This is a genomic window from Hyphomonas sp. (genome assembly GCF_016125515.1).
GTDB lineage: Bacteria > Pseudomonadota > Alphaproteobacteria > Caulobacterales > Hyphomonadaceae > Hyphomonas.
Genome location: NZ_WGLO01000011.1, coordinates 55,338 through 164,389, shown reverse-complemented (window position 1 = coordinate 164,389; position 109,052 = coordinate 55,338). Strand labels below are relative to the sequence as shown.

Sequence of the window (109,052 nt, the reverse complement as noted above, 5' to 3'; positions counted from 1 at the left end):
GCCGGACAATCTCGGCTCGACTATGCGGTGTGGTGCGGGCATTCTCGTGGATGTCCATTCGGTGTCCTTTCCTGGAGTTGAAGTCTCGCAACCTCAATCTCCTCGGTCAGGCCCGAATGGACAACCTATTGAAAGATCACAACTAGGCTCTGGCCGAAAGCCTGAAGACCGACACAGCCATCCGCAGGGCAAGCCCGGCGGATGGCTTTCTCGTTGAGGCCCTGACGCGCCGGATCTGGACCGGGCGTATCTCGCCGGAGTCCACCGTCTTCCGGGAAACGGCGCAGAGCGTTGCCGCGCAGATCGCCAAAGGCGGCGGCGCGGTGCTGATACGCGGCGGCTTGCCCATCGGGTCCGGCCGCTGGGTGCCGGTGCCCGGGCCGGGCAGGGCAGGGCGCTGGATGGAAGTCAAACGTATCGGCGTATTGCCCGAGTTTCAGAAGCAGGGCTTCGGCGCCGTCATCCTGGCCACGCTCGAAGCGCAAGGCCGCGAGACCGGCGCCGTGGGGGCGCAGCTCGCCGTGCGTGCCGACCAGCCACGCCTGGTCGATTTCTATGCGGCGCTTGGATATTCCGGTGCCGATGACGTGGAATTGACCACACACAATCCGCTTTCCCTGCCACCGTTCGGCATGCGCAAGATTTTCAAGGACTGATCCCATGACCCAATGGACCCTCGGCATCATCGGTGGCTCGGGCCTCTATGCCATCGACGGACTGGAAAACCGCCGCGAAGAGCGGATCGAGACCGCCTGGGGCGCACCCTCCGACACGTTGGTGCGGGGACGGATCGGTGCGGTCGAACTCGTCTTCCTGCCCCGCCACGGACAGGGCCACCGCCTGACGCCAACAGACGTGCCCTATCGCGCCAACATCGCCGCGCTCAAGGCGGCCGGCGTGACGGATGTGCTGTCGATCTCCGCCTGCGGATCCTTGCAGGAACAGTACGTGCCGGGCGACTTCGTGGCCGTCGACCAGTTCATCGACCGCACCTTTGCGCGCGAGAAGACATTTTTCGGCGCCGGCATGGTGGCGCATGTCTCGATGGCCCAGCCGGTGTGCAGCCGTCTGTCGGCGCTGGCGGCCGATGCGGTCGCCGCTGAAGGCGGCACGGTGCACCGGGGCGGTACCTATCTCGCCATGGAGGGCCCGCAATTCTCCTCGTTCGCGGAATCGAAGCTCTATCGCCAGTGGGGCTGCGATGTGATCGGCATGACCAACATGCCCGAGGCCAAGCTCGCCCGGGAGGCGGAGCTGCCCTATGCCACGCTGGCGATGGTCACCGACTATGATTGCTGGCGCGCCGAAACCGAGGCGGTGACGGTCACCAACGTGCTGGAGATCATGCACCAGAACAGCGCACTCGCCCGCCGCGCGATCGTGCGCCTGGCACACACCCTGAACGCGACGGCGCGGACCCCGTCACCCCAAGGAATTGAATCCTGTCTGGATTTCGCCCTGATCACCGCCCGGGAGGCGCGCGATCCTGTCGTGTTGGACAGGTTGCGGGTGATTGCGGGCCGCGCACTCGGCGGTTAAGACTTGTCCGGACGCGTTGCTGAACTGGCGCGCACCTTGCTTGCTACGGCAGAGCCGTGGGGGATCTCAGAATGAGCGAAGCAGACTTCTATACGTTCTTCACAGGCGGCCTTGGCCTCCTGGTTGCGCTGATGACGCTGGTGGCCTGGCACCTCTGGCGGATGCGCGAGGACGCGCGCGCTGGCCGCCTTTCGGCGTTGGACGGCATCAGCCATGAAATGCGCATCAACCTGCACAGGATGGTCAGCGAGCTGTCGCAGGTCGCCGCCAATCCGGCGGTCGGCCCGGACGTGCTGCTGCCGATCCGGCATCCCCAGCTCGACGGCGTCAACAGCGCCATGATCAATGCTAACCGCAACGGCATTGCCGTGATCGGCGTGACCTATCAGGAGCTGGAGGCGCGCAAGCTGTCGCTGCGGGCCCAGCTGGCCCAGGGCAATGCGCCGGGCGCCGTGCTGGATGATGCGATGGACGCCGCCATCAATGGCGTGGCCGCGCTGTATTTCTGGGAAGTCCACAAGGGCGCCCTGCCGGACGAGATCGGCCGCGTGCGCAGCTGGGACGTCCGCGACTGGATGAAAGGGCATGGGTTCAAGGCTGAGGCTTTCCCCGGCATGCACCTGCGCGACGAAGTCGTCGAACGCCTTCGGATGTATGGCCTTCAGCTGACGCCGAAGCCGCTGACCCACACGGCGTGGGAATATTACAACATGCACTATGACCGGCACGCCGACGAGAACGGTCCGCTTGGCCGGCGCCGTCAGCGCCCGGCCGAAGAGCCTGCCGAGGACGAAGGTGCCGACGACGAGGTCCGCGAGGAGAAAAAGCGTGGCGGCCTGTTCGGGTTCGGCAAGAAGGCGGACGCCGTTGAAGCGTCTGAATCTGACGATGTGCCGGCCATTGAACCGGAACCTGAAGTGCTGACGGGCGATCTGGTCGACGAGACCGAGGCCGAGGTGCTCGATCTCGGGCCGGAAGCGGTCGGCGAGAACGACAAGCCCGCCGGCTGATCGTTTGGTTCAGCCCTGCAGCTTGCGCGCGCGGCTGACTCAAGGTTTGTCTACCGGCCTGAGCCCGTAGGAGAAATTTGCATGGTCCGATCCTTCCTTGCCGGCGTTGCCCTGATGTTGATGGCCGCCTGCGCCACCGCGCCGGCCGCGCTGACACCCGAGAACCAGGCCGCTGAAGCTGCCGCAATCACCGCGCTTCTCGACGCGCAGGATGCGGCCTGGAATGCCGGCGACATTGATGGCTTCATGAAGGGCTACTGGCGCTCGCCGCATCTTCGCTTTGCCTCAGGCGGCAATGTCACGCGCGGCTTCGACCAGACGCTGCAGCGCTACAAGATCACCTATGCGTCCCGCGAGCTGATGGGCACGCTGCACACGACCGACAATGAGGTGGTGGTGTTGTCGCCGGACGCGGCCGTGGTCCACGGACGCTGGCGCCTTGAGCGCGGCGGCGACGCGCCATCCGGCCTCTACACATTGATCTTCCGCAAGATCGGCGGGGAGTGGCTGATCGTGTCCGACACGACAACGTCGGCCGACTAGCGCGGCCGGCGGGCCGCACGAGGCGGGCAGGGCAGCGCCCTCCCGCGACGGGTACAAACTGAGGGGACTGTTTCAATGCCGCGCGCTACGCTGGATCTGAACACCAGCACTTCTGAAGTCGAAAAATTCCTCGAGCGACCGATCATGCGCACGACGATCACCACGCTGATCATCGCGAATGCGCTTGTGCTCGGCATCCTCACGTATCGCGCCTCGTTTACGCCCGGTGTCGTGTCGCTGCTGGAATTCCTCGACAATGCGATCACCTGGTTCTTCGTCGCCGAAATCGCGCTGAAGCTTTATGTGTACCGCTGGCAGTTTTTCCGGGATGGCTGGAACGTCTTTGACTTCAGCGTGATCGCCATCTCGCTCGTCCCGGGCGCGTCCGCCTTCACCGTGCTGCGCGCGCTCCGTGTGCTGAGGGTGCTGCGGCTGTTGCGCTTCGTGCCGATGATGAAACGCATCACCGAGGCGCTGCTGAAATCCATCCCCGGCATGGGCGCGATCCTCGCGGTCATCATCCTCGTCATCTATGTCGGCGCCGTCATGGCCACCAACATGTATGGCAATACGGTCAATGCCGAGGTGCATGACATGTTCGGCGCCCTGCCGGATTCGGCGCTCACCCTGTTCCAGCTGATGACCATGGACGGCTGGTCGGAAATCCTCGGCGCCGTCACCGATGACGGGCATCCCTATGCCTGGATTTTCTTCATCGTCTTCATCTTCGTGGGCAGTTTCGCCATCCTGAACCTGTTCATCGCGCTGGTTGTGGAAGCGCTCACCAATGAGCAGAAGGCCGCGCTTGATGAGCAGATGATGTCCCTGGAAGCGGCCCTTGAGGACCGTATGAGCGAGGCTCACTCGTCGAGTGAATCGATCGAAGACGCGCTGGAACAGGTCGAGGAAGAACTCGAGGAGGCCGAGACGGGGCGGGTGGAGATCATGAAACTGCTGGTCGAGATGCGCGCTGAAATCCAGTCCCTGAAGGTCATGATCGCGGAACGGCCGCGCTGACCGCGCCGGAACGGGCCCAATGCCCGGGTTGATCCGCCCCTTCCTGCGTGAGCCCTGCTTCACGCGCGTGTGAGAATCCGGTCCTGTCCAAAGGGCCGCTTTGCCTGCTATAGTTGCCAAAATGAGCCTGTGGACCACTCTCCTGAACAGTGGCCGGCGCCTGTTCGACAGCGGCCCTGAGCCAGACATCGACAGTGCCGGGGCGGACGGCTGCGCGCCCGATCCCAACGATGTGGGCTTCACCGCCGCCGTGGTTGGCCTCGGCGCCAAGATGGCCGCGGCCGACGGCACGGTCAGCGACAGCGAGATCATGACCTTCTCGCGCGTCTTCCGTGCGCCGCCGGAAGAAGCCGACAATGTGCGCCGCGTCTTTGCGCTCGCCCGCCAGACGGTGCGGGGCTACGAGGCCTATGCCCGCCGTATCGGCAAGCGTTACCATGACCGGCCCTGCCTGCTGGAAGGCGTGCTCGACGGCCTGTTCCAGATCGCGGGCGCCGACGGCGTCGTGACCGATGCCGAGATGGACTACCTGCAGAACGTATCGGACGCGTTTGGCTTCGACCGCGCCACGTTCCGCCGGATCCGCGCAAGCCATCTGGGGCCGGAGCGCGACGATCCCTACCATATCCTCGGTGTCGCCCATGATGCCGAGTTCACCGATATCCGCTCCGCCTACCGGCAGCTGATGTCCGATCACCACCCCGACCGGATCGTCCAGATGGGCGCGCCGCGGGAGTTCGAGGACGCCGCGCACGCCAAGGCGGCGGCGATCACGGCGGCCTATGCCCGGATCCGGGCCGAGCGCGGCTTGCTGGTGCGACAGGATTGATCAGCCGCAAATCGTGATCTGATTGTGCAGGTCGCCGCGTTGACGGACCGCCATGATGCCGCCATCTTGATCACTCATCGAGAGGCCTCATGGAACAGACACTTCCGCCGTCCCGCACTTTCAGCCTTCTAGCGTCGCTGCGCGCAGGGTTTGGCTTCTTCGTCCAGGTGATGATCGGCGCAGTCCTGATCTTCGTCGCCAGTCTCGTGGCCATGATGACCGCCTTTGCCGGCCTGATGCTGGCGGCCGCGGCCCTGATGCTGCGCTATCTGGCCATGCGCCAGACGGCCCGGACGCCGATGGCGGTGAATGACGGCCCGGTCACCCTGCAGGCCAGGCGCACGCCGCGCGGCTGGACGGTCGAGTAATCACCCACCCTTGTACGACCCGGTTTGACCCGCCTGCCGGGCAGCCCTAACTCTTGCGCTGGAGGGCTGCAGCGTGAGCGACGAATTCGAGCAGGTCATTCTTGTCGATGAAGCCGACCAGCGGATGGGCGACGGCGACAAGTGGCGCATCCACCGCGAAGGGCTGCTGCACCGGGCGTTCTCGATCTTCGTGTTCAACGATGCCGGCGAATGCCTGATCCAGCAGCGCGCGGCGGGAAAGTACCACTCGGCCGGCAAATGGGCGAACAGTTGCTGCGGCCACCCGCGCCCGGGGGAGGCGACCGCCGAGGCGGCGTCCCGGCGTCTTCACGAAGAGGTTGGCCTAAGCCCGGCGCTGACCTTCGGGTTTAAGAGCCGCTACATCGCCTACCTCGACAATGACATGGTCGAGAACGAGATCCCGCACCTCTATTTCGGGCGCACGTCTTCGGCGCCGGTGCTCAATCCGCATGAAGTGCAGGCGGCGCGCTGGGTTTCGCTGGACGATCTGGCTTTGGATATCCGGGAAGAACCGGATGTTTATGCCGCGTGGCTTCGCCACTACGTCGAACAGCATGTGGAAGACCTAGCCGCATGGCGTGACAGGATTTCGCTGGATTAATTTGCGGGTCTCTTCCCTTGGCGCGAGGGTCAATCGGCCTATAGTCGGTAAGATAATACCCGTTGGAGGAACAATATGCGTTTTGACACCAAGCGTCTTTCACTCGCGATGGCCTCCGGTCTCGCGCTTGTCCTCGCGGCCTGCGGAGGGTCCGAGACGTCCACGCCGGCACCTGCGCCGGCAGCTGAACCTGCCGCTGAAACCCCGGTCGAAGCGGCGCCGGAAGCTACTCCGGAAGCCGCTCCGGCTGAAATGCCTGCCGAGACCCCAGCGCCCACCGAGGCGGCCGCACCTGCTGACGGCGCAACAGGCTATGCCGCCTACACGGGCGATGCTGCAAAAGGCAAGCGCGTGTTCGCCCAATGCATGACCTGCCACTCGGTGCAGGAAGGCAAGAACAATGTCGGGCCTTCGCTCTACCAGATTGTCGGCCGTCACACCGGCTCGATCGAGGGCTTCAAGTACTCGGACGCCAACAAGAACAAGGACATCGTCTGGACCGAAGAGAACCTCTTCACCTACCTTGAAAAGCCTCAGGCATTCATTCCGGGAACGATCATGGCCTTCCCCGGCCTGCGCAATCCACAGGACCGAGCCGACGTGATTGCCTATCTCAAAGACCCGAGCTGACCCGGCGCGCCGTCGCGGCGAGCCCTCGGACGACCAAGAAAGCCGCCAGTGGATTCCCACTGGCGGCTTTTCTTATGGCCAATGTTGACATAGGCTGGTGTCAACTTCGGTAGACTCTTGCTGGACAGGACGCTTCTTTGGCCATTTTTCCCTTCGTCGCGATCGTCGGCCAGGAGTCGCTCAAGGACGCGCTGCTCATGTCCGCGGTGGAGCCCGCGATCGGCGGTGTGCTTGCACTGGGCGACCGGGGAACGGGCAAATCGACCGCGATTCGTGCTCTGGCGGCCTTGCTTCCGGAAATCGAGGTTACCAGGGGCTGCCCCTATCATTGCGCGCCGGACGCGCCGGCGGCGCTTTGCACCATTTGCGCCCAGAAAGCGCCGCGGGCCCGCGAAAGGATCGGTGCGCCGGTCGTCGATCTGCCACTGGGCGCGACTGAAGACAGGGTCGTGGGGGCGCTCGATCTGGAGCGCGCGCTGGCCAATGGCGAGAAACGCTTCGAGCCGGGGCTTCTCGCCCGCGCGCATCGAGGCTTCCTGTACATCGACGAAGTGAACCTGCTCGACGACCATCTGGTGGATCTTCTGCTGGACGTCGCCGCCTCGGGCGAAAATGTCGTGGAGCGCGAAGGCCTGTCGGTGCGCCATCCCGCACGGTTCGTGCTGGTTGGCAGCGGAAACCCGGAAGAGGGGGACCTGCGTCCCCAACTGCTCGACCGGTTCGGGCTTTGTGTGGACGTGCGCACGTCGCACGACCTTGCCGAGCGCATGGAAATTGTCCGGCGGCGGGATGCATTCGAGCGCGACCCCGCGGCGTTCCTGAAGGATTGGGCGCGCAAGACGACGGCTCTGCGCAAGAAGGTTGTCGAGGCGCGCGCGTGTATCGGGGATGTAACCCTGCCAGACGCCGTGCTGGAGAAAGCGGTCGAGCTGTGCATGACACTTGGCGCGGACGGGTTGCGCGGTGAGCTGACCTTGATGCGTGCTGCCCGGGCGCGCGCAGCACTTTCCGGCGAGATGTTGGTTTCAATGGAAACGCTGAAATCCGTGGCGCCGCTGGCGCTGCGCCACCGGCTGCGCAAGGATCCGCTCGACGATTCCGATGCGGGGGTGCGTGTCGAACGGGCCGTCTCGGAGGTGTTCGTCTCGTGAACTCCGCCGCGCCGCCGCCTCCGGACCGGCAGGCCAGCCGGGAAGCTTTCGAACGGATGGACGCGGCGCGCTGGGGACAGGCCGATCTTGCCGCCGCCCTGCTCGCCCTGATGCCGGAGCGGCTCAAAGGCGCCGTGTTCGATGGTGCGGCGCCGGAACTCGCAGGCCTTCTGCAGGACCGTCTGATTGGCTATCTGCCCGGGAACGCGCGCTTGCACCGGATGCCGGTCTCAATCACCGACGACCGGATGATGGGGGGGCTGGATCTTGCGGCAACTCTGGCGACCGGCCGACCGGTGGCCGAGACGGGTCTGCTTGTGCGCGCACATAAAGGCGTTCTGATCGTTCCGATGGCGGAGCGCTTGCCCGGGCGCGCGGCGGCTCAGCTTGCGCGCGTGATTGACACGGGCGAATGTGAGACCGAGCGGGACGGCCTGTCGCTGCGGGCGGGCGCCCGGTTTGTCACCCTCGCATTTGCCGATCCTGACGAGCCCGGCGAACTTTTGCCTTCAGGCCTTGGCGACCGGTTGGCCTTCGGACTGTCGCTGCATGGCGTTTCGCCGGCACGGATCCGCGAAGAAACGTTGACGCCTGAACTGGTTGCAGCGGCCCGGATACGTCTTCCAGACGTTCAAGTGCCGGACGAACTTGTTGAAGCCTTGATCGAGAGTGCGCTTCGTCTTGGGATTCGCTCGATGCGGGCGCCGGCGTTTTGTCTTGCTGCAGCCCGCGGCATCGCGGCGCTTGCCGGTCGTGAGACCATGTCGGATGCCGACGCGGCACTGGCCTGTGAATTGGTCTTTGCCAGCCGGGCCCAGATCCGGCTTGAGGCTGCCCCGCCCCCCGCTCCAGAGCCTCCGGAAGCCAGCGACGAAGGCAACGACGAGAGGCAACGGCCGCAGCCAGAACCTGACGATCTCACCGAGCTGATGGTCGATGCCGTGCGGGTGCGCGTCTCGCTCGACCGGGACGCCCGAGCGCGAAGGATTCGAGTCCGCACCCGGCAGGAAGTGCCCACCGGCAAATCCGGTGACATGGTCGATTCGCGCCGGCATGGAAGCCGTATTGGCGCCCGCGCGGGAGATCCGCGCCGAGACGGCCGGTTGGATCTGCTCGCCACACTGCGGACGGCCGCGCCCTGGCAGCGCATCCGGGAAGCTCCCGCCGGCGGCGCGATCATCTCCGTCCGCGCGAGCGATTTCCGTGTGAAGCGCTTCCGCCATCGCAGCGAAGCGGTGGTGATATTCGTCGTCGATGCGTCGGGCTCTTCGGCGATGAACCGGCTCGCAGAAGCCAAGGGCGCCATCGAGCTCTTGCTCAGCGGCTGCTATGCACGCCGGGAGTCTGTGGCGCTGATTGCGTTCCGCAAGGAAGGCGCCGACCTGTTGCTGCCGCCGACACGGTCGCTGACGCGGGTCAAACGCTCGCTGTCGCGCTTGCCGGGTGGCGGCGGAACGCCTCTGGCTGCAGGGATTGCGGCAGCGGCCCAGCTGGCGAAGATCGAACGGCGGAAACGCAAGGCGCCGCACGTCGTGTTCCTGTCAGACGGTCAAGGCAATATCGCACTTGACGGAACGCCGGGCCGTGAACGCGCGGCCGAAGACGCCCGCGACATGGCGCGCCGCCTGAGGGCCCTGGAGGAGCCCGTTCTCTTCTTCGACATTTCGAAGCGGCCAAGTCCGCAAGCCGAATTGATCAGTACAGAGATGGGGGCGATCTACCGGCCTTTGCCGGTTGCCGATGCGGCCCGGGTTTCACAGTCCGTACGCAATCTGTTGCTGGATCAGGCGCGGACATGACACGGGCGCTCGATTGGCAGACCGATGGCAAGGACTGGCCGAGCCGGGCTTGCAGCCGGTTTGTCGAGGCCGGAGGTTACCGATGGCACGTGCAACGCGCAGGGAAGGGGCCGGGCGTTCTTTTGCTGCACGGCACGGGCGCGTCCACCCATTCCTGGAAGGGACTGTTCCCGCTGCTCGCGCGGTCGTTCGATGTGCTGGCCATGGATCTGCCGGGGCATGGGTTTACGGCGCGCCTCGGCCGGTCGGAGGTTTCGCTTCCCGGCATGGTCCGGGCGCTTCGCGCGCTCCTGGACGCGCAGCAGTTCCGGCCGGGCACAGTGATTGGACATTCGGCCGGCGCGGCGATTGCGGTCGCCATGGCTCCGTTGCTGAACCCTCCGCCGCATCACGTCATCGCAATCAACGGCGCTTTGAAACCTTTCGGTGGTCCGGCCGCGCTGGTCGCGCCGTTCATGGCCAAGGCGCTTGCACTCAATCCGCTTGTGCCGCCCGCGCTGGCACGGAGCGCCCGGGATCCGGCACGGGTGGCGCGCCTGATCGAAGGAACGGGATCGTCTCCGGGGCCGGACTATCTCGAATTCTATGGGCGGCTGTTTTCCAATGCCGGCCATGTGGCGGGCACATTGTCGATGATGGCGAACTGGAACGTGGCGGATATCCTGCCGCCCTTCGAACGGGCGGGTCTGCCGCTTCATCAGATCATTGGTTCTTGTGACCGTGCGGTGCCGCCATCCGTGGCAGATGAAACAGCGCGCCGGATCCGGGGCGTGACAACGCAGACATTGAACGGGCTGGGCCATCTCGCACACGAGGAAGACGCAGCGCAGGTGGCCGAGGCGATCCTGAGCCTCCTGACGGAGACCGATCTGCCCGTCCGGCGGGTGGGCGGATGAAAAAACGTGACGAAACGCCTGCGCGCGCCATCTCAACCTCATCGCGCTTGCCTGGGCGAAACCCGGGCAGGCGCGTCGCACGCGGCGAGGGGAGTGGCCAAGCATGATGAAATTGCCGGAGAACCACGACCAGCGGTACGTCCTCAGCAATGAGGTTCATGCGCGTCCGCCCGAGCCACTCGAAGGCGCTGTAAAGCTCTCCTGCATCGCGTTGACCACCAACTGGCCCTATGCCGATGCGGACCGTGAGATCGTCGCCGCCATTACCCGCCGGTATGGCGCAACGCCGCCCGGGCCGGGCGTCAAGCACTACAGTGTGGACCTCAAGGATTTTCGCTTGATCTGGGAGCGTCACACGGAATTTACGCGGTACACGTTCATCGTGAATGCAAAACAGGGGGCCGCGCCATTCTCGGCGACCGCCATCGAAGCGGCGCCCGCAGATTGGGTGGCCTCGCTGCCGGGCGAGCTGATCGTTGCGACCCATGCGGCGCTGGTCCCGGCCTCGGACGATACCCCTTTGTCTCACGGTGAACTGTCGGCGCAGCATTTCAGTGGCAACGCCTTGATCGGCGCCGCCATCGCTGGCGGCGCCGCGACCTGCGTAACCGACTTCCGTTTGCACGCGGACGGGTTTTCGCGCTTCCTGGTGCTGAATCGCTCCATGACCTCATGGCATGCGGGCCGCATTGTCCAGCGCCTGCTTGAGATCGAGACCTATCGCATCATGGCCTTGCTGGCCTTGCCGGTGGCCCAGAATCTGGCGCCAGAGCTGACATCGTGGGAATCTGAATTGTCCGGCGTGGTGACGGAGATGACCGCCTCCGGCGCCGACGATGAAGCGCGCCTTCTCGACAGGCTGACCGCCCTTCAGGCGGCGATCGAGAAGAGCCATACAGAAACCCAATTCCGGTTTGGTGCCGCCGCCGCCTACTATGCGCTGGTGCAGCGCCGGATTTTGGAGCTGCGCGAGGACCGGCTTTCGGACATGCAAATGTTCAGCGAATTTACCGAGCGCCGGCTCGCGCCTGCCATGGACACGTGCCAGTCCGCCTCGCGCCGGCAAGCGGCGCTGTCGGAGCGTGTGGACCGCGCAGCGCAGTTGCTCTCGGCGAAAGTCGACAAGGCGCTGCAGATCCAGAACCGGCAGATTCTGGAAAGCATGAACAAGCGCGCCGAGCTTCAGCTGCGCCTGCAGCAAACGGTTGAGGGTCTCTCCGTTGCGGCCGTGACCTATTACATTGTTGGCGTCGTTGGCTATTTCGCGGGCGGGCTTGCGGGGATCGGCATTCATATCGATCCGAAGTTTGCGATGGGCCTTGCCGCGCCGCTGGCCCTGGCACTCGCGATCGCCGGGGTCTGGCATACGCGCCACCAGCTTGAAAAGCGCGAAAAAGCGCAAGCGCCGGAACCATGAATTTCAGGAAGGATTCTACGCAATGGACGGAATCATCGGGCCGCGCCTAAGCCTCGTTGACGCGCCACACGCCGTGGTGATCGGGTCCGGTTTCGGTGGACTTGCCGCCGCCGTCCGGCTTGGCGCCAAAGGCTACAGGGTGACCGTCGTTGAGAAACTCCATGCGCCCGGCGGCCGGGCCTACACTTGGCACCAGGACGGCTTCACGTTTGATGCTGGCCCGACGATCCTAACGGCGCCGCACCTGTTTGATGAACTTTGGGACCTCTGCGACCGCCAGCTTTCGGACGAGATCTCGATCAGATCGATTGATCCATTCTACCGGATCCGATTCGATGATGGCACGGTGTTCGAGGCGCATGCGGATGACAACAAGACGAGGGCGGAGATCGCAAAGTTTGCGCCCGAGGATGTCGCCGGTTTCGACCGGTTCCAGAAGGCGAGCCGGGCGATTTTCGAAGCGGCCTATACGAAACTTGCCGACGAGCCGTTCCATGAGCTCTCGACCTTGCTGAAAGCGGCACCCGACATGCTTCGGCTGGGTGGGGTCAGATCCGTTTATGCTAAAGTCTCAGATTATTTCACGAACGAGAAACTGCGCATTGCCTTCTCGTTTCATCCGCTTTTCATCGGGGGCGACCCGTTCGCCGCGACCTCCTATTATTGTCTGATCTCACACCTGGAGCGGGTCTGGGGCGTGCATTACGCTATCGGAGGAACTGGAGCTCTGGTTCGAGGTCTTGCAGACTTGATCGAGAGCCAGGGCAACCAGCTGCGCTGCAACACGGAAGTCGATGAAATACTGACGGAAAGCGGACGCGCGACCGGCGTTCGCCTCAAGTCGGGCGAAGTGATCGCTTGCGACCTTGTCGTGTCAAACGCTGAAATCGGCTGGACCTATTCACAGCTCTTGCGGAATACGAAGCGCCGCGTCTGGACCGACGCGAGAGTTGCGCGCGCCGATTATTCTATGAGCCTGTTTGTTTGGTACTTCGGAACCCGCCGCCAGTACCTCGACTGCTATCACCATACGATTGTGCTCGGCCCGCGTTATCGGGGCCTTTTGAAGGACATCTTCCGCAAGAAGGTTCTGGCCGAGGACTTCAGTCTTTACCTGCATCGCCCGACGGCCAATGATCCTTCTCTGGCGCCTGAGGGTTGCGATACATTCTATGTGCTCGCTCCGGTGCCGCATCTTGATTCCGGCACGGACTGGGAAAACATGGCGGCGCCGTTTCGCGACCGGATTGCGCAACGGCTCGAGGAGACCGTGCTGCCCGGCTTGCGGCAGGAGGTCGTCAGCGAGCGGATCATGACGCCGCTGGACTTCCAGCAACGTCTTCTGTCGACCAAGGGTGCCGCGTTCGGCCTTGAACCGAAACTTCTTCAGAGTGCCTGGTTCCGTCCGCACAATATAAGCGCCGACGTGGAGGGCCTCTACCTGGTTGGCGCCGGCACCCATCCTGGTGCGGGCGTGCCGAGCGTTCTGTCATCGGCGAAGGTGGTCGACAAGCTGATCCCCGAGGCGGCCTTGTGGAGTAGGAAGGCGAGCGTCTGACGAGGCGCCCTGCTGATAGCTCGCGCTTCACTGCCGGCCCGGGCAATGTGTGCCGGTCTCGTTGCTGCGAGCGTTTGAGAACCGGGCTGCGAGTTCCGGATGTCGCTACCGGGCGTTCGGAAGGTCGGACAGGAGTCGCGCTGCAGCAAGGCGTCCGGAAAGCGTCGCCATCGGCACGCCGGGGCCAGGATGTACGGAGCCGCCAGCAAGGTAGAGGCCTTCGAGGCCTGCCCTTGAACCCGCACGCGCGAAACTTGCCATTGAGCTGTGGTTCGCCCGGCCATACAGCGCCCCTCCGGTCGCCGGAAACAGCGCGTGAAAGTCTTGCGGTGTTGTTATCACCGATTGGCCGAGCCCGCCGTCGAGCGTTAATCCGCAGGCGGACAGATGCGAGAGCACGCACTCTTCCATCGGTCCGTCATCTTCACGTGACGCGGCGGTGCGATCTCCGTCCGGGGGCGCATTAACAAGCATCAACAAACGTTCAGGCCCCTCAGGTTGCGCGTTGTCTCGCCGGTCCTGCGCGCAGACATAAACCGTCGGCCGATGGCTGATCGTCCGGCGTTTGAAGACGGCGTTGAATTCGTCTTCATAGTCCTCTCCGAACATCACGTTGTGATAGGACAGCGGCAGCCCGCGCGTTCGGGTTTTCACGCACCAGGTGACGGCTGAAAGGGATCGCTGGCTGCGGGGCGTCCTATCCACCGCCTGGCGTGGCCCATCCCCCAGCAGGCCGTCGCCCAGCGCCGCGGTGTCACCGTTGAACACGACCGCGTCAGCGGGCAATTCCTCACCGGTACGCAAGCGGACACCGCTTACGCGCCCGCCCCGAACTAGGATTTGCTCGGCGTCTGCCCCGAACCGGAATTTTGCGCCGCTGCTCTCCGCCAGGTGCCGCAAGGCGCGGGCGAGGGCCCGCATGCCGCCGTCGACCATCCAAACGCCTTCCTGCTCGACATGTGCGATCAGCATCAGCGTCGCAGGTGCCTTGAACGGGGAGGATCCCACATAGGTCGCGTACCGGCCGAACAGCTGGCGCAAACGCGGATCGGCAAAGCGCTGCTTCAGCATGGACCAATAGGTGTCGAAGGGGCGGGTCCGCAGCATTGAACGAAGGTCGCCGACCCGCAACACAAGGCCCGGCGCAGTCGGCTTCTGGGCCGCCATGAAACTGTCTTTCAGCGTGTCGTGAATGTCTCGGCACTCAGCGACGAACTGGAGATAGGCGCGGGCCTGCTGTGCGCCCGCGAAGGTGCCGATTGCTTCGGCCGAGGCGGCAATGTCGGCATGCAGGTCAAGCTGGCTGCCATCGCGCCAGGCATGCCGCGCCAGAATGGATGCAGGCGTCAGGTCGAGTGCTTCGCTGAATTTTCGTCCGCCGTTTTCGAACAGCGCCTCGAACACCCAGCGCATCGTGAACACCGTCGGTCCCGCATCGATGAGCACGCCGCCTGCCTCGATCTGTCTCATCTTCCCGCCTTCGCAAGCGGCACGTTCAACCACCGTCACATTAAGGCCGGCGTGGGCGAGGTCGCTCGCCGCCGCGAGTCCTCCGGCTCCGGCGCCGATGATGACAACGCGCTTCCCTTCTGTCACGCGGCGGCCTTCTTGCGGGCGTGCCGGAGCGGCGCTGTCACAGCATGCTGATGATAGAGGATGAGGGATAGCCCTGTCACCAGCGGGATGCTCCAGAGTGCGGGCGAAAGTGCAAGCTCTGGAATGAAGCGAACCGCACCAAAGGCAAAGAAGGCCGTGTAGACAGATATCCCCGTGCCAACGAGCGCCTTGATGTGTTCCGTGAGCCATTCGAATGGCCCAGGCTTCGGGCGCAACATGAACCAGAGGTTCGTGCCGACGGTCGCAAACCCGACGACGGAAATCCCGACCATCATCCATTGTTCGATGCGCACGCCTTGAATCGCGCAGTTCAATGCGGCGGCCGTAAGCGCGATCTGCAAGGCTAGATTGAGCGGCGAGCGATTGCGGGCGTGAAGGCTGCGGTTCGCAATGCAGGCGCGTCCGTACACGGCGAGATTAATCGTCAGCATTGCGAGAAACAGCATCATCCAGCCGAAGATCCCGCGAATGATCTCGGGATGACCCAGCAGCGCATGGGCGGCAAGTTTCGGATGCGTCGCGACCGGTTCGAGAATGGTCAGGGTTGCCATCGCCATCGCAAACGTCGCCGTCGCCAGCATCAGGCCGACGAAGATCTGACCTGACCTTCGATGAAGCGGCGAACCCTTCCGCGCAATCACGGGGAGCCAGAATCCGATCAGGCCTGGCGCGCCCGAGCTTATGTGCAAAATGATCAGGATTTCGAAGGCGTGATGGATCGACATGATGTGCTACGCTATGAAACAGCAAAAAGAGTTAGAGACAAAAATGGGGGAAACGCAACGACCGGCGAAGGATCCGCCGCGCCCACGGCCGCTTTGGCCGGTGGCGGCGCTGGCGCGAACGATCTGGCAGGGCGAAGGAAATCTGCTTGCCCTGTTGCCGGCATCCGCTTACCGGGTCTCAATTGGCGCGCTCGGCTACTCGCGCCGCTCGATCATCCTGTTCAACGATCCGGTTCTCGTCCGGGAAATTCTTGAGGACCGGGACGGCATCTTTCCGAAAAGCGATCTGATGGTCGGCGCGCTCGAGGCGCTGATCGGCGAATCGATTTTCGTCACGGATGGTGAGAAATGGCGCCGCCAGCGCGCGATGATCGATCCCGCGTTCAGCCATATGCGCCTGTCGCTCGCGTTTCGCGCCATGAGCGCGGCGGTAGACGATCAGGAAGCGCGCTTGGCGGCGCTTGCGGCCTCTGGTGAGCCGATGTCTCTCGACCTCGCGATGAGCCATCTGACGGCGGACATCATCTGCCGCACGGTGTTTTCGGTCTCGCTGCAGTCGGACGTCGCACGGGATGTCTTCGAGAATTTTCTCGTCTTCGAGCGCAACGTGGCTCAAGTGCGCATTTCGCGGCTGATTTCCGATCCCGCTTGGACGCGCGTGCCGCAGAAGTCCGGTGTGTTGGCCGCCTGCGCGCGGATCCGGTCGCATCTTGGTGCCCTTATCGACGGGCACGCGGGATCTGACGACATCGCCAACGCCGTGATGAGCGCCCGGGATTCGGACACGGGTGAGACGTTCACGCGTGACGAACTGATCGACCAGCTGGGCGTGTTCTTCCTTGCTGGGCACGAAACAACCGCCAGCGCACTAACCTGGGCCGTCTATATCCTCGCCAGCCGTCGGGACATTCTCGCGCGCTTGCGGGCTGAAGTCGAAGCGGTCGCCGGAGACAAACCCGTCAGCTTCGAACATACTCGGCGCATGCCGTATGCGCGCGCGGTCTTTCGCGAAACACTTCGCCTCTACCCGCCCATCACCTTCATGCCACGGGTTGCGATCAGAGCGGCACGGATCGGCAATCGGCAGCTGCGGCGTGGTGCACTGGTGATGATCGCGCCCTGGACCCTGCACCGGCACAAGTCCTACTGGCCCGATCCGGACCGGTTTGATCCGGACCGTTTCCTTCCGGAGGGCGAAAGTGCCCAAACGCCGGGCGCATTCATTCCATTCGGCGCTGGCCCACACACGTGCGTGGGCGCCGGTTTCGCGACGGTCGAGAGCATTCTGATTCTCGCGCGATTGGCGCAGCGCTTCGAGTTTGATGTGAGTGAGGCGGGCGTTGTGAGACCCGTGGCCCGGCTCACGACGCGTCCGGCACGTGAGATCAAGTGTCGTGTGCGGCTGCGGTAGGGATGACCTCAGACCCGGAAAGCGCGATCTGCGCATCTGCGCCGGGGTGCCAGACAATGTCGCGCGTCGCAGCCTCGCCAAGCGACACTTTCTCGAACATCGCCTGCCGGAGTACCGGCCAGGACATCAGGGTAAAAAGAAAGAACGGGCCGGGATCGTTCAACCGAAACAGCACGTCTTCGGATGTCAGCAACGCCTTCAAGCGACGCACGCATTCGCGCGGGCGAAACGCTGCGCCGTAGACTTCCAGCAACGCCGTATGCCCTTCCTGAAAGGCGCGGGTCTTTTTTAGCCCGATGCGCGCGGCTGCGCTGGGGTTCAATACACAGTCTGCCAAGCCGGTCGGGTCGACAAAATGCACACCGCTGGTCAGCCGGGGATTGCATTCGATTGCTGCGGGGACACCGTCCGCGTCCTCGATGAAGTCGAATGAGATGAAACCGGTATAGGCTTCGCGCGCCACAAAATGGCGAATCCATTCGTCGGCTGCCGGGCAGTTATCGACCCGCTCGAACGCAACCGACACCGTGCCGGAGTAGATGCGCCCTTGGTATAGAACGGTTGCGAGGATTTCGCCCTCCCGGGCGATGGTGAATGAGCTAATATGGCGGCCCGGCAACCGGGCTTGCACGAGCATGCCGGGTATCCGGTCCTCTGGCTGGAGCCAATCGCCGCGCCGGCGAAGGGCAACACCGATGCCGGAGCAACCGTGTGCGGGCTTCACAATGTAATCCATCGCCGCTGCCAGCGCGTTCGCGGCGGGCGTGTGCCCTTCATGGGTTTCCGGCACGGGAAGTTCGAGCGCAGCCGCCAGGCGGTTGAAGACCAGCTTGTCATGCAAGCGCTCCAGCTGCGCCTTGGGCGGCGCGAAGAGACGGGTCCGCGCGGGAAGCCGCCCCGCCAGTGCGGTGGCGTGCAAGGCTTCTTCTGACACCGGCACAACGATATCAACGTCTTCGTCGCGCACGATCGATTCCAGCGCCGCGAGATAGCCTGCGGAATCGGCATTTGGAGACGGCACGCGAAACGACCTGTCCACGGCCCGCGATGCTCGGCAGACATGGGCCCCGAACGGTTCGGCGACAATGACGCGGGCGCCCTCACCGTGAAGGGCTCGCGCCAGCTCCAGCGCCTTCGGCAAACGCCCGAGCGTCAGAAGAACCGTCTTGTGCATTTCAATGTCCGCCAATCATCGACCAAGCAGGGGTGACACCTTGAAGTGTAGTGATTAGTTTGCAGCAGTTCCGGCGGGTTGACCATATCACTTGGCGAGCGGCGATTGCCGGCTATGTTGATCTGGGACCGGGTGTTTCCGGAACCGGTGTAAGAGGTTTGCTCGGTGAATTCGGCCAATTCGGAATGCGGCAATCAACGAGACCAGCTTGCGTCTGATCTGGCAACGTGCGGCCAAATCATCCGGGATGGTTCGAAAAGTTTTCACGCGGCCTCGCTGTTGCTCCCACGCGAAGTGCGCGCGGCTGCCTACGCGCTGTATGCGTTTTGCCGCGTTTCGGACGATGCCGTCGATAACGGCTCGGATCCGGTTGCGGCGCTGCACGACATTCGGCGCCGTCTTCGCCGCGCAGCCAGTGGTCAACCTGATCCGACAAGCGTCGACCGGGCTTTCGCCTGGGTGCTGAAGGCGTACGGAATTCCCGTTTCGATTCCGGAAGCCTTGATCGAGGGCTTTGAATGGGATTCGGAGGGCCGCAGGTTCGAGACACTTGAGGATCTCAAATCCTATGCGGCGCGGGTTGCCGCGACCGTCGGTGTCATGATGACGCTGGTGATGGGCGTGCGCAGCCGCGAAGCGCTGTCGCGAGCTTGCGATCTCGGTCTGGCGATGCAGCTCACCAATATCGCACGCGATATCGGAGAGGACGCCCGGGCCGGTCGTTGCTACCTGCCCACAACCTGGTTGCGCGAGGCGGGTCTGTCTGCTGAAGATCTTGCAACGCTGAGTGAAGCGGATGACCGGGTTCGCCTTCTGACAGCGCGGATGCTGGACGCGGCGCAGCCGCTGTATGCCGCAGGAATCAATGGCATCGCCTTTCTGCCGGAAGGCTGTCGCCCGGCGATCCGCGCGGCGGCGGCAATCTATTCTGAAATCGGCGCTCAGATAGCGCGCGCCGGGCATGATACGATCGGGCAGCGCGCAGTTGTCTCGAAGCGGCGGAAGATAGCTCTGGCCGCAGGGTCTTTCATTCCCGCCCGTCCAACGCAGGCAGATCCCGCCGCGCCGCCGGCCAAGGCCTGCGCGTTTCTTATCGACGCAGTCGAGTCCGTTGCGCCGCCGCCGGCGCCCTTTCCTGAGCCGCCAAAGGCCGGCACGGCGCCGTGGGCGATCGATCTTTTTCTGAGGCTGGAGCAGCGCGCGCTCTATCCCGGCAATGGATGAGGCCCGGCCATGAACGGCATCTTCTTCCTCGAGCTGATCATTTTCAGCGGTTCGGCGCTGGCTTGGGGCGTATGGGAGCTGTTCAGCCTTAACCGCGATGTCCGCAAACGTGAGGCCGAAGAAGCGGCGCAGGCGGATAGAGAGTGCGGGATCTGAGCGCTACTTTTGAACGGGCCTGCGCGGCATCCTGAAAGGCAGCATCAATTTCACGAGCGGCGCCGCAAGACGGTCGCCGTCAAAGCTCTCATGCATGCCGGTCGCGCGCGCGCCGAGAATATCGCTTTCAATGATCGATCGACTGTAGAACGGCGTGTCTTCAAGCGTCCGCCCGAGACGCACGCCTCTCCCACTGCCTGAACGTGTCATCCTCTTGATCCTGAAAATACGGCTCGCAGGCAGGTGTGCCTTGGGCGGCGGTTCAAAACTGGAGCACGTACCGTCGGGCTCGAATTTCAGGCAGAGGCTGCGTTCGGCGCCATTGCGTTCCTGGGTGTTGTAGAGGATCGCCGTCCTGCCGTCTTCAGCGTGAACGCGCGACCAATCCCAATAACGAAATGTGTCTTCAAGCGGGGAGGGCCCGCGATTCGAGTCGAGATAGCCGTTACCGCGCCAACGCAGTCGCGGCTCGGTAAATTCCAGTTCGACCGCGGCCGAAGGCGCGATCGGTTGCCAGCTGTGGAGGCCCGCACTGTCGAGTTTGTAGACCTCGCTGTTCAGATTGTGCGGCGTCAGCCGGATCCGGCCGCGCACGGGCCATGGAACAGGCATGCCGTGTTCCGCGATATCGATCACGAGGGTGTCGCCATCCCATCTGAGTGAACTTGGCCCGATGGCCAGACTGTTTCCATCCGTTTGCAGATCGTGTCGGCCGCGTTCGGTCATCGTCCAGCGGCGGCGATCACGGCCGTAAAGCGCAAGATTGATGGCACAGTGATTGTAAGGATCGCGGCGCCCGGACCAGGCATAATACGGCGAAAAGACACTGCCGATGAAAGCGATCAGCGTGAATCCGTAGTCGCCGTCATGGCTCAAGCCATCCGCGTACCACCAGGTGTAACCACCCGGCGGTGTGGTCGGATCAAAGCAGGGCTGAGCCGGCACGGCCGCCGGTTTCGCATTTGCCATCCGCTCTCCCTCTTGAAAACAAGAAACGTCAATTCAGTTTGACAGTCAAGAATGACAACATAAGATGACACGCAGGAGGCCCCATGGACGCAGATGCCTTGATTGAAAGGGTTCTCGAACGGTCGGTATCGACCGGCGAAGGATCCGGTGCACCGCCTTTGCTTGGGCAGGCTATTCGCCATGCTGTTTTCCCGGGAGGGGCAAGAGTGCGTCCAAAGCTCTGCGCTGCGGTCGCGGCAGCCTGCGGGGAGGGACGGGGCTTCGAAGCGGCGCTCGGCGCCGGCGCTGCGCTGGAACTCATGCATTGCGCGTCATTGGTTCACGATGATCTTCCCGCCTTCGACGGGGCCGACATACGGCGGGGAAAACCGTCGGTGCATACGGCGTTTGGCGAACCCCTTGCTGTGCTGGCTGGCGACGCCCTGATCGTCATGGCGTTTGACACCTTGCTGCGGGAAAGCCGCGATTCACCCGATCTTCTAGCGCCGCTGATGGCAATCCTGATCGACGCGGTCGGTACGCCGCGCGGGATCGTCGCCGGGCAGGCCTGGGAGAGCGAGCGGACAATCGATCTCAGCGCGTATCACCAGGCAAAGACCGGCGCCTTGTTCGTGGCGGCGTCGATGTCAGGAGCTGCGGCGGCGGGGCTTGACCCGGCGCCTTGGCGGGCGCTCGGCGAACGGCTGGGCGAAGCTTACCAGGTGGCGGATGATCTGCGCGATGTGTTGCTTGACGAAGAAGAGCTTGGAAAGCCGGCGGGACAGGATGCGTCACACCTGCGCCCGAACGCGGTTCAGAATTTCGGCATTGCGGGCGCCATTGCACGGCTGAAGGGATTGATCGCCGACGCTTCGGACTCGATCCCGCAATGCGCCGGTGCGCCGGCCTTGCGTGAGATCGTGCACGGACAGGCAGCCCGGCTGATGCCCAAAAGCCTCTTGCGAAACGTCGCCTGACAGGCGGCGGGCGGAGGGTGGCGCCATGAGCCTTGCGGACCGTTTCACCGCCTGGCGCAACCGGCTGGTCTCCGATCCCAAGTTCCAGGCTTGGGCCGTTCGCAACCCGCTGACCCGAAGCCTCGCCCGCCGCAAGGCAAAGACGAGTTTCGATCTGGTCGCAGGATTTGTCTATTCGCAGGTCCTGTTGGCCGTCGTTGAACTACGGTTGCTGGAGATCGTTCGCACCGCACCGCTCGGTACGCTGAAAATCTCGGAACGATGCGGTCTGCCACATGAAGGCGCCTTGCGCCTGCTTCGCGCAGCGGCGGCGCTGGATCTCGTGCGGGAACAATCCGACGGCCTGTTTGCGCTGGGCGAAGCCGGTGCGGCGCTGTTGGGCAATCCGTCTGTCTTCGCGATGGTGCGCCATCACAAGGCTTTCTACCGGGACATTGCAGACCCGCTTGCGCTTCTGCGCACGCGCCGGACTGATACCGAGCTGTCGCGCTTCTGGGACTACAATGCCTCCGCGACAGAGCAAGACGCCGAGGCCTATTCCGCGCTGATGGCAGAGACGCAGGCGTTGATCGCGCGCGATGTTCTCGAAGCCTACAATTTCAGCCGGCACAGGTCCGTCATGGATGTCGGCGGTGGCCTCGGCGCATTCCTGTCAGCGGTGGGCGCGGCGCATCCGACGCTCGGCCTGACGCTCGTCGACCTGCCTCCGGTCGCGAAGCTGGCCGAAGCGAGCTTCGCGGGCGGCGCACTGCAGGATCGCATACAAATAGCGCCGCGCGACATGCTGCGCGAGCCGCTGCCCGAGGGCGCGGACCTTGTGACCCTTGTGCGCGTTGTGCACGATCATGATGACCGGGCTGTGAGGCTTCTACTGTCGTCAATCCGGCGCGCACTTGCGCCCGGCGGCCGGCTGCTGATTGCCGAACCCATGGCGGGCTTCAAGGGCGCCGAAGCGATGGCAGACGCCTATTTCGGACTTTACCTCTGGGCGATGGGCCGGGGCGCGCCGCGCCGTCCGGAGCAGCTGGAGGCACTGCTCAACGAAGCCGGATTCCGGGACGTCAGGATTTTGAGAACGGCGCAGCCGCTGCTCGTCAGCGCCATCCTTGCGTCCTGACGCTTGTCGCCGCCTGGACGTCCACGCGCGAAATTCGTAAATCTGCATTGACACTTAGCACTGTCTATCTAGTATGACACTCATGAGAACGGGCGTCATCGAGTCGCAGGGTTCACAACCCGGTTTGCCCGCGCGGGGACCACGCGCCAACGAGCATGCTGGACTCAAACTGCGGGCCAACGCCGTCGTGTTTGGCGGCAACCGTTCAGCCACTGTCAAAAGCCTCGCCCTGAACACGCCCGGATCGGCCGATGTCGTTGTCGAGACGCTTTGGTCCGGCGTCAGCACGGGCACCGAGCGCTTGATGTGGTCGGGCGATATGCCGGCCTTTCCTGGCATGGGGTATCCGCTGGTTCCCGGCTACGAAGCCGTCGGCCGGATTGTTCAGGCCACTTCCACGCCCGAGCGGGTCGGCGAGCTGGTCTTCGTGCCCGGTGCGCGCTGCTTCGAAGGCGCTCACGGGCTGTTCGGCGCTACGGCATCGCGCCTCGTCGTGCCCGCCGACAAGGCCCACACGATCCAAATGGCCGAGCCACGCAACGGCGTTCTGCTTGCGCTGGCGGCAACCGCTTACCACGCCGTCGCAAATGGCCGGCTTCCTGACCTGATCGTCGGATACGGCGTGCTGGGACGTCTGACCGCGCGGCTCGTCATCGCGCTCGGCGGAAATCCGGTTGTCTGGGAAATCAACGCGGCCCGCCGCGACGGCGCCGACGATCGGGTGATAGCACCGGGCGACGACGCACGCCGCGACTACACTTCGATCTGCGACATGAGCGGCGACGCCGACATTATCGACAAGATCCTGCCTCATGCGGCCCACGGCGCCGAGATTTGCCTGGCTGGCTTCTATGCCGCGCGACCGTCTTTCAGTTTTCCGCTCGCATTCCGCAAGGAAATGCGCGTCCGCGTCGCCGCCGAGTGGCGTCCTTCCGATCTCGAAGCGGTCGCGGCGCTCGTGAGCGAAGGCCGGCTGCCGCTTGAGGGGCTTGTGACGCATGTCACGCCGTTTGCGCGGGCAGCCGACGCCTATGAGACAGCGTTTTCCGATCCTTCCTGCCTGAAAATGATCATTGATTGGGGTTCATCCGATGTCTGACGACTTGCGCCTGACGCCTCGCCATGCGGGAACGGACTATACCGACGCACTTCGTGCAGAAGCCGCGAGCGAGCCCGATCCGGTCGCAACGGGCCCGGTCAAGAAAGATACGCAGATCATCGCGATCTACGGCAAGGGCGGCATCGGCAAGAGCTTCACGCTGGCCAATCTCAGCTGCATGATGGCGGAGCAGGGGAAGAAGGTTCTTCTGATCGGCTGCGATCCGAAATCCGACACGACCTCGCTGCTGTTTGGCGGCAAGGCTTGCCCGACCATCATTGAAACCTCTTCGAAGAAGAAGCTCGCCGGCGAGGAAGTCGCTATCGGCGATGTCTGCTTCAAGCGCTACGGCGTTTTCGCGATGGAGCTTGGCGGGCCGGAAGTTGGCCGAGGCTGCGGCGGACGCGGCATCATCCACGGGTTCGAACTTCTCGAGAAGCTGGGCTTCCATGAGTGGGATTTCGATTATGTGTTGCTCGACTTCCTGGGCGATGTGGTGTGCGGCGGTTTCGGCCTGCCGATCGCGCGCGACATGTGCCAGAAGGTCATCGTCGTGGGTTCGAATGACCTGCAATCCCTTTATGTCGCGAACAATGTGTGCTCGGCGGTCGAGTATTTCCGCAAGATGGGCGGGAATGTTGGCGTGGCCGGCATGGTCATCAACCGCGACGACGGCACCGGCGAGGCGGCCGCCTTTGCAGACGCCGTGGGAATCCCTGTGCTTGCGACGATTCCGGCCAATGACGACATCCGCCGCAAATCAGCGAACTATCAGATCGTTGGAACGGGAACATCGGAATGGGGACCGTTGTTTGCCGAGCTCGCGGCGAACATCCATGGCTCCATTCCGAACCGCCCGAACCCTCTGACCTCTGACGGTCTTCTGGGCCTGTTCTCATCGAAGGATACCGGCGGCGACATCGTGCTTGAGCCTGCCACGGTTGCGGACATGTGCGGCGTCGCCGAAGCCGAGAAGCGCTCCCTCGAAGTCGTGTACGAGGAAATCTGAGCGAATGGGAAGCCGGCGGACCCTTCTTGAGAATCGCGAGCGCCCGGCTTCGGCTGTCGTGGTTCCGATGGAGTCCCGCAAGGTTGCAAAGCCGGATCCAGCCGACGGCGCAGGCTGCCATGCTGGAAAAGATGAAATGCGCGCCGCCGCCGCGGCTGCGGGCAAGAGCGAAATCCTCGATCAGTATGCGAAGGATTACCCGCAAGGCCCGCATGACCAGCCTCAAAGCATGTGTCCAGCGTTCGGTTCGCTCCGTGTGGGTCTGCGCATGCGGCGCACCGCGACGATCCTTTCCGGCTCGGCCTGCTGCGTCTACGGGCTCACGTTCACGTCACATTTCTACGGCGCAAAGCGTTCGGTTGGCTATGTGCCCTTCAACTCCGAAACGCTGGTAACCGGCAAGCTGTTCGAGGACATCAAGGAAGCGGTCGAGAAAACGGCCGACCCCGAAAAATACGACACGATTGTCATAACGAATCTCTGTGTGCCGACCGCTTCGGGTGTTCCGCTGCGTCTGCTGCCGGACGAGATCAATGGCGTTCGCATCATCGGCATCGACGTGCCGGGCTTTGGCGTGCCGACACATGCGGAAGCCAAAGACGTCTTGGCCGGCGCGATGCTCGCCTATGCGCGCCAGGAAGTGCAGGCGGGTCCGGTGCGGCGCGCGGCGAGCGATACATCTCAGCTGCCCAAGGTCACGCTCCTCGGCGAAATGTTCCCGGCAGATCCGGTGGTGATCGGCCGGATGCTCGAACCCTTGGGACTCGCAACCGGCGCCGTTGTGCCGACCCGCGAATGGCGCGAACTCTACACCGCGCTGGACGGCGCCGTCATTGCCGCAATCCACCCCTTCTACACCGCCTCGGTGCGCGAGTTCGAAGCGGCCGGACGTCCGATTGTCGGGTCCGCTCCCGTTGGTCTGGACGGCACGGACGCCTGGCTGAAGGCCATCGGCGATGCTGCAAATGTTCCGGCTTCGAAAATTGATGCGGCGCGCAACATGTTTGGGCGAGCCATTGCGGGCGCACTTTCCGCCAAGCCGATCCGTGGGCGGATTACGCTGTCGGGCTATGAGGGCTCCGAGCTTCTGGTCGCACGTTTGCTCGTCGAAAGCGGCGCGGACCTTCGCTACGTTGGCACGGCGCTGCCGCAGACGCGTTGGTCGGACCCGGACCGCCAATGGCTGGAATCGAAAGGCGTCCAGGTCCAGTTCCGTGCCTCTCTGGAGCAGGATCTCGCCGCCATGCACGAATTCCAGCCCGACCTCGCGATCGGCACCACGCCGGTCGTGCAAGCGGCCAAAGAGCTGGCGATTCCGGGGCTTTACTTCACCAATCTGATTTCCGCACGGCCGTTGATGGGGCCTGCAGGTGCGGGATCGCTCGCAGACGTGATCAACGCAGCAATTGCCGGCAAAGACCGCTTCGACGTCATGAAGGGCTTCTTCGAAGGTGTTGGTTCGGGGGACACCGCTGGTGTCTGGGAAGGACAGCCCGCGATCAACACCGAGTTTCGCCAGCACCAGCGCCGCAAGCTCGCCGCCAAGGCGAAGCAGGCCGCAAACCTGGAGGCACCCACAGGATGTTGATCCAGGATCATGATCGGGCAGGGGGCTATTGGGGCGCCGTCTACGTCTTCACGGCGATCAAGGGTCTGCAAGTCGTCATCGACGGACCTGTCGGGTGCGAAAACCTGCCGGTGACGTCGGTCCTTCATTACACGGACGCTCTGCCGCCACATGAGCTGCCCATTGTGGTCACCGGTCTTGGTGAGGAGGAATTGGGCCAACACGGCACCGAGGCCGCAATGAAGCGGGCCCGCGCGGTGCTTGATCCTGAACTCCCCGCCGTCGTGGTTACCGGCTCGATTGCAGAAATGATCGGCGGCGGTGTCACGCCGGAAGGCTCGAACATCCAGCGTTTCCTCCCGCGCACGATTGACGAAGACCAATGGCAGACGGCGGACCGAGCGATGCTCTGGCTCTGGACCGAATATGGCCAGACCAAAGGCCGCAATCCGAAGCCAGCGAAGAAGATCGAAGGCGCCAAGCCCAAGGTCAACATCATCGGCCCGGCCTATGGCATGTTCAACGGCCCGTCGGATCTCGCCGAAATCCGCCGCCTGGTCGAAGGCATCGGCGCTGAGGTCAATTTGGCCTTTCCGCTCGGCAGCCATATCGCGGACGTCCGCAAGTTGATCGATGCAGACGTCAACATCTGCATGTACCGGGAATATGGCCGCAACCTGTGTGAAGCGCTGGGGCAGCCCTACCTGCAGGCGCCCATCGGACTGCATTCGACCACCAGGTTCCTGCGCGCGCTCGGCGAGCTGACCGGGCTGGACCCCGAGCCCTTTATCGAGGCTGAGAAGCACTCGACCCTGAAGCCCCTCTGGGATCTCTGGCGCTCGGTGACGCAGGACTTCTTCGCGACAGCCAGCTTCGGGATCGTCGCCAACGAGACGCACGCACGGGGACTTCGCAATTTCCTCGAGAGCGATCTCGGCATCCCGTGCAATTTTGCCGTCACGCGCGTGGCGGGCAAGAAGACGGACAATGATGCCGTGCGCGGCATGATCCACGACAATGCGCCATTTGTTGTCTTTGGCAGCTTCAACGAGCGGATGTATCTTCAGGAAGCGGGTGCGCGCTCCGTCTGGATCCCCGCCTCGTTTCCGGGCGCCATCATCCGCCGTCACACCGGTACGCCGTTCATGGGCTATTCGGGCGCGACCTATGTTGTCCAGGAATATTGCAATGCGCTGTTTGACGCCTTGTTCCATATCCTGCCGCTCGCCACCACGCTCGACAAGGCCGAGGCGACGCCCGCGCGCGCCGTGCAGATTGTCTGGGAAGACGAAGCGAACGCCGAACTCGAAACCTACATTTCGAAACATTCCGTCCTGACACGGATTTCCGCTGCCAAGCGTCTGCGTGATCACGCAGAGGCACGCGCGGGCCGGGAGGGAACAGGTCGCGTCACACTCGACACAGTCCGGCAGAGCCAGACCGAGTTGGAAGGATATAGAGCGGCCTGATTCCGAAAGGGAGAGGGGTAGCCGCAGAAATAAGGAGGAAGGCAATGGCACTTATCAAGATGAACGCAGCTCCCGACCCACGAGACAGCGACCGGCAGGCGATGGTTGCGTATGAATCGCTGATCTACCCTGTCTTCCTCATTGTTGCGATGCTGGGCCGGCTTCTGCCGCGCTCCGGTTCGAAGGCGCGGGCCCGCCCGTCGACCTTTGCCGAAGCGGCAGACCTGACCCAAAGCATCGTCCCATGGTTCTTCGTACACAGATGATCTCACTGAGAGCCTCAGTGTACGATGGACACAAGCTTTTGGCGAACCGGATAGCCGGGGCGTCAATTGGACCGCAGCAGGGCGCTGGTGCGGTCGCAGACCTAGGCCCGAACGGAGAAAAGTAAATGGCCGATAATGCAAATGAAAGGACTGGGTCGCTGACTGGATTGACAGCGTCCGAAGCACAGGAGTTCCACAAACTCTTTGTGATGAGCTTCATCATCTTCACGCTGATCGCAGTCGGCGCCCACTTCCTCGTGTGGTCCTGGCGGCCCTGGATTCCAGGTCCGAACGGTTACGCAATGATGGAAGACGGACTGAGACTTGCGAGTTCGCTCGTGAGCCTCAAGGCATAAAGGAGGACTGACATATGTGGAGACTTTGGCTTCTCTTCGATCCCCGGCGCGTTCTGGTGGCCCTGTCGGCCTTCCTCTTTGTGCTTGCACTGCTGATCCACTTCATCCTGCTCAGCTCACCCCGCTTCAACTGGCTCGGCACCTCGCCGGCCCCTGTTGCGGAGCTGACGGTGGATACGGTTCAGAGTGCCTGAACTATCGGTTGTGGCGCACGGACATGTTCCGTGCGCCGCTACCACACACAAGAAGGACATGGCGGCGCGCGGATACCGGCTGAACCGGACTTGCGCCAAAGCAAGGAGCCTCGGCGATGGCGCTACTCAATTTTGAAAGAAAATACCGGATTCGAGGTGGCACGCTGATCGGCGGCGACATGTTCGACTTCTGGGTTGGTCCGTTCTATGTCGGTTTCTTCGGCGTAACGGCAATCTTCTTCGCCTTCCTCGGTACTGCGCTCATCTTCCTGGGCGCCTCGATGGAGGGGACATGGAATCCCTGGCTGATCAGCATCGATCCGCCTCCGATCGAATACGGTCTCCAGCTCGCGCCCATGGCGGACGGGGGCATCTGGCAACTGGTCACGATCTGCGCCATCGGCGCCTTCGGTTCATGGGCATTGCGCGAAGTCGAGATCTCGCGAAAGCTTGGCATGGGTCTCCATGTCCCGATCGCGTTCAGCGTTGCCATCCTGGCTTACGTCACCCTGACTGTCATTCGCCCCTTCCTGATGGGCGCCTGGGGCTACGGCTTCCCATACGGAATCATGAGCCACCTCGATTGGGTGTCGAACACCGGCTATTCCTACGGCAACTTCCACTACAATCCGGCCCACATGGTCGCGATCACGTTCTTCTTCACGACGTGTCTCGCGCTCGCCATGCATGGCGGTCTTGTCCTGTCAGCGACCAATCCCGGACGCGGAAAGACGGTCAAGACGCCCGAGCATGAGAATGCGTTCTTCCGCGACTATATCGGCTACTCCGTTGGCACGCTCGGCATCCACCGGCTCGGCCTGTTCCTCGCCCTCTCGGCAGGAATCTGGAGTGCCATCTGCATCGTCATCTCGGGTCCGCTCTATGAGGGCTCCTGGATCGACTGGTGGAATGGCTGGAAGAATCTCGCGATCTGGCGCGTATAGGAGGGTCAGACCATGGCAGATTATCAGAATATCTTCACCCAGGTTCAGGTCCGCGGCCACACCGATTACGGCGTGGTCGAAGGGGCCGGCGACGAACCACGCTACAAGATCACGTCCTTCAGCCACCTGCTCGGCCGGATCGGAGATGCGCAACTCGGCCCCTTCTATCTCGGTTGGTCGGGCGTCATGTCCCTGATCTGCGGCTTCATCGCCATAGAGATCATCGGGCTCAACATGTGGGCCAGCGTCGGCTGGGATCCGATCAAGTTCGTCGGCCAGTTGCCCTGGCTGTCACTGGACCAACCGCTTGCAGAACACGGGCTCCGGCTTTTCATGCCGCTCAATGAAGGCGGTTGGTGGCTGATGGCCGGGTTCTTCCTGACCTCATCCATCATTCTCTGGTGGGTGCGCTCCTACCGGCGGGCGCTTCAGCTCGGGCTTGGCACGCATGTGTGCTGGGCCTTCGCGGCCGCGATCTGGCTCTATCTCGTTCTGGGATTCATCCGTCCCGTGATGATGGGCAGCTGGAACGAGGCGGTGCCCTTCGGCATCTTCTCGCATCTCGACTGGACCAACAATCTCTCGCTGGTCTACGGGAATTTCTTCTACAATCCGTTCCACATGCTCTCCATCGCCTTCCTCTACGGGTCGGCGCTCCTGTTCGCCATGCACGGCGCCACGATCCTTGCGGTCAGCCGTTATGGCGGTGAACGCGAGATCGAGCAGATCACGGACCGGGGTACAGCCTCTGAACGCGCCGCACTCTTCTGGCGCTGGACGATGGGCTTCAATGCCTCGATGGAATCCATCCACCGTTGGGCCTGGTGGTTCGCCATCCTGTGCCCGATTACCGGTGGCATCGGCGTGCTGCTGACGGGCACGGTGGTGGATAACTGGTTCCTTTGGGGAGCAGAGAACGGGTTCGCCAAGTTCTGAGGCGCCGCCGATGCCTGACCCGTGTCAGGCCGTCGCAACAAGACCTCTCGAGCTGGAGCCTCCCAGTTCTGTCTTGCCGGACCCGGTACTACCGGGTCCGACTTTTTTTATCCGGCAGGTTCAATGACGGCGCCGAATGATCTGCCAGGCACTCCACAGGCAGGCCAGATGTGTCAGCAAGCTGACGAACAGGATGGCGCCAATCATGGCATCGGACACGCCGGACAAGGCGCTGCGCGTTGCGGTCATCAACAACGCGCCCGACAGCAGGAACCAGAACACGGGCCACACCCACGCGCGATGCCTGTTGCGCGCCAGCAGGAAGGCGAGCAGCAGGAACTCTGCCGCGACGCCGATCAACACAACATCGAACATCCAGGGTTTCAGTTCCATGCGGGTCCTCGCCGGGGCAGGAGAGTCAGCCGAACGGACCGTTCAGCACAACGACTTTGTAATTGAGGTACGCCGCGAAAGACACCCAGATGAGATAGGGCACCATCAGAAAGCTGGCGCGACGGGAAAAACCAGCGAGGAATGCGACGATCACGGCGACGGACAGCCAGAGCGTCGCCACCTCGGCCAGCGCCCAGTCCGGCCGGCGCAGCGTGAAGAAGACACCGCTCCAGGCGATATTCAGAACCGCGTTGATGAAAAACAGGCTGATCAGCAAGGCCCGGTCTGCGTTGCTGCGCGTTTCGCGCCAACCTATAGTCGCGGCCATCACCGCTAGGGCGTAGATCACCGTCCAGGCCGGCGCAAACAGCCAGTCGGGTGGATTGAGTGATGACTTCTCAAGTCCACGGTACCAGCCATCAATTCGGGTCATGGCGCCGCCGGCGATGGCCGTCGCCAGCGCCGTCAGTCCCGCGATCAGCAGCGGCCGTCGTCCGCTCACGTGCGTTCAGGCCGCGCCGGGGCAAGTCCGAGCAAGTGCGCGGTGTCCTTCAGGAAAATCTTGAGATGGGCCATGTGATCCGGTTTTCCGAGCCGCTTGTTAAGATAGGCGTCCCAGGTCAGGCGCTGCACGTCCTTGTCATTGCACATGGCAACAAATCCTTCGCGCCGCTTGTCCGAGCGGTACCAGAAATGCTGCATGATCCCGAGGATCATGAACACTTGCCCGTGCGCCTTCATGTAGCGCTTGCGCGCACCGGCCAGCGCCCGGACATTTCCGGTCTCGAGTAGTTCGCTGATGGCCATTGCGGCCTCGCGTCCGCCCAGCATGGCGTAGTAGATGCCTTCACCGGATGCCGGCGCCACCACGCCTGCTGCGTCACCTGCAAGGATCACGTCGCGGCCATTGTCCCAGCGCTTGAGCGGTTTCAACGGGATCGGTGCGCCTTCCTTGCGTACCAGTTCGGCGCCGTCGAGACCGATATCCTTGCGCAGGGTCCGGATCGCATCGCGGAGCGAAAAGCCTTTGTTCGCACTGCCGACGCCCACGCTCGTGGTCTCGCCGTGCGGGAAGACCCAGGCATAGAAATCGGGTGACAGGCGGCCCTGATAGTAGATGTCGCAGCGCGCCGGATCGAACCCGTCGGTCGGCGCGGGCGAACGGATGATCTCGTGATAAGCAAACACGCATTTGGTTTCGCCGCCGCCCGGAATCGCTTCGGCGGCAACGCGCGATTTCGCACCATCCGCGCCGATGACGGTGCGTGTACGGATCTTGAGTGTGCCTGCATCCTCATCCTTGGCCTGGTAGACGACCGTCGCAGTGCCATCGCTGCCGCGTTCGATCGTCATGAAGCTTCCGGCACGCCGGTCGCAGCCTGCCTTGGCCGCGCGTACCCGCAGCCATTCGTCAAAATGCTCGCGGTCCACCATGCCAACTGCCCCACCTTCGACCGGCATGTCCACCGTGCGTCCGGAGGGCGCCACCATTCGCGCCGCCCGGGCGCGGGCCACCAGCAGGCTCTCCGGAATCTCGAAGTCCTGGATCAGCCGCGGGGGAATCGCACCGCCGCAGGGCTTGATCCGCCCGGCCTTGTCCAGCAGGAGGACGCGCCGTCCGGATCGCGCGAGATCATGGGCTGCGGTTGCACCCGCAGGCCCGCCGCCCACGACGACGCAGTCGTAGAGTTCGTCTGTATCGGGATGGCTCATGATGTTTCTCCGGTTCGAACGGCCAGGAATTCGCCGCTGGGAAGGGCAGGCAGGCGCAGGGTGTCGGCGTCGGTGCGGCCGACGCGCACGGCGAGCGCCGCCGCAATCAGGAAGGTCAGTCCTTCCGCGGCAAATACCAATGCGAAGGCCGGGGCAGGCGTGTCGAAGACGAGGCGCGCCAAGTCGACGGCGGCCGCCCCGAGAAAGCCTCCAAGACCGAAGGCGATGGCTTGTGCGGCGCCCCACAATCCCATCCGCGTCCCTTCGCGGTTTTTGGGCCCGGCGCTGGCCAGTGTCATCATAGAGCCGATGGCCGCAACCGCGAAGGCGCCATTGGCGGTGCCGAGGGCAACGACATTCGCCACCAGTGGCCAGCGTGCGCCAAAGGCATCGGTTCCCAGAGCGAGCGCGATCAGCGCGGCGGCCGATGCCACACAGCCGCCGACCGTCCAGGCCCGCATGAAACCGGCGCGGGATCTGCCGAACGCCGTGCCCACAATGGCGGTCAGGATCATGCCCGCCAGCGTGCCCATGTTCTGAAGCCCTGCAAGCTGGGTCGAGGCGCCGGCGTCATAGCCGTGCACGAGTCCCGCGAAGGGTTCCAACACAAGGTCCTGCGCGCTGTAGGCCAGCATCGAGACAAAAACGAAGACCGTGAAACGGCGCGCCTGCGGGTCGGCCCAGGTCTCGCGAAGTGCGTCACGGAATGCCGGATTCCGGCCCGGAGAGTCCACAAGTCCGTCCCGACGTGTGGGCGGTTTGTGGACGGGGTCGAGCCCCCAGAGGGCAAGCGCCGTGACACTGATTGCAATCGCCGAAACGCTCGCCGTAACAAGGATAAGGCGCTCGAAACTGAAGGGCTTCAGGAAGCCGCCGCCAATACCCGCCGTCAGCACAAAACCCACGATCATCATGATCCAGACAATCGCGGCTGCAGCAGCCTTGCGGGAGGGCGCCGTGCGGATCGCAAGCAGGGCCAGCAGGTTCGTGCCTGCGGCGCCGACGCCGATTCCGATCAGGCTGTAGGCGACGACGGATAAGAGGAGCCCGCCCCAGAATGTCGATGTCAGCAAGGATGCCGCGAAGGCGGCTGAGATTGCGCCGGCTGCCAGTACGCAGATCCCGCCGAGAATCCAGGGCGCGCGCCGTCCGCCGGCATCTGCGCCGTAGCCCCAGCGGGGACGGGACATCTGGACCGCATAGTGCCAGCCGACAAGGAAACCCGGGATCGCCGCAGCGAGCCCAAGCTCCACCGCCATCACGCGGTTCAGTGTCGAGGTCATCAGGATCACGATCGCGCCGAGAGAGGTCTGCACGAGGCCCAGCCGGATGATTCCGATCCAGCCCAGGGCAGGGGAGGCGCCGGCGTTCATCCTGCGGCGGCCGACCAGGGCGCCACCGCGAAGGCGCTCACCAGCATGCCCAGCACGAACAAGGTCACGCCGGTCGCGCTGTACCAGATGGCCTTGCCGCGCGGATCGCTCAGCAGGTCGATCATCAGCAGGATCTGGGCGCAAAGCAGGCCGATAATCATCACGGCGTGCCAGGGCCGGCCGATCCCGGCGAGCATGAAGATCACTGCAATCTGGGCCGCCCCCATGACGACACAGGCGAGCACCGCGGCCCGGTCCGGGCCCAGCTGGGCCGGCAGCGAGCGCACGCCCATCCGGCGGTCACCCTCGATCGACTTGAAATCGTTGAGTGTCATGATCCCGTGTGCGCCTACCGAATAGGCGAGCGCCAGGAACAGCACATACGGATGCGGCAGCGTCCCGAGCAGCACCGCGGCGCCGGTGAACCATGAGATACCTTCATAGGAAATTCCCACCGCCGCATTGCCCCACCAGCCATTCAGTTTGAGGCGCAGGGGCGGGGCGCTGTAGGCCCAGGCGAGAAACACTGCGACGCAGGTGGCGGCAAAGGCCCAGATGCCCAGCGCCAGGCCGAGCAGCAGCGACAGGCTCGACCAGATGATCGCAAGATAAAGCCCCCATCGACCCGGAATCCGTCCCGAAGGGATCGGGCGATCCGGCTCGTTGATGGCGTCGACATGCCGGTCGTACCAGTCGTTCACGGCCTGGCTGGACGCGCACACCATCGGTCCGGCCAGCAGCATGCCGCCGAGGATGAAGTGCAGGTTTCCGAAGAAGGGCTGGCCGCTCGACACGGCGCCACACATGAAGGCCCACATGGCCGCAAACCACGTGACCGGCTTGAAAAGTTCCAATACAGCTGCCGGCCTCGGCAGCTGTCGGGACGGCACGGTGATCGGCGTCTGCAGCATCAGCTTACGCTAATGTTGACAGCTCATAGTGTCAATCTGGATTGACGCGATCGAGATTGCCTCGAGAATCCGTCCGTATACAGATCCTGACGATCGGGAATCAGGCTTTGTCGTCGATTCCGAAGCGTTTCAGTTTCGAATACAGCCCTTGCCGGCTGAGCCCCAGAATCTCGGCGGCCGAGGCGCGATTGTCATCGGTCAGCTTGAGGGCCGCCTCGATACACAGACGCTCGATCAGCGTGGTCGAGTCGCGCACAATATCCTTCAGCGGCATACGTCCGACCAGATTGGTCAGGTGCTCCACCGATCTGGGCAGTTCTTCGCCGGGCGCAGGCTCGGTCTGGAACCGGCGCGTCACGACACGGACCGAAAAAGCGTAGTAGGTCGGCTTCGAATCGCCGGTCGACACCGCTGCGACTTCGACCTGTTCTTCGGTATTGAACCGGTCGCGCAGCACCGTCGCAAAGTTGCGCGCTGTGCCATTGGCTTTCAGCGTGGAGACAAGGACGTTCAGATCGGTTGTCGAGCGCCCGAGATATTGCGACAGCCGCGCGCCGGATGCCTGCTCTTCGTCGCTGAGGTTGACCATTTCGAGGAAGGCCCGGTTTGCCGCGAGAATGCGAAGCTCATCATCGGTCACAATGAAAGCATCCGGCAATTGCTCCAGCGCACGCAATAGCTGGTCGCGGCTGTTTTCGCTCTTGGTGCGGCTTTTCGAGCCATCAACGATTTTCACGACCAGGCGCGCATCGGCGCCATTCCCGAAAACCGACGCGGTCAGGTTCACGCTCTTTCCGGTGGCGAGCTCGGTCTTGTCGGCCGTGGCCGCGCCACTGGCGATCGCCTTGGCGACCATCCGTTCGACGGCGCGCGTACCGCGCGCCGAGAAGAGCTCCGCAAAATCTGTCCTTGCGAGCCGTTCCGGTTCCACGCCAAGAACAAGTCCCGCAGCCCGGTTGGCCGCTTCGACGATCAGTTCGTCCGATGTGACAATCAGGATGGGTTCGCTGACCGCTTCGAACACCATCTTGTAGCGCGACTCGGCCTTGCGAAGGCGTGCATAGTCCCGCTCGATATCCTGCTGGGCACGGACCAGGCGCTGCTGGAGTTCGGCGACTTCGCGCAGGTCGCGGCCGAGCGCGATCACCGGCCCGGACGCCTGGGTCCGAATGGTCCGGTAAGACACCAGGATGTCACGCACGCCGCCGGAAGGGTGATTTAACTGACGGGGACGAACCGAGGCGGCAGAATCAGTGCTCTTCAGCATCGCCTCGACTTTCAGCCGGCTATCGACCGAAACCGTGTCGATCCAGGGTCGGCCGATCCAGCCTTCCGCGAACCCGGACTTGCGCAGGTCTTCAGATGCGACGGCCACATCCTTGACGAGACCGTTCTCGATAATGACTGCAATATCCGATGATTGTTCAATCAGTCGCGCGACCGTTTGAGCATCGAGCCCCGTCAAATGGCTTTCAACGTCGCTGAACGAGAATTTCGACGGCGACGAGTGCGAAGAAGCATTCATTATCGGTCCAAATAAGACTGCGAGTTGACCCCTGAGCCCCTAGCAGCCCGACTATGACATTGCCAACATATTCCTTGCAAGGTCAGGCGCATCCAGCCCCTTTCCTGCCATTCCATCTGCGCCCAATTGGTGCGCCAGGTGCGGATTCTGTTCAAATATGAAGCCGCCCACGAGGATCTTTACGGCCCGGTTTCGCGAGGCTTTCCGCATTGCCTGCACCAGGTCCGCCAATCCGGACACTACGCCATCGTGTGAGGCGGAGATCCCTGCGATGTCAAATTGCCGCGCTGCCAGCAAACGGGTCAAATTGCCGGCGTCCCCCGAAGTGTCGGTGGTCACTGACCAGCCCTTCTGCCGGAAGAATTCACCGGCCATCAGTACACCGAAGACGTGCTGTTCACCGGGGGCGCTTGCAATCAGGATGCTCGGGGCTTCAGGGTCTTCCGACAGGAAGGGTGCCCCCGCCTGTTCGGAGAAACGGTGCAGCGCTTCGTGAAGCCGGCACAGCCCGACCGTTACATCCACGAAACTCACACGGTCATCGCTCCAGAGGTCGCCAAGTTCCCGCGCCGCCCAGGCGAAAAGTTCCATGAGGATTGTGCTTGCATCGCGCCCGTTGGCGAGATGTGCGTTGGCAACCGCGCTGACCAGGCTTGCATCGTCGGTCAGCAGCGCATCCATGAATGTGCTGCGATCGCGCGCGGAAAAGGCGGACTGTGGTGCCTGGGATTCCGAACGCACCAGCATCGGGTAGGCGTTGGGAAGATGACTGGCGATCATCAACCGGGGAATGATCTCCGACTCGAGCGCTTCAAAAAGTTCAGGCTCGTCTGCCAGCGAGCGGCGCGGTTGAAGTTCCGAGCCGATCTGGCGCCAGAGGCCGACCAAAAATGGCACGGGCCGCTTCGGCGCATCCGGTCCGTCGAATTGATGATCCCAATGATCGGGCTTTTGATTGAGCGCCATCCCGTCCTCCCAAGCGGCTACAGTTACGCAACCGCCCTCACTGCGTTACGCTTTGCGTCGCTTTTTTCTTACTCACCATTTTCGGCGCATACTTCTGGCGCCGGTCTGTCGTTGGTGACCCACTCGTCCGGTTGAACAAGCGATCACGGGCAGTATGCGTGGGAGCGCATCAGGCCGAAATTCCGAGGGTGCAACGTCAACGCGGGCAAGAAATCTTGAACGGCCAACTCCCTCTTCTAGAGCTTCGGTATCATGGGTTTTGTGCCGAATCCATCTGAATCGGCGTTTTTTTGGCAGAAAACGGCCCAAAAAATCGAAAAAGTGTCTATTTCGATAGTCGTCAACACAGATTGACATACCGGCCTTCAGCGTTATCGTCAGGTCAGACAGAGACGTGGGAGTGTCACAGCTGGTGTCCGTATTTGAACAACCCATCAGTGCAAGGAGGAAAGCGCCGCTGTACACCGCAGAGCAGCGCGCGCGCCGTGACGCTTCGCCCTGGACCCTGGTTCAAGCAGTTTTGGCGCCGCTCCAGTTCCTCGTCTTCTTCGTCAGCGTGATCCTGGTCGTGCGCTATCTGCTGGCGGGCGACGGTCTGGCGCTCGCAACAGCGTCCATCGTCCTGAAAACACTCATACTTTACACGATCATGGTAACCGGCGCGATCTGGGAGAAGGTCGTCTTCGGCAAGTATCTCTTCGCGGACGCGTTCTTCTGGGAAGACGCTTTCTCGATGATCGTGATTGCTCTGCACACGTTCTATCTCGTCCTGCTCCTCGGCGGCATCGGTTCACCTGAACTCCAGCTGACCGTTGCGCTGGCGGGCTATGCGGCCTACGTCATCAATGCAGCGCAGTTCATCTGGAAGCTGCGTCTCGCCCGGCTCGAGCCGGCGGCTTCAATGGAGGTCGCCATTTGACCCGGCTCATTCCCCTGGCTCCCGGAAAAGCCTGCGCTGCGCCGCCTGCGCGCGTCGTGCTGCGCGAACGGGGGCAGCGGGAAGTCTTCTGCGGCCTGACCTCGATCATGTGGCTGCACCGCAAGATGCAGGACGCCTTTTTCCTGATCGTCGGCTCGCGCACCTGCGCACACCTCATGCAGTCGGCGGCGGGGGTGATGATCTTCGCCGAGCCGCGCTTTGCCACAGCAATCATCGAAGAGCGCGACCTTGCCGGCATGGCGGACATCAATGAAGAGCTCAACAAGACGGTCGCGCGCCTGCTGGAGCGCCGCCCGGAGATCAAGCTGCTTTTCCTGGTGGGGTCTTGCCCCTCGGAAGTGATCAAGCTGGATCTCGGGCGTGCCGCCGAGCGCCTGTCGATGACCTATTCGCCCAAAGTTCGGATCCTGAACTATTCCGGGAGCGGCATCGAGACGACCTTCACCCAGGGCGAAGATGCCTGTCTCGCCGCGTTGGTGCCGGAACTGCCCGCGGCCGAATCGGCTGCGCCGGAACTGATGGTGGTCGGGGCGTTGGCCGATGTGGTTGAAGACCAGTTTGCCCGCCTGTTCGACGCGCTGGGGATCGGCCCGGTCCGCTTCCTGCCGAGCCGCAAGTCCGGCGCGTTGCCGCCGGTTGGCCCGAACACGAAATTCCTGCTGGCCCAACCCTGGCTGCGCGATACGGCCCGGGCGCTGGAGGCACGCGGCGCTGTTCACCTTCCGGCCCTGTTCCCGCTGGGCGTCGAGGGAACGACGGCCTGGCTCATGGCGGCCGCCACAGCTTTCGGCGTGTCGCCTGCCTTGTTCCAGGCCGTCACGGAAATGCCGCGGGCGCGGGCCACACGCGCCCTGCTCCGTTACAATGACACGCTCGCCGGCAAATCGCTGTTCTGTTTCCCCGATTCGCAGATGGAAGTGCCGCTCGCGCGCTTCCTGTCGCGCGAACTCGGCATGCGGTTGGAAGAGGTCGGCACGCCCTACCTGCATGCCGGACACATGGCCGATGAGCTGGCGTTGCTGCCTGCCGACGTGCGCCTCAGCGAAGGGCAGGATGTTGACCTGCAGCTCGAGCGCGCCCGCGAAGCGCGTCCGGACATCACGTTGTGCGGACTCGGGCTCGCCAATCCGCTGGAGCAGGAGGGCCTGACGACCAAATGGTCGATCGAGCTCGTCTTCACACCCATCCAGGGCTACGAACAATGCGGCGATCTCGCCGAGCTGTTCGCTCGCCCGCTTACCCGGCGCACGAGGCTCGCGGTCTGATGCAACTCACGGTCTGGACATATGAGGGCCCCCCGCATGTCGGCGCGATGCGGATCGCGACGGCAATGGAAGGGCTCCACTACGTACTCCATGCGCCGCAGGGTGATACGTACGCCGACCTTCTGTTCACGATGATCGAGCGCCGCGGCAAGCGGCCGCCGGTGACCTACACAACTTTCGAAGCCCGCGACCTCGGCTACGACACGGCCGAGATCTTCAAGCGTGCGGCGCGGGATGCGTACGAGCGCTTCCAGCCTCAGGCCATGATGGTCGGCGCCTCCTGCACAGCCGAATTGATCCAGGATGATCCGGGCGGCCTGACGAAGGCACTCGACCTGCCGGTTCCGGTGATTGCGCTTGAGCTGCCATCTTACTCGAAGAAGGAAAACTGGGGGGCATCGGAGACCTTCTACCGACTCGTGCGCGGCCTTGCGACCGAACAGCCGAAGCCCGGCGCAAGCCGGCTTGTCCGTCCGACCTGCAATGTGCTTGGCCCGACAGCGCTCGGCTTTCGCCACCGCGACGATGTCCGCGAGATCACCGGTCTCCTGTTCCAGCTCGGCATCGACATCAATGTAATTGCGCCGATGGGTGCAACGCCCGCAGACCTCGTCCGCCTGCCGGCGGCTGACTTCAATGTTGTGCTCTATCCGGAGATTGCTGACGTTGCGGCCCGGTTCCTCGAAAAGGAGTTCGGCCAGCCCTACACCCGGACGGTCCCGATCGGCGTCGGCGCGACCCAGGATTTCATTGCTGAAGTCTGCAGCCTTGCCGGAATCGAAATTCCCGATCTCTCGGCCTTCGCGAGCAATCTGCCCTGGTGGTCGCGCTCGGTGGATTCGAACTATCTCACTGGCAAGCGCGTGTTCATTTTCGGCGACGGAACGCACGCGCTCGCGGCCGCCCGGGTTGCCAGCGACGAGCTGGCTTTCGAGGTTGTGGGGCTGGGTTGCTACAACCGCGAATTCGCCCGGCCCGTGCGCGAAGCCGCATCCGCGCTCGGACTCGAAGCGTTGATCACCGAAGACTATCTCGAAGTCGAGGCCGCCATCGCCCGCCTGCAGCCCGAACTGATTCTCGGCACGCAGATGGAACGCCACATTGCGAAGCGTCTCGGCATTCCCTGCGCCGTCATCTCTGCGCCGGTCCATGTTCAGGACTTCCCGGCGCGCTATGCGCCGCAGATGGGGTTCGAGGGTGCCAACGTCCTGTTCGACACCTGGGTTCACCCGCTGCTGATGGGGCTCGAAGAGCACTTGCTCGGCATGTTCCGCGATGATTTCGAATTCAACGATTCGGCTGGCGCTTCGCACCTCGGCGGACACGGCGCCGCCGACAAGGCAGCTGAGATCGGGACCGCTGCTGTTGATGCAGGGGAGGGCGCAATCGCCATCGTGCACTGGGCGCCGGAAGCAGAAAACGAATTGAGGAAGATCCCCTTCTTTGTGCGGGGCAAGGCCAAGCGCAACACGGAAGCCTTTGCCCGCGACAAGCATCTTGAGACCATCACGCTCGAGACACTCTACGACGCAAAGGCGAGTTATGGCCGTTGAGCGTCCCACCCTGGTCGACAAGACGCCCGTCAAGGTCGTCATCCTTTCGCTCGATTCGCATCTCGGCACAGCGATCCGCGCCGCCGAGGCTGAGCTGCGTCGCACCCATCCCGGCCTGACGCTCGCCTTTCATCCTGCATCGGAATGGGACCGCCACCCCGGTGCACTCGCCCGCGCCATCGAGGATGTCGGAAACGCCGATTTCATCATCGCGACGATGTTGTTCATCGAAGACCATATCCGCGCCATCCTGCCGGCGCTTCGGGCGCGCCGCGACGGGTGCGACGCGATCGTCGGTGCCATGTCGGCATCCGATATCGTCCAACTGACGCGCCTCGACCGCTTCGACATGTCGAAGCCGGCCAGTGGCCCGATTGCACTGATGAAGCGCCTTCGCGGTTCGGGCGACAAGTCAAAGGCCGGCGAAAAGCAGTTGAAGACGCTGCGCCGGCTGCCGAAGATCCTGCGGTACATTCCGGGCGTCGCCCAGGATGTCCGCGCCTATTTCGTCACGATGCAATATCTGTTGGCGGGTTCCGAGAAGAACATCGCCAACGCCGTGCGCTTCCTGATTGATCGCTACGCAGCTGGTTCGCGCGCCCATTTGCGCGGCAAGATGAACCCCGCGGCGCCGGAAGAGTTCCCGGAGACGGGGCTCTATCATCCGGCCATGAAGCCATCCGTTTCCGAGCGGATCGAAACGTTGCCGAAGTCGGCGGGCAACCGGCCCACGGTTGGGCTGCTGGTTCTGCGCTCCTACATCACCTCTGGCGATTCGGGCCACTATGACGGCGTTATCGCGGCGCTCGAAGCGCGCGGCTTGCGCGTAGTTCCGGCCTTCGCCAGCGGCCTTGATGCCCGCGCCGCGATAAGGCGTTATTTCATGCGCGGCGACACGCCGACGATTGATGCGCTTGTCTCCCTCACCGGCTTTTCCCTGGTCGGCGGTCCCGCGTTCAACGACGCGGACGGCGCCGTCGAGATGTTGAAAACCCTAGATATTCCCTACGTCTGCGCCCTCGCGTCCGAGTTCCAGTCGCTGTCCGATTGGGGACAGAGCACACGCGGACTGACGCCCATCGAGACGACCATCATGGTCGCCTTGCCGGAACTTGATGGTGCGACGGGATCCATTGTCATCGGCGGGCGCGCCGACCATGGCACGACGTGCACCGGATGCGCCCGCCGTTGCACATTCGCCGATGACAACAGACGCATGCAGGTCTGCCCCGAGCGGGCCGAGCAACTCGCCGCCCGTGTCGACAAGCTGGTCCGGCTCAAGCGCTCTGCGCGCGCCAGCCGCAAGCTTGCGATCACGCTCTTCAACTTCCCCCCCAATTCAGGCAGCGTCGGGACAGCCGCGTACCTTTCGGTCTTCGAGTCCCTGTTCAATTTCCTCAAGCGTCTCGACGCTGAAGGATATGGCGTGACGGTTCCGGATTCGGTCGACGACCTCAAGGACATGCTGCTCGAAGGCAACAAGGACCGCTACGGCACCGAAGCCAATGTGGTCGCAGAGATTCCCGTTGCGGATCATGTGCGCCGCGAGCGCCGCCTGAAAGACATCGAAGCGGCCTGGGGCCCAGCGCCGGGCCGTATACAGACGGATGGCCGATCGATCTTCGTCCTCGGCGCCCGGTTCGGAAATGTGCTCGTCGGCCTCCAGCCCGGCTTCGGGTATGAAGGCGACCCCATGCGCCTTCTCTTCGAGAAGGGTTTTGCCCCGACGCATGCCTTCGCCGGTTACTACACCTATCTGAAGCAGACCTTCGCCGCCGATGCCGTCGTGCATTTTGGCACCCACGGCGCGCTGGAATTCATGCCCGGCAAACAGTCGGGCCTGTCGGGTGATTGCTGGTCGGACTACCTGATCGGCGATCTGCCCAACATCTACCTCTACGCGGCCAACAACCCCTCCGAGGCGACCATTGCGAAGCGCCGCGGCAATGCGACAGTCGTGAGCTATCTCACACCGCCTGTTACCGAGTCGGGTCTCTATCGTGGTCTCTCCGACCTGTCGGTCACCATCGGTCGCTGGCGCGCGCTCGCGCCGGATGCCGAGACCGAGCGGTTTGATCTTGAATCGCTGATTATCACCCAGGCCGACGAACTCGATCTTCTGCCAGTGGCCTCGTTCGACCGCCCACGGGACCGGATCGAAGCGATCCGGGTGAAGCTCGCTGAGGTCGAATCGTCCCTGATCCCGGATGGCCTGCACATCGCCGGCCAGGGCATGGGCGCCGCAGAGCGCCGTGACATGCTCGCCTTGATGCCGCCGGCTGAAGGCCAGGACGTCCTTCCCGCGGCGGTGTTCGATGCCATCGTCGCCGGTGAGGCGCCCGCGGAAATTGTCCGAAAGCTCAAGCTTGAGGCCCGGGCCAACGAGATCGCCAGTCTGTCGCGCACCAACAGTCTTCTGGGCGAAGATCACGAGCTTTCGGCTTTGATCCATGCGCTGGACGGCGGCTTCACCCCGCCGGTTCCGGGCGGAGACCTGATCCGTACGCCGGATATCCTGCCTTCGGGCCGCAACATCCACGGCTTCGATCCGTTCCGTCTGCCGAGCGCCTTCGCCATCGCCGACGGCCGGCGGCAAGCAGGCCGTCTGCTCGATCGGCACAAGGACGATACGGGCCGCTACCCGGAATCGATGGCGATCATTCTCTGGGGTACGGACAACCTGAAGAGCGAAGGCGCGCAGATCGCCCAGGCGATGGCCTTGCTGGGTGCGGTGCCGCGCTTCGACGCCTATGGCCGGCTCGCCGGCGCAGACCTGATCCCACTGGAAACGCTCGGCCGTCCCCGCGTGGACGTGATGGTGACCTTGTCCGGTATCTTCCGCGACTTGCTGCCCCTGCAGACCCGTATGCTGGCGGATGCCGCCTTTGCGGCGGCGAGCGCCGACGAGCCGCCGGAGATGAACTTTGCCCGCAAGCATGCGCTCGCCTGGCAAGCGGAGTCGGGGGCAGATCTCGAGACGGCAGCGCTTCGTGTTTTCTCGAATGCAGACGGGGCCTACGGCGCCAACGTCAACTATCTTGTGACGACCGGGACATGGGATGACGAAGACGAGCTCGGCGACGCCTATGCAACCCGCAAATGCTTCGCATACGGACGGGATGGCCGCCCGGCGCCGCAGCCCGCCTTGTTCAACGCCATCCTGAAGACTGTCGAACTCGCCTACCAGAATCTGGAATCCGTTGAGACCGGTCTGACAACGATTGATCACTATTTCGACACGCTCGGCGGTATCTCCCGCGCTGCCACCAAGGCCCGCGGCGAAGCGCCCTCTGTCTATATCGGCGACCAGACGCGCGGCGACGGCATCGTGCGCACGCTGGCCGAACAGGTCGCGCTCGAAACCCGCACCCGCACGCTGAACCCCAAATGGTATGAAGGCATGCTGCGTCACGGTTATGAGGGCGTGCGCCAGATCGAAGCGCAGGTGACCAACACGATGGGCTGGTCGGCGACGACGGGCCAGGTCGCGCCGTGGGTCTACCAGCAGATGACCGAGACGTTCGTGCTGGACGAAGCGCTGCGCCGCCGGCTGTCGGATCTGAACCCCGCCGCCACAGCCAATGTGGCCGGCCGTCTCATCGAAGCTTCGGAGCGCCGCTACTGGTCGCCCGACCCTGAAACGCTGGCAGCCCTTCGAGCGGCCAGCGCCGAAATCGAAGACCGGCTCGAAGGTATCATTCCCGTTCAAGGAGCCGCCGCATGACCAGTCTCGCCCTCAATCGCCCAGGTGCCCGCCGTCCGGACGGGGAGGGAAGCGTGCAGGTCAAGCTCGACGCCCGCTTCGAAGCCGGCACGGCCAAAGTGTTCGCCGTGTACGGAAAAGGCGGCATCGGAAAGTCTACCACGTCGTCAAACCTGTCCGCCGCCTTCTCCAAGATCGGCAAGCGCGTCCTGCAGATCGGTTGTGATCCGAAGCACGATTCCACCTTCACGCTCACCAAACGCCTGATGCCGACGGTCATTGATGTACTCGAATCGGTGGAGTTCCATTCGGAAGAACTGCGCACCGAAGATTTTGTGTTCGAGGGCTATAACGGCGTGATGTGCGTCGAGGCGGGTGGCCCGCCGGCGGGTACGGGGTGCGGCGGCTATGTCGTCGGCCAGACCGTCAAGCTGCTCAAGGAGCACCGCCTTCTCGAAGACAGCGATGTCGTGATCTTTGATGTGCTTGGCGATGTTGTCTGCGGCGGGTTCGCGTCGCCGCTGCAGCATGCCGAACGCGGCATCATCGTCACGGCAAACGACTTCGACTCGATCTTTGCGATGAACCGCATTGTCGCTGCCATCCAGGCCAAGGCTCAGAACTATGCCGTCCGGCTCGGCGGCGTTATCGCCAACCGCTCGAAGGCGACCGACGAAATCGACCGTTACTGCGACGCGACCGGAATGGAGCGCATCGCGCACTTCCCGGATCTGGATGTCATCCGCCGCTCGCGCCTCAAGAAGTCGACCATCTTCGAGATGGAAGACTCGCCGGAGCTGAAGGCTGTGCAGGACGAATACCTGCGTCTTGCTGCTGCGCTTTGGGTCGGCGGCGATCCGGTCGAAGCCCTTCCGATGAAGGACCGAGAGATCTTTGACTTCCTGGGGTTCGATTGATGGAAACCGCCTACCAGACCCGCCGCGCCGAACTGCAGACCTATTTCGACGAGACCGCCTCGGCCACTTGGCAGAAGCTCACGTCGAATGCGCCGGTCAGCGGCATCCGTGCGACGGTGCGCGCCGGCCGCGAAGCGATGCATGCCGAAGTCCTCTCCTGGCTGCCGGAAGATATGACGGGATTGCGCGTGCTGGATGCCGGGTGCGGCACGGGAACGTTCGCGGTCGCTGCCGCGCGCCGCGGCGCCGAAGTGATCGCGATCGACATCGCGCGCTCGCTGGTCGAGACCGCTGCTGAGCGGATTCTCGACCCGGTCATCCGCAACCGGATCACCTGGCGCGTCGGCGACATGACCCGTGAGGATCTCGGCGCGTTCGACCATGTGGTCGCCATGGATTCGATCATCCATTATGAGGCGCCGGACATGGCCGCGATGGTGGCCAGGATCCTGCCACGCATCCGCCGCTCCGCCATCTTCACCTATGCCCCCCGCACGCCGCTACTGACGGCGATGCATGCCGCCGGGAAATTCTTCCCGCGCAGCGACCGCGCGCCCGCCATCGTTCCCGTTTCGGGGAAACGCCTCATGCGGCTCATGTCTGAACACACCGGCGCCAGCTGGGCGGCCGGGCGCAATCACCGGGTCAACTCGACATTCTATATCTCCGAAGCACGCGAGGTGGTTCGTAGATGACCCCTGAGCGGCGCACCTTTGCAGAAGTCTGGATGGCGGTGGGGACCCGGTTCCTGCCGTTCGCCGACGCGGCAAGTGCGCAGCTCCCCCTCGGCCGTCTGCTACGGCTTTCGCTGTTCCAGGTCTCTGTCGGCATGGCGATGGTGCTGCTGACCGGCACACTCAACCGGGTGATGATCGTCGAACTCGGCGTGCCGGCCTGGCTCGTCGCACTGATGGTCGCGCTGCCGCTCGTGTTCGCGCCGCTGCGCGCCCTGATCGGCCACAAGTCGGATACCCATAAGTCCGTCCTCGGATGGCGCCGCGTGCCCTACATCTGGTTCGGTTCGATGTTCCAGTTCGGCGGCCTCGCTCTGATGCCGTTCGCTCTGATCCTTCTCGCCGGGGATTCAAACGCCCCGGCTTGGGTCGGGCAGGCGGGGGCTGCCGCCGCCTTCCTGCTTGTGGGCGCCGGTATCCACACCACACAGACGGCAGGCCTCGCGCTTGCCAGCGATCTTGCGACCGATGATACGCGGCCGCGCGTGGTTGTGCTCCTCTACGTCATGCTGTTGGGCGGCATGTTCGTCAGCTCGCTGCTGTTCGGCGCGCTGCTCCAGGACTTCACGACACTCACGCTGATCCAGGTCATCCAGGGCGCAGCGGTTATCACGATGCTGCTCAACGTCATCGCACTCTGGAAGCAGGAGGCCCGCAATCCCGCTGCCACGCGCGCAGATCGTGAAGCGCCCGGCTTCCGCGAAACCCTGTCCCGCCTGATGCAGGATCGCGGCACGGTCCGTCTGCTGATCGCGTCAGGACTTGGGGCGGCCGCCTTCAGCATGCAGGATGTCCTGCTCGAACCCTATGGCGCCGAGGTGCTCGGCATGAGTGTCGCCGGCACCACGCGCCTCACCGCATTGTCAGCGTTTGGCTCGCTGCTGGGATTTGCCTATTGTTCCAGCCGCTTGTCCGATGGCGGCGAACCGCATCGGCTCGCCGGCACAGGCGCTGTCGCTGGCGCCTTCGCATTCGCGCTTGTCGTCTTTGCCAATCCCGCGGGATCCATGGCCGCCTTCCTGTTGGGCGCGTTCCTCATCGGCTTCGGCGCGGGCCTGTTTTCGGTCGGCACCTTGACCGCCGTAATGACCATCGCCCGCGAACATGACAGCGGCATCGCGCTCGGCGCCTGGGGCTCTGTCACCGCCACGGCCACCGGTGTTGCGGTCGCGTTTGGCGGCGCGCTGCGTGACATCGTTTCAACGCTGGGCGAAAGCGGCCAGCTGGGTCCCGCAATGACCGGACCGGCCTCCGGTTACGGCGCGGTCTATCACATCGAAATTCTGTTGCTTTTCACCACCCTGGTCGTGATCGGGCCGCTTGCCCGCCACGCCAGTGCACCACCCAAATCCCCATCCACCAAGTTCGGCCTGGCAGCATACCCCGGCTGATACGCCACCGTAGGAGAACGGTCATGATTTTCAGTGGAGAGTTCGTCAACGGAGTAGACCTCGTGGACGTTTGCCTTTGGGCGTTCACCATCTTCTTCCTTTGGCTGATCTATTACCTGCAGCGCGAAGGAATGCGGGAGGGATACCCCCTTGAGGAGGATCCGAGCGGACGCACGGAAGCGCCGGCGCTCGTCTTCTTCCCGCCGAAGAAATCCTACAACCTGCCGAACGGCCGCGGCACGATCGAGATGACGTATGGCAAGGCCGATACGCGCGAGCATGCCCTCAATCGCACGGCGCCCTGGGCCGGCTCGCCCTTCGTTCCAAGCGGTGATCCGATGAAAGACGGCGTTGGTCCAGCCTCCTACGCGATGCGCGATGATGTGCCGGACCTGAACTGGGATGGCACCGACCGGATCGCGCCTTATCGTCTTCACCCGGACTATACCGTTTCAGAGAAAGACCTCGATCCGCGCGGATTGCCGGTTGTCGGGCTGGACCGGATGGTGGCCGGCACGGTGACAGACCTCTGGGTCGACCGGTCCGAGGCAATCATCCGCTATCTCGAAGTCAAGCTCGAAGGCACCGGCGAGCACGTGCTTCTGCCGGTTCCGTTCTCTAATGTCTCCAGAACCCGCAAGCGGGTCGAAGTGGACGCCATCAAGGCGTCCCATTTTGCCGGCGTTCCGCGCACCAAGTCGCCGGATCGTGTCACGCGGCTCGAGGAAGACATGATCAGCGGCTATTATGGCGGCGGCACGCTCTACGCCACGCCGCAGCGTCAGGAGCCCTGGCTGTGATCAAGCTCCACGACGAAGAAGAGGGCGGGGGCGAGCCCGTGCGGGGCTTGCCCCAGTCACTGCCGGAGGGCGAACAGCTTCTCTGGCAGGGAAGCCCCGGGCCGCTCGCCTTTGTGATCCACGCCTTCCACATCCGGTTCGTGCTGGTCTATTTCCTGCTCGCTACGACCTGGCGGCTCGCCAATCTGGAAACCGCGGGCGCCTCCACGACCGAGATGACACGGGTTGCGCTCAATTCGGGCCTCGGCGCCGCGGCAGGTGTCGGCCTCATCGGCCTCGTCGCCTGGTTGATGGCCCGTTCGACGGTCTACTCGATCACCAGCAAGCGGATTGTGATGCGCTACGGCGTCGCCATCCGGAAATACGTCAACTTGCCCTTCGAGCAGATCGTTTCGGCAGACCTGCGCAGCTACGGACAAGGCAAAGGCGATATCGTCCTGGCGCTGAATTCGACCGGAGGGCTCGGCTTCATCAAGCTCTGGCCACATGTGCGCCCGATGAAGTTCAGCCGGCCGCAGCCGATGCTGCGCGGCCTGTCCAGCGTTCAGTCGGTTGCCCGCACGCTTGCCTCGGCCATCTCCGCGCACGCACCAGCACGGGTCGCCCTTGCGCCTCAGCCGAAGCCGGCGCCGGCGGCTGTTCCATCGCCCGGTCTCGCAGCCCGAGCCTCCTGAGGAAGCCTGTCATGACCCACGCGCCTATTCCGAACCCGGCACACAGCCACGATCTGCATCCGCCGCGCGGCTTGCTGATGGCGTGCGGCGCGCTGATCCTTCTCGCGGTGATCGGCGTCGGGGCAACCCGGCTCAGTGGGGCAGGGCACGTGACCGACTGGCGCTCGCTCTCCGTCGCGGCCCTTCCGCTGGTCTTCGAAGACGGCGCAGACGGAAGCGTCATCGCGCGCTCACCGGACACGGGCGCCATTGTGCATGCCTGGGCGCCGGAAACCGGCGGATTCGTGCGCACATCGATGCGCTCTCTTGCTGTCACACGCAAAGGCATGGGCATCGGCGCGGAACCCGCCTTCATCCTGCATCGCACCGCCAATGACAAACTGATCCTCGAGGATCCGGCTACCGGCGAATGGGTCAGCCTCGATGCCTTCGGCGGCGACAATGCCGGCCAGTTTGCCAACCTGTTCGAAGACGCCAAAGGGGCCGCACAATGACCGCGCGCTGTTTCACCATTCCATGCACCATCCGTGTCGAGCACACCTACGAATCGCTTGAAGCGCATGTCGAGCTCGATGGCGGCATCAAGCCCGGCATCGGTGACAAGGTGCTCGTCCATGGCGCGCCGGTCAGCGTTCCCTTCGGCCGAAGCCTTGTGCTGCGCCGGGAAGCGACTGTGACGCGCGCGAACATTTTCGAGAAGGCGCTCGTGCGTCTTCAGTCGATGTTTGAACTCACCGAACTCTACGAAGTGAGTTTTACGGATGGAAGGATCTGAGCCATGACGATTGCAACGCTCACGGACGAAGAAATGCGCGTACTCGAAGCGCCGCCGGCCTTCGACACGAACCAGATCGCCATGCAGGAGACGATGCTCTCGCCGCGTTTCTACACGACGGATTTCGCCGAGGTCGACAAGGTCGATGTTTCCGGTGTGCGGGATGAGTGGGATACGCTGATCGCCGAAATGGAGTCGGATCCCAATCGCAACCACTTCAAACGCACCGCCGAATTCGACAACATTCTCGGCAAGTTGTCGCCGGAGCTGCGCACGGAGTTCGTGGATTTTCTCGTCAGCTCGCTGACGTCCGAATTTTCGGGCTGCGTGCTTTACCGCGAGATCACGCGGCAGGTCGAAAACCCGGATATGAAGGCTCTGTTCCGCCTGATGGCGCGCGACGAAGCCCGCCATGCCGGCTTCATCAACTTCGTGCTGAAGGATTTCGGGATCGGCGTCGATCTCGGATTTCTGACACGCAAGAAGAAGTATACCTTCTTCAAGCCCAAATACATCTGGTACTCAGTCTACCTGTCCGAGAAGATCGGCTACGCCCGCTACATCACGATCTTCCGTCAGCTCGAAAAACACCCCGAGTTCCGCTTCCATCCGATCTTCAAATGGTTCGAACAGTGGTGCAATGACGAGTTCCGGCACGGCGAGGCTTTCGCCATGATCCTGCGTGCAAATCCGCACCTGCTTGAAGGCGGCAACAAGTACTGGATCCGCTTCTTCCTGCTGGCGGTCTATGCCACGATGTATGTGCGCGACCATCGTCGTCCGGCCTTCCACGCGGCGCTCGGCGTCGATCCGACAGATTACGACTATGAAGTCTTCCGCGTGACCAACGAGATCGCCCGTCAGGTCTATCCGGTCGAGCTTGAAATCAGCGCCCCCGCCTTCCGCACGGGTCTGGAGCGGATCCGTCAGAACACCGACAAGATGGAAGCGATCCAGGGCAAGGATCCGCTCTCCTGGCTGCGCAAAAAGGCGCTTGTCCTGTCCAACGGCCTCGCCTTCCTGCAGCTGTACTTCCTCCCCGTGCGGAAGAACAAATTGCCAGCCAAGGTCCGGCTCCAGCCGGCCTGGTAGGGAAGGAAAGACCCGCCGAATGACCGCTTACGCCGCCCCCATCGTCTTTGCAGCGCTCACCTGGTGGCTGAGCACGGGGGCAATATTCTGGCTCATCGGCCGTCCGCGCGCGACGTTCAAGTGGACGGCGCTGGGCGCGACTTTCGTGCTCGTTGGCGCCACAGTGATGCTTGTCAGCTTGCGCGGCGAAACCAGCGTCCCGGCGGCCTATGCAGGCTTCGCCACAGGGCTCGCGCTCTGGGCCTGGCACGAAGTGATGTTCCTGACGGGCTTCATCACCGGCCCATCGCGCAGTCCGTGTCCGGATGGTCTGGCCGGTTGGCCGCGCTTCCGCGCCGGCCTTGCGGCTGTGCTTCACCATGAACTCGCTATCATCGCGCACGCAGCAATCCTTGTTTGGCTCAGCTGGGGCGCGGCCAACCAGTTCGCCTTGTGGACCTTCCTGATCCTCTGGGGCATGCGCATCAGCGCGAAGCTGGTTGTCTTCACCGGGGCGCCGAATCTGGTCGACCAATTCATGCCGCGCCACCTCGATTACATGAAAACCTATTTCTCGCGGCGCGCGCCCGGCAGCCTGTTTGCCGCCGCGCTGATCGCCATCACCACCGTCTCGGCTCTGCTCGCACTCACCGCGTTCAGCCATGCACCCGGAAGCCATGCCTTCGCCGGCTTCCTTCTCCTCACCGCCATCGCCATCCTGGCCGTCATCGAGCATTGGGTGCTCGTGCTGCCCGTTCGCGATCCGTCTCTTTGGGGCTGGGCAATGAAGCCCGTCCGGACTGCAACAACCCAACAAAAAATGGACTGACTGGAGGGCCTACAAGATGAATTTCGAATCCTACTTCGAAGACGAACTCGCGAAACTCAAGGCAGAGGGCAATTACCGTGTCTTCGCCGATATAGAGCGTGAGAAAGGGGCCTTCCCGAAAGCGGCATTCCATGGCCCCTCCGGCGTCCAGAATGTGAAAGTCTGGTGTTCGAACGATTATCTGGGCATGGGCCAGCATCCTGACGTGCTCGCGGCGATGCATGAGGTGATGGACCAATGCGGTGCAGGCGCCGGCGGCACACGCAACATCTCCGGAACCAACCACTATCACGTCCTGCTGGAGCAGGAACTCGCCGACCTCCACAACAAGGAAGCGGCGCTGCTGTTTACGTCGGGCTATGTGTCCAACTGGGCGGCCCTCGGCACGCTCGGTGCAAAGATCCCGGGGCTGATCATCCTGTCGGACGCGCTCAATCACGCCTCCATGATTGAAGGCATCCGCCACAGCCGCGCCAAGTGCGTCGTGTTCCGCCACAACGACCCTGAGGACCTGCGCCGCAAGATCGAATCACTCGATCCGGCGGCGCCCAAACTCATCGCCTTTGAATCGGTCTATTCGATGGATGGCGACATCGCACCCATCGAAGCGTTCTGCGATATTGCCGATGAGTGCGGCGCGATGACCTATCTCGACGAAGTTCATGCGGTCGGCCTCTATGGGCCGCGCGGCGGGGGTATCGCTGAGCGCGAAGGTCTGATGGACCGCCTCACAGTGATCGAAGGCACGCTTGGAAAGGCTTTCGGCGTCGTGGGCGGCTATATCGCCGCGTCCAAGGCGCTGGTCGATTTCGTGCGCAGCTTTGCCTCGGGCTTCATCTTCACCACGGCGCTTCCGCCGCATATCGCAGCCGGCGCCCGTGCCTCGATCCAGCACCTGAAAGTGTCGGACTGGGAGCGTAAGCGCCAGCGCGACCGCGTCGAAAAGGTCCGTGTTCGGCTGCGTCAGATCGGCATTCCGACCCTCGAGAACCCCAGCCATATCGTACCGGTCATGGTCGGCGATCCGGTCAAGTGCAAGATGCTCTCGGACTGGCTGATGGAACGCCATGGCATCTATGTCCAGCCCATCAACTACCCGACCGTTCCAAAGGGCACCGAGCGGCTGCGCATCACGCCGTCGCCGGTCCATTCCGATCAGGACATTGAAGACCTGGTGAGCGCCCTGTCCGAGCTCTGGTCCCATTGCGCCCTCGCTCGCGCGGTCGCTTGAACCGCGACGCTTGACTCAAGTGCGCTACAAATGTAGCAACTCCGCTATAGATATAGCGGAGACTTGCGCATGTCCCAACCCAACGCGTCCGAACTGGCCGTCCTGAAGCATTTGTGGACCAGTGGTCCGCAAAGTGCGCGTGAGGTTCATGACGCGGTCGGGCCGGGGCAGGGGTGGAAAGCCTCCACCACACGCACGGTCATCGCCCGGATGGAAGAGAAGGGCTGGGTCAGCCGCGCCGAGGTGCACGGCGTCGCAGTCTACGCGGCCGCCCTCGACCGTACCGCCACGCTCGGCGGCCTCGTGCGCCATCTGGCGCGCCACATCCTCGACATGGATGGCCCGCTCCCGGCGGCGCTCTTCGCCGAAAGTCCGCACCTGTCTGACGCCGAACTCGCCGAGCTCGACGCCATCATTAATGCCGCTGAAGACCGCAAGGGAGACGTGCCATGAGCCCCGCCGGTCTCGTGCTCCTCACGCTCGCCTGGAGCGCGGCCGTCTGGCTGGGCGCGCACCTTGTGTGCCGCCTCGGTCCGTCGCCGCGTCAGGCGCAGGCCATTTGGCGGGCTGCGGCGGCGCTGATGCCCGCGCCCTTCGCCGCCGCGCTCGTGGCGCCCGGCCTTGCGCCGCTCGCTGCCGGGCCGCTGCCCGATACGGTGATGCTCGAGCCGCTCTTCATCCAGCCGGATGCCGGCGCTGAACCGGTCCCCGCCGCCGCGTCGTTCCTGCCGGACCTTGCGACCCTGCTTGCCGCGATCCTCGTGGCCGGCTGGGTGTTCCGGCTGGGCCTCTGGGCGATCAGCCAGCTGCGCCTGCAACGGCTCAAGGCGCGCGCCCTGAGGGTCGACCGGCCGGTCTCGCATTGGGCCGACGCACTCGGTCTCGCGCGCGTTCCCGATGTCTGTGTCATCCCCAATGGTGCGCCTTTCCTTGCTGGCATCCTGCGCCCCGCCGTCTTCGTCCCGGCCGCCCTCATCAACACGCACCACGCCCAGCAGGTCATCGTCCATGAAATGGTCCACCAGCAGCGCGGCGACCTGTTGGCCCGCCCCCTCGAACGCGCCATGGCGGACCTGTTCTGGTTCTCGCCCTTCGCCTGGATGATCCGTGAACGGCTAGATTACTGGCGCGAGGTCGTGGTCGATGAAGTGGCCGCCAACTTCACCGGTGACCGGATAGCCTATGCCCGCGCGCTTACCCGCGCCGCGCAGCTCGCTCGCCCCGTTCCAATGCTCCCCGTCGCCGCCCTGGTGCTCAAGAAAGAAGGAAACCTCAAGATGCGCCTTACCGAACTGCTGTCCGAAACGCCCCGCCACCCGCGCCGCATGGGTCTTGCCGTTGCCGCTGCGCTGGCGCTCGCCGCGCCCGTAGCCTTCGCGCAGGGTATGATGATCAAGGGCGCCTCGGCGTTGCCGGTGTCCGGCCTGGTCTACAGCCATGCCGTGCTCGACAAGGCCAAACTCACGAGCAGTTTCGGCCTACGCATCCACCCGATCACCGGCGAGCAGAAGCTGCATGGCGGCGTCGATCTCGCCGAAGAAGAGGGCAAGGCGGTTTACGCGCCTGCTGCCGGAACCGTCACGCGCGCGGAGTTCACCGAAAGCTTCGGCAATCTCGTTGAAGTCGCCTCCGGCAACACAACGCTGCGTTTTGGACGGCTGGAGTCGATGAACGTGAAGCCGGGCGATACCGTGAACCCGGGCGCAACCCTCGGCGCGATTGGCCAGACCGGCAAGGCGACCGGCCCGCACCTGCACTTTGAGGTGATCCGCGACGGCGTCCCGGTTGATCCGCAGGCGGAGGAGGGGCTTGTGCTCGCCGATACGCTGCGCGTGATGCCCGGTGCAGCTCCGCTCGCACCGGTCGTTCCGGCGCCGTCCACGCCTGCGGTTGCGCCCGCCGCGCCGGTTCCGCAAGCCGCGCCCACGCCGGGTGTCGGCGCACCGGCCGCGCCGCCGCCTGAGCCGGCAGGCAGCACCCAGCCGCCCCCTTTGGCGCCGCGCTAGGCCAAGACCCGAAAAGAAAAGCCCCGCATGGTCGCGCCATGCGGGGCTTTTTCATCGAGGGGGCGGTAGCCTAGCGGTCGAACAGTTTCGACACGCTTTCCTCGTTGGCGATCCTGCGGATGGCCTCGCCCAGCAGGGGCGACATCGGCAGCACACGGATCTTATTGGATTTCTGCGCCGCTTCCGACGGTTGGATCGTGTCGGTCATCACCAGCTCGTCCAGTACCGATTTCTCAATCCGCTGCACGGCATTGCCCGACAGCACGCCGTGCGTGACATAAGCCGACACGGACACCGCGCCCTGATCCTTCAGCGCCGCAGCGGCATTCGCCAGCGTGCCACCGGAGTCGCAGATATCGTCGAGCATGATGCAGGCCTTGCCGCTGACATCGCCGATGATGTTCATCACTTCGGACTTGCCCGCTTCTGGGCGGCGCTTGTCGACAATGGCAAGGTCCGCGTTTAGCTTGTTGGCCAGCGCCCGGGCGCGCACCACGCCGCCGACGTCGGGCGAAACCATCACGATCTTGTCCTTGCCGAAGCGTTCCTTGATGTCGTCGATCATCACAGGGCCGCCGAACAGGTTGTCGGTCGGGATATCGAAGAAGCCCTGGATCTGCCCGGCATGCAGGTCGACCGTCAGCACGCGGTCAGCGCCGGAGGCGGAAATCAGGTTCGCCACCAGTTTGGCTGAAATCGGCGTGCGGCCATCGGTTTTGCGATCCTGCCGGGCATAGCCGAAATAGGGGATCACCGCCGTGATGCGCCGGGCCGAGGCGCGCCGCAGCGCGTCCATCATGATCAGCAGTTGCATCAGGTTGTCGTTGGCGGGGTAGGAGGTCGACTGGATGACGAACACATCCTCGCCGCGCACGTTCTCGTCGATGCGCACGAAGATTTCCTGGTCGGCGAAGGTTTTGACCTCGGACCGCGTCAGCCGCATGTCCAGATAGTCGGCGATGGCTTCGGAAAGCGGCCTGTTCGCGTTGCAGGAAATAAGTTTCATGTCGCGTCGACCCTCTGCTGCCCGGCTCGCGACGCTTTTGTAACAGGCGGCTGCGAGTCGCAAGCCACGGAAAACTGGATTCGGTGAGTTTAACCGGAAATCACGATCACTGAGGCGTTCCGGCCATAATCTGCCTCTCCGCGCAGGTTGCGGCGGCGGTTGGAGAAATAGATTTCCTCCAGTGCGCAGGTATCGAGGCCAAGATTTTCCACCTGGCCTATCCCGGCGGCGTTCAGCTGGCGTCCGCAGAAGCCCGGCAGATCGAAATGGAACCGGTCGCCCTTGCCGGTCACGAACAGGTCTTCGCTTGCCCCGTCGAGGCTAAGGAAACTGTCGCGGAATTCCGGGCCCACCTCATAGCTGGCCTGCTGGATCGTCGGGCCGATGGCGGCCCGGATGCGCGTGCGCTCGGCGCCCAGCGCTTGCATGGCATCCAGCGTGCGCTGCAGCACGCCCGCATGGGCGCCTTTCCATCCGGCATGCGCGGCGCCGATGACCTGCGCTTGCGGGTCTGCAAACAACACCGGCGTACAGTCTGCCGAAAGGATGCAGAGGCCCAGCTCCGGCCGGTCGGTCACCATCGCGTCCGCCTTCGGGCGTTCGTCCCACGGCGCGGTCACGCGCACCACATCCGGCGAATGCACCTGGTAGCAGGAGAGCAGCCAGCGCGCGCCCATCGCCCCGGAAATCCGCGCCCGGTTCTCGGCAATGTTGCGCGGCGCGTCGCCGGAGCCTTCGCCCGAGTTCAGGCTGTCGTAGATCCCGCCGGAAACGCCGCCCCGGCGCCCGAAGAATCCATGGCGGATGCCGGGAATCCCGGACAAGGCGGCGGCTGTGGTGAAGGGCGGTGTCATCGCCCTACGGACTGGCCGGGCAGGGCGCCCGCGTCAAGCTTCCGGAATGGCGATGAAGGTCTGCGGACCTTCCGGCTTGCGCCCATTCAGGATGTTCTCGTCGGGCTTGGCGTTTTCCAGCTGCGCTTTCAGCACCTGCGGGAAGGATTCCACCTGGCCGAGGGCAGAGCCCCAGTCGAAGGCGAAATAGGCCGGCGGGCGCTTGGTGAAGATCGGGCCGAACACCATCAGCACGCCGGCGCGGGCCAGCCGCCACAGGCTGAACGCGAGGTAGCGCCACCAGGGCCGCATGCCATAGCGGATGTGCAGCTTCACGTGGCCGCGCACCCAGTTGCGGGCCTGGGTGAACCGGGCCTTGTAGGTGGAGCGCAGCCGGTAATGCATCACGGCGTCGGGCACATAGTTGAACTTCATGCCGGCGAGCTGCGTGCGCCAACAATAGTCGACGTCCCAGGACGCCACCAACCAGTCGGTCGGGTCGCCGACGCGCTCATAGCAGGCGCGGGTCATGCCGATGGCATTGCCGGCGGCGAAGGGCAGGTGCAGGGGGCCGACATAGGTCGGCAGGCCCTCGGCCCGGCCCTGCATGCCGCCATCCTTGCCCCAGGTCATGGAGGGCGGGTTGAGGCGCTCATATTCCAGGCAGGGCGCGGCCAGGTCGCAGGTTTCAAGCGCCTTCACCATATGGCGCATCCAGTCCGGATCCGCCTCGTCGTCCGATTCCGCCACCAGGATCAGGTCGCCCTTGGCGGCCCGGAAGCCCACATTGTAGGAATGGCCCACATAGCCGCGCGGGCCGTGGCCGATATAGGCCTGCACCACCCGCAGGTTCAGCCGGTCGGCATAGCTCTGGGCGATCTCGACGGAATTGTCGGTTGAGCCGTTATTGACGAAAACCAGCTCCCATTCGCCCTCATAGGTCTGCGCGACCAGTGAATCGAGCATCACGGCAAGCGTGGAGGCCCCGTTGAAACAAGGTAGGACAACACTTACCAACATGGGTCTTTTCTCGCAGAAGCTTGGCTGGAACTGGCCGGTCAATGCAATATTCTCGCCATAGTAGGACGGTTTTGGCAAGAAACGCGGTCACAATAAGTGTCCGATGCCGCGCCGGCATGGTCAAACCCGCAGACCTCTGCTACGTGCGCGCCAAACCCACCCTCAAAAGCCCGTTCTCCTCCCGAACGCCGCCCGCCGGAAAGCCCGCCCTATGACGACCCCGATCGAAAAGATGCGCAATATCGCGATTATCGCGCACGTTGACCACGGCAAGACCACGCTTGTGGACGAGCTTCTCAAACAATCCGGCACATTCCGCCAGAACGAGAAGACCGCCGAACGCATGATGGACTCCAACGATCTGGAGAAAGAGCGCGGCATCACGATCCTCGCCAAGACCACCTCGGTGGAGTGGAACGGCTACCGGATCAACATCGTCGACACGCCCGGCCACGCCGATTTCGGCGGCGAGGTGGAGCGTATCCTCGACATGGTGGACGGCGCGATCGTGCTCGTTGACTCCTCCGAAGGCCCGATGCCGCAGACCAAGTTCGTGGTCTCCAAAGCCCTCAAATGCGGCCTGCGTCCGATCGTAGCCGTCAACAAGATCGACAAGCCGGAGCGCCGCCCGGACGAGGTCGTCAACGAGGTCTTCGACCTCTTCGCCAACCTTGACGCCACCGACGAGCAGCTCGATTTCCCGATTCTCTACGGCTCGGCCAAGAATGGCTGGATGTCGAAACAATACGAAACCCCCGTCGCCAACATGGACGAACTGTTCCAGCTCGTCGTCGATCATGTGCCGGTGCCGCGCGTCGAGGAAGGCCCTTTCCGCTTCCTCGCCACCACCATCTCCGCCGACCCGTTCCTTGGCCGCATCCTCACCGGCCGCGTCCTGTCCGGCTCGGTCAAGCCGAACCAGACCGTCAAGGTCCTCTCGCGCGACGGCCAGCTCGTGGAGCAGGGGCGCATCTCGAAAGTGCTCGCCTTCCGCGGCCTTGAGCGCGTGCCCGTCGAAGAAGGCCAGGCGGGCGACATCGTCTCGTTGGCCGGCATGACCAAGGCCAACGTCGCCGACACGTTCTGCGATCCGTCCGTCACCCAGCCGCTCGAAGCGCGCCCGATCGACCCGCCGACCATCTCGATGACCTTCCGCGTCAACGACTCGCCGCTCGCCGGCACCGAGGGCACGAAAGTCACGTCACGGATGATCTGGGACCGCCTCCAGAAAGAGGCCGAAGGCAACGTCGCGCTGAAGGTCGAGCGCGCCACCGATGCCGAAGCCTTCACCGTCTCCGGCCGCGGCGAACTCCAGCTCGCCGTGCTGATCGAAACCATGCGCCGTGAAGGCTACGAACTCGGCGTCGCCCGTCCGCAGGTCGTCATGCAGACCAGCGAAAGCGGCGAAAAACTCGAGCCGATCGAGGAAGTCATCATCGACGTCGATGACGAACATTCCGGTATCGTCGTGCAGAAGATGGCCGAGCGCAAAGCCGAGATGCTCGACATGCGCCCCTCGGGCGTCGGCCGCACGCGTCTTGTCTTCCACGCGCCGACGCGCGGCCTGATCGGCTATCAGGGCGAACTGTTGTCCGACACGCGCGGCACCGCCATCATGAACCGCATCTTTCACGAATATGCCCCGCACAAGGGCCGGATCCAGGGCCGCCATACCGGCGTGCTGATCGCCATGGAGCAGGGCGAGGCCGTCGCTTTCGCGCTCTGGAACCTCGAAGACCGCGGCCCGATGATGATCCATCCGGGAACGAAGGTTTATGGCGGCATGATCGTCGGCGAGCACAACCGCGACAACGATCTCGAAGTGAACGTCCTTAAGGGCAAGAAGCTTACCAACATGCGCGCCTCCGGTTCGGACGAAGCCGTCCGTCTCACGGCGCCGCTCCTGATGACGCTGGAAAAGTCGCTCGCCTATATCGCCGATGACGAGCTGGTCGAAGTCACGCCGAAATCGATCCGCCTACGGAAGGTCCATCTCGACCCGAACGTGCGCAAGCGCCAGTCCAAGACCAGCGCCGACGCCTGAGGCCGCGAAGTCTCCGGCTGGCCCTCCCGGTTGACGGAGAGGGCCGCGCCGGGCCTCCGCGTCACTTCACAATGAATTCGATCGGATAGATCGCGCCGCGTTGCTCCACCGGCGCGCCATTGCGCACTTTCGGCAGGAACTCGGCCTTGCTCACCGCACGGATGGCTTCAGCCTTGAAGATGTCGTTCGTGCACTGAGCGGTCAGGTTGAAGGGCCGCCCGCGCACATCCACATCGAACATCACATCACAGCTGCCGGAAATCCCGCGCGTCATGGCGGCGGCCGGAACCGAAGGCGCCGGCGCACGCAGCGCTTCGATATTGCGCCCGGCGACCGGGATCACGGCCGCCACCGGCGGCTGGAGCTTGCCGATCGTGAAGATGTCGGATTCCGGTGCCGTGAATATGTAGGTCGGGGCGCTGCCCGTCGTCTCGATATGCGGGCGCTCGAATGCGGGCGGCTGCTCGATCAGTGTCTGCGGCGTGATCGGCGGCTTGGTCTCTGGCGTCAGCAATGTCTCCGGCGCCGCCACTATCGGTGTCAGCAGCCGCTCCGGCGCCTTGGTCAGCACCAGCTCGTCCACCTTGATCAGCAGGCTCGCGGCCAGGAACAGCGCATAGACCAGCGGCACGGCCAGCAGAACGGATAGCGACAGGCGCGACGGCGCCGCATCCAGGGTCAGTCTCATGGGTCATCCTCCCGCCCCCTATGGGCACTGGGCGGCTTGGGCCGCTCCAGAGATTACCTTAGGGAAACTTGACGCTACGTCAATCTGGGGTGGATCGGAATCTTGGACCCGAAGTGAGGGGCCATCCCTGGCCGGGGATGGCCCCTCCAACGCCGAAGACCGGGAGGAAACGTGGTCTGGCGTTGTTCCGGAAGAAAACGATCAGTTCGTCGAGGCGAGCTGGACTTGCGCCACCTGCTGCAGGGTCGGCGCCAGATCGGTGCCGGCCTCAGTGGAGGCGGCCTGGATCTGCTTGACAGCGGCCACGACCAACGACTCCGCGCAGGCCTTGTCTGTATAGTTGCCCATCACCGGCACGCGCGAGGTGCAGGCGCGCCTGGCGGCGATCGTGAGGTCGGCCAGAAGCTCGGTCGCGCCGGCTTCGCTGGATACCAGCGTCATGTCATAGGTATGGGTCAGGGTGACCGGCTTGGAGCCCTCGGCGAGGGCGACGGGCGAAAGCAGGACAGCGGCCGACAGGGCCGATACAGTAAGCTTGATCATGAGTCAGTTCCTTCAGAGTTAGAGCCGGGCAGGGCCAGGCTGGAAACTCCTCCCGCAACTCGATTTCGCCCCGCATTGCCGTCTGCCAGGACAACGCCCTCCGTAGGCGCTGTGGCCATCCTGGTGCGGCTGAGGTTCATGTTGCATCGCAACAATTGCCTCGCAGCCGCAGCATTACAAGCGCGACCTTTCATCCCGTGTTGAATTTCTCCCCTGACAGGCGATCTGCCCACCGGCTGGGCAGTCTTGCCCGAACGCGCATCACCGCCCGCGCCGCACCTGCCCCCGAAGGGGCCGAATCAGGTCGCACAAGGCCCCGCTTGCGCGACCTTTCCGGCGATGCGGCGGTTCATTTGCGCCCGAACTTTCCCGTTATCCCGGAAACCGCGCAGCGGTTGTCCAGGATCCAGAAAGCCAGACAGAACAGGGCATTCGGACACGTGCGCCTCCCCGCATTTTCGGCGTTTCCAGCGCACGGCGCCTTCAGATCCGGAAAAATCCGCCCCCGCCAATCCGGCGGGACACCGACCGGGCCTATCCTCGGGTCCGATGTCCTATTCGCTCCGCCGCCCGCCTGCCGGCCTTACCGGCTTCCTGCGCCTGATCGGGCCGCTGATCTTCCTTCAGCTGGTCGCGCTGAAGCGCTGGGCGCGCGCAGTACGGGCCCGGCGTGCCCTACTGGTACGGCGTCACAAAATGGGGCCGCGTCTACCTGCGTCACCTGCCGACCGATTTTGCCGCCAGCTTCGCCGCACCCGGCGCGCTGCGCCCGGCCGCGCTTACCCTCCAACTTTTTGCGTCGTCCCCGCGCCTTGCCGCCGCCTTCGCGCCTGAACCCCGCGCCGTGCCGCAGCCTGTGCCGTGCGCGGCAAAACCCTCCGTACACACCCTGTCCGCACCCGCCCACGCCGACACGTCCTGGGCCAAGCTTCGCACGCCAGACAAACCACCCGACCGCACCGGCCCCGGGCCTCTGCGGCCGGCGGTGCTGGCGGCTTAAACGCCCCGGCGTGAGCGCAGGGCAGCGGCCAGTGTGCCGTCATCCAGATGGTCGAGTTCGCCGCCGATCGGCACGCCGTGCGCCAGCCGGGTCACCTCGACATCCTGGCCTTCCAGCTGGTCGGCTATGTAGTGCGCGGTCGTCTGGCCATCGACGGTGGCGTTGAGGCCGAGGATCACTTCGCGGATGCCGCCCGCTTCCACCCGGCGCACCAGCGCCGCGATGCCCAGGTCTTCCGGCCCGATCCCGTCAATTGCGGAGAGCACGCCGCCGAGTACATGATACCGGCCGCGATACGCGCCGCCGCGTTCGAGGGCCCAGAGGTCGGGTACGTCCTCGACCACGCAGATCACGCCGTCATCGCGGCCGGGCAGCTGGCAAACCGCGCAGGGCTGAACGGTGTCATAGTTCCCGCAGGTCCCGCATTTCTGGATCTTCGCGCCGGCCTCCGCCATCGCCTCGGCGAGCGGCTTCAGCAGCGTGTCATTGCGTTTCAGCAGGTGCAGGGCGACGCGCCGCGCCGAGCGCGGGCCAAGGCCCGGCAGTTTCGCGATCAGGTCGATCAGGCGCAGGAGTTCAGGGCCAGCAGAGCGTTGGGACATGGGCGGGGGTTATGCGTGAGTCCGGGGAATCTGTCACCCCGGGTCTTTCTGTTCGCCCGGGGCGGGCATGATCCCGTAGGCCGCAAGCAGCTTCCAGACATGGGTCGGCACCATGTTCTTCAGTTTGGCAGGTTCCTCGCGGCGCAGATGGATCACCGTTTCGGCCGCCTTCATTTCGAGGCGCGTGCGGGCAAATTCGAGCCCCTTGGGCCCGATGCGGGGTTGAAGGAACGACACAAGCGGGCGCACCCAATCCGGCATTGACCGCAGCGGCAATCCGCCCGCAGCCAATTCGACATTCTTGATGAAGGCCGCCACATGCGGCGCCCGTTTTCCCTTCGATCCGGGTTCGGAAGTCACCAGCGCGTCGCCCAGCAGTTCCAGCAGAGCTTCGCCCCGTTCATTGCGCACGATCAGCCATTGTTCGCCCTCGCCGCCCATATAGCCGACCGTCAGATCACTGAGCGCATTGGTATAGTCGACGCAGGTCCGGCAGGTCAGCGGAAAGAAGTCGCGCGGGAGCTTGGAAATCGGCAGGGACAGGAAGGGGATCAGACGCTGCCGGCCGTCGTCGAAGCGAAGCTCCACGCGGAAATCCGCGCGGAACTCGAGATAGGAAATCGTGTCCGGTTCAGGATCGAGCAGTTTGAGGAAGTCGTGGAAATTCTCCGTCGTCGTATTGTCGGAGCAGGGGGTGCCGATGACATACAACTTCTCAAGACCGAATTCGGCCTCCAGCGCCCGAAGGGCGTAGACCTGGCAGGGAATGCCGATCAGGGCGATCCGTTTCAGGCCGCGCGCGGCAACCTCTTCCATCAGCGCGATCAGCGGGGAGTAGCCCATCCGCATCCCCCGGCATCCGGCCATGTCTTGCGCGCGCGTGACGATCACGGGCTTCGGCTTCCAGCGGTCTTCCGGATCGGGCGCGACTGTAAGGACTGCTTCGACCAGGCCGGCCGCGAGCAGTTTTTCGCCGAGCGTGGTGGCAATGCCGGTCCACTGGGCGCCGTCCCGGGCGGGGGCGAGACGCGCACGGACCATGCGGCGGAAGACCCCGAAATGCGTTTCATCCGCCTTCTGATCGTCGCGTGTGCGGCCATGCAGGGCAGCCTCGAAGCGGGGATAATCCGGCTGGATGAACTGGCAGGCCCGCCCGCACGCTTTGGCATCGGCCATGCGCGAGACGCCGCAATCGGTGCAAAGGCCGCGGGGCTCGGCCGGACGGAATGCGGGTGTGAACAGGGGCTCGATCATGCCGCACCGACTATAGGGCGGGCCGCGGCCAAGTCACGCTGCGGGTCAGAACGGAAGCTTGAAGCCCGGCAGCAGGCCGCCCATGCCGGAGGTGGCGGCGCGCATGGCGTCTTCCATCGCCTGGTCCAGCCGGCGGCGGGCATCGGCGTGCGCGGCCTTGATCAGGTCCTCGACGATTTCGGGATCATCGCCCATCAGGCTCTTGTCGATGGTCACCGAAACGAGTTCGCCCTTGCCTTTCAGCTTGACCCGGACAAGGCCGGCCCCGGCCACACCGTCGGCCTCCGTGGCCTCGATCTTGGCCTGCACTTCGGCCATCTTGGTCTGCATGGCCTGGGCCTGCTGCATGATCTGGGCGAGGTCTTTCATCTGGTCACTCCGTCAGGCCGGTCTGCGGCGGGCATTGAGATCGATCACATTGTCGCCTTCAGGCGGCTTTTCAAGCGGCGGGGGCTCTTCGGTCACATCCAGGATCACCGCGCCGGGCATCGCCTTCAGCGTGGCGGCGACCCAGTCGTGGCGCTCGGCTTCGGCGATTCGTTCGGCCTTCTCTCGGCGCTCGCGCTCGCGCAGGGATTCGGCATCGGTCTCCGATTCCTCGATCACCCAGTCGATATCGGTTTCGGCGTCGAGGAACGCTTTCAGCCGCCCGGCCAGGCCCTGCGGGGCGCCGGGCGCGAGGGAATAGCTGAGTTGGCCTTCCGATACGGAGGCAAAGCGGATGAACCGTTCGGTATCGACCTGCAGGCCCACTTCGCGGGCCCGTGTCATGGCGGCGACGATATCGGCAAAGCTGGACACCCCGCCGGGCGCGCTCGGCGGAGCCTCAAGGGGCGCGGCGGCCTTTCCCGGCGGCGCTGCACCTTCCGCGATCATCCGGGCGGCTTCCTCCGGGGACGGAAGACTGGAGGCGGCGGCGAGCCGCAGGATCACCATGTTGAGCGCCGTCGCCGGATCGGGCGCAACCTGAAGGTCGCCGTATCCGGACAACAGCAATTGCCAGGTGCGCGCAGCCTGCGCCGCAGTCAGGCGCTGGGCGAGGGCGCGCGTGCGGTTGGCCCAATCAGCGGGGCCAGCCGCGGCCCAGTCATCGCCGGTCGCCTGCGCCACCGAAACATCGGCGGCGATATCCATCAGGTCCTTCAGCAGAACGGCCGGATCGGCGCCTGCAGCGACCTGATCCTTCATTTCTGCCAGCGCGCCCCTGCCATCAGCGGCGATGGCCTTTTCGAACACGTCATAGAGCCGTGCGCGGTCACCGAGACCCAGCATGTCGCGAACGGCCGCGCCCGAGACTTCGCCGCCCGGGGTCTGCACGATGGCCTGGTCGAGCAGGGAGAGCGCATCGCGCACCGAGCCTTCGGCCGCGCGGGCGACCAGCGCGAGGGCCTCCTCGGAGACCTTCGCTTTCTCGTTCTTCGCCACCCGGCCGAGATGTTCGGCAAGCACCGGCGTGTCGAGGCGTTTGAGATCGAACCGCTGACAGCGCGAGAGCACGGTGACCGGCACCTTGCGGATCTCGGTTGTGGCGAAAATGAACTTCAGGTGCGGCGGCGGCTCTTCCAAAGTCTTCAGAAGGGCGTTGAAGCTGGCATTCGAAAGCATGTGCACTTCGTCGATGATATAGACCTTGTAGCGCGCCGAAACCGGTCCGTACCGGGACGACTCGAGCAGGTCGCGCATATCGGCCACGCCGGTGCGCGAGGCCGCGTCGAGCTCCAGCACATCCGGATGCCGGCTGGCCATGATCGCCTCGCAGTGGACGCCGGGCGGGTCGAGATGGATCGACGGGCCGCCGGCCTCGCCTTTGCCCTTCTTGCCCTTTGCGCCATCCTTCGGCTCGAAGTTCAGCGCGCGGGCCAGAAGGCGCGCGGTGGTCGTCTTGCCGACGCCGCGCACGCCAGTCAGCATGAAACCGTGGGCGATGCGGCCGGTTTCGAAGGCGTTTGAAAGCGTGCGGACCATGGCCTCCTGGCCGATCAGGTCCTCGAAGCGGCGCGGACGGTATTTGCGGGCAAGCACTTCATAGGCGCCGGCGCGGGCATGCGCCTCATCCCCGCCGAACAGGGCGCCGGTGGCGTCATCGCCGGTGGAGGAATCGTCTGCGCCCATGATGGGCCCGACATTAGCCGGGCAGGGCCGGGCGCGCAAACGGGGAGTCAGTCCGCCGGAATCTTCCATCGTTGGGGCCGATGCGGTTGCTCATGGTTGCCGCATCGGCGCGCGTATCAAGCTGGCCGCAACTGCTTCGGTGTCTTCGTTGGCCGCCGGAGTGTCACTGCCGGGCGGAGTCCAGTGAGACGGCCTATTTCCAGTGGCCGGGCTGGCGGTACCAGCCCTTTTTGGTCTTTACCCACTGGTCCGGCACCCATTGCGCGCCAGCGCGCGGCGGGTTGTTGTCCCAGCGCCCATCGACCCAGACGAAGTCTACGCCCGTCCAGTTCCAGTAGCCGGAGATCCAGACCGACACTGAACTCGGCCGCGGCGGGATGATCACCGTGCGCGGCGTCGGTGGCGTGGTCATGACATAGACGACGCCCGACGGTGGCGGTCCATAATGACGGTAGGGGACGCCATAAACGGCGCAGGCCGTCACGGTCGCCAGTGCCAGCGCCGCAGCGCCTGCCAGGAATGCGGAATTGCGGGTCATGCTTTCCTCCCTCGGCTACATGCCGCGATTGTGTTGCTGCAGTTCGGCCCAGGTGAGCTGACCGTCGTCATTGGTGTCGGCTTCGAGCCAGGCGTGCTCACCGAAACGCATGTATTCCTCGCGGCTGACGATACGGTCGCCGTTGCCGTCCATGATGCGAAAGCGCTCGGTCTTGCGCAGGTTCGCCTGCTCACGCATCAGTGCCTGGCGTTGCAGGTTGGCATTGCTGTAAGGCCCTGCGCCGAAACGGGCGGCATGGTATTCCTCAAGGCTGAGGCCGTTGCCGTCCGCATCCATGTTCCCGAACATGTCCTTGTGCCAGTCCTCGAATTCGACGCGGTTGATCTGGCGGTCGCCGTCGCGGTCGAAGGCGCGGATGCGGTCTTTGGTGCCGAGGAAAAGCCGGTCCTGGTCCAGATCGCGAATCTGATCGCGGTCGCGGTCCTGCAACTGGTCGCGGCCGGAGGCAGGATCCTTCACGCGCAACTGGTCGCGATCCTGAGCGCCGGACTGGCTTCCCATTCCGCCACCAGCACCTTGCCCGGCGCCGCCTTGCGCGACAGCCTGACCCGACATGATCACAGCACCCGCAATGGCGGCCGCAACGGCGAGGGTTTTCAGTTCGAGCATCGCGTTCATCTCCTTCGTTGAACGTGCCGTCGCGCTCCGGCGCCGCAGCTACATCCCCCTTCAGGCAGAAAGGCCTCTCTGGCCCGTCTGACAGCCCACCGACTACCTATTCCCCATCAGATTGTATTTCACTCCGTACCTGTACCTAGGTACGGACGACGTGGCTTCGGCGGCGATGGTGGTGTGGGCAACCGGCAGACGGCGGACCCCGGGGTCAGCGGTCGAGAGTGCGCGCCTCATCCGGCAGAGCGAGCCCGCCTTGTTGCAGCGCGCGGGCGAGATGTTCGACGGCGTCGGCAAAGGTGACCGCGCGGGTGCGGAAGTCAAAGCCGATGGCCGGGCAATGCGCTGTCAGGCTGCAGTCTGGATCGAACGTCCAGCCGAGATGCAGGTCCTGCAGGCTCCCGGGCACGGCCAGCCGGACGGTTGCATACACGTGATCGGCAAACGGGCCGGTGGCTTCGCCGGGCGGCGGTCCCGGCGGCGGGCCGATGGGGGGTAGGTTGCGTGGCCATTGCCAGATGTCCGGCACAGGCGCCGCCGCGGGCGGCGGGGGCAGGGGCGCAGATGGCGGCGGCGCTGGCCAGGGCGTCTCCTGGGTCATCCAGTAGACGTCCTGCCGGGCGATGGCGCTTTCAAGATGAGGCCGGGCGAGATCGGCCGGCGCGCCGCCGGCGCCATTTGCCGCTGTTTCGGCCCGCAGCGTTTCGAACAGCGCGGCGCGGGCAACCGGGTCGGCGGCATCGATTTCGGACAGCCGCCGGATCACCCAGCCGAGGATGTCGGCGCGAAGGCTCACTCCGCCGGGACGGAGTCGCTCTCGGCCTTGCGGCGGGCATCGAAGCGTCCCCAGACGCCATCTTCGCCGTGCCAGTCACCCTTGGTGGCGCCCTTGGAGTATTCCGTGGCGCGCTGCTCGAAGAAGTTGGCATGCTCAACCCCATTGAGGATCTCGGTCAGCCAGGGCAGCGGGTGTTTGGCGATGCCGTAGAGCGGCTCCAGCTTCAGCTGGCCGAGCCGCCAGTCGGCGATGTAGCGGATGTAGTTCTTGATGTCGGCCGGCGTCATGCCCTCGACAGGGCCCATTTCGAAGGCGAGGTCGATGAACTTGTCTTCCAGCGCGATCACCGTACGGCAGCATTCGCGGATCTTTTCGCGCAGTTCATCGGTCATCACGCCGGTTTCCGCACAGAAGGCGTGGAACAGCTTGATCATGCCTTCGCAGTGCAGCGACTCGTCGCGGATCGACCAGGTGACGATCTGGCCCATGCCCTTCATCTTGTTGAAGCGCGGGAAGTTCATCAGCATGGCGAAGGACGCGAACAGCTGCAGACCTTCCGTGAACGCACCAAACACGGCCATCGAGACGGCGATATCTTCATTCGTTTCGCAGCCGAACTGGCCGAGATAGTCGTGCTTGGCCGCCATCTCCTTGTATTCCATGAAGGCGGAGAATTCGGAATCCGGCATACCGATGGTTTCCAGCAGCAGGGCATAGGCCGCGATATGGATCGTCTCCATGTTGGAGAAGGACGACAGCATCATCGACACTTCCACCGGTTTGAAGAGCGGCATGTAGTTTGTCATGTAGTTGGCGCCGACTTCGACATCCGATTGGGTGAAGAAGCGGAAGATCTGGGTCAGGAGGTTGCGTTCCTGGTCGGACAGCTTGACCGCCCAGTCCTTGCAATCCTCGCCGAGGGGCACTTCCTCGGGCATCCAGTGGACCTGTTGCTGCTTCTTCCAGAACTCGTACGCCCACGGATAGCGGAACGGCTTGTAGGCGTGGCTCGGGGTGAGCAGGCCGGGCAGTTCTGTCATTCCGTCAGCCATGGGAGTCTCCTTGGGCAATCGTCTTTGGCGGCATCAAACACCATATATAGTGCTTAAAATTCGTTAACGCCGCAAGATGTGCACATGGACGCACCCCTTGAATTGCACAAGAAGCGCGCGCCTGTGGAGAGTGGGCTCAGCTCTTCGGTGTGCTGCCCGGGCCGCGTGGGACGCCGGCGGGCTTGAGGCCCAGGCGGTGGAGGGCGGCCTGGCAGAGTTCGAGGTCGACCTGGGTCCAGGCGAGGAAGGCGACGCGCTCGATCTTGGTATCGGCCGAGTGCAGCAGGTACTGGTGGGCCGCATGGATGAGGCCCTGCACGCGTTCGTGGGGCGACTCGCCTGGCGAGCGGGCGCCGAAGAGCGGGATCAGCACCGAGCGCAGCGCGGACTTGGCGTTCATCTTGGCGCCGAAGCGGGCATTGTACTGGTCGACGGCCGCGAGCGCGTTGGTGACGCATTTGCGGTAGGCGCCGATCAGCTGGTAGCCGCGCCCCGGCTCGCCCTGATGGGCGGCGACGTGGACCAGCAGCTTCACCTTGTTGGTCTTGCCGAGGGCGCCGGCGCGGGTGAGCATCGTCGTGGCTGGCTCGATGCCGGTGCGGTGATTGGCGCCGACCTGGCTGCGCAGAAGGCGGGTGATCGCATCGTCGCGGACAAAGCCGTGCCGGTCGCGGCGCGAGCCGAGATAGCGGATCGTCGCGGAGACTGAAGAATCGTGCAGGCGCGCCAGTTCCATGCGCGTGTTCTCGGGGTTCACCCAGACATCAATGTCGTCGATGTCTGCAATATCGCCGGTGACGATCTCGATCTGGCGGGCGGCCTTCGGGCCGGTCATGCCGGCGAGGCCGAGCTTGTAGATATGGTAGCGCCGCTCGGGCAGGGGACGGTCCGGCAGGCGGATATTGATGCCGGGGATGAGCGAATGAACAATCGAGTCGGTCGCCCGGTTGTCGAGGCTGTTCTTGATATGCGTGCGCAGCAGGGCGCGGCAATCGGCCAGGATCTGGGCCCGGGCGGGGGCGCCTTCGGGCGGGAGTTCATAGTCGAGCGCGCGCACGCCGGTGATATTGAAATCCTCGCCGGTGCCCGAATGGCACATGACCACCGTGCCGGCCCGGCGGGCGGCCTGGCGGATGCCGAGCTCGAAGAAAATGTCCGGCGAGCCGAGCGAGATGTCGGCGATCACGACATCGGAGTCGATGATGTTCTCGACCATCTCACGGTGGATGAGGCCGGAGCGGCTGACCCGGTCGGAGCGGATGCAGTCGAGGTCGAGGTCCTCGGCGACGGGCTGGATGATCTCGTTGAACACGGCGTCGAAATCGATGGACGGGCCCTCGCCGGCGGCAGGCGCCGCATACGGAAGGATCACGAAACAGCGCCGCCCGGTTTGGCGCGCCTCGAATTCTGCGGGTTTCTCCGCAACCTGTGCCTTGCCTTCAAACGCCATTGTCACTGCCCCATCGCCTTCCGCCTCGCCGCGATTTCACGAAACTATGGCGCCCCGGAACTGGCAAGACAGCCGCGGGACCGATTCGGCGCGGCTGCGGACCGGCGCGCGCTAGAGCCCTGAATCCTGTAGGGAATGGTGCAGATTATAAATGCGTAAGGTAGCGCAGCGGGTCGGGGTGATCCCCGGGCCCGCCTAGTCTTCGCCCACCTTCCGGGCCGGGACCGGCAGGGTGCAGATGTCGAGCATGTTGATCGGGGGCGCGACGAAGGCGTCGATGCCGGAATAGTCGCGCTTCGACTTTTTCAGGGCGTCCCAGTTGGCCGAGGCGGTGTTCATCACTTCATAGACGGGGCGTTCGGCCTCGGGCAGGTCGGCGGCCATGCGGGCCGAGTAGATCATGTTGTATTCGAGCATCGAGCGGCGGTACTGGCTCATCTGGTAAGCGAGGGGACCGTCCTCGCCATAGAGGGCCTCGGCCTCTTCTTCCGTGAACGGATCGACGCGGGGCAGGCGATCGATATTGTCCATGCCGGCGATGACGCGGCCGAAGATCGTGTAATTGCGATCGAGATAGCGGCGCGGCTGGAGGGGGAAGAAGATTTCCGCATTGCCGGTGTCCGGCGCCGTGTCGCGGGCCATGCCGAGGGCGCCGGGGCAATTGAGCAGCCATTCCTGGCCGCCCTCGCGGCCGACGGCAAAGCCCGACCGGTGGCCGACTTCGGGTGCAAAGAGATCGGCATTGCCGTGCGGCGTGAAACCGTCTGCACTGACCGCGCGCTCGGCCTCGAGCGGCAACAATGGCACGTCCTTCAGTTCGGGCTCGAACTCCTTGCCGGCCTGGGCGACGTGGCCCTGGATGACACGGTAGAAGAACTCCATGTCGTAGAAGCCTTCTCGGACCAGCGCGCGGATCTGCGCGGCATGCGCGGGCGCGGCCTCGGGAAAGAGTTCGACCGCGACCATGCCGGTCGGCAACTCGATCAGCAGCAGGTTTTCCGGATCAACCGGGCGCCAGGCGGGCACATCGGCTGCGGGCGCGGCCGGTTCGGCCGGTGCAGCAGGCGCCTCGGCGAGGGAGGCGGGGACGCTGGAACAGGCAGCGAGGGCGAAGACGGCGAGGAGCAAGGCGCGGGTCATGAGGCGAGTGTTCTCCGGCCTGAGGGCGGCGTCAATGGCGGACTGATTGCCCTGGCGGAGGCGCGGGCCTAGGCTGGCGCCATGAGACGCCAGGTTTTCGTTCGCCCGCCCCTGCCGGAACTGCCAATGGAAGGCGGATGCCATTGCGGCGCCGTGCGCTACACGGTGACCGGCCGGCCCAAAGCGGTGAACGCCTGCCACTGCGACGATTGCAAACGCCTGTCGGGCGCCACGTTCGGCCTTTACCTGCATGTCGCGGCGGAAGACCTGAAACGCGGCGACAGCGCGCGCGATACGTTCGTGCGCACCGGCGGCAGCGGCAACCCGATCCGCATCGAGCGCTGCGCCGCCTGCGGGACGCGGATGTGGCACCTGCCCGACGCGGCGCCGGACCTGGTGATCCTGTGCGCTGGGACGCTGGACAACCCGGACTGGGCGATCCCGACCTCGCATATCTTCATCGAGCACGCAGCTCTGGACGCCGTTGCCGCAGATGACGCGTTGGCGGTGGAAGGCTTCAAGACGACCCGGCCCGAATTGTGGGCGCGGTTCGACGAGATCTACTTGCCCGGCAAGTAGCGCAGGCCCAGGCTGAGCAGGGCCACGCAGACGAGCTCGATCACGATCGCCTGGGCGATGCCCTCGGGTGCGCCAACCAGGGCGATACCCAGGAAACGGCCGAGCACCGCGAACCCGTAAAGGGCGAGCGGGGCGAGTAGCCAGTCACGCTTGCCGCGGAACAGCGCCGCGATGCAGGCGATGGCGCTAACAAGGAAGAAGGCGCCGACATCGGCGCGGATCGTGTTGAGGCCGAGAGGCGCGTCGGTTATGATCCCAAGTGCGACGGCCACTCGGGTGGGCGAGCTGATCGCCATCACGGCCATGAGGCTGGAGAAAATGCCCACAAGGCCGACACCGATACGCGCAATCCAGATCATGTTCGCCGCTCCGTTCTTTGTGGCAGTGTGGGTGCCAGAAGCGGGGGCAGGTGGCAATCTCTGCCTTTGGGGCAGGGCCGGGCGTCAGAGCGTGCGGGCGAAAGCGGCAAGGCTGGCGCGCCAGAGGTTTGCAAGGTGCATCTGCGTGGCCTGGAGCGGGAAGCCGTGGCGGGCGACATGGTCCTGCGGGATTGTGTCCCAGCCGCGATGGGTGACCGTGATGCGCGTGTCGGAGCCAGCGGCTTCGAAGGTGACTTCGACGGTGGTAACCTGGTCCGGCGCGAAACTGGCCTGGCGCCAGGTGAAGGCGAGACGCTCGCCGCGCTGCCAGGCGGTGACCTTGCCGATCTCGAACACCTTGCCGTTGGGTAGGGTGGTGATGAGGCGGGCGCCGCCTTCGAAGCTGAGCGTGCCATCGCCGCGCGGGGTCAGCTGGAACAGCGCGCCCGGTTGCCACCATTGGCCGATTTCATCCGTAAACGCATCAAAGGCGTCTTCCGGCGAGGCCGGCACGCGCAGGGCAACAAGGACGGCGCTCACTTGCGCTTCTTTTCCATGTGGGACTGGAAGGCGGTGAGCTGCGCGGCCCACAGCGCCTCGGTTTCGGTGAGCCAGAGCTTCAGATCGGCCATCGCGCCCTCCTTCAGCGTGTAGATTCGCACGCGGGCATCAAACTCCGGATGGGTTTCCTCGACGAGGCCGCCCCGCTTTAGGATGCGCAGGTGGCGGCTCATCGCGGGGGCGGGCAGGCCGAGGGCATCGGCCAGTTCGCCCGCGCGGCGAGGCGCGCGCCCGAGGAGCTCAACGGCGCGGCGCCGGTCCGGATCGGCCAGCGCGGTGAAGACGGCGTCGAGCCGGGCGGTCGTGCTCACAGGCGTGTCTGTGTACGGAGCGTCCCGCCGGAGGCCTGGTCCCATTCGGCGGGCGTCATCTCGTTGACGGTGACGGCGAAGGTCCAGATATGGCCTTCGGGGTCGCGGGCGCGGTAGGTGCGGTCGCCATAGAACTGGGTGTCGGGTTCCTGCAGGATTTCGGCGCCGGCTTGGCGGGCGGCCTCGCAATGCGCATCGATGTCGTCGCCCCGGGCGAGCTGGATGTGAACCGACTGGGTGTTCTTGCCGTCAAGATTCTTGGGGCTCCTGTGGTTCTCGGACCATTCGGAGCCGACCATCACGAAACTCTCGCCGAACTTCATTTCCGAATGGGCAATGCGGTCATTCTCGTCGAGCAGGACCAGGACCGGCTCGAAGCCGAACGCGTCTTCCAGCCATTTGAAGGCGGCATTGGGGTCCACATAGCTGAGCGCGCTGGAGAGGCCTTTGGGGCGGTAGAAATCGGACATCGGATGATCCTTTCTTATAACAAGAATATTTATACGATTATGAAAATAATGAGTCAAGGATCTTCCGGCTGCTTAGCAGCCGGCCCTCACCCTGACCCGCCCCACTGTGTGGGGAGGAGACAGTCATGGATCGGGTAGAGCGATGTCTGCAGCAACGTGCACCGGTACCCTCCCCGGAACGGGGAGGCTTAGGGCGGGGCCGGTCCGGAAAGCGGAAAGATCAGTAAGCGTAGCGACGCAGGTCGCGGGCGTAGCGGCCGCGGGTCTCGTCCATCTTGTCGTTGATGATCGAGGGGATCAGGAAGATGTCCAGGATCCACCAGACGAAGCCGATGAGCATGAAATAGCTGAGGATCTGCAGGATCGCCGTAACCGGTTTGCCGAGATAGAAGCGGTGGGCCGAGATGAAACCGAGGAAGAACCACAGGAAATAGGCCGCGCCCGCGCTCTTGCGCTCGTTGGCAACGCGGCTTTCGATCAGGATCATGTCTTCGGTCGTGTACATGGCGGTCCCGGGCGGGCTCCTCTTCTTATCGATAAACAGATAATCTTTTTCCGTCCCGGATTAAAGGGGTAGACCGCAAAAAAGCGGTCCGGCTTGCCGTGGAGCGGGGTTTGGGTTCTGTTGGGCGAGGCTCAGGGGAGGGATGCATGAGGGGATTTGCAGGCAGTCTGGCGGGCGCGGCGGTCTTCGGGCTGGCGGCCTGTGCGAGCGCGCCGGCACCTTCGCCGGAGGTGGCCGCGACGCCGAAGGGCTATGTATTCGTCGAGATCGATGTCACGAACCCGGAAGCCTATGAGGGCTACAAGGCCGCGGCGGCGCCTTTGGTGGCGGCGGCCGGTGGGCGGTATCTCGTTCGCGGCGGCAAGACCGAGGCGCGCGAAGGCGTGCCGCCGGCGGGGCGCGTGGTCATCCTGGAATATCCGAGCTTCGAGGCGGCCAAGGCATTCCTCGAATCCCCGGAATACACCGCGATCGTCCATCTGCGGACGGACAATACGGTTTCCCGCCTGATGATCGTTGAGGGCACGCCGCCCTGAGACGGCTTTCCAAGCCTCCGGCGGCCTGCTAACGCCACCGCCCATGTACCAGATCACTGCCAGAGGCCCGCGCGGGCCGGTTGAACTCGCCTGGGACGCCCTTGCCTGGGTGGACCCGTCGCCTGCGGGCGCCGTCGATTGCAAAGAAGATGCCCGGGGCGCCTGGCGCCTGGATGCCTTCTGCGAAACGATGGAAGAGGCCGAGGAATGCGTCGCCATCATCACCGAGGCGGCGCCGGACCTGAACCCGCGGATCGAGGAGATCGTCGAGCGCGACTGGGTGACCCTGTCGCTGGAAGGCCTGCCGCCGGTGAATGCCGGACGGTTCGTGGTGGTGGGCAGCCATGCGCTGGCTGCGACCTCGCCGGGCAAGACGGCCGTGCTGATCGAGGCCGGGCCCGCCTTCGGGACGGGGCATCACGGCACGACGCTCGGCTGCCTGCTGGCGCTGGAAGAGGTGCGCCGCCGCCGCAAGGTCGGCCGGGTGCTGGACCTCGGCACAGGCTCCGGCGTCCTCGCGATCGCGGCGCTCATGGTGGGCGCAGAACTCGCGACCGGTAGCGACATCGACCGGGACTCGGTGTTCGTGGCGCGCGAGAATGCGCGCAAGAACAAAGTGAGCCCGTTCTTCGTGCATCATGTGCGCGGCGCCAACACGCCGAACATGCGCCGGTTGGGCCCCTATGACACGGTGTTCGCCAACATTCTTATGAAGCCGCTGATCGGGCTTGCGCCCGAAATCCAGCGCCTGTCAGCTCCCGGCGCGACGATCATCCTTTCCGGCCTGCTGCACCATCAGGCACAGACGGTGCGCACGGCCTTCGAAGGGCATGGCATGCTGTTTCAGCGGCGCATCAAGCGCGACGGCTGGTCAACGCTGGTGTTCCAGAAAGCGCGCTGAGGCTCAGCGCGCGGCGCGGCGGGCCAGGCGGATGTTGCGGCGGGCGAGCAGATCGAGGCGTTCGAAGGCCAGCGGCGCAGCCGGTGCGGCGGCTGCGGCGTCCGAGTCCTTGATCGGGGCCGGGCGAAGGGCTTCCGCAGCCGGGATTTCAGCGGCGGGCTTGAAGTTGAAGTCGAATTTCATTGTCAGTTCCTTGTTAACCTTGAATTGTTGCGGTGCAACATTTGTTCGTGTGCGGCCTATATGGCCCGCGTAGGTAAACAATCCAGTATGGCAACAGGTGATTTGCGTTGAAAATTCGCATAGCTCGCTTGCTTTCCGGCGGCGAAGCAAAGCGCTAAGACGGGGCATGAGACAGACCTTCGACATCAAAGGTGGGCCGCAGGATGGCCGGGCCCACCTTCCGCTCCTCCGCCGCGAACTCGAAGCACAGGGGCTGGACGGCCTCTATGTGCCCCACGACGACGAGTACCAGAACGAATACCTTCCCGACGCCAATGAGCGCCTCGCCTGGGCCACCGGGTTCACCGGCTCGTTCGGATCGGCCTTCGTGTTAACGGACAAGGCCGTGCTGTTCGCCGACGGGCGCTACACCCTCCAGGCCGCCGATCAGACCGACCCGGCGCTGATCGAGGTGCAAGGCATTCCGGAGCCCGGCGCATTCGGCTGGCTGGCAATGCAATCGCTGACAGGAAAGAAGGTCGGCTACGATCCGCGCCTGATGAGCCCGAACGATGTGTCCGCATTGAGCGCGGCGGCGGCAAAAGCGGGCTGCGATCTGGTGGCTGTGACCGAGAACCCGATCGACAAAGCCTGGAAGAGTCGCCCGCCGCAGCCGATGGCGAAAGTGGTGGCGCAACCTGTGAAGCATGCCGGCGTGGCGCATACGGACAAGCTGGAAGCGGTGGGTGAACAGCTCGCGCGGGACGGGGCCGACGCGGCCGTTCTGACCTCGCCGGCGTCCCTCGCCTGGGCGTTCAACATCCGCGGCGGCGATGTCAGCTGCACGCCGCTGCCGCTGGGGCGCGCGATCCTGCGCGCGGATGGTTCAGCCGAACTCTTCATTGACGAAGGCAAGACGGATTCGGCGCTGCGCCGGCATCTGGGCAATACGGTCACGCTGCGGCCCTTGTCGAAGCTGGAAGAAGGCCTTGCCGCGCTTTCCGGCAAGACGGTCAGCCTCGATCCCGATGTGGCATCGGCCTGGTTCTTCGACAGGCTCACAGGGGCAGGGGCGACGATCCTGCGCCAGCGTGATCCGGTCGCGATGCCGCGCGCGTGCAAGAATGCGGCGGAAATCAAGGGCACGACGGCCGCGCATGTGCGCGACGGTGTGGCGCTGACGCGCTTCCTGCACTGGCTCGACACCGAAGCGCAGAGCGGCGACGTCTCCGAGATCGATACGGTGATGAAGCTGGAAGGTTTCCGCGAGGACCTGGGCAATCTGAACGACCTGTCCTTCCCGTCGATCTCCGGCGCAGGGCCGAACGGCGCGCTGCCGCACTACCGGGTGTCGACCGCGTCGAACCGCAAACTGGCGCGCGGCTCGCTTTATCTGATCGACAGCGGCGGGCAGTACCTGGACGGCACGACGGACGTGACGCGGACCGTGCCGATCGGTCAGCCCGCGGAAGACATGGTGAAGCACTACACGCTGGTGCTGAAGGGCCATATCGCGCTGGCGGCTGTCCGCTTCCCGGCGGGCACAACCGGCACGCACCTCGATGTGCTGGCGCGTCACGCACTCTGGCAGGCCGGGCTCGATTACCAGCATGGCACGGGCCATGGGGTGGGCGTCTATCTCGGTGTGCATGAAGGCCCGCACCGGATTGCCAAGCCGTGGAACGCGGTGCCCTTGCAGCCAGGCATGATCGTGTCGAACGAGCCGGGCTTCTACAAGGCCGGCGCCTACGGCATCCGGATCGAGAACCTGCAATATGTGACGCCTGCGGAGGATATTCCGGGTGGCGAGATTCCGATGCTGGGCTTCGAATGCCTGACCTTTGCGCCGCTCGCGCGCCGGCTGATCGACGTGAAGCTGCTGAGCAGGGACGAACGCAAGTGGGTCAATGATTACCACAAGCGCGTCTGGAAGCTGCTCAACCGGAAACTCGACGGCGAGGCGAAGGACTGGCTGAAGTCGGCAACGGCGCGGATCTAGGTCAGGCCGGGAAAGCCAGCCGCGCCAAACGCAAACCGGTCGCCCTCGTGGTCGAGCAGGCAGGCTGAGGCTTCGCTGCAACACCGCAACCAAAGTGCGCGCTGCTTTACGCGCTCTGTCTTGAAGTCGGTCTGAACCACGATAACGATTTTCTTCAAGCGGGGAGAATCGTCTAAATGAACAAATGTCTCGGGGCCGTGCTGGCGGTCCTGCTTACAGCTTGCGCAACGGCGCCGACGAATATTGCCTTCGATGCAGGTCCAGTTTCGGTCGCAGCAGCCGACATGGCGACCGCGCTCGATACCGGCAGCAAGGATGCAGTGCTGATTCTTGCCATCGGTCCGGTCGGAACCGGCGGCGGCTATGAGTTTCAGAGGCTAAACGCGGATCAGACGGATTTCGATGACGGTTCCGTGCTCCTCGGCTTCGGCGCCTGGGGCATCGGCGACAAGATGAAGCGCCCTGAGAACGAGAAGTCGAATCTTTGGGTGCTCAACGACGAAGTGAATTTCCTGATCAAGAAGGTGCCTTCGGGCACATATGCGGCGACAAATGTCAGCTGGAACACCTACAACGGATACGCCTCGGGTTCGGCCTGGTTCTGTCAGGAGAACGGCGCGCCAACATTCGAACTGGTGCCCGGCAAGATCAATCTTCTCTCGTCGCGCGACGCCGTTCCGCCCGGCGCTGTGACGCGGTTGTCGGAAAAGTTTTCCGAGGCCGATGTGCTCGCCCAGTTTGAACGCACACGGCAGAATTATCCCGAACTGAAGGGCGAGCCTGTGGTGGTCTACCCGACGCTTGAGACGCGCTGGACCGAAGGCAGCGCCGGCATCATGCGCGTCTGCGGCGTGGCAAAGAAAGGCACGTTTTCAGTCAGCCGGCTCCAACTTGAGAGGGGGACCGGCGAGCGAGATGCGGCAGACGATGCCGCGATCCAAGCCGCGCTCGAGAACATGCAGAGATTGAAACAAGACCCCGCAGCTGAAGGTGAAGTGCAATGATGCGCCAAAAAACAAAACGCTGGTCCGGCCTGGCGGCCGTCGCCCTGACGGCCATCTTGTCTGCTTGTGTCTCGCTAACGCCGGATTCTGTTTATCCTCTCGGGTCTAAATACGACGTCGACGCCGCGCTTCTGGTCGATCCGGCAGCGCCGCTCGAGACGACGATCCGAACCGCCAAGTCGGGCGATGTGATCCTGCAACAGAGCGTTCGCAATGCACGCGCGTACGTGCTGGAGAATACGGTTGTTGCCGACGGTGATGTCAGCCTCGCGGTGCAGGCGCGGACGGTCGATCTGCAGGCGGGGCTCAAGTTCTTCCCGGCGATCAATGTCGGCTCCGAGACGGCGCTGGTGATGTGTTCGTTCGATCGCCCGGCCGTATGGACGCCGCGTCTTAATCCTGGTGCAAAAGGCTCGGGCCGCGTCTGCTTCCGCATGGAAGACCTCGAGCCGCCTGTCGACCCTGCAACAGTATCCCTTGGTGATGGCATCCGCTCATCGTCTGTCTTCTTTTTCGTCTCTGACGGATTCGGATTGACGGAATCGACGACGGCGTATCGGATGATTGCGCGCTGGGACCCGCAACTGACCTACAAGGTGACCGAGCCGGCGCGTTTCCGTCCGCTTTCGGCTGAAGACGCAAATACTGACGGTGCGCCAAGCCTCGCGCTCCGGTTCGTCGTGACGGCAGAAGGCGCGCAGATCGAGCCGATTTATATTGCCGGCAACCAACCGATACCGCTCGAAGAAAAGCCCATCGCCATCAAAGCGGTCGACGTTTTCCCGAAGACGATCGAGTATGACGGGGCCACCATCGAACTGATGGCTCTGAAAGATGGCGTGCTGGCCTACCGGTTGCTGTCGGGATTCTCGACCGAGGGTGCGTTCCTCATGGACCTGCCGAGCTGACCGACCGCGCCCGGGGCTTCAGGTCAGGCCCAACGCCTTCAGGCTTGCGGCGACACCCTCCGTGCGCGGACGCATGTCGCTCTCGATATGGGCGTGCGTCGGGATGTAGAACAGGCCGAGGTCGAGGCCCTTGAGGGCGATCTCGGCGCAGCGTTCCGGCATGATCAGGCCGAGCTCCTTGGGTGCGGCGTCGAAATCCGGCACGCCGGCAGCCACCAGCGGTGTATAGACTGCGCCGGGCAGAAGGACGTGCAGGTCCATGATCGCGCCCGCCAGTTCCTCACGCAGCCATTCGGCGAGGATCAGCACGCCGTGCTTGGACGCGGCATAGGCACCTATGCGGCTGCGGCGTACGCCTGCCGGGAGGCTGAGCGCGTTTTCAGAACTGGTAATCATCAGGCGCCCGCGCTTGTTGGCGTTTGCAAGTCGCGCAGCATAGGCCTGCGCGATGCGGATCGGCGCCTGCATGTTGACGGCAAACAGGCGCTCCGTCGCCGCACCAAAGTCTTCTTTCAGGACAAGGTTGCGCACACCTGTGCCAGCATTGGCGCAGACAAGGTCGAGGCCGCCTTTCCAGGCCCAGGCCTCGTCGATGAGGGCGGCGGGCACGGCGGGATCAGACAGGTCGCCGGGAATGGCGAGACCGCCGAGACTGGCGGCAACCCTGCGGGCGAGGTCGGCCTGCCGGTCGGCGATGATGACCTGCGCGCCGCGCGCACGCAGCGCTTCGGCGATGGCCTTGCCGATGCCGGAGGCGCCGCCGGTGATGAGGGCGACGGTTCCCGTATGGTCGATCATTGGCGAAGCTCCTTTCCGAGGGCGCGCAGCGGGGCGGCTTGAACCTCCGGGATGGAGGCATCGGCCATCGGGCCGATATTGATAAGCAGATTGCCGCGCTTCGATGTGATGTCCTTGTACAGAGTGATCAGCTGATCAGCGTCCATATAGTCCTCCGGCAATTCATCCGAATTGTAGCCGAAGCCAAGGCCGAGGCCGCGGCAGGATTCCCATTTCTGCTCCTTGGGGATGGCGCCGAGGCCGAACTCGACACAGCGGAAATCGCCGAAGGGGGCGGGGGTTTCTTCCTGCTGGCCGCCGGCGGTACGCGCCTTGAGCATCGCGTTGAAGCTGGCGCGGGAGTCAGGGTCACGCAGGGAGTTGAAGAAGTCGGTGGCGGCGAGCCAGCGGTCATTGGTCACGCCGTCTGGCATGGCGGCGTAGTAATAGTCGTGCAGGGCGATGACGCCTTCGACGTCTGGCCAGCAGATGTCGTTCCAAAAGACCGAGGGTTTGTAGCGGTCGATCAGTTCCTTCGCTTGGGCGAGGGCGTAGGTGCGGTAATCCTCTTCAGTCGGCACGCAGGCGAACATGTCGCCGATATTGGCGATGGGTGTGTTGCGGAAGGTCCAGTCGAGACCGCCGGAATAGTAGACGCCGAAGCGCAGGCCGCGGGCGCGGACGGCGTCTGCAAGTTCGCCGACGAAGTCGCGCGACGTATTCCAGCCCGGGCGGTGGGGGTTCGGCACACCGGTGGGCCAGAGGCAGTATCCGTCATGATGCTTGGTGACGAAGACGACATATGTGGCGCCGGCTTCCACGAAGAAGTCTGCCCAGACGTTCGCATCGAAGGCCTCGGCGGCGCGGTCGAATTCGGGGCGGAAGTCTGTGAAGGGCTTGTCGCCATATAGGCGCTTGTGGCGTTCGCGCGTGGCGCTGCCCTCGACGCGCATGGCATTCTCATACCATTCCGAATAGGGCGTCAGCACGGCGCTCATGTCAAAATCATCGCCGACGAGTTCATGGATGGCGCGACCGCGCGGGGCCCAGGCGGGAATCGTGAAGATGCCCCAATGGATGAAGATGCCGAGCTGGGGCCGGGCATACCATTCGGGGCAGGGGCGGTCAGTCATCTTGTGGGGCTTCCTGGGCGAGGTTCAGCGGATGGGTCACGCTCCAGGCAAAGGGCGCGAAGACGGCGTGCGGCAGGCCGGCTTTGCCGAGGGCGCGGGCGGTCCACTGGTTGCAGGTGTTGAAGGGGCTGTAGCGTCCCTTGGCAGCGAGCAGGAGCTCACCGGGCACGTCCGTGTCGATCTCGATATACTTGCCTTCGTTGTCGCGCTTGAGGCTTGCGCGGATCTCGTCGATCAGGACGCGTTTCGTTTCCTGGCCGCCGGGGAGCGGCTTGCAGAGTTCACGGACATCGGAGCCGTAGACCGGGGCGATGCGCATGGCGACGGGGTTCATGCCGGCCAGTGCAGTGACGCCGCGCGAGAGGGTAAGGTCCTCAGGGTACAGAACTTTTGTGAAGAAGACCGAATCCCCCCAGCCGAACAGGAGGTAGGTGTCCCGGGGCAGGTAGTCGGGCAGGTAGCCGCGGAAATCCTTGCGCCAGTTGGCGATCTCGCCATCGAGCGGCAGGGCGAGGTCGGTGTGGAAGGCGGCTTCGCAGAGATAGGCGGGCGGCTTTCCGGGCGGCACATGCGCCATCTTGCCGGCGCTGGGCAGCATCCCCGACAGCCAGGCCGCGCCAAGATACCAAAAGCCGCAGACCAGCAGCGCCGCGAGGCTGAGCCCGCCCCAGAGCGCGGCTTTGATCAAGGCGGTGCGTGCGTTCAATCCGTCTCCCCTGGGGCCGCAGGCGGTGATCGCACAAGATGAAAGCAAGCCCGAAGCCGGCGCAAGTGCGATTCGGATGAGATTCCATTTGTTCCGCTTTTGTTCTTGTGGTACGAGCGGCCCATGATGCTCGCCTTGTCCATCCGTGATTTCGTGCTCATCTCCCGGCTCGACGTTTCGCCGGGGGAGGGCTTCACCGCCCTGACCGGGGAAACCGGCGCGGGTAAATCCATCATTCTAGATGCGCTGTCGCTGGCACTGGGCGGTGCGGCGGACCGGTCCGTGATCCGTCACGGAGCGGCGCAGGCAAGCGTCGCGGCGGAGTTTGCGCCGTCGCCGGGCCATCCGGTCTGGACGCTGCTGTCCGGGCACGGCGTTGAGGCCAGTCCGGGCGAGACGTTGACGCTGAAGCGGCTGGTGCGCGCCGAAGGCCCGGCGCGGGCGTTCATCAATGACCAGCCGGTGAGTGCGGCCTTGCTGGCGGAGGCCGGGGAGTTGCTGGTCGAAGTGCACGGCCAGCATGCGGCATCGAGCCTGCTGCGGCCGGCAGTGCATCGGCGCTTGCTGGACCAGTTTGCGGGAAACGAGGCGCTGCTGGCAGATTGCGCTGTGGCGCATGCCGCGCGCCTCGATGCGCGTGACGCGCGCGAAGCGATAGAGGCCGCGGCGAACGCGGCGGCCGAAGAGCGGGCCTGGTTGCAGGAGACGGTGGGTGAGCTGGCGAAGCTGGCGCCGCAGACCGGCGAGGCAACGCGGCTCGCCGAGACGCGCGCGCAGCTGATGCAGTCGGAACGTTTGCTGGAAGCCGTCGCCGAGGCAACGACCGCGTTGGAGGAGGCCGACGCCGAGGCGGCGTTGGCGAAGGCGTCACGAGCGGCGGAGCGGATCTGCCGGCTGCCGGGTTTTGATGGCGCGTCCGGTCCCTTGCCCGAGGCGGCGCGGGCCGCCTGCGAGGCCATCGAGCGGGCGATGATCGAGTTGCGCGAAGCAGAGACCGCGATTGCTGTTCTGGAGCGTCTGCCGATCGAGTCCGGTGATCTCGAAGGCGTCGAAGCGCGGCTGTTCGCCCTGCGCGCACTGGGACGGAAGCTGAACTGCGACGCGGACCTGCTGCCGGCCCGTTGGGAAGAGCTGGCCGCGCGGCTTGAACTCGCCGAAGCCGGCGAGGCAGGCCTCGGCGCGGCGCGCAAGGCAGAGCGAGCCGCAGAGGCCCGGTGGCATCGCGCGGCGCATGCCTTGAGCGAGGCGCGCCGGGCGGCGGCCTCGCGGCTGGAAACGGCGATTGCGACAGAGCTCGCGCCGTTGAAACTCGGCCGGGCAACGATCCGGGTCGCCTTTACACCGCTTGCAGCAGACGAAGCGGGCGCCTGCGGCGCCGAGCGTGCGGAGTTCGAAGCGGAGACGAATCCGGGTGCCGGTTTCGGCCCGCTGCGCAAGGTGGCCTCGGGCGGCGAACTGGCGCGCGTCTCCTTGGCGGTCAAATGCGCACTGGCCGAAGCAGGCAGCGCCGCCACCCTGATCTTCGACGAAGCCGACCAGGGCGTCGGCGGTGCGGTGGCGGCGGCCATCGGTGAGCGGTTCGTGCGGCTTTCGGGCACGCGCCAGGTGCTGGCGGTCACGCATAGTCCACAGGTTGCGGCAGCGGCGGACGCGCATTGGCTCGTCGAGAAAGCTGGCAAGGCTGGCGGGACGCGGCTGGCCACGCTAGATGCGGGAGCACGGCAGGAAGAAATTGCCCGCATGTTGTCCGGCGCCGAGATCACCGATGAGGCGCGGGCCGCCGCGGGGAGGTTGTTGGAGGATGCATGAACGGCGGAAAACCGGTCGGCGCGCTGACGGAGGCGGAAGCGGCAGCCGAGCTGGCGCGGCTGGCGCAGGAGATGGCGGAGGCGGACGCCGCCTATTACCAGAATGATGCGCCGGTCCTGACGGACGCTGCGTATGACGCCCTGCGCCTGCGCAATGCCGAAATCGAAGCGCGTTTCCCGCACCTCGTGCGTGAGGACAGTCCGGCCGAAAGGGTCGGGGCGGCGGCGGGTGACGGGTTTGCCAAGGCGCGCCACGGCGTGCCGATGCTGTCGCTGGAGAACGCGTTCGCGGATGAGGACGTGTCGGATTTCGTCGGCCGCATCCGGCGGTTCCTGGCGCTGGGCGATGACGTGGAACTGGCGATCACGGCCGAACCGAAGATCGACGGGCTGTCTCTGAGCCTCACGTATGAAAAAGGAAAGCTGGTTCGTGCGGCGACGCGCGGCGACGGGCAGACCGGCGAGGATGTTGCAGATAATGCACGTACACTGACGGATATTCCTGAACGGCTGGCTGGCAAGGGCTGGCCGGACTCCATTGAGGTCCGCGGTGAAATCTACATGGCGAAGGCGGACTTCGCGGCGTTGAATGCGCGCGAAGGAGAGGCGGGGCGCAAGACCTTTGCCAATCCGCGCAACGCAGCAGCTGGAAGCCTGCGCCAGCTGGATGTGGAGATCACGAAATCCCGTCCCTTGCGGTTCTTTGCCTATGCCTGGGGCGCGGCGAGCGGACCTTTCGCGGAAACCCAGTCCGGCGCTGTCGCAAAGCTGGCCGATTGGGGGTTCCAGGTCAACCCACTGATGATGCGTACCCTGACGGTTGAGGAGATCCTTGATTATTACCGCGATATCGAAGCCAAGCGTGCCGGCCTCGAGTACGATATCGACGGCGTGGTCTATAAGGTGGACCGGCTCGACTGGCAGCAGCGCCTCGGCTTTGTCAGCCGCGCGCCGCGCTGGGCGATCGCGCACAAGTTTCCAGCGGAAAAAGCCACGACGACCCTTCTCGGCATCGATATCCAGGTCGGCCGTACGGGATCGCTGACACCCGTGGCGCGGCTCGAGCCGGTTACGGTCGGCGGCGTGGTCGTGTCGAACGCGACCCTGCACAATGAAGACGAGATCGCGCGCCTCGGCGTGAAGCCGGGTGACACGGTCGAGATCCAGCGCGCCGGGGATGTCATTCCGCAGGTATTGCGCGTGGTGACGGCCGGGGAGGGGCCTGCTTGGGTGATGCCGACGGAATGCCCGGTCTGCGGTTCGGCCGCCGTGCGCGAAATGGATGAGGATGGCGAAAGCGATGTCCGCCGGCGCTGCACGGGCGGTCTGATCTGCCCGGCCCAGGCGGTCGAGCGGCTGAAACACTTCGTGTCACGCAAGGCACTCGATATCGATGGCCTGGGGGCGAAACAGATCGAGCTGTTCTTTGAAAAAGGCATCCTGCGCGCCCCGCAGGATATATTCCGCCTAAGGACGAATATGGAAGCGGCGGGCATTCCGCCGCTTGAGGATTGGGATGGCTTCGGCGCGGCGTCGGCGAAAAAGCTCTATGCATCGATCGATGCGCGCCGCAAGGTGCCATTTGCGCGGTTCCTCAATGGTCTCGGAATCCGTCATGTCGGGCAGACGACCTCCGGCCAGTTTGCGCGCAGTTTCCTCAGTTGGCAGAGCTTCTGGGATGCGGTGAAGCGCGCGGCCGAAGGCGGCCCGGACAGCGAGGGTTATCAGGAGCTGACCGGCATCGACGGTATCGGCGGCGCGGCGGCGAAGGCGCTGATCCAGTTCGAGTCCGAACCGCACAACCGGGGCATGCTGGAGGCCTTGCTTTCGGAAGTCGAAGTCGAGGATGAAGTGCCCGCCGCGACGGATAGCCCGGTGGCCGGCAAGACGGTCGTCTTCACCGGGACGCTGGAGCGGATGACGCGCGATGAAGCGAAGGCGAGAGCGACGGCGCTCGGCGCGAAGGTTGCCGGATCGGTCTCCGCGAAGACGGATATCCTGGTGGCGGGGCCCGGCGCCGGCTCGAAGCTTGCCAAGGCCGAGGGGCTTGGCGTGCGTACGATGACCGAAGCCGAGTGGCTTGAGCTGATTGGCGAGGCCTGAGGCCTGGCGGCTTACTTGCCGCCGGGAATGAGGCGCTGGATCAGGGTGCGGCGCTGCGATTCGCTCACCGCTTCAAGGTCCACGCCTTCATTTGTGAGCAGACGATAGCTCATCTTGTACCAGTCGCTGTCCGGATAGTTGTAGCCGAGCGTGGCGCCGGCCGCGAGCGCCTGGTCCTTGAGGCCGAGCGTCAGGTAGGCTTCGACGAGACGGTGCAGGGCCTCCGGCGCATGGCTGGTGGTCTGGTAGTTTTCGACGACGCTGCGGAAACGGTTCACGGCGGCCAGTGTCTGGTTCGAACGCAGGTACCAGCGCCCGACGGTCATTTCCTTGCCGGCCAGTTGGTCGTTGACCATGTCGAGCTTCACGCGGGCGTCCTTCGCGTATTCGCTTTCGGGGAAGCGGCGAACGATGTCGTTCAGCGCATCGCGGGCCTGTTCGGTCGTCGCCTGGTCGCGGCCGACATCCGTGATCTGGTCGAAATAGCAAAGCGCGGTCAGGTAATAGGCGTACTCAGCTTCGGAGCCACCAGGGTGGAGCGCGAGGTAGCGCTGCGTGGCGGCGATGGCGGTCGTGTAGTCGCGCGTCTTGTAGGACGCGTAGGCCGACATCACCATCGATTTGCGGGCCCATTCCGAATAGGGGTGCTGGCGCTCGACTTCGGAGAACAAGGCGATCGCGGCGGGATATTCGCGCGAATCGAGCCGGCTGGCGGCCTGGTTGTAGAGCTGCTCCACCGGGCGCTCGACATAAGCCAGTTCAGTCTTGCGCGCGGTCGACTGGCAGGCTCCGAGAGCGAGGGCGCAGACAGCGATGGCCAGGGGCAGGGAGGTGAGTCGGGACATGGGAGCGGCCTGTCTGTGCAACGGGATCGGAAGGACCCGTTTGCTTAGCGCGAATGCGGCGGGTTTTCCAAGGCCCGAATGGCAGGGTGGCTCCGCTGAAGACGCGCGGCGCAGGGATCAGACCGCCGCGCGGACGTCTTCCAGCACGGCGGATGTTCCGGCTTCTTCCCAGCACCAGGCCGACGGCGAGGCGAGCAAGGCACGCACAAGGCGGTTGTTCAGGCCGTGGCCGGGCTGGACCGCGTCATAATTGCCGGCAATCGGCGCACCGGCCAGCATCAGGTCGCCCACGGCATCGAGCATCTTGTGGCGCACGAATTCATCTTCGCTGCGCAGGCCTTCGGGGTTCATGATGCCGTCTTCGCCGATCACCACCGCATTCTCCAGCGAGCCACCGCGCGCGAGGCCCATGGAGCGCAGCATTTCGACGTCGCGGGCGAAGCCGTAGGTGCGGGCAAAGGCGAGGTCGCGGGCAAACATGCCCGGCGCGAGGCGCATGGCCATCTGCTGCACGCCGATATGGGCGTCGTCATATTCGATCCTGGCGCGCAGGGTCAGCACATCATGGTCCGACGGCGACAGCACGGCATGCTTGGGGCCGTCGCGCACCTCAATGGGCTCCAGGATGCGGATGCGGCGGCGGGGCGCGCCTTGGGTCTTCCGGCCGGCCATCATCATCAGCTCGTAGAAGACCGAGGATGAACCGTCCATGATCGGAACTTCAGGTCCGTCGATCTCGATCAACAGGTTGTCGAGGCCAAGGCCGGCAATCGCGGCCAGGAGGTGCTCCACGACAGCAACAGACACGCCATGCGCATTGCTCAGCGTCGTGCCGAGTTGGGTATCGGAAACGCACTCAGCATGGGCCTGGATCTCGCCGGTGCCGGCCGGAACATCAACGCGGACAAAGCGGACGCCCGAATTTACAGGGGCCGGCAGGATCGTCAGGCGTGCGCGGGCGCCGCTGTGCACGCCGACGCCGGCACAGCTCACCTTGCGCGCAATCGTCGTCTGCCGTTCAGCTGCCATGAGTTCAGTCCTCAGCCCGATCACAAAGTCTCGGGACTTACATGGCCTGCCCACCGGTCCCACTCAAAACACGCGATGTTTCGCCGTGTTACAGAATGGGAGCTTGGGTGCTTATAATATGTTGATTGTATTGTATTTTAATCTGCAGGAAATGTGTCGCCCAAGCGCCACACCTGCCGGTTAATGATTGGCCGAGCGGCGCAGGAAGGCCGGAATCTCCAGATCGGCATCATCGAAGGGAGCCGGCTCGGGGTGATCATCCGGCGAGGAGATGATCGGTGCGGCCGGCGCCGTGCCGCGCGGGGCCGGCGCGGTGTCGTTCTGGCCCTGCGGCGCCGGGCGGCGCCAGCCGAACAGGTTGGCGAAGCCGGAGGAGACCGGCGCGCCTTCACGCGCGGCGTCCGGGGCAGGGGCATCGGTGCGCTCGGTGAAGATGCCTGCCGTCGGCGCGGGCGCCGGCGTCGCGGCGGTGTGGCGCGGCGGGGTCACTACGCGGGGGCGCTCGTCGGCGTCGAAATCCTGCTCATAGGCTTCGCTGGCCACGGCTTCGTTAGCCATGTCCGCGGTTTCGTCTTCCTGCGCTTCCGCAGGCGCGGCCTCTTCGGCGGCGATTTCCTCGATCACAGGCTCGGCTTCGACCGGGCGCTGCACGATCGGTTGAGCAGCCGGCAGGCGGCGGGCAGCGGCGTCGAGCCCGGCCGCCACGACCGAGACGCGGATTCGGCCTTCCAGTTCGGGATCGAACGCGGAGCCGAGGATGATGTTGGCATTGGCATCGACTTCGCGGCGGATTTCGTTGGCCGCCTCGTCCAGCTCGAACAGGGTCATGTCATAGCCGCCGGTGATGTTCACCAGCACGCCGCGTGCGCCCTTGATGGTGATGTCGTCCAGCAGCGGATTGTCGATGGCGCGGCGGGCGGCTTCGAGCGCGCGGCCTTCGCCGGTTGCCTCGCCCATGCCCATCAGGGCCGTGCCCATGCCGCGCATAATCGCGCTGACGTCGGCAAAGTCCAGGTTGATCAGGCCGGGCATCACGATCAGGTCGGTGATGCCGCGCACGCCGGAATAGAGCACATCGTCGGCCATGCGGAAGGCTTCGGCGAAGGTCGTCTTGTCATTGGCAATGCGGAACAGGTTCTGGTTCGGCACCACGATCATGGTGTCGACATGGCTGCGGATCTTCGCAAGGCCGTCTTCGGCGAGGCGCATGCGGTGCGCGCCTTCGAAGCCGAATGGCTTGGTGATCACGGCAATTGTCAGGATGCCCATTTCCTGCGCGGCGCGTGCGATGATCGGCGCTGCGCCCGTGCCCGTGCCGCCGCCCATGCCGGCTGCGATGAACACCATGTGGGCGCCTTCCAGACAGGCACGGATCTCGTCGATGGACTCTTCGGCGGCCTTGGCGCCGATTTCCGGACGCGCGCCGGCGCCGAGGCCGGATGTCGTACCGGCGCCGAGCTGGAGGCGGTTCTCGGCGCGCGAACGCGAGAGGGCCTGAGCATCGGTATTGGCGACGATGAATTCGACGCCCTGGAGGTTTGCCTCAATCATGTTGTTGATGGCATTGCCGCCCGCACCGCCCACGCCGAAGACAAGAATTCGCGGTTTAAGTTCCTGGGTCATGGCGCGCCTCTTTTTTCGTCTGCGTCTGCCGGGCTGGCTGAGCGCCGAACATGCGCGCTCGCCGCTAAAAAACGCTTAAGTGGCCGCAAATAGGCGTCAGAAATTTTCCTTGAGCCAATGCAGGACCGCGTTTGTCCATCCCGGGCTTACGCCGGCCTCTGTTTCCAACGACGACGCACCAGCCCGCGCGGCGTCTGTGAACCCCAACTCAGGATACAATAGCAGCCCGGAAGCCGTTGAAAAAGCTGGTGTTGCCAGTTGTTCGCCTAAAGATTCAGCAAGGACCGGTCGTCCGAGGCGGATTGGCGTCTTGAGTATGCGGCTGGCAACTTCGCGAACGCCGGGCAGTTGGCTCGCGCCGCCGGTCAGCACCACGCGCTGGGGCAGAACCGTGCGCACATCGCTCTGGGCGAGAAGGTTTGCGGCGAGCTCGAAGATTTCCTCAATGCGCGGCGCAATGATGCGGGCGATCTCTCCGCGCTCCAGGCGCGAGGCATGCAGGCGGCCATCGTCGCCGAGGCGAGGGGCCTCGATGCGTTCCGCCAGGCCGGGGCCTTCAAGATCGGCGGTGCCGAAGACGTTCTTCAGGCGCTCGGCGGCGGCGAACGTGGTGCCGATGCCTTGCGCGATGTCTGCGGTGACGTGTGCGCCCCCGGCCGGCACCAGGCCAAGCCAGGCGGGTGAGCCGTGAAGGTAGACCGAGACGGCCGTGACGCCGGAGCCGAGATCGATGCAGACAGCGCCGTTCTCGATCTCGTCTTCGATGAGTGTGCCGGCCCCGCTGGCAATTGCGGAGGGCACAAGCTGGCGAACGCCCAGATGTGCGCGGCCGACGCATTCGACGAGATTGTTCACCACGGCGCGCGGCGCGGACACAATGGACATTTTCACGCTGAGCGACCCGGCGATCATGCCGACCGGTTGGCGCACGCGGCCGGCGGCCTTGTCGATCGTGTAGACGACGGGCCAGGCCGACAGGATCTCTTCCTGGCGTCCACCGGAAGTCTGCGCAGCGCGCGACAAGGCCTGCGTATGCAGGCGGCGCACGTCTTTCGCGGTGACGACGCGGCCGCTGATGTCGACCGTGGCCGAGACGAGGCGCGAGGACAGCTTGGGTCCGGTGATCCCGAGAATAACCTCGGTGATGGGTTCACCGGCTTCGCGCTCGGCATCCTCGACCGCAAGGCGGATCGAGCGCTCGAGGCCTTCCATGTCGGTGATCGTGCCGCCGGCAAAGCCACGCGTCTGCTGGCGTCCGGCGCCCAGGATTGTCATCCGGCGCGGATTGTCCGTATCCGGACGGGCGATGAGACATGTGGTTTTCGAACACCCGATGTCCAGCGCAGCGACGGTGCCGGTGGGGCGGCCGTTAAGACGGGCAAGGCGCTTGGACGAGAGTTCGGACATCAGATGGTCTCATTGCCCTCGCGGTGATCTTCGGGGGCGGGTTCGGCGGCAGGGGCGTCGGCGAGGCGGAGATAGACGCGGCCGCGGCTGCGCAGGTCGATCATTTCCAGCGGACGCTGGGTGAGCGCGGTGCGAACCTGCAGCTTGGCGAGGCGCTGGATGGCCGGCTCAAGCGCCGGATCTTCCGGCAGGCGAACCGTGACGCCGTTGATGAAACGCATGTCCCAGCGGCGGTCGCCGATGCGCGTGGCGACAGCGACGCGGCCGCTGATGTCGGGGGCAGCGGCGAGGGCCGCCGCCAGTTTCGGGGCCGCTTCCGGAGCGCCGAGTCCGGCGAGACGCAGCAGGTCGGGATGATCTTCAGCATGCGCGCCGGGCAGAATGCGCCCGAGGCCGTCGACGACCTGCCATTGGCGGCCGTCATGCCACAGCGCCACGGGGTCGGCCGCGTCGGCGAGGATCACGATTTGGCCTGGCCATAGACGGTGAACGCGCACGTTCAGCACCTTGCTCGTCGCCTCGACGCGGCGCCGGATCAGGTGCGGGTCAGCGCGGAACATGTTTTCGCCAGGCTCGATCATCGCCGCGGCGCGGACTTCGTCGGCAAGGGCCGGATTGTCTTCGAGACCAAGGACCGAGACGTCCTTGACGTCGATGCCGACCACACGGGCGGTGTCATCGACGAAACCGCCAAAACGCGTGCCGATCTGCGACATCGATCCGCCCATCCAGGCGGCGGTGGCTACGAGAATGGCGACCAGCATCACGATGCCGAAGATCACCGAAGAGACGCGGACTTCTTCGCCCGTGGCTTCGTCGATGATCGTCGCCGGACGGCGGCGGCCGGAAGGGACTGTCTGGTTTCGCGCTATCTTTGGCATGAGGCGTCCTCGATCATCCAGGCGACGAGGTCCACGAAACTCATGCCCACATGCGCGGCCTGCTCGGGGACGAGCGAGGTCGGCGTCATGCCGGGTTGGGTGTTCGTTTCGAGGATCACGAGCCGGTCCTTCTTTTCGTCGTAGCGGAAGTCAGATCGTGTCGCCCCGCGGCAGCCAAGCGCCAGATGAGCCTTGAGCGATGCGTCCATCGCTGCCTTGGTCACGTGCGCCGGCAAGTCTGCGGGGATCACGTGCTGCGATCCACCAGCCGCGTATTTTGCATCGAAATCGTAATAGTCCCTTAAGGTCGTGATTTCGGTGACGGCCAGGGCGCGGTCGCCCAGCACGGCGACGGTCAGTTCGCGACCGGGAATGTATTCTTCGGCCATCAGATAATCGCCATAACGCCAACCCTCGCCCATCAATTCCTGGGGCGGGCTGTTGGTGCCCTCACGCACGATCAGCACACCGAAGCTGGAGCCTTCATTGACCGGCTTGATCACGTAGGGCGGTTTCAGAGCGTGTGCGGCCGCGGCTTCGGCGCGGGTAACACGGCGATCTTCCGCCACATCAAGGCCAGCCTGACGGTAAACGGCTTTCGATTTCAGCTTGTCCATTGCGAGCGCGGAGGCAAGCACGCCAGAATGGGAGTAGGGCAGACCCATGATCTCAAGCAGGCCCTGGACGGAGCCATCCTCGCCCCAGGGACCGTGCAGGCCGTTCAGCACGGCGTCCGGCCTGGCCTCGGCGAGCTGGCGGGCCAGCTCCCGCGTCGCATCGATCTCGACGACATCATAGCCCGCCTGACGCGCCGCTTCGGCCATCTGGCGTCCGGACGAGAGAGAAACCGGCCGCTCGGACGACCAGCCGCCATAGATTACCGCCACCCGTTTCATGCGAACTCCTTCTGAGACCCGTTCCGCGCGTCATCGCCTGTGATGGAACGCTGCGGTGAACACGAGCTTAAAGGGCAGGCTGCGGCGGCTGTCTGGCGGAATTCCGCCGGATTACAGAAAAAATATCTTCTGGCGCACGAATTAGGATTGACTACATGAGTAGTCATTATTGATAAGCGGAAAATCGATAATGAAAAACGGCATAAGACGGGGCTTGGTTGAAGCTTGCGGTGGTGCCCGAGGAGAGCATTGAATGCCGCTGCCACGTATCGCATCCGCAAGTTTCGCCGCCCTTGTGATGGCGGGCCAGAGCGGCGCCTGGGCCGAGACCGAGCTCCCGGCGTCTCCAAACGAGACGACCCGTACCGAGTATTTCCCGGAAGACTTCATCCAGTACTCGCCTGTCAGCGCACTGGACATGGTGCAACGCCTGCCCGGCTTTGCGATCCAGAGTGATGACAGCGGCAATCGCGGCTTCGGCCAGGCGCGCGGCAACGTGCTGATCGACGGCCAGAGGGTTTCGGCCAAGTCCAATGGCGCGGAGGCCGCGCTCGGCCGGATTTCGCCGGCGCGCGTGGTGCGCATCGAAGTGCTCGACGGGAACCAGACCGACATTCCGGGCCTGTCCGGCAAGGTCGTCAATGTGGTGACGGACGGAAAAGGCGCGCTGGACGGCAGCTGGAGCTGGAAGACCCGCATTCGGGAAAACCTGCCACCGTCCTTTAACGACCTGAACCTGACATTGTCCGGCGCCAACGGCGCGCTGAGCTGGACCTTCGAGGCTGACAGCAGCCCGGGGCGCGGCGCCAATGCGGGCTGGCGCGATATCTGGGACGGCACCGGCACGGTCATCGAACGGCGCGACGAAGACATGACCGTGATCGAAGACAATGTTTCGCTTTCTGGCTCCCTTGCCTGGAAGCCGGCCAGTGGTCTCGTTGCGAACCTGAATGCCAACCTCGCCAGCGAAGAGTCTGACCAGAAGCAGATCTCGAAGACCTTCCCGGTCGGTGGGCCGGAAGGACGCCGCTTCTTCTACAGTTCGGAAGACGAATGGAACGGTGAGCTCGGCGGCGACATCGAATTCGGTGCCGGCCCCGGCCGCCTGAAGTTCATCGGACTCAGCCGGTTCGAACACAGCCCGTTCGTTGACTATTTTTCGTCCGGCAATCTCGACGGGACGAGCGCGTTCGAACAGCGCTTCCTGCAGACGGTGGATGAAGGCGAACAGATCCTGCGCAGCGAATACGGGTTTTCGACCGGCAAGGGGCGCGACTGGCAAGTCTCGCTTGAGGGCGCGTTCAATTTCCTTGAGGCCGAGAGCCGCCTTCTCGAGGCGGCAGGTGGTGATCCGCTCACGGAGATTCCGCTCGACCTGTCCAATTCCCGTGTCGAGGAACGCCGGGCCGAGATGATCTTCACGCATGGCCGGCAGCTGACACCGAAGCTGAACCTGCAGGTTTCAGCTGGCGCGGAATATTCCGAACTGTCCCAGACCGGCGATGCCGAAAACAAGCGGGCCTTCACGCGGCCGAAAGGTCAGGCGAGCCTGTCCTGGCAGCAGAGCGAGACGTTGAAACTGGTGACCCGGGTGGAGCGCCGTGTCGGCCAGCTCGACTTCTTCGACTTCATCTCATCTGTGAACCTGGAGCAGGAAAACGGCTCGGACGGCAACCCCGAGATCGTTCCCAGCCAGTCCTGGCGGTTGTATCTGGAAGCCCAGAAGGATTTCAAGGACTGGGGCGCCACAACGACCCGCCTGATCTTTGTCGATCTTGAAGACGTGGTGGATCAGGTGCCGATCGGCACCGGTTCTGGACCCGGGAATATCGATACCGGCAGCCTGTTCGGCATCGAGACGCAATCCACGCTGAAACTGTCGCGGTTGGGGTTCAAAGGCGCCGAATTTACCTTCAATGGCAGCTATTATGACACCGAAGTCGAGGATCCGCTGACCGGTGCCCAGCGCGCAATCAATTCCCATCTCATCTATGAATACAGTGCTTCGCTTCGTCAGGATATTCCGGGTACGGATTGGGCCTGGGGCGGATCAGTCGAAGGTTACAAGTCCGAGCCGGGCTATCAGCTGAACCAGGTCTCACTCAACAGCAATGAGCCGGCCTTTGCGCTCGCCTATATCCAGAACAAGGATGTGGCGGGAATGACGGCGACGTTTACACTCGGCAACCTCTTCAACCAGCGCGACAAGACCTGGCGCGCGGTCTATGCGCCGGATCGCAATGGCACGGTTGTGCGCAGCGAAAAGTTTGCGCGGGCCTTCGGGCCGATCGTGACTTTCGAACTGAAGGGCACGTTCTAGGCGGGCTGGAGGCGCCCGATGCGGCGTACTTCCCAGCGCAGGCTGACACCGGAATGATCGAGCACGCGGGCGCGTACGAGTTCGCCCAGCGCTTCAAGATCGGCGGCGGTGGCATCGCCTGTGTTGATCAGGAAGTTGCAGTGCAGCGGTGAGACCTGCGCGCCGCCGACCTTCAGGCCCCTGCATCCGGCGGCGTCGATCAGTTTCCAGGCTGAACGCTGATCGGGCGTGCCCGGAGGGTCGGGATTGGCGAAGGTTGATCCGGACGTCTTTTCCCGGATCGGCTGGGTCTCGGCGCGGCGGGTCTGGAGCGCTTCGATTTCGACGGCGATGGATGCCGGGTCAGCAAGCCCGGCGGCGCGGAGCACAAGCCGTGTCACGATGAAGTCGTCCGGCAGGTCCGAATGACGATAGCTGAATTCGACCGGCGTATGGCCTTCGCCATAGATCCGGCGTTCACCGCTGCGCGTGATGCCTTCGAGGCGCACCAGCACGTCTTTCAGTTCCCGGCCATAGCAGCCCGCATTCGTGCGGGTTGCGCCGCCAAGTGAACCGGGAATGCCGGAGAGGAATTCGAGGCCGGTCATGCCATGCTTGCCAGCGGCCTTGGCGACCGCGAGGTCGAGTGCGCCCGCACCGGCGGTCAATTCCAGCTCGCCGGTCTTCATCACTTCGCCCCAGGCGCGTCCCATCAGGCGGATCACGACGCCCGGGATGCCGCCGTCGCGGACGATCAGGTTCGATCCCACACCCAGCACCGTGATGGGCACCGACGGATCCAGCGCGGCGACGAAGGCGGACAGATCGCCCGCATCTTCCGGCAGGAAGAGCACATCTGCCGGTCCGCCGACGCGAAACCATGTGTAAGGCGCCAGCGCTGCGCCGGGGATGAGCTTGCCACGCGGTGTCGGATAGGAGGGGAGGGTCATGCCGCCAGCGGGGTCGCCTGACTGGCCCGCCCTGTCAAGCGCCACTCAGTTCCAGTCGGCCGCGACACGGCTACCGGGATTGCCTGGGGGCGGTCCAGGCGGACGGCGGTCCTCGCCGCGTTCGGGCCGGGGCTCGGGCGCGGACAGGCGGGCCATTTCAATGACGCCATCATTGTCCTGATAGTTGGCAGCCAGCTGCACGATCACGCCTTCGAACTCCTCGAAGGTCACGACCCGGTCCAGGTTGGGGTCAAACCGGACCGGATTGGTCAGCGTATCGTCACGGGTGGGTAGCTTTGCCGCCCAATCCTGTTGCTCGAGCGCGCCAAGCTGGCCGTCGCCGTTCGCGTCAGCATCCAGAAAGGCCGCGCGGGTCCCCGCCGCCAGCTCTTCGGCTGAAATGCGGCCGTCCGAATTGGCGTCGAAGCTGGCAAACAGGCCGCCCCCGGGCACCAGCCGGTCCAGCTTGCGGTGGGCAGCGGCGGTATCAGGCTTCACCAGTCCCTGGCCCGGCAGGCGCACCAGATCATCGGTGCCGTCTTCGGCCTGTGCATTGACGGGGAGCGCTGCAAACAGGGCAGCAGCAGCAAGGATTGGCAGCAAATTGCGACGCATGGAACGGGGACTCCTGAGGCTTGCCAATGGTTACCCTAAGCGGGTGTGGCGCATTTGCAACACTCTGCAGCAGCGCCGGAACCGGGTTGAACACAGCCTCGCAGGCCGAGAATTAACCCTGCCTTAACGGTCGCGACGTCAATCGTTAACCAGTATAAACTTGTCCGAGTCGTGCGCGTGCGGCGCGGGGCGCGGGCATGGAAAGGCGACGGTCCGATGAATCCTGAACAAGTGCCGGTGATCATGGCGGTCGGCACCGCCATGTTGGCGCTCGGAGCGCTGCTCTGGGCTTTGCGGGTTTCGGACGGTGCGCGCGGCGCCGCCAAACGTTACCGGGACCTCGCGGGCGAACGCGAGACCGAGAATGCGGCGCTGAAATCCGTACTCGGGGCCCATCCGGGCGTGATCCTGGTCTGGCAGGGCGAAGCGCTGGAAGTTGAAGGCGACGAAATCACGCCGCCGGACGTCTTCGGATCGTCGGTCGCTTTGGCCGGCCTGCTCAGCTTTACCGATGCGGCCATTTCCGAGAATCCGACCGTTCGTATCGTCGAAGGCATCGCCGATCTGGAGGCGCGCGATTCAGCGGGCCAGGATACGACGCTGCGCATCCGGCTGCGCGAGTTGCGCGAGCAGGGCCATCCGTTCTCGCTGACCATCATCGGGCCGTCCGGCCGCTTCCTCGAGGCCGACGGGCGCACGGCCGGCGCCCGCGCCGTCGTCTGGGTCACCGACTCGACCATCAAGGGACTCGAAGAAAGCTCCGCGCGCGGAAAGTTCGAAGAAGCCCGCCAGGTCATCGCCCGCGACCCGACCGCGTTTCTCGACATGCTGCGCAAGGCGCCGTTCCCTGCCTGGCGCGTGTCGGGCATGGGCCGTCTGCAATGGGCCAACCCGGCCTATCTGGCTGCCGTCGATGTCTCCAGCCTCGACCGCCTGCTGGAAGAGCAGGCGATGCTTGACCAGGCCGTTGCCGAACAGGCCCGCAAGACGATTTCCGACGGGCAGGAGCACGACGAGACACGCCATATCGTCATCAAGAGCGATCGCCGCGCAATGCGTGTGCTGACATTCCCGCTATCGGGCGGGGCAGGGGCGATGGCGTTCGACGTCACCGCGCAGGAGAATGCGCGCGAAGAGCTGAACCGCCACGTCAAAGCCCATGATGAAACGCTGAACCATGTGGCCGATGCAGTTGCGATCTTCAGCGCAGACCGCAAGCTGACCTTCTACAACAAGGCGTTCCGCGACATGTGGGACCTTGAAGAAGCCTTCCTTCTGGACCGCCCGACGCACGGCCAGCTGCTGGACCGCTTGCGCGAGCGCCGCAAGCTGCCGGGCCGGCCGAACTATGCCGAGTGGCGCGCCGAGGAGATATCCTACTATCTCGACCTCGATGGTACCAAGGAAGACAAGTGGCCGCTGCCGGATGGGCGCACGCTTTCAGTGACGCGCCAGCGCCACCCGATGGGCGGCCTGCTTCTTCTGTTCAAGGACATTACAGTCCAGCTCGACCTGCAGACGCGCTTCAATGCGCTGATCAAGACGCAGCGTTCGACGCTCGACAACCTGCACGAAGCTGTGGCCGTGTTCGGCAGCGATGGCCGGCTGCGCCTGCACAACCGCGCCTTCGAGCGCGTTTGGGACATTCCGCCGGATGTCCTGAAGGACACGCCGGACTATGACGATGTCGTCAAGGCCTGTGTTCCGCTGTTCCACGATGCGGAAATCTGGGAAGCGATGAAGGTGCACATCACGGATCCGTCGGCACCGGCGCGTCAGGCCACGACGGGCGAGATGCGCCGCTCCGATGGTTCGCTACTGACCTACATCACCAACCCGCTGCCGGATGGCAACACGCTGATCGCCTTTGCCGATGTCACCGCAACGCGGCGCGTGGAGTCGGCCTTGCGCGACCGCGCCGAAGCGTTCGAGGCGGCCGACCGGCTGAAGACCGAGTTCGTGCGCAATGTCAGCTATCAGCTGCGTTCGCCGCTGACGACGATCTTCGGCTATGCCGAGCTTCTTGAAACGCAGCGCAACGGATCGCTTACCGAGCGCCAGGCCGATCACGTCCGCGCAATTCTGTCGGCGTCCGATCACCTCAACAAGCTCATCGAGAACATTCTCGACCTCGCCCTCATCGAGGCAGGACGGATGGATCTCGATCTCGATACGGTCAATCTGGATGACCTCATCACCGAAGGCATCGAGATGGTCGTCTCCAAGGCCGAGGATACCGAAGTGTCCGTGCGGTCGGAGATCCATGGCAAGCTGGGCACGATCCGTGCCGACGCGCGCCGGATCAAACAGGTGCTGTTCAATCTCGTGTCCAACTCGCTGCGCTTCACTGAAGCGGGCGGCGAAGTTGTCGTGTCGGCCCAGCGTGTGGGCGACATGGTAACCCTCAGTGTACGGGACAATGGTGTCGGCCTCGAAGCCGACAAGCGGGCCACGAGCTTCGACAGTTTCGTCTCCGGCGATCAGCGCGGCGCCGGTCTCGGCCTGGCGCTGGTGAAACATTTCATCCACCTGCACGGCGGCACGGTCGGCATGAAGCCGGTCGATGGCGGCGGGCTCGAGGTGACCTGCTGGCTGCCGGCTCAGGTGCCCGCCACGTTGTCACACAGCGCCCACCACCCTGAAGGCGCCTCGCTCTAGGAGCAGCGTGCGGATCAGACCCGGTCGGGCGCACGGAACACATCCTCGTCCAGCTCGCCTTCCCATTTCGCAACGGCCGTAGCGACCGCGAGGTCGCCGGTGACGTTTGTCACCGTGCGCATCATGTCCAGGATCCGGTCGAACGGGAAAAGCAGGGCGATGATCAGCACGGTCTGTTCGGGCGTCGCGCCCACGATGCCGAGCGTGGTGGTCGCGAGCAGCAAGCTCACTGACGGCACGCCCGCCGTGCCGATCGAGACCAGCGTCGCCATAAGGATGATCGTCACATACATGCTCGCTGTGACCGGTATGCCGAGGGCCTGAACCGCGAACAGGGCGATGAGGCCTTGATAGAGCGCCGTGCCGTCCATGTTGATCGTCGCGCCGAGCGGCAGCACGGACGACGCGACTGGCTTGCCGATGCCGAGGTTCTTGGTGGCGCAGGAGATCGTCATCGGCAGTGTGGCGTTCGATGAGGAGGTTGAAAAGGCCAGCGCCTGCGCATCCACCGCGCCCCGGAAGAAGGGCAGGACCGGCAGCCGGATGATGCCCTTGATGATGAGACCGTAGGTGATCAACATGTGCAAAGCGCAGGCGATGTAGAGCGACGCTGTCATCTTGCCGAGCACGGTCAGCACGCCGAGACCATACTGGCCGAGCACCCAGGCCATGAGCGCGAACACGCCGATGGGCGCCGTTTCCATGACGATCAGCGTCATCTTCATGACCGCCTCGGAGGCGCTGTTGAAGATGTTCTCCAGCGGTTTGCCCACTTCGCCGGACAAAAGGATGCCGATGCCGAGCAGGATGGCGAAGAAGATGATCTGCAACACATCGCCCTTGGCGAGCGCTGCGACCGGGTTGTCGGGAATGATCGAGAGCAGCGTGCGCATGAGCTGTTCGCCAACGCTGCCGGCCGGCGGATTGGCGGCCAGCTTGGCGCGCGTCGATTCAAGGTCTGCCGGGCTGGCCATTGTCGTGTCGAAGCCGGCGCCCGGTTGGATCAACGTGCCGATCAGAAGGCCGAAGCTGATCGCGATCACTGTCGTGCCCATGTACATAGCGAGCGCCCGGCCGCCGAGGCTGCCGAGCTTCTTGGGATCGCCCATGGCGAGCACGCCGGAGACCAGCGTGGTGAAGATCAGCGGCACCACGAGCATCTTGATGAGGCTGATGAAGGCATCGCCGATCGGCTTGGCCCAAGCATTGACGTTGGCCGCGGCGGCGTCTGTGCCGAGCGTTTGGCGAAGCACCAGGCCCAGCGCGGCGCCCAGCACCAGGCCCATCAGCACCCGCTTCCACAAGTCGATCCCGAACCAGAACTTCATCCATCACTCCCGCAGATTAGAGGCGCGAACCGTAGGGGGGTGATCGGCTCAAGGCAACCTTGGGCGGGGCGATCCTTGCCAGCCGGGTCCGAGGCGCCCTATGCCAGCGTCGATGATATCTGCGTCCGCACCCCTTCCGATTGACGATGTCCTGCCGGCGATCCTCGACGCGCTGGGCGCCGGCAACCGGCTCGTGCTGGCGGCGCCGCCGGGGGCGGGCAAGACCACCCGGGTGCCCCTTGCGCTGGCCGGCCTGCTCGGCGGGAAGGGGGTGATTGCCGGGCGTATCCTGATGCTCGAGCCGCGCCGGATCGCGGCCCGGATGGCGGCAGAGCGGATGGCGTCGGGCCTCGGCGAGCGGCTCGGCCAGACGGTGGGCTTGACGACGCGGGTAGACCGCAAGGTCTCGGCGGCCACGCGTATCGAGGTGATCACGGACGGCCTGTTCACGCGGCGCATACTCAACGACCCCGAACTGAAGGACGTCGGCGCAGTCCTGTTCGACGAGTTCCACGAACGGCGTCTCAATTCCGAGCTGGGGTTGGCCCTGGCGCTCGACGCTCAGGGCGCCTTGCGGGAGGATCTCCGCCTGCTGATCATGTCGGCAACGCTGGATACGGGCGCGGTGGCCCGTGTCATCGGCGCGCCGGTCATCGAAAGCGAAGGCCGGCAGTTTCCGGTCGAAACGCGCTATCTCGGACGCTCCGGTGATCGGATCGAAGACCGGATGCCGAAAGCCATCCGTCAGGCGTTGCGTGAGCAGGAAGGGTCCATCCTTGCTTTCCTTCCCGGTGCGCGGGAGATCCACCGTACGGCCGATGCTCTATCTGATCTCGGGCCGGATGTACTGGTCGCGCCGCTGTTCGGCGCCTTGTCGCCGGCCGAGCAGGATGCAGCCGTTTCGCCCGCACCGGCCGGCAAGCGCAAGGTCGTGCTGGCCACCGATCTGGCGGAAAGCGCGCTCACTATCGAAGGCGTGCGGATCGTCATCGACTCCGGTCTTGCGCGGGTCGCGGAAGAGGACGCAGGCGGCCTTGGCACACGTCTCAGCACGGTGCGGGCCTCGCGCGCCTCGGTCGATCAGCGACGCGGCCGGGCGGGGCGAACCGCGCCGGGGATCTGTTACCGCTTGTGGGATGAAGAGGCCACGCGCGGCCTAAATGCCGCGCCCGTGCCGGAGATCCTCGCTACCGATCTTTCAGGCCTTGTTCTGGCGCTTGCAGAATGGGGGGAACGCGATCCGTCGAAACTCGTCTGGCTCGATGCGCCGCCACCCGGAAAATACCGCGCCGCTGAAGCCCAGCTTCTGACACTTGGCGCGTTGGACGCAGCCGGCGCTTTGACGCCGAAGGGGCGCGAGATGGCGCGCCTGCCGATGGCGCCGCGCCTTGCGGCGCTGATCGCGTCCGCGCCGGGCGCGCCGGAGAAGGCGCTGGCCGCAGAAGTGGCGGCGCTGGCGGGCGAGCGCGGGATTGGCGGCGATTCCAGCGATTTGCGGGACCGGTTGCAACGGTTTCGTGCCGATAACGGCCCGCGTGCCCGCAGCCTGAAGGCGCAGGCCGCCAGTTGGGGCGGCGGTGCCAGGCCGGGCGGTGACCTCGCGCGCCTGCTCGCATCCGCCTGGCCGGATCAGGTCGCGCGCCGCCGGCCGGGATCGGACGGAGCGTACCTGATGGCGACCGGACGTGCGGCAACCCTTCCGGGAACGGATGGTCTGGCAAAGTCCGAATGGCTCGTGATTGCCGATCTCGGGGGCGCTTCACGGGAACCGCGCATTTCTCTGGCGCTGCCGGTCTCGGAGGCGGAGGCACTGGCGAGCCAGAACGTGGTCACAGAAGATCGCGCGGCTTTTGATCCCAAGACCGGCAAGTTCACGGCGCGGCGGGTGAAGGCGCTTGGCGCTATCGTGCTTTCGGAATCGCCGCTTCCGAAACCTTCGGCCCAGGCTGCGGCCGATGCCATGCTGGCCGGCGTGGAGACGGGCGGCTTCGCTGCCCTCGGCGCGGCCGACGCCGTGGAGGAAACACTCGGCCGCCTGCGCGTGCTAGCGGCGGCCGGCCTCATCGAAGCGCCTGTGAAGGATGCCGCGCCGCTGATCGCGTCCGCTGCTGATTGGTTATTGCCGATGTTGCGGCGGAAGGGCGCGTCAGTTCCGTCGCCGCAGGAGGTGCGCGATGCGCTGATCCAGTCCTTCGACTGGCCGGCGCAGGAAGCGCTGCGCCAGCATGCGCCGCTTCACCTCGACCTGCCCTCCGGCCAGACAGCGCGCGTCGACTGGCTCGATCCGCGAGCCCCGCTGGTTTCAGCGCGGGCACAGGCCTTCTACGGGCTGACCGAACATCCGAAAATCGCGGCGGGGCGCGTGCCGGTGACTGTGGAACTGCTCTCGCCGGGCATGAAGCCGGCCGCGACCACGCAAGACCTCGCCCGCTTCTGGGGTGCCGGCTACAAGGACATGGCCAAGGACATGCGCGGTCGGTATCCCAAACATGACTGGCCGGACGACCCCGCCAATGCGCGCGCCCATGAAGGCCGCACGAAGAAACGCCTGACATGATCCGAGGCAAAGGATGGCTAAGATGATCCGCAACCCGGTCTGGCAAGGCGCGCTTCTGGGACTTGGCCTGATCGTATCGGCCTGTGTCTCTGCGCCGGCCGCGCCAATCAAAGCGTCGCCACCTGAAGGCGTACGCCTCGGCGTTCACATCACCACGCTTGACGGTGAAATTGTCTTCTCTGATCGCGCAGCCGAGCGGTTCATGCCCGCGTCGAACACCAAACTGTTCACGGCGGCCGCGATGTTTCGCTACGTTCCCGGCCTTGAGCAGTCCGATCCGGCGCTCGGCACGTCCTTGCAACGTCTCAAAGGGGAGGGCGATGCGCCGCCATCGCTGGTGTTGGTGGGCGCCGGTGACCCCGCCCTGCGCGATGGGGCGGATTGCGAAACCAATTGTCTCCATGAACTGGCGGACGCCGTGGTCGCGCAGGGCATCACCCGCATCGCCGATCTTTATGCGGACGATGCGGCCTTCCCGCATGAGCCCTGGGGCATGGGCTGGAGCTGGAACAACCTGCCTTTCTATTTCGGTGCTCCGGTGTCTGCGCTGACGGTCAATGGCAACGCGGCTGCGCTGGTAGTTCGCCCCGGACCGGAAGAGGGTGAGCCGATCCTTGCAGTCTGGGCTGAAGGCGACGATCTGTTGGACGTCGTGAACGACGCCGTGACAGGGCCGCCGGGCAGCGAGCAGACCCTGAGCGTCCTGCGCCTGCCCGGAACGCGAACGGTGCGCCTGTCTGGAAACCTTGCAGTCGATGCCGCGGGCCGGAACTTCTTCCTGAGCGTGGAAGATCCTGCAGCCAGCGCCGCAGAACGCTTCGCCCGCCTTCTGGCTGCACGCGGCGTCGTTGTCGAAGGTGTAATCAAGGTCCGGGCACGGAGCGATGCGCCGATGGTCGGCATCGAGATCGCCCGCCTGACGCCGCCACCCCTGATCGATGGCGTCGCCTATCTGATGAAGGACAGCGACAACCTCTACGCCGAGACCCTGCTGCGTCTTCTGGCGCGGACGATGGGCGGTGACGGGGCCGAAGACGGGCTGGACGCGGTCCATGCGATGCTCGACCCGTTGGGAATCGGACGGGCCGAAGTCGAACTTTTCGACGGCTCAGGCCTCTCGCCCTACAACCGCATCACCCCGGCCGCGACCGTGACGTTTCTCCGCTGGACGGCCAACCAACCCTGGGCCGACATGTTCCGCGCCACCTTGCCGGTGGGCGGCCGCGACGGTTCGCTCAAACGTCGGTTTCGTGGCACGCCGCTTGAAGGCCGCATCTTTGCCAAGACCGGCGCGGTGCAGGGCGTCAATGCGCTATCCGGGTTCATGGAAGCGTCGAGCGGACAGACACTCGTCTTCTCCGTGATCGCCAATGAGCGCCCGGCAGATGCAGACTCGGTCATCCCTGTCATCGACAGGTTGCTTCTGGATATTGCCGCCGCGAATTGAGGCGCGTTCAGTTCGGACGACGATCCTGACCCCAATCCATGCCCATGGATTTCTTCATCCAGTCGGCAAACGTTGCTGGTTTTTCGAGGGCTTTCGCATCCAGCGAACCGAACGAAACCAGCGTGCCGTCAACGCCTTCGAGACGCACGCCTCTGATCCGCTGTCCGTTGTGGGAATAGTCATAGCTGCCATAGCCGGGATCGAGGATCAGCATCACCTGCTGTCCGCCCCGGCCTTCGGCATCGCGCCCGAACACGAGACCGTAGACCTTCTCGCGCCCGAACAGGCCGTGGCTGGATGCCTGGCGTTTGCCGTCGAGCAGGACCTCGTCCCAGAGCAGGTTGCGGCGCCATTGCAGCACATGCATGCGGTCTTCGGAGACAATCTTGATGTCGATCTCGTGAAGGGCAACGCGGACAAGCTCGGCGCGCATGACAGGCTCCCGTGAAAATTGATTTTATCGTTTCTCAATATATCGACCGTCCGGATGCGTCAATGCTGTTCAGAACGGCACCGGCGCTTCGAGCGATACAGTCTGCCCGGTCGCCGGATGCGTGAAGCGCAAGGAGACTGCATGCAGGGCGAGGCGCGGCGCGGCGGCGCGGGCTTTGTCGTGCGCATAGAATTCGTCGCCGAGGATCGGATGGCCGATCTCGGCAAGGTGAACCCGCAGCTGGTGCGACCGGCCGGTCAGCGGCGTCAGCGCCAGCCGGGCGATGCCGGCTTGCGCGCGCAGCGTCTCGTAGCGGGTCGTGCTGGGTTTGCCGACCTCCCAGTCGACCTTCTGCAAGGGCCGGCGCGGCCAGTCGGTGATCAGCGGCAGGCTGATCTCGCCCGAAGCCGGGTTCGGCACACCCCAGACGTCTGCGATGTAACGCTTCGCCATTTCGCCCCGTGCAAACAAGCCGGACAGCGCGCGTTGCATCTCCTTGTTGCGGGCGAACAGCAACAAGCCGCTGGTGGCCATGTCGAGCCGGTGCACTGTCAGCGCGTCCGGAAAGTCGGCCTGCACGCGGGAGAGGGCGCAGTCGGCCTTGTCCTCGCCTCGTCCGGGTACGGAGAGAAGGCCCGAGGGCTTGTCGATAGCCAGAAGCGTCTCATCGGCGAAGACAATTCCCGGCCGCGTGGGCGGCGGTATATAAGCCGTCATGCCGGCAATCCGGGAAGGGCCAACCGGAAAGCGGTTCCGGCATCGCTGGTTTCCTGCAAGGTGAGTTCCCCGCCCAGCGCGCCTGCCAGTTCGTGGGCGATTACCAGGCCGAGCCCCGTACCATTGGTTCGGGAGGATCCTGCAAACGCCCGGAAAAGGTTCGCCTGCGCCTTTTCGGGCAGGCCGGGCCCATTGTCGCGGAAGATCAGCGCGCCGCCTTCGATGGAAATGCGCACGCACGCGGCTGGCGTACCAGCCTGCGTCATGGCGTCGGCCGCATTGCGCAGGAGGTTCGACGCGATCCGGTGCAGGTGGTCCGGATCGGTCTGCAGGATCAGGTCTGGCGGAATGTCGGCGTCCACGCGAACCCCGTCGCCATTGAGGGCTTCGTCTGCCGCTTCAATCAGGACCGTCCGCAAGCTGACGGGCTGTAAACGCGGCGGGCGGGGCGCTGCCTTGCCATAGTCCAGTGTGGCGGTTGCCAGCTCGATGGCGCGCTCCAGCGCCCGTTCCAGACGCGGCGCGGCGCGCATCACACGCGGGTCCTCGGATTTCGACAGGACGTCCGAGACCAGCTGCGCCGAAGCGAGTGAATTGCGCAGGTCGTGGTTGATCTTGGCGACTGCGCTGCCAAGATCGGCAAGGTGGGCACGTTGCCGGAAGGCGTCGGCCACGGCCTCTTCCATACCTGACAAGGCATTCTGTGCACGGCCGATCTCGTCACGCCGCGCCGTGGGAGACAGCCGCCGCGACCAGCTGCCCGGATCCCTGCTGAACTGCTCGACGCTTATCGTCACGCGCTTCATCGGCCGCACGACCAAGGCGTCGAGGACGGCGTAGATAAGGACGGCGGCCACCAGCGCAATGATCAGCGACAGGCCGGCGATCCGCCAGGCGAAGGATACCAGGGTGGCCTTCAGGGGAGCCTGTGGCAGGACGATTTCCAGAACACGGCCGGCCTCTGCCCCATCGGCGGTAAGGATCAGGATCTGGTCCTTCGGCGCGAAATATTCCGTGAGCGCGGCGGCAGATCGCCCCGCCATCGTGGAGCTGCGCAGGTCGACCGGCCGGGTCGGTCCTTCAATCACTGTCTTGGGGGCGAGCAGCTGGAAGCGCATGTCGTCTTCGATTTCGGCAACCGCCAGCACTTCGGCTTTCATCAGGAGGCTTTCGGCCAGCTCGTCCGACACTTCCCGCATCGGGGCGGCCTCCAGCGCCAGGGACGCGATGCGGGCCGCTGAGACCCGTTCGTTCAGCCATTGCGTGCGCACGCCGCTGACCGAAGGGATGAAGATCAGGAATTCGGTGAACAGGATGGCGCCGAGCGTCAGGGCGAACAGGCGCGCAGCCAGGCTGTCCGTCAGGCGCCTCAAGCCCGGCGGCGGCGTCGGTTCAGGGGCAGGCACAGGCGGGCTCACCCGCTGACGCTTAAGCGAAATCTGCCGGAAGGGGAACGGGGGTCCCGTTGCCTCTCAGGGAATGCGCTGCAACAAGCCGACCAGCGTCCGCGCGGGTTTGCCGAACACGCTGGGCGTGAAATGCGCAGACGCTGCCCGTTTCACCACCTCGGCGCGCGTCGGATAAGGCGAGATGAAGTTCGTCAGCGCGGTCAGTTTCAGGCCATTCGACATGGCGAGCGAGACGACCTGCAGGATATCGCCCGCACCGTCGCCTGCAATCGAGGCACCGATCAGCTTGCCTTTGCGCAGAACCAGCTTGGCTTCGCCCAAAGTCTTGCCCTCTGCAATCGCGCGGTCGTTGTCGTGGAACGGGAAGGCGGACGTCGTCACCGCATCCCCGAATTGCTTGCGCGCTTCCGCTTCGGTCAAGCCGATCTGCGCGATTTCCGGCGACGTGTAAGTCACCGCCGGCACGGGCAGGCTCGCCGCGGTGCTGCCTTGCTTGAAGAACGCGCGGCGGATGAACACCGAGGCATGCCAGCCTGCGACATGGGTGAACTGTTCACGCCCGGCAGAGTCGCCCAGCGCCCAGACGCGCGGATTGCTTTTCGAACGGAGCGTGTCGCCGACCGTCACGCCCGTCGCAGTGTGGTCGACCCCGCCTTTGCCGAGGTCGAGCCCGTCCAGAACCGCGCGGCGGCCAAGTGCGACCAGTAGATGGCTTCCCTGAATGGCGGTTTCGCCGCTCGGCCCTACGGCGTGAACCGTGACATTGCCCGGCCCGCCCGAAACACGGGCCGCCTTGTGGCCTTCTAGGATCGTGACGCCTTCCTTGCGGATCGCATCCACCGCAAGGGCTGCATGGGATTCGTCTGCGCGGGCGAGCGCGCGGCCCATCTCGAGCACGGTGACCTTCCCGCCAAGGCGGCAGAAGGCTTGCGCCAGCTCCATGCCGATCGGACCGCCGCCAAGGACGGTCAGGTGCTCGGGAAATTCCGGCATCGAGAAGATCGTCTCGTTGGTGAGGTAGGGCACATCGGCGAGGCCCGGGATCGGCGGAATGACCGCCTGGCTTCCGGTTGCCACGATGATCCGCCGCGCCTTCACGCGCACA

107 protein-coding genes (1 of these 107 only partly in view) are annotated in these 109,052 nt (G+C 64.4%); 58 read left to right on the top strand and 49 right to left on the bottom strand.

Going from position 1 to position 109,052, the window contains the following annotated elements; genetic code table 11:
• Positions 1–149 precede the first annotated feature (149 nt).
• The 14 genes from GC148_RS11070 to GC148_RS11005 all read left to right on the top strand — a co-directional run bounded on the left by GC148_RS11070 (position 150) and on the right by GC148_RS11005 (position 13,379).
• Positions 150–656, top strand: coding sequence for a GNAT family N-acetyltransferase (locus tag GC148_RS11070; RefSeq protein ID WP_366063697.1), 507 nt, complete (start codon positions 150–152; stop codon positions 654–656).
• Positions 657–660: 4 nt separating this feature from the next.
• A complete protein-coding gene (locus GC148_RS11065) occupies positions 661–1,539 on the top strand; it encodes an S-methyl-5'-thioadenosine phosphorylase (RefSeq protein WP_291070812.1) in 879 nt (292 codons plus the stop codon).
• A gap of 71 nt (positions 1,540–1,610) precedes the next feature.
• The gene (locus tag GC148_RS11060) at positions 1,611–2,549 is read left to right on the top strand and encodes a hypothetical protein (protein ID WP_291070811.1); all 939 of its coding nucleotides are present in this window, start codon (positions 1,611–1,613) and stop codon (positions 2,547–2,549) included.
• 81 nt (positions 2,550–2,630) lie between these two features.
• Complete coding sequence (locus GC148_RS11055) at positions 2,631–3,092, top strand: nuclear transport factor 2 family protein (protein WP_291070810.1); 462 nt, start codon at positions 2,631–2,633, stop codon at positions 3,090–3,092.
• Positions 3,093–3,167: 75 nt separating this feature from the next.
• Complete coding sequence (locus GC148_RS11050; RefSeq protein ID WP_291070809.1) at positions 3,168–4,109, top strand: ion transporter; 942 nt, start codon at positions 3,168–3,170, stop codon at positions 4,107–4,109.
• 121 nt (positions 4,110–4,230) lie between these two features.
• Positions 4,231–4,938, top strand: coding sequence for a TerB family tellurite resistance protein (locus GC148_RS11045; protein ID WP_291070808.1), 708 nt, complete (start codon positions 4,231–4,233; stop codon positions 4,936–4,938).
• An 89-nt stretch (positions 4,939–5,027) separates the two neighbouring features.
• Complete coding sequence (locus tag GC148_RS11040; protein ID WP_291070807.1) at positions 5,028–5,306, top strand: hypothetical protein; 279 nt, start codon at positions 5,028–5,030, stop codon at positions 5,304–5,306.
• 73 nt (positions 5,307–5,379) lie between these two features.
• Positions 5,380–5,928, top strand: a complete 549-nt coding sequence (gene idi, locus GC148_RS11035) for an isopentenyl-diphosphate Delta-isomerase (protein WP_291070806.1) — start codon at positions 5,380–5,382, stop codon at positions 5,926–5,928.
• Between the two features lie 75 nt (positions 5,929–6,003).
• Positions 6,004–6,558, top strand: a complete 555-nt coding sequence (locus GC148_RS11030) for a cytochrome c family protein (protein WP_291070805.1) — start codon at positions 6,004–6,006, stop codon at positions 6,556–6,558.
• A gap of 197 nt (positions 6,559–6,755) precedes the next feature.
• A complete protein-coding gene (gene bchI / locus GC148_RS11025; RefSeq protein WP_366063695.1) occupies positions 6,756–7,709 on the top strand; it encodes a magnesium chelatase ATPase subunit I in 954 nt (317 codons plus the stop codon).
• Positions 7,706–9,508, top strand: coding sequence for a magnesium chelatase subunit D (locus tag GC148_RS11020; RefSeq protein WP_291070803.1), 1,803 nt, complete (start codon positions 7,706–7,708; stop codon positions 9,506–9,508). Before bchI ends, GC148_RS11020 begins: the two co-directional genes overlap by 4 nt.
• A complete protein-coding gene (bchO, locus tag GC148_RS11015; RefSeq protein WP_291070802.1) occupies positions 9,505–10,404 on the top strand; it encodes an alpha/beta fold hydrolase BchO in 900 nt (299 codons plus the stop codon). The genes GC148_RS11020 and bchO overlap by 4 nt, the downstream gene beginning before the upstream one ends.
• 103 nt (positions 10,405–10,507) lie before the next feature.
• The gene (locus tag GC148_RS11010) at positions 10,508–11,821 is read left to right on the top strand and encodes a DUF3422 domain-containing protein (RefSeq protein ID WP_291070801.1); all 1,314 of its coding nucleotides are present in this window, start codon (positions 10,508–10,510) and stop codon (positions 11,819–11,821) included.
• A 22-nt stretch (positions 11,822–11,843) separates the two neighbouring features.
• On the top strand, positions 11,844–13,379 hold the full coding sequence (locus GC148_RS11005; RefSeq protein WP_291070800.1) for a phytoene desaturase: 1,536 nt from the start codon (positions 11,844–11,846) through the stop codon (positions 13,377–13,379).
• Positions 13,380–13,484: 105 nt separating this feature from the next.
• On the opposite strand, the gene crtD is transcribed toward GC148_RS11005, so the two are convergent.
• Both crtD and GC148_RS10995 read right to left on the bottom strand, forming a co-directional pair.
• Entirely contained in the window at positions 13,485–14,975 is a 1,491-nt protein-coding gene (crtD, locus tag GC148_RS11000; protein WP_291070799.1) for a 1-hydroxycarotenoid 3,4-desaturase CrtD, read from the bottom strand.
• Positions 14,972–15,721 (bottom strand): hypothetical protein, encoded by a 750-nt coding sequence (locus GC148_RS10995; protein WP_291070798.1) that lies wholly within the window; start codon positions 15,719–15,721, stop codon positions 14,972–14,974. Before GC148_RS10995 ends, crtD begins: the two co-directional genes overlap by 4 nt.
• A gap of 43 nt (positions 15,722–15,764) precedes the next feature.
• Between GC148_RS10995 and GC148_RS10990 the strand changes: the two genes are divergently transcribed.
• Positions 15,765–17,132: a cytochrome P450 gene (locus GC148_RS10990; RefSeq protein WP_291070797.1), complete on the top strand. Its 1,368-nt coding sequence runs from the start codon at positions 15,765–15,767 to the stop codon at positions 17,130–17,132.
• Here GC148_RS10990 and GC148_RS10985 read toward each other — a convergent pair.
• On the bottom strand, positions 17,107–18,306 hold the full coding sequence (locus GC148_RS10985) for an ATP-grasp domain-containing protein (RefSeq protein WP_291070796.1): 1,200 nt from the start codon (positions 18,304–18,306) through the stop codon (positions 17,107–17,109). The genes GC148_RS10990 and GC148_RS10985 overlap by 26 nt on opposite strands.
• Positions 18,307–18,471: 165 nt before the next feature.
• Between GC148_RS10985 and GC148_RS10980 the strand changes: the two genes are divergently transcribed.
• Together GC148_RS10980 and GC148_RS10975 are read left to right on the top strand one after the other, a co-directional pair.
• The gene (locus GC148_RS10980; protein WP_291070795.1) at positions 18,472–19,530 is read left to right on the top strand and encodes a phytoene/squalene synthase family protein; all 1,059 of its coding nucleotides are present in this window, start codon (positions 18,472–18,474) and stop codon (positions 19,528–19,530) included.
• Positions 19,531–19,539: 9 nt separating this feature from the next.
• On the top strand, positions 19,540–19,686 hold the full coding sequence (locus GC148_RS10975; RefSeq protein ID WP_291070794.1) for a hypothetical protein: 147 nt from the start codon (positions 19,540–19,542) through the stop codon (positions 19,684–19,686).
• A 3-nt stretch (positions 19,687–19,689) separates the two neighbouring features.
• Here the strand turns inward: GC148_RS10975 and GC148_RS10970 are convergent, their stop codons facing one another.
• Positions 19,690–20,655 carry a carotenoid 1,2-hydratase gene (locus GC148_RS10970; RefSeq protein WP_291070793.1) on the bottom strand — a complete coding sequence of 322 codons (966 nt, stop codon included), beginning with the start codon at positions 20,653–20,655 and terminating at the stop codon, positions 19,690–19,692.
• An 83-nt stretch (positions 20,656–20,738) separates the two neighbouring features.
• On the opposite strand from GC148_RS10970, the gene GC148_RS10965 reads away from it, so the two are divergent.
• The 11 genes from GC148_RS10965 to pufM all read left to right on the top strand — a co-directional run bounded on the left by GC148_RS10965 (position 20,739) and on the right by pufM (position 30,568).
• Positions 20,739–21,611, top strand: coding sequence for a polyprenyl synthetase family protein (locus tag GC148_RS10965; RefSeq protein ID WP_291070792.1), 873 nt, complete (start codon positions 20,739–20,741; stop codon positions 21,609–21,611).
• A 25-nt stretch (positions 21,612–21,636) separates the two neighbouring features.
• A complete protein-coding gene (locus GC148_RS10960) occupies positions 21,637–22,728 on the top strand; it encodes a methyltransferase (protein ID WP_291070791.1) in 1,092 nt (363 codons plus the stop codon).
• 73 nt (positions 22,729–22,801) lie between these two features.
• On the top strand, positions 22,802–23,827 hold the full coding sequence (gene bchC, locus GC148_RS10955; protein ID WP_291070790.1) for a chlorophyll synthesis pathway protein BchC: 1,026 nt from the start codon (positions 22,802–22,804) through the stop codon (positions 23,825–23,827).
• A complete protein-coding gene (locus GC148_RS10950; protein ID WP_291070789.1) occupies positions 23,820–24,836 on the top strand; it encodes a chlorophyllide a reductase iron protein subunit X in 1,017 nt (338 codons plus the stop codon). Before bchC ends, GC148_RS10950 begins: the two co-directional genes overlap by 8 nt.
• A gap of 67 nt (positions 24,837–24,903) precedes the next feature.
• Complete coding sequence (gene bchY, locus GC148_RS10945; protein ID WP_366063693.1) at positions 24,904–26,424, top strand: chlorophyllide a reductase subunit Y; 1,521 nt, start codon at positions 24,904–24,906, stop codon at positions 26,422–26,424.
• Positions 26,418–27,872 (top strand): chlorophyllide a reductase subunit Z, encoded by a 1,455-nt coding sequence (gene bchZ, locus GC148_RS10940; RefSeq protein ID WP_291070787.1) that lies wholly within the window; start codon positions 26,418–26,420, stop codon positions 27,870–27,872. The genes bchY and bchZ overlap by 7 nt, the downstream gene beginning before the upstream one ends.
• Positions 27,873–27,916: 44 nt before the next feature.
• The gene (locus GC148_RS10935; protein WP_291070786.1) at positions 27,917–28,138 is read left to right on the top strand and encodes a hypothetical protein; all 222 of its coding nucleotides are present in this window, start codon (positions 27,917–27,919) and stop codon (positions 28,136–28,138) included.
• A 125-nt stretch (positions 28,139–28,263) separates the two neighbouring features.
• Entirely contained in the window at positions 28,264–28,494 is a 231-nt protein-coding gene (gene pufB, locus GC148_RS10930) for a light-harvesting antenna LH1, beta subunit (RefSeq protein ID WP_291070785.1), read from the top strand.
• Between the two features lie 14 nt (positions 28,495–28,508).
• The gene (gene pufA / locus GC148_RS10925; protein ID WP_291070784.1) at positions 28,509–28,688 is read left to right on the top strand and encodes a light-harvesting antenna LH1, alpha subunit; all 180 of its coding nucleotides are present in this window, start codon (positions 28,509–28,511) and stop codon (positions 28,686–28,688) included.
• A gap of 116 nt (positions 28,689–28,804) precedes the next feature.
• Positions 28,805–29,632, top strand: coding sequence for a photosynthetic reaction center subunit L (gene pufL / locus GC148_RS10920; RefSeq protein WP_291070783.1), 828 nt, complete (start codon positions 28,805–28,807; stop codon positions 29,630–29,632).
• 12 nt (positions 29,633–29,644) lie between these two features.
• A complete protein-coding gene (gene pufM / locus GC148_RS10915) occupies positions 29,645–30,568 on the top strand; it encodes a photosynthetic reaction center subunit M (RefSeq protein ID WP_291070782.1) in 924 nt (307 codons plus the stop codon).
• A 120-nt stretch (positions 30,569–30,688) separates the two neighbouring features.
• On the opposite strand, the gene GC148_RS10910 is transcribed toward pufM, so the two are convergent.
• The 7 genes from GC148_RS10910 to GC148_RS10880 form a co-directional block, all read right to left on the bottom strand.
• Positions 30,689–30,961, bottom strand: a complete 273-nt coding sequence (locus GC148_RS10910; RefSeq protein WP_291070781.1) for a hypothetical protein — start codon at positions 30,959–30,961, stop codon at positions 30,689–30,691.
• Between the two features lie 25 nt (positions 30,962–30,986).
• Positions 30,987–31,463: a TspO/MBR family protein gene (locus GC148_RS10905; protein ID WP_291070780.1), complete on the bottom strand. Its 477-nt coding sequence runs from the start codon at positions 31,461–31,463 to the stop codon at positions 30,987–30,989.
• Entirely contained in the window at positions 31,460–32,674 is a 1,215-nt protein-coding gene (locus tag GC148_RS10900; RefSeq protein ID WP_291070779.1) for a geranylgeranyl diphosphate reductase, read from the bottom strand. Before GC148_RS10900 ends, GC148_RS10905 begins: the two co-directional genes overlap by 4 nt.
• On the bottom strand, positions 32,671–34,047 hold the full coding sequence (locus GC148_RS10895; protein WP_291070778.1) for a BCD family MFS transporter: 1,377 nt from the start codon (positions 34,045–34,047) through the stop codon (positions 32,671–32,673). Before GC148_RS10895 ends, GC148_RS10900 begins: the two co-directional genes overlap by 4 nt.
• Complete coding sequence (gene chlG / locus GC148_RS10890; RefSeq protein WP_291070777.1) at positions 34,044–34,958, bottom strand: chlorophyll synthase ChlG; 915 nt, start codon at positions 34,956–34,958, stop codon at positions 34,044–34,046. Before chlG ends, GC148_RS10895 begins: the two co-directional genes overlap by 4 nt.
• A 100-nt stretch (positions 34,959–35,058) precedes the next feature.
• Positions 35,059–36,483, bottom strand: coding sequence for a transcriptional regulator PpsR (ppsR, locus tag GC148_RS10885; RefSeq protein ID WP_291070776.1), 1,425 nt, complete (start codon positions 36,481–36,483; stop codon positions 35,059–35,061).
• A gap of 51 nt (positions 36,484–36,534) precedes the next feature.
• Entirely contained in the window at positions 36,535–37,449 is a 915-nt protein-coding gene (locus GC148_RS10880) for a cobalamin B12-binding domain-containing protein (protein WP_291070775.1), read from the bottom strand.
• 412 nt (positions 37,450–37,861) lie between these two features.
• On the opposite strand from GC148_RS10880, the gene bchF reads away from it, so the two are divergent.
• The 16 genes from bchF to GC148_RS10800 all read left to right on the top strand — a co-directional run bounded on the left by bchF (position 37,862) and on the right by GC148_RS10800 (position 55,338).
• Positions 37,862–38,368 (top strand): 2-vinyl bacteriochlorophyllide hydratase, encoded by a 507-nt coding sequence (bchF, locus tag GC148_RS10875; protein ID WP_291070774.1) that lies wholly within the window; start codon positions 37,862–37,864, stop codon positions 38,366–38,368.
• A gap of 14 nt (positions 38,369–38,382) precedes the next feature.
• Positions 38,383–39,654, top strand: a complete 1,272-nt coding sequence (locus GC148_RS10870; protein WP_366063691.1) for a ferredoxin:protochlorophyllide reductase (ATP-dependent) subunit N — start codon at positions 38,383–38,385, stop codon at positions 39,652–39,654.
• Positions 39,654–41,207, top strand: coding sequence for a ferredoxin:protochlorophyllide reductase (ATP-dependent) subunit B (gene bchB / locus GC148_RS10865; protein WP_291070772.1), 1,554 nt, complete (start codon positions 39,654–39,656; stop codon positions 41,205–41,207). The genes GC148_RS10870 and bchB overlap by 1 nt, the downstream gene beginning before the upstream one ends.
• Positions 41,197–44,931 carry a magnesium chelatase subunit H gene (locus GC148_RS10860; protein WP_291070771.1) on the top strand — a complete coding sequence of 1,245 codons (3,735 nt, stop codon included), beginning with the start codon at positions 41,197–41,199 and terminating at the stop codon, positions 44,929–44,931. The genes bchB and GC148_RS10860 overlap by 11 nt, the downstream gene beginning before the upstream one ends.
• The gene (bchL, locus tag GC148_RS10855; RefSeq protein WP_291070770.1) at positions 44,928–45,827 is read left to right on the top strand and encodes a ferredoxin:protochlorophyllide reductase (ATP-dependent) iron-sulfur ATP-binding protein; all 900 of its coding nucleotides are present in this window, start codon (positions 44,928–44,930) and stop codon (positions 45,825–45,827) included. Before GC148_RS10860 ends, bchL begins: the two co-directional genes overlap by 4 nt.
• Positions 45,827–46,522, top strand: a complete 696-nt coding sequence (bchM, locus tag GC148_RS10850; RefSeq protein ID WP_291070769.1) for a magnesium protoporphyrin IX methyltransferase — start codon at positions 45,827–45,829, stop codon at positions 46,520–46,522. Before bchL ends, bchM begins: the two co-directional genes overlap by 1 nt.
• Positions 46,519–47,952 (top strand): BCD family MFS transporter, encoded by a 1,434-nt coding sequence (locus GC148_RS10845; protein ID WP_291070768.1) that lies wholly within the window; start codon positions 46,519–46,521, stop codon positions 47,950–47,952. Before bchM ends, GC148_RS10845 begins: the two co-directional genes overlap by 4 nt.
• A gap of 23 nt (positions 47,953–47,975) precedes the next feature.
• The gene (gene puhA / locus GC148_RS10840; RefSeq protein WP_291070767.1) at positions 47,976–48,752 is read left to right on the top strand and encodes a photosynthetic reaction center subunit H; all 777 of its coding nucleotides are present in this window, start codon (positions 47,976–47,978) and stop codon (positions 48,750–48,752) included.
• On the top strand, positions 48,749–49,426 hold the full coding sequence (gene puhB / locus GC148_RS10835; protein ID WP_291070766.1) for a photosynthetic complex putative assembly protein PuhB: 678 nt from the start codon (positions 48,749–48,751) through the stop codon (positions 49,424–49,426). The genes puhA and puhB overlap by 4 nt, the downstream gene beginning before the upstream one ends.
• A gap of 11 nt (positions 49,427–49,437) precedes the next feature.
• Positions 49,438–49,920, top strand: a complete 483-nt coding sequence (gene puhC, locus GC148_RS10830) for a photosynthetic complex assembly protein PuhC (RefSeq protein WP_291070765.1) — start codon at positions 49,438–49,440, stop codon at positions 49,918–49,920.
• Positions 49,917–50,201, top strand: a complete 285-nt coding sequence (locus GC148_RS10825; protein WP_291070764.1) for a hypothetical protein — start codon at positions 49,917–49,919, stop codon at positions 50,199–50,201. The genes puhC and GC148_RS10825 overlap by 4 nt, the downstream gene beginning before the upstream one ends.
• Before the next feature lie 33 nt (positions 50,202–50,234).
• Positions 50,235–51,293: a magnesium-protoporphyrin IX monomethyl ester (oxidative) cyclase gene (gene acsF / locus GC148_RS10820; RefSeq protein ID WP_366063689.1), complete on the top strand. Its 1,059-nt coding sequence runs from the start codon at positions 50,235–50,237 to the stop codon at positions 51,291–51,293.
• Positions 51,294–51,312: 19 nt separating this feature from the next.
• Positions 51,313–52,101, top strand: coding sequence for a putative photosynthetic complex assembly protein PuhE (gene puhE, locus GC148_RS10815; RefSeq protein WP_291070762.1), 789 nt, complete (start codon positions 51,313–51,315; stop codon positions 52,099–52,101).
• Between the two features lie 16 nt (positions 52,102–52,117).
• A complete protein-coding gene (hemA, locus tag GC148_RS10810) occupies positions 52,118–53,332 on the top strand; it encodes a 5-aminolevulinate synthase (protein ID WP_291070761.1) in 1,215 nt (404 codons plus the stop codon).
• Between the two features lie 69 nt (positions 53,333–53,401).
• Positions 53,402–53,785 carry a BlaI/MecI/CopY family transcriptional regulator gene (locus GC148_RS10805; protein ID WP_291070760.1) on the top strand — a complete coding sequence of 128 codons (384 nt, stop codon included), beginning with the start codon at positions 53,402–53,404 and terminating at the stop codon, positions 53,783–53,785.
• A complete protein-coding gene (locus tag GC148_RS10800; protein WP_291070759.1) occupies positions 53,782–55,338 on the top strand; it encodes a M23/M56 family metallopeptidase in 1,557 nt (518 codons plus the stop codon). Before GC148_RS10805 ends, GC148_RS10800 begins: the two co-directional genes overlap by 4 nt.
• A 70-nt stretch (positions 55,339–55,408) precedes the next feature.
• Here GC148_RS10800 and GC148_RS10795 read toward each other — a convergent pair whose 3' ends face one another.
• The 3 genes from GC148_RS10795 to GC148_RS10785 all read right to left on the bottom strand — a co-directional run bounded on the left by GC148_RS10795 (position 55,409) and on the right by GC148_RS10785 (position 58,197).
• The gene (locus GC148_RS10795; RefSeq protein ID WP_291070758.1) at positions 55,409–56,344 is read right to left on the bottom strand and encodes a ribose-phosphate pyrophosphokinase; all 936 of its coding nucleotides are present in this window, start codon (positions 56,342–56,344) and stop codon (positions 55,409–55,411) included.
• A gap of 89 nt (positions 56,345–56,433) precedes the next feature.
• Positions 56,434–57,198, bottom strand: coding sequence for a peptidoglycan editing factor PgeF (pgeF, locus tag GC148_RS10790; protein ID WP_291070757.1), 765 nt, complete (start codon positions 57,196–57,198; stop codon positions 56,434–56,436).
• Positions 57,199–57,231: 33 nt separating this feature from the next.
• Positions 57,232–58,197, bottom strand: coding sequence for a glycosyltransferase (locus GC148_RS10785; protein WP_291070814.1), 966 nt, complete (start codon positions 58,195–58,197; stop codon positions 57,232–57,234).
• 211 nt (positions 58,198–58,408) lie between these two features.
• Between GC148_RS10785 and typA the strand changes: the two genes are divergently transcribed.
• On the top strand, positions 58,409–60,241 hold the full coding sequence (gene typA / locus GC148_RS10780) for a translational GTPase TypA (protein WP_291070756.1): 1,833 nt from the start codon (positions 58,409–58,411) through the stop codon (positions 60,239–60,241).
• Between the two features lie 61 nt (positions 60,242–60,302).
• On the opposite strand, the gene GC148_RS10775 is transcribed toward typA, so the two are convergent.
• Both GC148_RS10775 and GC148_RS10770 read right to left on the bottom strand, forming a co-directional pair.
• Positions 60,303–60,929, bottom strand: a complete 627-nt coding sequence (locus tag GC148_RS10775; RefSeq protein WP_291070755.1) for an energy transducer TonB — start codon at positions 60,927–60,929, stop codon at positions 60,303–60,305.
• Positions 60,930–61,130: 201 nt separating this feature from the next.
• A complete protein-coding gene (locus GC148_RS10770) occupies positions 61,131–61,472 on the bottom strand; it encodes a UrcA family protein (RefSeq protein ID WP_291070754.1) in 342 nt (113 codons plus the stop codon).
• Positions 61,473–62,142: 670 nt separating this feature from the next.
• Here GC148_RS10770 and GC148_RS10765 point away from each other — a divergent pair.
• Positions 62,143–62,472 (top strand): hypothetical protein, encoded by a 330-nt coding sequence (locus GC148_RS10765; protein ID WP_291070753.1) that lies wholly within the window; start codon positions 62,143–62,145, stop codon positions 62,470–62,472.
• Here GC148_RS10765 and recR read toward each other — a convergent pair.
• From recR to GC148_RS10715, 10 genes are all read right to left on the bottom strand, one after another.
• Positions 62,469–63,074 carry a recombination mediator RecR gene (gene recR, locus GC148_RS10760; protein ID WP_291070752.1) on the bottom strand — a complete coding sequence of 202 codons (606 nt, stop codon included), beginning with the start codon at positions 63,072–63,074 and terminating at the stop codon, positions 62,469–62,471. The genes GC148_RS10765 and recR overlap by 4 nt on opposite strands.
• 33 nt (positions 63,075–63,107) lie before the next feature.
• Positions 63,108–64,328 carry a Coenzyme F420 hydrogenase/dehydrogenase, beta subunit C-terminal domain gene (locus GC148_RS10755; RefSeq protein WP_291070751.1) on the bottom strand — a complete coding sequence of 407 codons (1,221 nt, stop codon included), beginning with the start codon at positions 64,326–64,328 and terminating at the stop codon, positions 63,108–63,110.
• Positions 64,329–64,373: 45 nt separating this feature from the next.
• Entirely contained in the window at positions 64,374–64,697 is a 324-nt protein-coding gene (locus GC148_RS10750; protein ID WP_291070750.1) for a YbaB/EbfC family nucleoid-associated protein, read from the bottom strand.
• A 12-nt stretch (positions 64,698–64,709) separates the two neighbouring features.
• Positions 64,710–66,440 carry a DNA polymerase III subunit gamma/tau gene (locus GC148_RS10745; protein ID WP_291070749.1) on the bottom strand — a complete coding sequence of 577 codons (1,731 nt, stop codon included), beginning with the start codon at positions 66,438–66,440 and terminating at the stop codon, positions 64,710–64,712.
• A 193-nt stretch (positions 66,441–66,633) separates the two neighbouring features.
• A complete protein-coding gene (locus GC148_RS10740) occupies positions 66,634–66,978 on the bottom strand; it encodes a hypothetical protein (RefSeq protein ID WP_291070748.1) in 345 nt (114 codons plus the stop codon).
• 15 nt (positions 66,979–66,993) lie between these two features.
• Complete coding sequence (locus GC148_RS10735) at positions 66,994–67,608, bottom strand: hypothetical protein (protein ID WP_291070747.1); 615 nt, start codon at positions 67,606–67,608, stop codon at positions 66,994–66,996.
• Between the two features lie 214 nt (positions 67,609–67,822).
• A complete protein-coding gene (locus GC148_RS10730; RefSeq protein WP_291070746.1) occupies positions 67,823–68,407 on the bottom strand; it encodes a hypothetical protein in 585 nt (194 codons plus the stop codon).
• Positions 68,404–69,441 (bottom strand): ribonucleotide-diphosphate reductase subunit beta, encoded by a 1,038-nt coding sequence (locus GC148_RS10725; RefSeq protein WP_291070745.1) that lies wholly within the window; start codon positions 69,439–69,441, stop codon positions 68,404–68,406. Before GC148_RS10725 ends, GC148_RS10730 begins: the two co-directional genes overlap by 4 nt.
• Positions 69,442–69,577: 136 nt before the next feature.
• On the bottom strand, positions 69,578–70,897 hold the full coding sequence (locus GC148_RS10720) for a hypothetical protein (RefSeq protein WP_291070744.1): 1,320 nt from the start codon (positions 70,895–70,897) through the stop codon (positions 69,578–69,580).
• A gap of 189 nt (positions 70,898–71,086) precedes the next feature.
• Positions 71,087–72,031 carry a peptidylprolyl isomerase gene (locus GC148_RS10715; protein WP_291070743.1) on the bottom strand — a complete coding sequence of 315 codons (945 nt, stop codon included), beginning with the start codon at positions 72,029–72,031 and terminating at the stop codon, positions 71,087–71,089.
• Positions 72,032–72,112: 81 nt separating this feature from the next.
• Here GC148_RS10715 and GC148_RS10710 point away from each other — a divergent pair, with 81 nt between their 5' ends.
• A complete protein-coding gene (locus GC148_RS10710; protein ID WP_291070742.1) occupies positions 72,113–72,610 on the top strand; it encodes a GFA family protein in 498 nt (165 codons plus the stop codon).
• Here the strand turns inward: GC148_RS10710 and GC148_RS10705 are convergent.
• The 5 genes from GC148_RS10705 to GC148_RS10685 all read right to left on the bottom strand — a co-directional run bounded on the left by GC148_RS10705 (position 72,592) and on the right by GC148_RS10685 (position 74,816).
• Positions 72,592–72,969, bottom strand: a complete 378-nt coding sequence (locus tag GC148_RS10705; RefSeq protein WP_291070741.1) for a DUF4345 family protein — start codon at positions 72,967–72,969, stop codon at positions 72,592–72,594. The genes GC148_RS10710 and GC148_RS10705 overlap by 19 nt on opposite strands.
• A gap of 84 nt (positions 72,970–73,053) precedes the next feature.
• Positions 73,054–73,509: an SRPBCC domain-containing protein gene (locus GC148_RS10700; RefSeq protein ID WP_291070740.1), complete on the bottom strand. Its 456-nt coding sequence runs from the start codon at positions 73,507–73,509 to the stop codon at positions 73,054–73,056.
• On the bottom strand, positions 73,506–73,841 hold the full coding sequence (locus GC148_RS10695) for a metalloregulator ArsR/SmtB family transcription factor (protein ID WP_291070739.1): 336 nt from the start codon (positions 73,839–73,841) through the stop codon (positions 73,506–73,508). Before GC148_RS10695 ends, GC148_RS10700 begins: the two co-directional genes overlap by 4 nt.
• Positions 73,838–74,311, bottom strand: a complete 474-nt coding sequence (locus GC148_RS10690) for a VOC family protein (protein ID WP_291070738.1) — start codon at positions 74,309–74,311, stop codon at positions 73,838–73,840. The genes GC148_RS10695 and GC148_RS10690 overlap by 4 nt, the downstream gene beginning before the upstream one ends.
• A 220-nt stretch (positions 74,312–74,531) precedes the next feature.
• Entirely contained in the window at positions 74,532–74,816 is a 285-nt protein-coding gene (locus tag GC148_RS10685; RefSeq protein ID WP_291070737.1) for a TM2 domain-containing protein, read from the bottom strand.
• Between the two features lie 146 nt (positions 74,817–74,962).
• Between GC148_RS10685 and GC148_RS10680 the strand changes: the two genes are divergently transcribed.
• Both GC148_RS10680 and GC148_RS10675 read left to right on the top strand, forming a co-directional pair.
• Positions 74,963–75,352, top strand: a complete 390-nt coding sequence (locus tag GC148_RS10680) for a DUF1330 domain-containing protein (RefSeq protein ID WP_291070736.1) — start codon at positions 74,963–74,965, stop codon at positions 75,350–75,352.
• A gap of 43 nt (positions 75,353–75,395) precedes the next feature.
• Entirely contained in the window at positions 75,396–76,253 is an 858-nt protein-coding gene (locus tag GC148_RS10675) for a 50S ribosomal protein L11 methyltransferase (RefSeq protein WP_291070735.1), read from the top strand.
• Between the two features lie 3 nt (positions 76,254–76,256).
• Here GC148_RS10675 and GC148_RS10670 read toward each other — a convergent pair whose 3' ends face one another.
• Positions 76,257–76,436 carry a hypothetical protein gene (locus GC148_RS10670; RefSeq protein ID WP_291070734.1) on the bottom strand — a complete coding sequence of 60 codons (180 nt, stop codon included), beginning with the start codon at positions 76,434–76,436 and terminating at the stop codon, positions 76,257–76,259.
• 166 nt (positions 76,437–76,602) lie between these two features.
• Here GC148_RS10670 and GC148_RS10665 point away from each other — a divergent pair, with 166 nt between their 5' ends.
• Positions 76,603–78,414, top strand: coding sequence for an aminopeptidase P family protein (locus GC148_RS10665; protein WP_291070733.1), 1,812 nt, complete (start codon positions 76,603–76,605; stop codon positions 78,412–78,414).
• Here the strand turns inward: GC148_RS10665 and GC148_RS10660 are convergent.
• Positions 78,411–78,572 (bottom strand): hypothetical protein, encoded by a 162-nt coding sequence (locus GC148_RS10660; protein ID WP_291070732.1) that lies wholly within the window; start codon positions 78,570–78,572, stop codon positions 78,411–78,413. The two genes, GC148_RS10665 and GC148_RS10660, sit on opposite strands and share 4 nt — an antisense overlap.
• An 18-nt stretch (positions 78,573–78,590) precedes the next feature.
• Between GC148_RS10660 and GC148_RS10655 the strand changes: the two genes are divergently transcribed.
• Both GC148_RS10655 and GC148_RS10650 read left to right on the top strand, forming a co-directional pair.
• On the top strand, positions 78,591–79,418 hold the full coding sequence (locus GC148_RS10655; RefSeq protein WP_291070731.1) for a hypothetical protein: 828 nt from the start codon (positions 78,591–78,593) through the stop codon (positions 79,416–79,418).
• A complete protein-coding gene (locus GC148_RS10650) occupies positions 79,415–80,326 on the top strand; it encodes a hypothetical protein (RefSeq protein ID WP_291070730.1) in 912 nt (303 codons plus the stop codon). Before GC148_RS10655 ends, GC148_RS10650 begins: the two co-directional genes overlap by 4 nt.
• An 18-nt stretch (positions 80,327–80,344) precedes the next feature.
• Here the strand turns inward: GC148_RS10650 and GC148_RS10645 are convergent, their stop codons facing one another.
• Genes GC148_RS10645 through GC148_RS10635 form a run of 3 tightly spaced genes read right to left on the bottom strand, consistent with a single transcriptional unit; the run spans position 80,345 to position 82,942 of the window.
• Positions 80,345–81,124, bottom strand: coding sequence for an SDR family NAD(P)-dependent oxidoreductase (locus GC148_RS10645; RefSeq protein WP_291070729.1), 780 nt, complete (start codon positions 81,122–81,124; stop codon positions 80,345–80,347).
• The gene (locus tag GC148_RS10640; RefSeq protein ID WP_291070728.1) at positions 81,121–82,236 is read right to left on the bottom strand and encodes an alpha-L-fucosidase; all 1,116 of its coding nucleotides are present in this window, start codon (positions 82,234–82,236) and stop codon (positions 81,121–81,123) included. Before GC148_RS10640 ends, GC148_RS10645 begins: the two co-directional genes overlap by 4 nt.
• Positions 82,229–82,942 carry a DUF2459 domain-containing protein gene (locus GC148_RS10635; RefSeq protein WP_291070727.1) on the bottom strand — a complete coding sequence of 238 codons (714 nt, stop codon included), beginning with the start codon at positions 82,940–82,942 and terminating at the stop codon, positions 82,229–82,231. The genes GC148_RS10640 and GC148_RS10635 overlap by 8 nt, the downstream gene beginning before the upstream one ends.
• Before the next feature lie 123 nt (positions 82,943–83,065).
• Between GC148_RS10635 and GC148_RS10630 the strand changes: the two genes are divergently transcribed.
• Both GC148_RS10630 and ligA read left to right on the top strand, forming a co-directional pair.
• Positions 83,066–84,751, top strand: coding sequence for a DNA repair protein RecN (locus tag GC148_RS10630; RefSeq protein WP_291070726.1), 1,686 nt, complete (start codon positions 83,066–83,068; stop codon positions 84,749–84,751).
• Complete coding sequence (gene ligA, locus GC148_RS10625; protein WP_291070725.1) at positions 84,748–86,853, top strand: NAD-dependent DNA ligase LigA; 2,106 nt, start codon at positions 84,748–84,750, stop codon at positions 86,851–86,853. Before GC148_RS10630 ends, ligA begins: the two co-directional genes overlap by 4 nt.
• An 11-nt stretch (positions 86,854–86,864) precedes the next feature.
• Here ligA and GC148_RS10620 read toward each other — a convergent pair whose 3' ends face one another.
• The 6 genes from GC148_RS10620 to GC148_RS10595 form a co-directional block, all read right to left on the bottom strand.
• Positions 86,865–87,698 carry an outer membrane protein assembly factor BamD gene (locus GC148_RS10620; RefSeq protein ID WP_291070724.1) on the bottom strand — a complete coding sequence of 278 codons (834 nt, stop codon included), beginning with the start codon at positions 87,696–87,698 and terminating at the stop codon, positions 86,865–86,867.
• Positions 87,699–87,815: 117 nt separating this feature from the next.
• Entirely contained in the window at positions 87,816–88,727 is a 912-nt protein-coding gene (lpxC, locus tag GC148_RS10615) for a UDP-3-O-acyl-N-acetylglucosamine deacetylase (protein WP_291070723.1), read from the bottom strand.
• Between the two features lie 180 nt (positions 88,728–88,907).
• On the bottom strand, positions 88,908–90,350 hold the full coding sequence (ftsZ, locus tag GC148_RS10610; RefSeq protein ID WP_291070722.1) for a cell division protein FtsZ: 1,443 nt from the start codon (positions 90,348–90,350) through the stop codon (positions 88,908–88,910).
• A 96-nt stretch (positions 90,351–90,446) separates the two neighbouring features.
• Positions 90,447–91,757, bottom strand: coding sequence for a cell division protein FtsA (gene ftsA / locus GC148_RS10605; protein WP_291070721.1), 1,311 nt, complete (start codon positions 91,755–91,757; stop codon positions 90,447–90,449).
• On the bottom strand, positions 91,757–92,638 hold the full coding sequence (locus GC148_RS10600) for a cell division protein FtsQ/DivIB (protein ID WP_291070720.1): 882 nt from the start codon (positions 92,636–92,638) through the stop codon (positions 91,757–91,759). Before GC148_RS10600 ends, ftsA begins: the two co-directional genes overlap by 1 nt.
• Positions 92,626–93,534 (bottom strand): D-alanine--D-alanine ligase, encoded by a 909-nt coding sequence (locus GC148_RS10595; protein WP_291070719.1) that lies wholly within the window; start codon positions 93,532–93,534, stop codon positions 92,626–92,628. Before GC148_RS10595 ends, GC148_RS10600 begins: the two co-directional genes overlap by 13 nt.
• A 253-nt stretch (positions 93,535–93,787) precedes the next feature.
• Here GC148_RS10595 and GC148_RS10590 point away from each other — a divergent pair, with 253 nt between their 5' ends.
• On the top strand, positions 93,788–95,854 hold the full coding sequence (locus GC148_RS10590; RefSeq protein ID WP_291070718.1) for a TonB-dependent receptor plug domain-containing protein: 2,067 nt from the start codon (positions 93,788–93,790) through the stop codon (positions 95,852–95,854).
• On the opposite strand, the gene murB is transcribed toward GC148_RS10590, so the two are convergent.
• Positions 95,851–96,783 carry a UDP-N-acetylmuramate dehydrogenase gene (gene murB, locus GC148_RS10585; RefSeq protein ID WP_291070717.1) on the bottom strand — a complete coding sequence of 311 codons (933 nt, stop codon included), beginning with the start codon at positions 96,781–96,783 and terminating at the stop codon, positions 95,851–95,853. The two genes, GC148_RS10590 and murB, sit on opposite strands and share 4 nt — an antisense overlap.
• 45 nt (positions 96,784–96,828) lie before the next feature.
• On the bottom strand, positions 96,829–97,398 hold the full coding sequence (locus GC148_RS10580) for an EF-hand domain-containing protein (protein WP_291070716.1): 570 nt from the start codon (positions 97,396–97,398) through the stop codon (positions 96,829–96,831).
• 216 nt (positions 97,399–97,614) lie between these two features.
• Between GC148_RS10580 and GC148_RS10575 the strand changes: the two genes are divergently transcribed.
• Positions 97,615–100,056 carry a PAS domain-containing sensor histidine kinase gene (locus tag GC148_RS10575; RefSeq protein ID WP_291070715.1) on the top strand — a complete coding sequence of 814 codons (2,442 nt, stop codon included), beginning with the start codon at positions 97,615–97,617 and terminating at the stop codon, positions 100,054–100,056.
• A gap of 14 nt (positions 100,057–100,070) precedes the next feature.
• Here GC148_RS10575 and GC148_RS10570 read toward each other — a convergent pair whose 3' ends face one another.
• Entirely contained in the window at positions 100,071–101,384 is a 1,314-nt protein-coding gene (locus tag GC148_RS10570) for a dicarboxylate/amino acid:cation symporter (RefSeq protein WP_291070714.1), read from the bottom strand.
• Between the two features lie 112 nt (positions 101,385–101,496).
• Between GC148_RS10570 and hrpB the strand changes: the two genes are divergently transcribed.
• Both hrpB and dacB read left to right on the top strand, forming a co-directional pair.
• Positions 101,497–103,941 carry an ATP-dependent helicase HrpB gene (hrpB, locus tag GC148_RS10565; RefSeq protein WP_291070713.1) on the top strand — a complete coding sequence of 815 codons (2,445 nt, stop codon included), beginning with the start codon at positions 101,497–101,499 and terminating at the stop codon, positions 103,939–103,941.
• A 22-nt stretch (positions 103,942–103,963) separates the two neighbouring features.
• Positions 103,964–105,388: a D-alanyl-D-alanine carboxypeptidase/D-alanyl-D-alanine-endopeptidase gene (dacB, locus tag GC148_RS10560; RefSeq protein ID WP_291070712.1), complete on the top strand. Its 1,425-nt coding sequence runs from the start codon at positions 103,964–103,966 to the stop codon at positions 105,386–105,388.
• Between the two features lie 7 nt (positions 105,389–105,395).
• Here dacB and GC148_RS10555 read toward each other — a convergent pair whose 3' ends face one another.
• The 4 genes from GC148_RS10555 to GC148_RS10540 all read right to left on the bottom strand — a co-directional run.
• Positions 105,396–105,821: a hypothetical protein gene (locus GC148_RS10555; RefSeq protein WP_291070711.1), complete on the bottom strand. Its 426-nt coding sequence runs from the start codon at positions 105,819–105,821 to the stop codon at positions 105,396–105,398.
• A gap of 69 nt (positions 105,822–105,890) precedes the next feature.
• A complete protein-coding gene (locus GC148_RS10550; protein WP_291070710.1) occupies positions 105,891–106,538 on the bottom strand; it encodes a pseudouridine synthase in 648 nt (215 codons plus the stop codon).
• Entirely contained in the window at positions 106,535–107,956 is a 1,422-nt protein-coding gene (locus tag GC148_RS10545) for a HAMP domain-containing sensor histidine kinase (RefSeq protein WP_291070709.1), read from the bottom strand. Before GC148_RS10545 ends, GC148_RS10550 begins: the two co-directional genes overlap by 4 nt.
• A 54-nt stretch (positions 107,957–108,010) precedes the next feature.
• A protein-coding gene (locus GC148_RS10540) for an FAD-dependent oxidoreductase (RefSeq protein ID WP_291070708.1) crosses the window boundary here: on the bottom strand, positions 108,011–109,052 show its 3' portion. It continues 392 nt past the right edge of the window; only the last 1,042 of its 1,434 coding nucleotides appear in the window; its start codon lies off the right edge, out of view; it ends in the stop codon at positions 108,011–108,013.

What these genes read in the sequence shown, in the direction of transcription:
- GC148_RS10575 (WP_291070715.1), top strand. Translation starts at nt 97,615, where the DNA reads ATGAATCCTGAACAAGTGCCGGTGATCATGGCGGTCGGCACCGCCATG.
- GC148_RS11055 (WP_291070810.1), top strand. Translation starts at nt 2,631, where the DNA reads ATGGTCCGATCCTTCCTTGCCGGCGTTGCCCTGATGTTGATGGCCGCC.
- pgeF (WP_291070757.1), bottom strand. Translation starts at nt 57,198, where the DNA reads ATGACACCGCCCTTCACCACAGCCGCCGCCTTGTCCGGGATTCCCGGC.
- GC148_RS10680 (WP_291070736.1), top strand. Translation starts at nt 74,963, where the DNA reads ATGAGGGGATTTGCAGGCAGTCTGGCGGGCGCGGCGGTCTTCGGGCTG.
- chlG (WP_291070777.1), bottom strand. Translation starts at nt 34,958, where the DNA reads ATGCTGCAGACGCCGATCACCGTGCCGTCCCGACAGCTGCCGAGGCCG.
- GC148_RS10770 (WP_291070754.1), bottom strand. Translation starts at nt 61,472, where the DNA reads ATGATCAAGCTTACTGTATCGGCCCTGTCGGCCGCTGTCCTGCTTTCG.
- GC148_RS10935 (WP_291070786.1), top strand. Translation starts at nt 27,917, where the DNA reads ATGGCACTTATCAAGATGAACGCAGCTCCCGACCCACGAGACAGCGAC.
- GC148_RS10725 (WP_291070745.1), bottom strand. Translation starts at nt 69,441, where the DNA reads ATGGCTGACGGAATGACAGAACTGCCCGGCCTGCTCACCCCGAGCCAC.
- GC148_RS10555 (WP_291070711.1), bottom strand. Translation starts at nt 105,821, where the DNA reads ATGCGCGCCGAGCTTGTCCGCGTTGCCCTTCACGAGATCGACATCAAG.
- GC148_RS10690 (WP_291070738.1), bottom strand. Translation starts at nt 74,311, where the DNA reads ATGTCCGATTTCTACCGCCCCAAAGGCCTCTCCAGCGCGCTCAGCTAT.
- GC148_RS10710 (WP_291070742.1), top strand. Translation starts at nt 72,113, where the DNA reads ATGAGACGCCAGGTTTTCGTTCGCCCGCCCCTGCCGGAACTGCCAATG.
- GC148_RS11010 (WP_291070801.1), top strand. Translation starts at nt 10,508, where the DNA reads ATGATGAAATTGCCGGAGAACCACGACCAGCGGTACGTCCTCAGCAAT.
- bchZ (WP_291070787.1), top strand. Translation starts at nt 26,418, where the DNA reads ATGTTGATCCAGGATCATGATCGGGCAGGGGGCTATTGGGGCGCCGTC.
- ftsZ (WP_291070722.1), bottom strand. Translation starts at nt 90,350, where the DNA reads ATGACCCAGGAACTTAAACCGCGAATTCTTGTCTTCGGCGTGGGCGGT.
- GC148_RS10595 (WP_291070719.1), bottom strand. Translation starts at nt 93,534, where the DNA reads ATGAAACGGGTGGCGGTAATCTATGGCGGCTGGTCGTCCGAGCGGCCG.
- GC148_RS10900 (WP_291070779.1), bottom strand. Translation starts at nt 32,674, where the DNA reads ATGAGCCATCCCGATACAGACGAACTCTACGACTGCGTCGTCGTGGGC.
- GC148_RS10985 (WP_291070796.1), bottom strand. Translation starts at nt 18,306, where the DNA reads ATGCACAAGACGGTTCTTCTGACGCTCGGGCGTTTGCCGAAGGCGCTG.
- puhE (WP_291070762.1), top strand. Translation starts at nt 51,313, where the DNA reads ATGACCGCTTACGCCGCCCCCATCGTCTTTGCAGCGCTCACCTGGTGG.
- GC148_RS10590 (WP_291070718.1), top strand. Translation starts at nt 93,788, where the DNA reads ATGCCGCTGCCACGTATCGCATCCGCAAGTTTCGCCGCCCTTGTGATG.
- GC148_RS10715 (WP_291070743.1), bottom strand. Translation starts at nt 72,031, where the DNA reads ATGACCCGCGCCTTGCTCCTCGCCGTCTTCGCCCTCGCTGCCTGTTCC.
- GC148_RS10550 (WP_291070710.1), bottom strand. Translation starts at nt 106,538, where the DNA reads ATGACGGCTTATATACCGCCGCCCACGCGGCCGGGAATTGTCTTCGCC.
- GC148_RS10640 (WP_291070728.1), bottom strand. Translation starts at nt 82,236, where the DNA reads ATGACTGACCGCCCCTGCCCCGAATGGTATGCCCGGCCCCAGCTCGGC.
- GC148_RS10845 (WP_291070768.1), top strand. Translation starts at nt 46,519, where the DNA reads ATGACCCCTGAGCGGCGCACCTTTGCAGAAGTCTGGATGGCGGTGGGG.
- recR (WP_291070752.1), bottom strand. Translation starts at nt 63,074, where the DNA reads ATGTCCCAACGCTCTGCTGGCCCTGAACTCCTGCGCCTGATCGACCTG.
- GC148_RS10965 (WP_291070792.1), top strand. Translation starts at nt 20,739, where the DNA reads ATGGACGCAGATGCCTTGATTGAAAGGGTTCTCGAACGGTCGGTATCG.
- GC148_RS10580 (WP_291070716.1), bottom strand. Translation starts at nt 97,398, where the DNA reads ATGCGTCGCAATTTGCTGCCAATCCTTGCTGCTGCTGCCCTGTTTGCA.
- pufL (WP_291070783.1), top strand. Translation starts at nt 28,805, where the DNA reads ATGGCGCTACTCAATTTTGAAAGAAAATACCGGATTCGAGGTGGCACG.
- GC148_RS10785 (WP_291070814.1), bottom strand. Translation starts at nt 58,197, where the DNA reads ATGTTGGTAAGTGTTGTCCTACCTTGTTTCAACGGGGCCTCCACGCTT.
- GC148_RS10860 (WP_291070771.1), top strand. Translation starts at nt 41,197, where the DNA reads ATGGCCGTTGAGCGTCCCACCCTGGTCGACAAGACGCCCGTCAAGGTC.
- GC148_RS10975 (WP_291070794.1), top strand. Translation starts at nt 19,540, where the DNA reads ATGAACGGCATCTTCTTCCTCGAGCTGATCATTTTCAGCGGTTCGGCG.
- pufM (WP_291070782.1), top strand. Translation starts at nt 29,645, where the DNA reads ATGGCAGATTATCAGAATATCTTCACCCAGGTTCAGGTCCGCGGCCAC.
- GC148_RS10895 (WP_291070778.1), bottom strand. Translation starts at nt 34,047, where the DNA reads ATGAACGCCGGCGCCTCCCCTGCCCTGGGCTGGATCGGAATCATCCGG.
- GC148_RS10650 (WP_291070730.1), top strand. Translation starts at nt 79,415, where the DNA reads ATGATGCGCCAAAAAACAAAACGCTGGTCCGGCCTGGCGGCCGTCGCC.
- bchM (WP_291070769.1), top strand. Translation starts at nt 45,827, where the DNA reads ATGGAAACCGCCTACCAGACCCGCCGCGCCGAACTGCAGACCTATTTC.
- GC148_RS10805 (WP_291070760.1), top strand. Translation starts at nt 53,402, where the DNA reads ATGTCCCAACCCAACGCGTCCGAACTGGCCGTCCTGAAGCATTTGTGG.
- ligA (WP_291070725.1), top strand. Translation starts at nt 84,748, where the DNA reads ATGAACGGCGGAAAACCGGTCGGCGCGCTGACGGAGGCGGAAGCGGCA.
- typA (WP_291070756.1), top strand. Translation starts at nt 58,409, where the DNA reads ATGACGACCCCGATCGAAAAGATGCGCAATATCGCGATTATCGCGCAC.
- puhA (WP_291070767.1), top strand. Translation starts at nt 47,976, where the DNA reads ATGATTTTCAGTGGAGAGTTCGTCAACGGAGTAGACCTCGTGGACGTT.
- GC148_RS10675 (WP_291070735.1), top strand. Translation starts at nt 75,396, where the DNA reads ATGTACCAGATCACTGCCAGAGGCCCGCGCGGGCCGGTTGAACTCGCC.
- GC148_RS10990 (WP_291070797.1), top strand. Translation starts at nt 15,765, where the DNA reads ATGGGGGAAACGCAACGACCGGCGAAGGATCCGCCGCGCCCACGGCCG.
- GC148_RS10880 (WP_291070775.1), bottom strand. Translation starts at nt 37,449, where the DNA reads ATGGCGCTCAATCAAAAGCCCGATCATTGGGATCATCAATTCGACGGA.
- GC148_RS10825 (WP_291070764.1), top strand. Translation starts at nt 49,917, where the DNA reads ATGACCGCGCGCTGTTTCACCATTCCATGCACCATCCGTGTCGAGCAC.
- GC148_RS10665 (WP_291070733.1), top strand. Translation starts at nt 76,603, where the DNA reads ATGAGACAGACCTTCGACATCAAAGGTGGGCCGCAGGATGGCCGGGCC.
- bchO (WP_291070802.1), top strand. Translation starts at nt 9,505, where the DNA reads ATGACACGGGCGCTCGATTGGCAGACCGATGGCAAGGACTGGCCGAGC.
- GC148_RS11040 (WP_291070807.1), top strand. Translation starts at nt 5,028, where the DNA reads ATGGAACAGACACTTCCGCCGTCCCGCACTTTCAGCCTTCTAGCGTCG.
- pufA (WP_291070784.1), top strand. Translation starts at nt 28,509, where the DNA reads ATGTGGAGACTTTGGCTTCTCTTCGATCCCCGGCGCGTTCTGGTGGCC.
- GC148_RS10740 (WP_291070748.1), bottom strand. Translation starts at nt 66,978, where the DNA reads ATGACCCGCAATTCCGCATTCCTGGCAGGCGCTGCGGCGCTGGCACTG.
- GC148_RS11065 (WP_291070812.1), top strand. Translation starts at nt 661, where the DNA reads ATGACCCAATGGACCCTCGGCATCATCGGTGGCTCGGGCCTCTATGCC.
- bchY (WP_366063693.1), top strand. Translation starts at nt 24,904, where the DNA reads ATGGAGTCCCGCAAGGTTGCAAAGCCGGATCCAGCCGACGGCGCAGGC.
- GC148_RS10645 (WP_291070729.1), bottom strand. Translation starts at nt 81,124, where the DNA reads ATGATCGACCATACGGGAACCGTCGCCCTCATCACCGGCGGCGCCTCC.
- GC148_RS10630 (WP_291070726.1), top strand. Translation starts at nt 83,066, where the DNA reads ATGATGCTCGCCTTGTCCATCCGTGATTTCGTGCTCATCTCCCGGCTC.
- GC148_RS11045 (WP_291070808.1), top strand. Translation starts at nt 4,231, where the DNA reads ATGAGCCTGTGGACCACTCTCCTGAACAGTGGCCGGCGCCTGTTCGAC.
- ftsA (WP_291070721.1), bottom strand. Translation starts at nt 91,757, where the DNA reads ATGTCCGAACTCTCGTCCAAGCGCCTTGCCCGTCTTAACGGCCGCCCC.
- acsF (WP_366063689.1), top strand. Translation starts at nt 50,235, where the DNA reads ATGCGCGTACTCGAAGCGCCGCCGGCCTTCGACACGAACCAGATCGCC.
- GC148_RS10620 (WP_291070724.1), bottom strand. Translation starts at nt 87,698, where the DNA reads ATGTCCCGACTCACCTCCCTGCCCCTGGCCATCGCTGTCTGCGCCCTC.
- ppsR (WP_291070776.1), bottom strand. Translation starts at nt 36,483, where the DNA reads ATGAATGCTTCTTCGCACTCGTCGCCGTCGAAATTCTCGTTCAGCGAC.
- GC148_RS10795 (WP_291070758.1), bottom strand. Translation starts at nt 56,344, where the DNA reads ATGAAACTTATTTCCTGCAACGCGAACAGGCCGCTTTCCGAAGCCATC.
- GC148_RS10995 (WP_291070798.1), bottom strand. Translation starts at nt 15,721, where the DNA reads ATGTCGATCCATCACGCCTTCGAAATCCTGATCATTTTGCACATAAGC.
- GC148_RS10745 (WP_291070749.1), bottom strand. Translation starts at nt 66,440, where the DNA reads ATGGGCGCAGACGATTCCTCCACCGGCGATGACGCCACCGGCGCCCTG.
- GC148_RS10960 (WP_291070791.1), top strand. Translation starts at nt 21,637, where the DNA reads ATGAGCCTTGCGGACCGTTTCACCGCCTGGCGCAACCGGCTGGTCTCC.
- hemA (WP_291070761.1), top strand. Translation starts at nt 52,118, where the DNA reads ATGAATTTCGAATCCTACTTCGAAGACGAACTCGCGAAACTCAAGGCA.
- bchB (WP_291070772.1), top strand. Translation starts at nt 39,654, where the DNA reads ATGCAACTCACGGTCTGGACATATGAGGGCCCCCCGCATGTCGGCGCG.
- GC148_RS11050 (WP_291070809.1), top strand. Translation starts at nt 3,168, where the DNA reads ATGCCGCGCGCTACGCTGGATCTGAACACCAGCACTTCTGAAGTCGAA.
- GC148_RS10950 (WP_291070789.1), top strand. Translation starts at nt 23,820, where the DNA reads ATGTCTGACGACTTGCGCCTGACGCCTCGCCATGCGGGAACGGACTAT.
- bchC (WP_291070790.1), top strand. Translation starts at nt 22,802, where the DNA reads ATGACACTCATGAGAACGGGCGTCATCGAGTCGCAGGGTTCACAACCC.
- GC148_RS10750 (WP_291070750.1), bottom strand. Translation starts at nt 64,697, where the DNA reads ATGAAAGACCTCGCCCAGATCATGCAGCAGGCCCAGGCCATGCAGACC.
- GC148_RS10800 (WP_291070759.1), top strand. Translation starts at nt 53,782, where the DNA reads ATGAGCCCCGCCGGTCTCGTGCTCCTCACGCTCGCCTGGAGCGCGGCC.
- GC148_RS10735 (WP_291070747.1), bottom strand. Translation starts at nt 67,608, where the DNA reads ATGCTCGAACTGAAAACCCTCGCCGTTGCGGCCGCCATTGCGGGTGCT.
- GC148_RS11060 (WP_291070811.1), top strand. Translation starts at nt 1,611, where the DNA reads ATGAGCGAAGCAGACTTCTATACGTTCTTCACAGGCGGCCTTGGCCTC.
- GC148_RS10655 (WP_291070731.1), top strand. Translation starts at nt 78,591, where the DNA reads ATGAACAAATGTCTCGGGGCCGTGCTGGCGGTCCTGCTTACAGCTTGC.
- lpxC (WP_291070723.1), bottom strand. Translation starts at nt 88,727, where the DNA reads ATGGCAGCTGAACGGCAGACGACGATTGCGCGCAAGGTGAGCTGTGCC.
- puhC (WP_291070765.1), top strand. Translation starts at nt 49,438, where the DNA reads ATGACCCACGCGCCTATTCCGAACCCGGCACACAGCCACGATCTGCAT.
- GC148_RS10670 (WP_291070734.1), bottom strand. Translation starts at nt 76,436, where the DNA reads ATGAAATTCGACTTCAACTTCAAGCCCGCCGCTGAAATCCCGGCTGCG.
- GC148_RS10570 (WP_291070714.1), bottom strand. Translation starts at nt 101,384, where the DNA reads ATGAAGTTCTGGTTCGGGATCGACTTGTGGAAGCGGGTGCTGATGGGC.
- bchL (WP_291070770.1), top strand. Translation starts at nt 44,928, where the DNA reads ATGACCAGTCTCGCCCTCAATCGCCCAGGTGCCCGCCGTCCGGACGGG.
- GC148_RS10705 (WP_291070741.1), bottom strand. Translation starts at nt 72,969, where the DNA reads ATGATCTGGATTGCGCGTATCGGTGTCGGCCTTGTGGGCATTTTCTCC.
- GC148_RS10755 (WP_291070751.1), bottom strand. Translation starts at nt 64,328, where the DNA reads ATGATCGAGCCCCTGTTCACACCCGCATTCCGTCCGGCCGAGCCCCGC.
- bchI (WP_366063695.1), top strand. Translation starts at nt 6,756, where the DNA reads ATGTCCGCGGTGGAGCCCGCGATCGGCGGTGTGCTTGCACTGGGCGAC.
- GC148_RS11005 (WP_291070800.1), top strand. Translation starts at nt 11,844, where the DNA reads ATGGACGGAATCATCGGGCCGCGCCTAAGCCTCGTTGACGCGCCACAC.
- murB (WP_291070717.1), bottom strand. Translation starts at nt 96,783, where the DNA reads ATGACCCTCCCCTCCTATCCGACACCGCGTGGCAAGCTCATCCCCGGC.
- GC148_RS10600 (WP_291070720.1), bottom strand. Translation starts at nt 92,638, where the DNA reads ATGCCAAAGATAGCGCGAAACCAGACAGTCCCTTCCGGCCGCCGCCGT.
- hrpB (WP_291070713.1), top strand. Translation starts at nt 101,497, where the DNA reads ATGATATCTGCGTCCGCACCCCTTCCGATTGACGATGTCCTGCCGGCG.
- dacB (WP_291070712.1), top strand. Translation starts at nt 103,964, where the DNA reads ATGATCCGCAACCCGGTCTGGCAAGGCGCGCTTCTGGGACTTGGCCTG.
- GC148_RS10970 (WP_291070793.1), bottom strand. Translation starts at nt 20,655, where the DNA reads ATGGCAAATGCGAAACCGGCGGCCGTGCCGGCTCAGCCCTGCTTTGAT.
- GC148_RS10910 (WP_291070781.1), bottom strand. Translation starts at nt 30,961, where the DNA reads ATGGAACTGAAACCCTGGATGTTCGATGTTGTGTTGATCGGCGTCGCG.
- GC148_RS11030 (WP_291070805.1), top strand. Translation starts at nt 6,004, where the DNA reads ATGCGTTTTGACACCAAGCGTCTTTCACTCGCGATGGCCTCCGGTCTC.
- GC148_RS10775 (WP_291070755.1), bottom strand. Translation starts at nt 60,929, where the DNA reads ATGAGACTGACCCTGGATGCGGCGCCGTCGCGCCTGTCGCTATCCGTT.
- GC148_RS10685 (WP_291070737.1), bottom strand. Translation starts at nt 74,816, where the DNA reads ATGTACACGACCGAAGACATGATCCTGATCGAAAGCCGCGTTGCCAAC.
- pufB (WP_291070785.1), top strand. Translation starts at nt 28,264, where the DNA reads ATGGCCGATAATGCAAATGAAAGGACTGGGTCGCTGACTGGATTGACA.